At 36.5% G+C, this 115343-nt stretch carries 96 protein-coding genes and 1 pseudogene (2 of these 97 only partly in view); 45 read left to right on the forward strand and 52 right to left on the reverse strand.

Annotation, left to right across the window (positions count from 1 at the left end):
* The 9 genes from ACVFVN_RS00765 to ACVFVN_RS00805 form a co-directional block, all read right to left on the reverse strand.
* Window positions 1-755 carry the 5' portion of a polysaccharide biosynthesis/export family protein gene (locus tag ACVFVN_RS00765; protein ID WP_456233760.1) on the reverse strand. 43 nt of this gene lie to the left of the window's left edge, so the window shows 755 of its 798 coding nt (coding positions 1-755); it begins with the start codon at window positions 753-755; the stop codon falls past the left edge of the window.
* 43 nt (window positions 756-798) lie between these two features.
* Complete coding sequence (locus ACVFVN_RS00770) at window positions 799-2733, reverse strand: polysaccharide biosynthesis protein (RefSeq protein WP_456233761.1); 1935 nt, start codon at window positions 2731-2733, stop codon at window positions 799-801.
* Between the two features lie 80 nt (window positions 2734-2813).
* Window positions 2814-3944 (reverse strand): DegT/DnrJ/EryC1/StrS family aminotransferase, encoded by a 1131-nt coding sequence (locus ACVFVN_RS00775; protein WP_456233762.1) that lies wholly within the window; start codon window positions 3942-3944, stop codon window positions 2814-2816.
* Between the two features lie 324 nt (window positions 3945-4268).
* A complete protein-coding gene (locus ACVFVN_RS00780; protein WP_456233763.1) occupies window positions 4269-4541 on the reverse strand; it encodes a hypothetical protein in 273 nt (90 codons plus the stop codon).
* Window positions 4542-4602: 61 nt separating this feature from the next.
* A complete protein-coding gene (locus ACVFVN_RS00785; RefSeq protein ID WP_456233764.1) occupies window positions 4603-8265 on the reverse strand; it encodes a T9SS type A sorting domain-containing protein in 3663 nt (1220 codons plus the stop codon).
* A 397-nt stretch (window positions 8266-8662) separates the two neighbouring features.
* Window positions 8663-9049 (reverse strand): HU family DNA-binding protein, encoded by a 387-nt coding sequence (locus ACVFVN_RS00790; RefSeq protein ID WP_165132799.1) that lies wholly within the window; start codon window positions 9047-9049, stop codon window positions 8663-8665.
* A gap of 1109 nt (window positions 9050-10158) precedes the next feature.
* Window positions 10159-10473 (reverse strand): GIY-YIG nuclease family protein, encoded by a 315-nt coding sequence (locus ACVFVN_RS00795; protein ID WP_165132802.1) that lies wholly within the window; start codon window positions 10471-10473, stop codon window positions 10159-10161.
* 561 nt (window positions 10474-11034) lie between these two features.
* Entirely contained in the window at window positions 11035-12015 is a 981-nt protein-coding gene (locus ACVFVN_RS00800; RefSeq protein ID WP_456233765.1) for a PLP-dependent cysteine synthase family protein, read from the reverse strand.
* A 16-nt stretch (window positions 12016-12031) separates the two neighbouring features.
* A complete protein-coding gene (locus ACVFVN_RS00805) occupies window positions 12032-13261 on the reverse strand; it encodes an ABC transporter permease (protein WP_456233766.1) in 1230 nt (409 codons plus the stop codon).
* A 4-nt stretch (window positions 13262-13265) separates the two neighbouring features.
* Here ACVFVN_RS00805 and ACVFVN_RS00810 point away from each other — a divergent pair, with 4 nt between their 5' ends.
* Window positions 13266-14462 carry an exo-beta-N-acetylmuramidase NamZ family protein gene (locus ACVFVN_RS00810; RefSeq protein WP_456233767.1) on the forward strand — a complete coding sequence of 399 codons (1197 nt, stop codon included), beginning with the start codon at window positions 13266-13268 and terminating at the stop codon, window positions 14460-14462.
* 230 nt (window positions 14463-14692) lie between these two features.
* Here the strand turns inward: ACVFVN_RS00810 and ACVFVN_RS00815 are convergent, their stop codons facing one another.
* From ACVFVN_RS00815 to ACVFVN_RS00825, 3 genes are read right to left on the reverse strand one after another with little or no spacing between them, the layout of a single operon-like run.
* Window positions 14693-14902, reverse strand: a complete 210-nt coding sequence (locus tag ACVFVN_RS00815) for a hypothetical protein (protein WP_456233768.1) — start codon at window positions 14900-14902, stop codon at window positions 14693-14695.
* A gap of 8 nt (window positions 14903-14910) precedes the next feature.
* Window positions 14911-15537: a DUF3575 domain-containing protein gene (locus tag ACVFVN_RS00820; RefSeq protein WP_456233769.1), complete on the reverse strand. Its 627-nt coding sequence runs from the start codon at window positions 15535-15537 to the stop codon at window positions 14911-14913.
* A gap of 5 nt (window positions 15538-15542) precedes the next feature.
* Window positions 15543-16742 carry a thioredoxin family protein gene (locus ACVFVN_RS00825; protein ID WP_456233770.1) on the reverse strand — a complete coding sequence of 400 codons (1200 nt, stop codon included), beginning with the start codon at window positions 16740-16742 and terminating at the stop codon, window positions 15543-15545.
* Window positions 16743-16874: 132 nt separating this feature from the next.
* Here ACVFVN_RS00825 and ACVFVN_RS00830 point away from each other — a divergent pair, with 132 nt between their 5' ends.
* Entirely contained in the window at window positions 16875-17594 is a 720-nt protein-coding gene (locus tag ACVFVN_RS00830) for a DUF3822 family protein (RefSeq protein ID WP_456233771.1), read from the forward strand.
* 30 nt (window positions 17595-17624) lie between these two features.
* A complete protein-coding gene (locus ACVFVN_RS00835) occupies window positions 17625-18194 on the forward strand; it encodes an RsmD family RNA methyltransferase (RefSeq protein ID WP_456233772.1) in 570 nt (189 codons plus the stop codon).
* On the opposite strand, the gene murI is transcribed toward ACVFVN_RS00835, so the two are convergent.
* The 5 genes from murI to ACVFVN_RS00860 all read right to left on the reverse strand — a co-directional run bounded on the left by murI (window position 18189) and on the right by ACVFVN_RS00860 (window position 23403).
* Window positions 18189-19010: a glutamate racemase gene (murI, locus tag ACVFVN_RS00840; protein ID WP_165132832.1), complete on the reverse strand. Its 822-nt coding sequence runs from the start codon at window positions 19008-19010 to the stop codon at window positions 18189-18191. The two genes, ACVFVN_RS00835 and murI, sit on opposite strands and share 6 nt — an antisense overlap.
* Before the next feature lie 79 nt (window positions 19011-19089).
* Window positions 19090-20214, reverse strand: a complete 1125-nt coding sequence (hemW, locus tag ACVFVN_RS00845; protein WP_456233773.1) for a radical SAM family heme chaperone HemW — start codon at window positions 20212-20214, stop codon at window positions 19090-19092.
* Window positions 20215-20267: 53 nt separating this feature from the next.
* The gene (locus tag ACVFVN_RS00850) at window positions 20268-21230 is read right to left on the reverse strand and encodes a PorP/SprF family type IX secretion system membrane protein (RefSeq protein ID WP_456233774.1); all 963 of its coding nucleotides are present in this window, start codon (window positions 21228-21230) and stop codon (window positions 20268-20270) included.
* A 37-nt stretch (window positions 21231-21267) separates the two neighbouring features.
* Entirely contained in the window at window positions 21268-22341 is a 1074-nt protein-coding gene (locus ACVFVN_RS00855; protein WP_456233775.1) for an RluA family pseudouridine synthase, read from the reverse strand.
* Window positions 22342-22410: 69 nt separating this feature from the next.
* A complete protein-coding gene (locus tag ACVFVN_RS00860) occupies window positions 22411-23403 on the reverse strand; it encodes a PASTA domain-containing protein (protein ID WP_165132844.1) in 993 nt (330 codons plus the stop codon).
* A gap of 283 nt (window positions 23404-23686) precedes the next feature.
* Between ACVFVN_RS00860 and ACVFVN_RS00865 the strand changes: the two genes are divergently transcribed.
* Both ACVFVN_RS00865 and coaD read left to right on the forward strand, forming a co-directional pair.
* Complete coding sequence (locus tag ACVFVN_RS00865) at window positions 23687-24679, forward strand: D-alanine--D-alanine ligase (protein WP_456233776.1); 993 nt, start codon at window positions 23687-23689, stop codon at window positions 24677-24679.
* A gap of 15 nt (window positions 24680-24694) precedes the next feature.
* Window positions 24695-25156, forward strand: coding sequence for a pantetheine-phosphate adenylyltransferase (coaD, locus tag ACVFVN_RS00870; RefSeq protein WP_165132850.1), 462 nt, complete (start codon window positions 24695-24697; stop codon window positions 25154-25156).
* Between the two features lie 89 nt (window positions 25157-25245).
* Here the strand turns inward: coaD and ACVFVN_RS00875 are convergent, their stop codons facing one another.
* A complete protein-coding gene (locus ACVFVN_RS00875; protein WP_456233777.1) occupies window positions 25246-29208 on the reverse strand; it encodes a T9SS type A sorting domain-containing protein in 3963 nt (1320 codons plus the stop codon).
* A gap of 248 nt (window positions 29209-29456) precedes the next feature.
* Window positions 29457-30233 carry a hypothetical protein gene (locus ACVFVN_RS00880; RefSeq protein WP_456233778.1) on the reverse strand — a complete coding sequence of 259 codons (777 nt, stop codon included), beginning with the start codon at window positions 30231-30233 and terminating at the stop codon, window positions 29457-29459.
* A gap of 189 nt (window positions 30234-30422) precedes the next feature.
* On the opposite strand from ACVFVN_RS00880, the pseudogene glgP reads away from it, so the two are divergent.
* Window positions 30423-32081 (forward strand): annotated as a pseudogene (gene glgP / locus ACVFVN_RS00885) (alpha-glucan family phosphorylase).
* 65 nt (window positions 32082-32146) lie between these two features.
* Here the strand turns inward: glgP and aceA are convergent.
* Both aceA and aceB read right to left on the reverse strand, forming a co-directional pair.
* Complete coding sequence (gene aceA / locus ACVFVN_RS00890) at window positions 32147-33427, reverse strand: isocitrate lyase (protein WP_456233779.1); 1281 nt, start codon at window positions 33425-33427, stop codon at window positions 32147-32149.
* Window positions 33428-33476: 49 nt separating this feature from the next.
* Window positions 33477-35054, reverse strand: coding sequence for a malate synthase A (gene aceB, locus ACVFVN_RS00895; protein ID WP_456233780.1), 1578 nt, complete (start codon window positions 35052-35054; stop codon window positions 33477-33479).
* A gap of 122 nt (window positions 35055-35176) precedes the next feature.
* Here aceB and ACVFVN_RS00900 point away from each other — a divergent pair, with 122 nt between their 5' ends.
* Complete coding sequence (locus tag ACVFVN_RS00900; RefSeq protein ID WP_456233781.1) at window positions 35177-36661, forward strand: helix-turn-helix domain-containing protein; 1485 nt, start codon at window positions 35177-35179, stop codon at window positions 36659-36661.
* Window positions 36662-36694: 33 nt separating this feature from the next.
* Complete coding sequence (locus tag ACVFVN_RS00905) at window positions 36695-37342, forward strand: ComF family protein (RefSeq protein WP_456233782.1); 648 nt, start codon at window positions 36695-36697, stop codon at window positions 37340-37342.
* Window positions 37343-37367: 25 nt separating this feature from the next.
* Here ACVFVN_RS00905 and upp read toward each other — a convergent pair whose 3' ends face one another.
* Together upp and der are read right to left on the reverse strand one after the other, a co-directional pair.
* Window positions 37368-38018: a uracil phosphoribosyltransferase gene (upp, locus tag ACVFVN_RS00910; RefSeq protein ID WP_165132871.1), complete on the reverse strand. Its 651-nt coding sequence runs from the start codon at window positions 38016-38018 to the stop codon at window positions 37368-37370.
* 86 nt (window positions 38019-38104) lie between these two features.
* Entirely contained in the window at window positions 38105-39412 is a 1308-nt protein-coding gene (gene der, locus ACVFVN_RS00915; protein ID WP_165132874.1) for a ribosome biogenesis GTPase Der, read from the reverse strand.
* Between the two features lie 249 nt (window positions 39413-39661).
* Here der and ACVFVN_RS00920 point away from each other — a divergent pair, with 249 nt between their 5' ends.
* From ACVFVN_RS00920 to ACVFVN_RS00945, 6 genes are all read left to right on the forward strand, one after another.
* Window positions 39662-40573 carry a T9SS type A sorting domain-containing protein gene (locus ACVFVN_RS00920; RefSeq protein WP_456233783.1) on the forward strand — a complete coding sequence of 304 codons (912 nt, stop codon included), beginning with the start codon at window positions 39662-39664 and terminating at the stop codon, window positions 40571-40573.
* A gap of 170 nt (window positions 40574-40743) precedes the next feature.
* Window positions 40744-41208, forward strand: coding sequence for a heme-binding domain-containing protein (locus tag ACVFVN_RS00925; protein WP_456233784.1), 465 nt, complete (start codon window positions 40744-40746; stop codon window positions 41206-41208).
* Window positions 41208-41627 (forward strand): thiol-disulfide oxidoreductase DCC family protein, encoded by a 420-nt coding sequence (locus ACVFVN_RS00930; protein WP_456233785.1) that lies wholly within the window; start codon window positions 41208-41210, stop codon window positions 41625-41627. The genes ACVFVN_RS00925 and ACVFVN_RS00930 overlap by 1 nt, the downstream gene beginning before the upstream one ends.
* Before the next feature lie 178 nt (window positions 41628-41805).
* On the forward strand, window positions 41806-42480 hold the full coding sequence (locus ACVFVN_RS00935; protein ID WP_456233786.1) for a DUF4290 domain-containing protein: 675 nt from the start codon (window positions 41806-41808) through the stop codon (window positions 42478-42480).
* Window positions 42481-43788 (forward strand): UDP-N-acetylglucosamine 1-carboxyvinyltransferase, encoded by a 1308-nt coding sequence (gene murA / locus ACVFVN_RS00940; RefSeq protein ID WP_165132889.1) that lies wholly within the window; start codon window positions 42481-42483, stop codon window positions 43786-43788.
* An 86-nt stretch (window positions 43789-43874) separates the two neighbouring features.
* Window positions 43875-44429 (forward strand): NADPH-dependent FMN reductase, encoded by a 555-nt coding sequence (locus ACVFVN_RS00945; protein ID WP_456233787.1) that lies wholly within the window; start codon window positions 43875-43877, stop codon window positions 44427-44429.
* Between the two features lie 53 nt (window positions 44430-44482).
* Here ACVFVN_RS00945 and ACVFVN_RS00950 read toward each other — a convergent pair whose 3' ends face one another.
* Both ACVFVN_RS00950 and ACVFVN_RS00955 read right to left on the reverse strand, forming a co-directional pair.
* A complete protein-coding gene (locus tag ACVFVN_RS00950) occupies window positions 44483-46420 on the reverse strand; it encodes a DUF2207 domain-containing protein (protein ID WP_456233788.1) in 1938 nt (645 codons plus the stop codon).
* 2 nt (window positions 46421-46422) lie between these two features.
* Entirely contained in the window at window positions 46423-46977 is a 555-nt protein-coding gene (locus tag ACVFVN_RS00955) for a LemA family protein (RefSeq protein WP_456233789.1), read from the reverse strand.
* Between the two features lie 100 nt (window positions 46978-47077).
* Here ACVFVN_RS00955 and ACVFVN_RS00960 point away from each other — a divergent pair, with 100 nt between their 5' ends.
* Window positions 47078-47593 carry a DUF4833 domain-containing protein gene (locus ACVFVN_RS00960; RefSeq protein ID WP_456233790.1) on the forward strand — a complete coding sequence of 172 codons (516 nt, stop codon included), beginning with the start codon at window positions 47078-47080 and terminating at the stop codon, window positions 47591-47593.
* Window positions 47594-47596: 3 nt separating this feature from the next.
* Here ACVFVN_RS00960 and ACVFVN_RS00965 read toward each other — a convergent pair whose 3' ends face one another.
* A complete protein-coding gene (locus ACVFVN_RS00965) occupies window positions 47597-48229 on the reverse strand; it encodes a YiiX/YebB-like N1pC/P60 family cysteine hydrolase (RefSeq protein WP_456233791.1) in 633 nt (210 codons plus the stop codon).
* Between the two features lie 117 nt (window positions 48230-48346).
* Here ACVFVN_RS00965 and ACVFVN_RS00970 point away from each other — a divergent pair, with 117 nt between their 5' ends.
* Window positions 48347-49345, forward strand: a complete 999-nt coding sequence (locus ACVFVN_RS00970; protein ID WP_456233792.1) for an isoaspartyl peptidase/L-asparaginase family protein — start codon at window positions 48347-48349, stop codon at window positions 49343-49345.
* 27 nt (window positions 49346-49372) lie between these two features.
* Here ACVFVN_RS00970 and ACVFVN_RS00975 read toward each other — a convergent pair whose 3' ends face one another.
* Complete coding sequence (locus ACVFVN_RS00975) at window positions 49373-49831, reverse strand: DUF1801 domain-containing protein (RefSeq protein ID WP_165132910.1); 459 nt, start codon at window positions 49829-49831, stop codon at window positions 49373-49375.
* Window positions 49832-49917: 86 nt separating this feature from the next.
* On the opposite strand from ACVFVN_RS00975, the gene ACVFVN_RS00980 reads away from it, so the two are divergent.
* From ACVFVN_RS00980 to ACVFVN_RS01005, 6 genes are all read left to right on the forward strand, one after another.
* Window positions 49918-51114: a pyridoxal phosphate-dependent aminotransferase gene (locus ACVFVN_RS00980; RefSeq protein WP_456233793.1), complete on the forward strand. Its 1197-nt coding sequence runs from the start codon at window positions 49918-49920 to the stop codon at window positions 51112-51114.
* A 99-nt stretch (window positions 51115-51213) separates the two neighbouring features.
* The gene (gene murB, locus ACVFVN_RS00985) at window positions 51214-52230 is read left to right on the forward strand and encodes a UDP-N-acetylmuramate dehydrogenase (protein ID WP_456233794.1); all 1017 of its coding nucleotides are present in this window, start codon (window positions 51214-51216) and stop codon (window positions 52228-52230) included.
* Window positions 52231-52379: 149 nt separating this feature from the next.
* The gene (locus ACVFVN_RS00990) at window positions 52380-55118 is read left to right on the forward strand and encodes a TonB-dependent receptor (protein ID WP_456233795.1); all 2739 of its coding nucleotides are present in this window, start codon (window positions 52380-52382) and stop codon (window positions 55116-55118) included.
* 53 nt (window positions 55119-55171) lie between these two features.
* On the forward strand, window positions 55172-56404 hold the full coding sequence (locus ACVFVN_RS00995; RefSeq protein WP_456233796.1) for a DUF4876 domain-containing protein: 1233 nt from the start codon (window positions 55172-55174) through the stop codon (window positions 56402-56404).
* Between the two features lie 15 nt (window positions 56405-56419).
* Complete coding sequence (locus ACVFVN_RS01000) at window positions 56420-57937, forward strand: DUF6850 family outer membrane beta-barrel protein (RefSeq protein ID WP_456233797.1); 1518 nt, start codon at window positions 56420-56422, stop codon at window positions 57935-57937.
* A 3-nt stretch (window positions 57938-57940) separates the two neighbouring features.
* Window positions 57941-59089, forward strand: a complete 1149-nt coding sequence (locus ACVFVN_RS01005) for a cytochrome-c peroxidase (protein WP_456233798.1) — start codon at window positions 57941-57943, stop codon at window positions 59087-59089.
* Between the two features lie 3 nt (window positions 59090-59092).
* Here ACVFVN_RS01005 and ACVFVN_RS01010 read toward each other — a convergent pair whose 3' ends face one another.
* Both ACVFVN_RS01010 and ACVFVN_RS01015 read right to left on the reverse strand, forming a co-directional pair.
* Entirely contained in the window at window positions 59093-59539 is a 447-nt protein-coding gene (locus tag ACVFVN_RS01010; protein ID WP_456233799.1) for a VanZ family protein, read from the reverse strand.
* Window positions 59539-59910 (reverse strand): DMT family protein, encoded by a 372-nt coding sequence (locus ACVFVN_RS01015; RefSeq protein ID WP_456233800.1) that lies wholly within the window; start codon window positions 59908-59910, stop codon window positions 59539-59541. The genes ACVFVN_RS01010 and ACVFVN_RS01015 overlap by 1 nt, the downstream gene beginning before the upstream one ends.
* Before the next feature lie 72 nt (window positions 59911-59982).
* Between ACVFVN_RS01015 and lnt the strand changes: the two genes are divergently transcribed.
* On the forward strand, window positions 59983-61641 hold the full coding sequence (gene lnt / locus ACVFVN_RS01020; protein WP_456233801.1) for an apolipoprotein N-acyltransferase: 1659 nt from the start codon (window positions 59983-59985) through the stop codon (window positions 61639-61641).
* A 45-nt stretch (window positions 61642-61686) separates the two neighbouring features.
* Here the strand turns inward: lnt and ACVFVN_RS01025 are convergent, their stop codons facing one another.
* From ACVFVN_RS01025 to ACVFVN_RS01035, 3 genes are all read right to left on the reverse strand, one after another.
* A complete protein-coding gene (locus tag ACVFVN_RS01025; protein WP_456233802.1) occupies window positions 61687-62067 on the reverse strand; it encodes a hypothetical protein in 381 nt (126 codons plus the stop codon).
* Between the two features lie 66 nt (window positions 62068-62133).
* On the reverse strand, window positions 62134-62604 hold the full coding sequence (locus ACVFVN_RS01030; RefSeq protein WP_165132942.1) for an Lrp/AsnC family transcriptional regulator: 471 nt from the start codon (window positions 62602-62604) through the stop codon (window positions 62134-62136).
* Window positions 62605-62740: 136 nt separating this feature from the next.
* The gene (locus ACVFVN_RS01035) at window positions 62741-67408 is read right to left on the reverse strand and encodes a translocation/assembly module TamB (RefSeq protein ID WP_456233803.1); all 4668 of its coding nucleotides are present in this window, start codon (window positions 67406-67408) and stop codon (window positions 62741-62743) included.
* A 3-nt stretch (window positions 67409-67411) separates the two neighbouring features.
* Between ACVFVN_RS01035 and tsaD the strand changes: the two genes are divergently transcribed.
* On the forward strand, window positions 67412-68428 hold the full coding sequence (gene tsaD / locus ACVFVN_RS01040) for a tRNA (adenosine(37)-N6)-threonylcarbamoyltransferase complex transferase subunit TsaD (protein ID WP_456233804.1): 1017 nt from the start codon (window positions 67412-67414) through the stop codon (window positions 68426-68428).
* A complete protein-coding gene (locus ACVFVN_RS01045) occupies window positions 68428-69123 on the forward strand; it encodes an RsmE family RNA methyltransferase (RefSeq protein ID WP_456233805.1) in 696 nt (231 codons plus the stop codon). The genes tsaD and ACVFVN_RS01045 overlap by 1 nt, the downstream gene beginning before the upstream one ends.
* A 1-nt stretch (window position 69124) precedes the next feature.
* On the opposite strand, the gene ACVFVN_RS01050 is transcribed toward ACVFVN_RS01045, so the two are convergent.
* On the reverse strand, window positions 69125-69781 hold the full coding sequence (locus ACVFVN_RS01050) for a TrmH family RNA methyltransferase (RefSeq protein ID WP_456233806.1): 657 nt from the start codon (window positions 69779-69781) through the stop codon (window positions 69125-69127).
* A 167-nt stretch (window positions 69782-69948) separates the two neighbouring features.
* Here ACVFVN_RS01050 and ACVFVN_RS01055 point away from each other — a divergent pair, with 167 nt between their 5' ends.
* Window positions 69949-71685 carry a sensor histidine kinase gene (locus ACVFVN_RS01055; protein WP_456233807.1) on the forward strand — a complete coding sequence of 579 codons (1737 nt, stop codon included), beginning with the start codon at window positions 69949-69951 and terminating at the stop codon, window positions 71683-71685.
* A complete protein-coding gene (locus ACVFVN_RS01060) occupies window positions 71682-72311 on the forward strand; it encodes a response regulator (RefSeq protein ID WP_456233808.1) in 630 nt (209 codons plus the stop codon). The genes ACVFVN_RS01055 and ACVFVN_RS01060 overlap by 4 nt, the downstream gene beginning before the upstream one ends.
* A 279-nt stretch (window positions 72312-72590) precedes the next feature.
* On the opposite strand, the gene yidC is transcribed toward ACVFVN_RS01060, so the two are convergent.
* Together yidC and ACVFVN_RS01070 are read right to left on the reverse strand one after the other, a co-directional pair.
* Entirely contained in the window at window positions 72591-74384 is a 1794-nt protein-coding gene (yidC, locus tag ACVFVN_RS01065) for a membrane protein insertase YidC (protein WP_456233809.1), read from the reverse strand.
* Window positions 74385-74606: 222 nt separating this feature from the next.
* Entirely contained in the window at window positions 74607-76220 is a 1614-nt protein-coding gene (locus ACVFVN_RS01070; RefSeq protein ID WP_165132965.1) for a CTP synthase, read from the reverse strand.
* A 111-nt stretch (window positions 76221-76331) separates the two neighbouring features.
* Between ACVFVN_RS01070 and ACVFVN_RS01075 the strand changes: the two genes are divergently transcribed.
* The gene (locus ACVFVN_RS01075; protein ID WP_456233810.1) at window positions 76332-76892 is read left to right on the forward strand and encodes a hypothetical protein; all 561 of its coding nucleotides are present in this window, start codon (window positions 76332-76334) and stop codon (window positions 76890-76892) included.
* Between the two features lie 30 nt (window positions 76893-76922).
* On the opposite strand, the gene lipA is transcribed toward ACVFVN_RS01075, so the two are convergent.
* Complete coding sequence (gene lipA / locus ACVFVN_RS01080; RefSeq protein ID WP_165132971.1) at window positions 76923-77777, reverse strand: lipoyl synthase; 855 nt, start codon at window positions 77775-77777, stop codon at window positions 76923-76925.
* Between the two features lie 25 nt (window positions 77778-77802).
* Window positions 77803-78360: an RNA polymerase sigma factor gene (locus ACVFVN_RS01085; RefSeq protein WP_456233936.1), complete on the reverse strand. Its 558-nt coding sequence runs from the start codon at window positions 78358-78360 to the stop codon at window positions 77803-77805.
* 266 nt (window positions 78361-78626) lie between these two features.
* On the opposite strand from ACVFVN_RS01085, the gene dapF reads away from it, so the two are divergent.
* From dapF to ACVFVN_RS01100, 3 genes are read left to right on the forward strand one after another with little or no spacing between them, the layout of a single operon-like run.
* Window positions 78627-79394 carry a diaminopimelate epimerase gene (dapF, locus tag ACVFVN_RS01090; protein WP_456233811.1) on the forward strand — a complete coding sequence of 256 codons (768 nt, stop codon included), beginning with the start codon at window positions 78627-78629 and terminating at the stop codon, window positions 79392-79394.
* Window position 79395: 1 nt separating this feature from the next.
* Complete coding sequence (gene mltG, locus ACVFVN_RS01095; RefSeq protein ID WP_165132980.1) at window positions 79396-80421, forward strand: endolytic transglycosylase MltG; 1026 nt, start codon at window positions 79396-79398, stop codon at window positions 80419-80421.
* A gap of 42 nt (window positions 80422-80463) precedes the next feature.
* On the forward strand, window positions 80464-83007 hold the full coding sequence (locus tag ACVFVN_RS01100; protein ID WP_456233812.1) for a TonB-dependent receptor domain-containing protein: 2544 nt from the start codon (window positions 80464-80466) through the stop codon (window positions 83005-83007).
* 163 nt (window positions 83008-83170) lie between these two features.
* Here ACVFVN_RS01100 and rplS read toward each other — a convergent pair whose 3' ends face one another.
* Window positions 83171-83527 carry a 50S ribosomal protein L19 gene (gene rplS / locus ACVFVN_RS01105; RefSeq protein WP_165132986.1) on the reverse strand — a complete coding sequence of 119 codons (357 nt, stop codon included), beginning with the start codon at window positions 83525-83527 and terminating at the stop codon, window positions 83171-83173.
* Between the two features lie 274 nt (window positions 83528-83801).
* On the opposite strand from rplS, the gene gldD reads away from it, so the two are divergent.
* The 5 genes from gldD (at window position 83802) to ACVFVN_RS01130 (ending at window position 90779) form a co-directional block, all read left to right on the forward strand.
* Window positions 83802-84359 (forward strand): gliding motility lipoprotein GldD, encoded by a 558-nt coding sequence (gene gldD, locus ACVFVN_RS01110; protein WP_456233813.1) that lies wholly within the window; start codon window positions 83802-83804, stop codon window positions 84357-84359.
* A gap of 28 nt (window positions 84360-84387) precedes the next feature.
* Window positions 84388-85308 carry a PfkB family carbohydrate kinase gene (locus tag ACVFVN_RS01115; RefSeq protein ID WP_165132992.1) on the forward strand — a complete coding sequence of 307 codons (921 nt, stop codon included), beginning with the start codon at window positions 84388-84390 and terminating at the stop codon, window positions 85306-85308.
* A gap of 36 nt (window positions 85309-85344) precedes the next feature.
* The gene (locus ACVFVN_RS01120; RefSeq protein ID WP_456233814.1) at window positions 85345-87174 is read left to right on the forward strand and encodes a peptidylprolyl isomerase; all 1830 of its coding nucleotides are present in this window, start codon (window positions 85345-85347) and stop codon (window positions 87172-87174) included.
* A gap of 70 nt (window positions 87175-87244) precedes the next feature.
* The gene (locus tag ACVFVN_RS01125; RefSeq protein ID WP_456233815.1) at window positions 87245-88594 is read left to right on the forward strand and encodes a peptidylprolyl isomerase; all 1350 of its coding nucleotides are present in this window, start codon (window positions 87245-87247) and stop codon (window positions 88592-88594) included.
* A gap of 112 nt (window positions 88595-88706) precedes the next feature.
* A complete protein-coding gene (locus ACVFVN_RS01130) occupies window positions 88707-90779 on the forward strand; it encodes a M13 family metallopeptidase (RefSeq protein WP_456233816.1) in 2073 nt (690 codons plus the stop codon).
* A 57-nt stretch (window positions 90780-90836) separates the two neighbouring features.
* Here ACVFVN_RS01130 and ACVFVN_RS01135 read toward each other — a convergent pair whose 3' ends face one another.
* Both ACVFVN_RS01135 and ACVFVN_RS01140 read right to left on the reverse strand, forming a co-directional pair.
* A complete protein-coding gene (locus ACVFVN_RS01135) occupies window positions 90837-92108 on the reverse strand; it encodes an acetyl-CoA hydrolase/transferase family protein (protein ID WP_165133001.1) in 1272 nt (423 codons plus the stop codon).
* Between the two features lie 96 nt (window positions 92109-92204).
* Window positions 92205-93356 carry a homogentisate 1,2-dioxygenase gene (locus ACVFVN_RS01140; RefSeq protein WP_165133003.1) on the reverse strand — a complete coding sequence of 384 codons (1152 nt, stop codon included), beginning with the start codon at window positions 93354-93356 and terminating at the stop codon, window positions 92205-92207.
* A gap of 120 nt (window positions 93357-93476) precedes the next feature.
* On the opposite strand from ACVFVN_RS01140, the gene ACVFVN_RS01145 reads away from it, so the two are divergent.
* Window positions 93477-95546, forward strand: a complete 2070-nt coding sequence (locus ACVFVN_RS01145) for a TonB-dependent receptor plug domain-containing protein (protein ID WP_456233817.1) — start codon at window positions 93477-93479, stop codon at window positions 95544-95546.
* A 23-nt stretch (window positions 95547-95569) separates the two neighbouring features.
* Window positions 95570-96043 carry a Cys-tRNA(Pro) deacylase gene (gene ybaK / locus ACVFVN_RS01150; protein ID WP_456233818.1) on the forward strand — a complete coding sequence of 158 codons (474 nt, stop codon included), beginning with the start codon at window positions 95570-95572 and terminating at the stop codon, window positions 96041-96043.
* A gap of 88 nt (window positions 96044-96131) precedes the next feature.
* On the opposite strand, the gene ACVFVN_RS01155 is transcribed toward ybaK, so the two are convergent.
* The 6 genes from ACVFVN_RS01155 to ACVFVN_RS01180 form a co-directional block, all read right to left on the reverse strand.
* Window positions 96132-97469 (reverse strand): UDP-N-acetylmuramate--L-alanine ligase, encoded by a 1338-nt coding sequence (locus tag ACVFVN_RS01155; protein WP_456233819.1) that lies wholly within the window; start codon window positions 97467-97469, stop codon window positions 96132-96134.
* 39 nt (window positions 97470-97508) lie between these two features.
* Window positions 97509-98108, reverse strand: a complete 600-nt coding sequence (locus tag ACVFVN_RS01160; RefSeq protein WP_456233820.1) for a response regulator — start codon at window positions 98106-98108, stop codon at window positions 97509-97511.
* A gap of 7 nt (window positions 98109-98115) precedes the next feature.
* On the reverse strand, window positions 98116-100008 hold the full coding sequence (locus ACVFVN_RS01165; RefSeq protein WP_456233821.1) for a sensor histidine kinase: 1893 nt from the start codon (window positions 100006-100008) through the stop codon (window positions 98116-98118).
* 94 nt (window positions 100009-100102) lie between these two features.
* Window positions 100103-100903, reverse strand: coding sequence for a lysophospholipid acyltransferase family protein (locus ACVFVN_RS01170; protein WP_456233822.1), 801 nt, complete (start codon window positions 100901-100903; stop codon window positions 100103-100105).
* A 47-nt stretch (window positions 100904-100950) separates the two neighbouring features.
* Complete coding sequence (locus ACVFVN_RS01175; protein ID WP_456233823.1) at window positions 100951-101580, reverse strand: NUDIX hydrolase; 630 nt, start codon at window positions 101578-101580, stop codon at window positions 100951-100953.
* Between the two features lie 65 nt (window positions 101581-101645).
* Window positions 101646-103001, reverse strand: coding sequence for a TolC family protein (locus ACVFVN_RS01180; RefSeq protein ID WP_456233824.1), 1356 nt, complete (start codon window positions 102999-103001; stop codon window positions 101646-101648).
* A 143-nt stretch (window positions 103002-103144) separates the two neighbouring features.
* On the opposite strand from ACVFVN_RS01180, the gene ACVFVN_RS01185 reads away from it, so the two are divergent.
* The 4 genes from ACVFVN_RS01185 to ACVFVN_RS01200 all read left to right on the forward strand — a co-directional run bounded on the left by ACVFVN_RS01185 (window position 103145) and on the right by ACVFVN_RS01200 (window position 107720).
* A complete protein-coding gene (locus tag ACVFVN_RS01185) occupies window positions 103145-103834 on the forward strand; it encodes an ABC transporter ATP-binding protein (RefSeq protein ID WP_165137548.1) in 690 nt (229 codons plus the stop codon).
* Between the two features lie 76 nt (window positions 103835-103910).
* The gene (locus tag ACVFVN_RS01190) at window positions 103911-105140 is read left to right on the forward strand and encodes an ABC transporter permease (protein WP_456233825.1); all 1230 of its coding nucleotides are present in this window, start codon (window positions 103911-103913) and stop codon (window positions 105138-105140) included.
* Window positions 105141-105216: 76 nt separating this feature from the next.
* The gene (locus ACVFVN_RS01195) at window positions 105217-106488 is read left to right on the forward strand and encodes an ABC transporter permease (RefSeq protein WP_165133023.1); all 1272 of its coding nucleotides are present in this window, start codon (window positions 105217-105219) and stop codon (window positions 106486-106488) included.
* 35 nt (window positions 106489-106523) lie between these two features.
* Window positions 106524-107720 carry an efflux RND transporter periplasmic adaptor subunit gene (locus tag ACVFVN_RS01200; protein WP_456233826.1) on the forward strand — a complete coding sequence of 399 codons (1197 nt, stop codon included), beginning with the start codon at window positions 106524-106526 and terminating at the stop codon, window positions 107718-107720.
* A gap of 38 nt (window positions 107721-107758) precedes the next feature.
* On the opposite strand, the gene ACVFVN_RS01205 is transcribed toward ACVFVN_RS01200, so the two are convergent.
* The gene (locus ACVFVN_RS01205; protein WP_456233827.1) at window positions 107759-109504 is read right to left on the reverse strand and encodes an ABC transporter ATP-binding protein; all 1746 of its coding nucleotides are present in this window, start codon (window positions 109502-109504) and stop codon (window positions 107759-107761) included.
* 3 nt (window positions 109505-109507) lie between these two features.
* Window positions 109508-110245 carry a tRNA pseudouridine(38-40) synthase TruA gene (gene truA / locus ACVFVN_RS01210; RefSeq protein WP_456233828.1) on the reverse strand — a complete coding sequence of 246 codons (738 nt, stop codon included), beginning with the start codon at window positions 110243-110245 and terminating at the stop codon, window positions 109508-109510.
* Between the two features lie 251 nt (window positions 110246-110496).
* Between truA and ACVFVN_RS01215 the strand changes: the two genes are divergently transcribed.
* Window positions 110497-110991, forward strand: coding sequence for a metallophosphoesterase family protein (locus tag ACVFVN_RS01215; protein ID WP_456233829.1), 495 nt, complete (start codon window positions 110497-110499; stop codon window positions 110989-110991).
* Window positions 110988-111482: a Smr/MutS family protein gene (locus tag ACVFVN_RS01220; protein ID WP_456233830.1), complete on the forward strand. Its 495-nt coding sequence runs from the start codon at window positions 110988-110990 to the stop codon at window positions 111480-111482. The genes ACVFVN_RS01215 and ACVFVN_RS01220 overlap by 4 nt, the downstream gene beginning before the upstream one ends.
* Window positions 111483-111484: 2 nt before the next feature.
* Here ACVFVN_RS01220 and ACVFVN_RS01225 read toward each other — a convergent pair whose 3' ends face one another.
* Window positions 111485-112033 carry a YqgE/AlgH family protein gene (locus ACVFVN_RS01225; protein WP_165133029.1) on the reverse strand — a complete coding sequence of 183 codons (549 nt, stop codon included), beginning with the start codon at window positions 112031-112033 and terminating at the stop codon, window positions 111485-111487.
* Between the two features lie 75 nt (window positions 112034-112108).
* Here ACVFVN_RS01225 and pdxH point away from each other — a divergent pair, with 75 nt between their 5' ends.
* Window positions 112109-112753, forward strand: a complete 645-nt coding sequence (gene pdxH, locus ACVFVN_RS01230) for a pyridoxamine 5'-phosphate oxidase (RefSeq protein ID WP_456233831.1) — start codon at window positions 112109-112111, stop codon at window positions 112751-112753.
* A gap of 29 nt (window positions 112754-112782) precedes the next feature.
* Here pdxH and ACVFVN_RS01235 read toward each other — a convergent pair whose 3' ends face one another.
* From ACVFVN_RS01235 to ACVFVN_RS01245, 3 genes are all read right to left on the reverse strand, one after another.
* A complete protein-coding gene (locus ACVFVN_RS01235; RefSeq protein WP_456233937.1) occupies window positions 112783-113589 on the reverse strand; it encodes an aminotransferase class IV in 807 nt (268 codons plus the stop codon).
* Between the two features lie 52 nt (window positions 113590-113641).
* Entirely contained in the window at window positions 113642-114028 is a 387-nt protein-coding gene (locus ACVFVN_RS01240; RefSeq protein ID WP_165133033.1) for an START-like domain-containing protein, read from the reverse strand.
* 136 nt (window positions 114029-114164) lie between these two features.
* Window positions 114165-115343 carry the 3' portion of an aspartate aminotransferase family protein gene (locus tag ACVFVN_RS01245; RefSeq protein WP_165137551.1) on the reverse strand. Its footprint extends 18 nt past the window's final position, so the window shows 1179 of its 1197 coding nt (coding positions 19-1197); its start codon lies beyond the right edge, outside the window; the stop codon is at window positions 114165-114167.

Consider the following 115343-nt stretch of genomic DNA (forward strand, 5'->3'; position numbering starts at 1 on the left):
GCAGCAGCAATATAAACACCCAGATAAGGATCTACTTTAGCTGACCTTTGTTTTGTCTTATTAGAAGCAACATATATCACATCCCCCTGTTTAAGATTATAATAAGGACTATTAAAAAAAGCAGCAGATGTTAAATCAATTTTACTTTTTTCCAATTTACCGTCAATTGTTCTAACAATTAACACATCCTTTCTTAATCCATACTCAGTCAAATCTCCAGCTAAACTTAGTGCATTAAAAATAGTTCCTTTTCCATCTTGTAATAAATATTCTCCAGGTCTATTAACTTCCCCCATAACACTTATTCGAAAATTATTAAGTTTCACCAATACTGTAGGATTTTTTATATACCTTTTCAATCTATTTGTAATATCATCCCGAAACTCGTCTAAAGCTTTTCCTTTTGCAGATATTTTCCCTAAGATAGGAAAGTCAATATTATGATTTTCATCAACAATATAAGTAGGACCTGATGATGTTACTGAATTCTGATTAACATTCCCCGAAATAGTAGGGCTTTGCAAGGTTTGTCCTGAAGAATAATTTTGATTAAATGGTTTAATTACATCTAAATCTTGGGCAATAATATTAATTACTAACTGATCTCCTTTTTGTAAAAGATTATCTGCTTTTAGTGCTTCTGTAGTAGCGATTTGATCAATATCTTGCAAATAATTAGTATTCTCTCTTGATCCGCAAGAGTTAAAAATTAAAACAAACAACATAATGATACCCATGTAGAGTATTTTTCTCATATCTAACATTTTCATTATTAAATTGCACAAATATAGTATAAAGTTATTTATCTAACGACTCATATTCGGAATTATTACTTATAAATTCCTTAACAATTACTTTAATCTTAGTAACAACATCAAACCTAGAATCATCTTCTAATGATGACAACATATTGTTAACTAAATGATTAATTTCTTCAAATGCCATAACTGGATCTTTTGAAATTAATATCTTTTCGTGATTGGTCGGTAATGTTTTAGCATCATCGCTAAGCAATTCTTCATACAATTTTTCACCCGGACGTAGCCCTGTATATACAATCTTGATATCTGTTTGTGGTTCAAAACCTGACAATTTTATCATTCTGGTCGCCAAATCCAAAATCTTAACAGGCTCTCCCATATCAAACACATAGATTTCACCGCCATTACCCATAATACCAGCATTTAAAACCAATTCACAAGCTTCAGGAATCGTCATAAAATACCTAACAATTTCTGGATGTGTAATGGTCACAGGACCTCCTTTTTCGATCTGCTTTTTAAAATGTGGAATCACCGATCCGTTGGATCCCAAAACATTTCCAAAACGCGTGGTAATAAATTTAGTTTTGTTTCCTGGACGGTTTTGTAAAGATTGTACAAAAAGCTCTGCCACTCTCTTGGTCGCACCCATGACATTGGTTGGGTTAACAGCCTTATCGGTAGAAACCATTACAAAACGGTTAACATTATATTGACTCGATAATACCGCAAGGTTTTTTGTCCCTAAAATATTAACTCTCACAGCTTCCTGAGGATTGCTCTCAACCAAAGGGACATGCTTATAAGCTGCAGCATGATAAACCATTGAAAAATGATGCTTTTTAAACAAAGGTTCTATCCTCTTGATATTTGAAACATCCGCTAAAACAAACTTAAATTCAATATGCGGAAACTTTTCTCTCAGATGAAGCTCAACCTCATACAAAGGCGTCTCTGCTTGATCGACAACCACTATTAAAGAAGGGGAAAACTTGGCTACCTGATTAATAATTTCTGAACCTATCGACCCTGCACCTCCCGTGATAAGAACTTCTTTATTAAAATGTCTTTTTTTAACATCTTCATTATCAAGCTTGATTGGTTTTCGGTTCAATAAATCTTCAATCTGAACAGCCTTAATGAAATTAGCATTATCGGTACTTCTAAGTTTTTGAACAGAAGGAGCTTTCAGAATTTTTATATCTTTTTCTAGCAAAATACCAATCCATTCGTCAAGCTCTTCTTTGGATAAAGACTCCTTGAGAAGAATAACACCTTCTATGTCTAATTCTAATTTATTTTGTTTAATAAAAGAGACTTTATTAACAATGGACTTTCCGAGAATTTTGGCGTAGTTACCACCCGATTTATTGTCAAGAGAAATAAAACTGGTAATATGATAAGGCAGTTTGGGGTTGTCCAAAATGGCCCGTGCAATGGCAACAGCTTGCTCATCAACACCTAAAACCATAATCTTTTTCTTTAAACTACTTCTTGATACTTCTCTTGCGTAATGAAAAGCTTCTTTCACTACAAGCCTGAAAGTAAAAAGCAACATCGATGAAAATACAGCATACAAGATAATGAAAGAATTAAGGAACACTTTTTCATTACCCAAAAGAATATTTGTAAAATTAATAGCAAATAAGACTGCTGCTGTACAAAAACTCGCCAATAATATTTTGAGTAAATCTATAAAGGTCGAATGTCGTATAACCCCTGCGTATGTTTTGAATACATACATAAACACAATATTAATAACAAGAATTATAAAAGAACTTTGGAACGAGTCCAATACATTATAAGCTGTTGCCTTTAATTTGAAAATCACAAAATAAGTAAGGAGCAAAGACAGAACTAAAAAGAGAATGTCTATGAATAAAACGACCCATCTCGGTAGATATTTGATATCTGTAAGACCTATAACATTGTCGCCGTTATAAATTTTATTTTCAAAAATTGTTTTAAACATGATAATATGACGTATTTGTCAAAAAAATAATCGTTTTGGATAAAACTATCCCTATACACACAACACTTACAACAATTTTTTTATAATAAAGCTAATAAAACTTTCTTAATATGCTCTTTTTGATCTTCACTCAGATTAGATCCAGAAGGCAAGCACAAGCCTTGATTAAATAAAGTCTCGGAAACATCCCCTCCATAAAACCTAGAATTTTTAAAAATAGGCTGCAGATGCAGAGGTTTCCACAATGGTCGCGCCTCGATACCTTCTTTTAGTAAGCCTTCTCTTATTTCTTCACGATTACGCTTAATCTTTGTAGGGTCTAACAAAATAACCGACAACCAATAGTTACAAAAATAGTCTTCATTAGGTTCAGAAAACAAACTTACACCATCAACATCATTCAAAAACGACTCATAAAAAGCATGGTTGCTTCTTCTTTGACTAACCCTATCGTTGAGGACTTCCATCTGTCCTCTCCCGATGCCTGCACAAATATTACTTAACCGATAGTTATATCCCAATTCCGAATGTTGATAATGTGGCGCTGCATCTTTTGACTGGGTCGATAAGAAAACAGCCTTATCCTTATACTTCCTGTTTTTTACAACAAGAGCTCCTCCGCCAGAAGAGGTGATAATTTTATTACCATTAAAACTCAAGATAGATAAATCTCCAAGCGTACCACATTTTACACCTTTATACATACTACCAAGCGCTTCAGCACTGTCATCTATCAGCGGAATTTGGTATTTATCGGCAATAGCTCTTACCTCCTCAACTTTATAAGGCATACCATAGATACATACCGCTATAATCGCTTTCGGTTTTTTACCCCTATTAATACCATCAACAATAGCCTCTTCCAAAGAAATTGGATCGATATTCCAAGTTTCTCTTTCACTATCTACAAAAACAGGAACCGCACCCATATAAACAATAGGATTGGCGGATGCTGTAAAAGTCAAACTTTGACATATCACCTCATCTCCTGGTTTTACATTGAGTAAGATAAGGGACAAATGTATTGCAGAAGTACCAGACGAAACAGCCGCTACATGTACATCCTCTCCTAAAAACGACTCTAGATCCTCCTCAAAAGCATTAACATTGGGTCCTAACGGGCTAATCCAATTCTCGTCAAATGCTTGTTGTATATACTTCATCTCTCCACCTCCCATATGTGGCGATGACAGCCAAATTTTTCCTTCCATTTAGATTTTCACAACTTTATTTCCACTTTACAACTTATTCTCAATTTAATGATGGTCTCAGGGTTATTTTTAGCGTAACAAATTTACATTTTTAGAGCGGATAAGCTAATATATTTCAAAAAATATTTTATAATATTTTAACAACTATTATTCAAAAAAGCAGAAACATTGTTAACACTACGCTTAACCAATCTCCTGAAATCGCCTAATAATGCTAAATACCAAGCCCAACCTACCAAAAATATTTTACATGCCCAAATGCAACATGCTAGACCAAAAAAAAATTCCGAAGCCTGAGCCTCGGAACAATATGCTTACTTTACGTTATGACTTTTGTCTTTGTCGCTGGTAAGTAGCAAAACCCGTCATTACCAAACCCAACACCAACAATCCAGGAATGTAATCATCTATAGGAACACCACCTGGGTTACCGGGTTTATGAGCTACAGAACCATCTCCATCCATAGGCTCTAGCGTGCTTTTTGCTGGCTCTCTTTCTTCCGTAGGTTGATCAAAACGATTCGCTCCACCATACTGAGAATATGAAAAACTAACAAGACCCAAAGTCATAAGTAGCGTATATATTATTTTTTTCATAATTCTAACTATATCTTTAATTATGATAAAAAGGGCGCTGTTGTTATCAACGCCCAGATTATTATTTTATTACCTTTTGCGTTACAATATTATTGTTTTGACTTATCTTAAGAACATAAGTGCCTTCTACCAAACTAGCATTCGCGATACGCACCTCTTTGGAAGCTTTATCAGAAACAAGTACCAGACGCCCTAGCATATCATACACCTCAACTTTGGTAATCGCATTAGATCTCGCTTTTACAACAAAGCTGTCGGCATCTTTGTACACCACAATCTCTTTCTGGCTGTTAACAGCGTCCACGGCTAAAGTCTTCGACTGATATACGATTTCAAAACGCGTCGTGTTAACACCTTTGTCTAATGCAAAGTGGTAACCTGCATCACTAAGCTTAACAATTTTATTAAGGCTATTATCCTTAAGATAGACATCTTGCCCATCGGCAAAGATATTGTCACCTTTAGCAAATCGAATGCTGTAGTCACCGGCTTCATAAGCTTTGATGCCTACTGGCACAACATCATCTTTAATATTAACATCTTGACGACCCTGGATGCTCACCGCTTTTGCATTGCTGGTCATCGTATAGAAGCCATCCGAAGCAAAGGTGTTAGCCGCTGTATCGTATTTGTCATAAGTATTAACAGCCGCCTCGTTGTACACCACCGCCGTGCTGATGATAAGTTGTTTTGGCGTTGTTAGCTCTAGCCAATAACGTTTTGGTGCTTCTGTTTTGAAATACACAGGACTCGTATCCGAAGTTCTCATCGTGTTATCAAAGTTAAGACTTGAAGTTGTATTCTTAAGTTTTACAATAAAACCTTGTCCTGGTTTGATGATAGCAGTAGGAACTTTACCTCCTCCTGTTTCATTAAAAGCTGGAGCTCCAATTCCTGTTTTGCTGGAGAAGTTATACACCGCATAGTTATCTCCATTGTAGTTACTACCATATTGACCATAGCTAACATTATCGGTATTATCCCAGAAGTAAGCGGTATTATCACCAACATTAACACCTGGCTCAGCAACTGTTTCGCCATCTAAGGCATTTTTATTAAGACTGTAGAACTTATCCAAATCGAAGTTAGAAGGATATGGATTACCAATAAGGTTATAACCATCGCCCTGTCCTGTATTAGCACCTGCGTCATAGCTAACTGGACCATTATGTGGTACACCATTGAAGATAGCCGTTACATCATTAGAAGCAAGTCCCAATGCCGAATAGCCTTTTGCACTCTCCGATTTTGATCCCGTAGCCATTGGCTTGAAGGTATCTGTTTTGGTGATATACTCCATCACTTTATCAGCAGGTACAGGACCCGCAGCGCCATACAAAGCATATAGGTCTTGCGCTACAACTGGTGACGACCATAGGTTGTATTGGTTAGCAGGCACATGTGCATGACGTTTTACGGTAATTGTTTTGCCATCGTGTGTAGATCCTTCTACTTGCAATAGGCTAGCATCGCTCTCTACGGTGATAAGATCATCAGCCGACTGACTAAGAGCGCCATGTACTGTTACACTATGACCTGGCTGAATCGCTAAACTACCCGTTGTAACAGAAAGATCTTTAGCTACAAAATCTGTAGTAACATCATAAACCCCTGCAATCTCAGCATTAACCTGTGCATTAGGACCAACCACATTGTTCCAAGCGGTGCCATCCCAGATCACTCTATCCGCTGTGCTTACAGCAATCTCGTTAGAAGCTGTAGATGAATACGTATCCATTAAAGCTTCTACGGTATAGAAATAGTCTGTATCTGCCTCTAATCCTGTTATATTAGCAAAAGTTGCTGGTGCAGCCACCGTAAATGGCGAACCTACAATTGGGGTTTTTACAACACTACTTTCATCTCCATCAACCAAAATATTATCAATTGTGCTAGTCCCTCCACTTTGCACTGAACCTCCATTTACTGCAATATTACTATTCATTATCCATCTCAAATAAACCAATGGTTTATTATCACAAGCTATTGGTAATGAAATTTTATTTATATGACCTGATGCCCAGTCATTAAGAACAGTAACATTACCTTCAGAAAGGTCCGTCCAGTTTAATTCATCAAGAGAATATTGAACTTTAAAATCTCGTGGGCCTGTATTTGAAGATCTCTGCACTGATGACATCTTCAAATTTGTCATATTTAATGTAGTAAAACTAATTTTCCAGTATTTAGATTCCGAACCAGAACCCCATCCTCCATTAGCGTGTAGAACAAATCCATCAGAAGCAGGATTGCTAATTTTTATAATTGGCGGAATATTCAAAGTAGCGTTAGTAGATACAACCTTATCACTGTTAGCAATTATACCTCCTGTTGCAGTAATTTTTTCATTTTCAAAATTCCAGCTCACTACATTCACATTAGGATTAATACCTCCTGTTTCCTTATACACATTCACCTTATAGCTGGTAGCGTTAGGGACAGCATTCCAGTTGGCTACAAAGCTTGTACCTGTGATATTAGTTGCATCTATTGCTACTGGTGCAGCTACTACAGCATTTCCAGTTAAAGTTAATTCTTTCGTTACACCACCATTGGTAGAAAGTTTAAGAATCGCTGTATGATTACCAGGCTGTGTTGGATGATAACTAATTGTTATTGTACCACCTGCTGCAGTAACGGAATTTGGACTTACCGAGAAATACACCGCATCTGCACCTGTAATTTCTGTAGCTACATCTGTTGATAAACTTCCAGAAATGGCTATATCTTTGCTATCTGTAGCACCAACATTTGTTGAAAAAGGAGTAAGCTCTTGTGGGTCTGTTATAATAATTGGTGTAGTAACAGCTCCATAAACTAAAACTCCTAAATCGTCGATACCTGTATAATCTGTTGTGATATCTAAAATATCTTCATAATTATTCGCAATAGGCATACCTGTTTTCAACCTAACATAAACATTTAAAGCAGAGCCATCATAATTCTCTACAAATAAATCTGGCCCATAAGTTCCATCTTCTGCAAGACTAATTTCAAAATTTGATAAAGAACCTTGCTCCATACCTATGAGAACATCTTTTGATCCATCTAGGTTCATCCCCGTAATGCTAACTAATTTTGAAATAGAAGTTGATGCACCCAAAATATAACCTAAATCATTAATTTCATCAGTACTCACACTAAGCGTTGGGGTTGTGGGAGCTACATCCTCATATTCAATAACAATTGAAGTTATATAAGAAGCACTACTAGAAGCTCTTTTAATAGCAAAATATTTATAATCTGTACCAGATAAAACTGTAGACGTCCATCCTGTAGAAGAAGCAGATCCTACTGCTGTACCTCCTGTAACAGTATAATCTTTAGCAACATTATTAACTAGACGAGAATCATTTCCTCCTTGCAAAGAGTATGTTCTGGCAGTACCTGTTGAATTTAAAGTTACGCTTACAAGTTTTCCTGGCAATGCAGTTGTATTATAGAAAACATCGTCAGTTGCTGCAACTTGAATTAGGGTTCCAGCTGAGTTACCTGAAGGGGTATTGTTTTGGTTTGCAGTAATCGCTTTTCCGCCGAAAGATACATCATCTTGGCTCCAAGCTCTTTCCGCTCCGTCAGCATATGCTCCTGTTCCTAAAACAGCAGTCCCTCCAATACTTGTTGTGTTAATAGTAATGGTTTTCGTTTGTCCAAAAGCATTACTCGATAAAAAACTTAAGGCTACCAGTAGCAGTAGCTTAAAAGATAATAGTTTTGTTTTCATATATATATAATATAACAGGCGGTAAAGATATTATTTTTATACAACAAAATTAACCTATGTTTATAAATTTAACAATTCGTTTAAAAATCGCCTATCAATAAGCTTTCTTCAACCAGCTATTTAACATAATATCCCTATCCACAGATTATCTGGCAACAAGCCCGTGGCAAAAAACACCTTGCCCTCCCACATCATCAACGCCAATGCGCCAAAAGTTAATTACGACATTGCTAAAATTAGAAGAATTATCAGCAAAATATGGCAGTCTGCAACGCCCTGCCAGAGGGCTTTCCCAAGGCCTAAAAAAAAGCAAGCTTGCTATCGGGTGATAGCAAGCTTGCCATGGGTCGTTACCAAGCTTGTCATGAGCGCATAGCAAGCTTGGTATTTTTGCTAACTAAGCCTTCTTTTTAAAAGTAGCAGTTAACATGGCATTGCTAATTCGTTTTCCGGGGCGGTAGTTGACCTTAGAACTTTTGATGTTAGCCACCGTAAACTCCTCCTCTCTAGCAGTACCCTCGCTAGATACCGACGGATAGAAGCTCCCCAACTTGTCCAGTCGTATCACTTTACCATTGGCAAGCTCCTCTTGGATTACATTTTCTAATGCGATGATAACACCACGGATGTCCGCCTCGGACAATGCCGAGAATTTTTCGATCTTCTTAACAAGGTCCTCTACAGTTACCTCGCCGTCCAGCACAATAGCTGCATACCATTTTTTAAGACCACCACCAGCGATGCCTGGCTGCGCTTTCTGAATTAATTTGTACTTAATTGCCATAATACATAAGTGTTTAAAGGTTAATAAATATTTATTTCATTTGATGCCATGAAAATAATAAAAATTTCGTTACCCACAAACACCTATCTCATTGACACATATTATGTTAAGTCCCACAAATTCGGCACCACTCAACCACCTAAGCAGTCAACAAACGGAGTGGAAGTGGGTCATCGAGCGGAGTCGAGATGGGTCATCGAGCGGAGTCGAGATGGGTCATCGAGCGGAGTCGAGATGGGTCATCGAGCGGAGTCGAGATGGGTCATCGAGCGGAGTCGAGATGGGTCATCGAGCGGAGTCGAGATGGGTCATCGAGCGGAGTCGAGATGGGTCATCGAGCGGAGTCGAGATGGGTCATCGAGCGGAGTCGAGATGGGTCATCGAGCGGAGTCGAGATGGGTCATCGAGCGGAGTCGAGATGAAAACAATCTGGCATCGGCTCCGCTCAGCCACCTAGATGGTCATCGAGCGGAGTCGAGATGAAAACAATGTGGCTTCGACTCCGCTCAGCCACCTAGATGGTCACCGAGCGGAGCCGAGATGAAAACAATGTGGCTTCGACTCCGCTCAGCCACCTAGATGGTCACCAAGCGGAGTGGAAGTGGGTCATCGAGCGGAGTCGAGATGAAAACAATGTGGCTTCGACTCCGCTCAGCCACCTAGATGGTCATCGAGCGGAGTCGAGATGAAAACAATGTGGCATCGGCTCCGCTCAGCCACCTAGATGGTCATCGAGCGGAGTCGAGATGAAAACAATCTGGCTTCGACTCCGCTCAGCCACCTAGATGGTCATCGAGCGGAGTGGAAGTGGGTCATCGAGCGGAGTCGAGATGGGTCATCGAGCGGAGTCGAGATGAAAACAATGTGGCATCGGCTCCGCTCAGCCACCTAGATGGTCATCGAGCGGAGTCGAGATGAAGACAATCTGGCATCGACTCCGCTCAGCCACCTAGATGGTCATCGAGCGGAGTGGAAGTGGGTCATCGAGCGGAGTCGAGATGAAGACAATCTGGCATCGACTCCGCTCAGCCACCTAGATGGTCATCGAGCGGAGTGGAAGTGGGTCATCGAGCGGAGTCGAGATGAAAACAATGTGGCTTCGGCTCCGCTCAGCCACCTTTCTTATTCCTGAAATGAGAATCGTTATTACATTCTGCTAATTTTTTTAAATCCACATCACAAGCATTAATCAAAGCTGTTTTCTTTTTATGACTCCAACCTTGTATCTGCTTCTCTCTCAAAAAAGCGTCAGCAATATTTGTGAACGTTTCATAATATACTAATTTCACAGGAAGTCTTTTTGAAGTATAATTAGCACCAAGACCTTCTTGATGTTGTGTGAATCGCTGTTCTAGATCAATTGTACTTCCTGTATAATAAGTTTTATCAGCACACAATAGAATATACATATAACCTGGTTTCATAAAGATTGTAATTTAATTTTTAAAGGTTATGAATTTAATAAAACTTTAGATTATGGTATTTGAAGCCTCGGGCTTCGGCTCCGCTCAGCCACCTAGATGATCATCGAGCGGAGTCGAGATGGGTCATCGAATAAAGCAGAGATGATAATCGACATCTAAACTTTGAGCGTTAAATAAATTATAAGAATGAGCGTAAAAAAGTTTAGTGTCCGAACAAGCCTAGGGAAAAGCATGGGCGTGAGTTTTAAACTTTTTAGCGAATGAAAATAATTTATAGCGATAAAGTTTAAAGTCTTGACTTTTTGGTTCTTTTGCGTCAAGGCAAACCTAGCGCAGCGGTTCGACGGAGTCAAAAGAACAAAACACTTCGACAACTAAAAGCAGTCAAAAGAACAAAACACTTCAACGACTAGAAGCAGTCAAAAAAACGAAGCACTTCAACGAACAAAAGCAGTCAAAAGAACAAAACACAATGCAGAAAAGGAGCCACCAGAACAAAAAAACCTCATAAGCTTATATCACTTACGAGGTTTTAATATTTAAAAATCGATTAATTAATTTCTATAACCAACCCATCTCCTTCATCCACTCATCGTTATATATTTTGGCTACATAACGCGAACCATGATCGTGTAACAACACCACGATAACATCATCTTTGGTGAATTGGTCTTTCATCTGTACCAAAGCCGCCATCGCACTACCCGCTGAATAACCACAGAAGATACCTTCTTCTTTCGCCAGTTTGCGCGCATAGATGGCACCATCTTTATCGGTTACCTTTTCGAAATGGTCAATAACGGACATATCGTAGTTTTCGGGGATAATATCTTCTCCGATACCTTCGGTAATATAAGAATAGGCATGGTCCGGATGCAGTTCGCCAGTTTCATGAAATTCTTTAAGGATAGAACCATAAGTATCAATACCGATGACTTTGATATCTGGATTCTTCTCTTTGAAGAACATGCCACAACCTGTCACCGTACCGCCAGTCCCCGCACCTGCGACAAAATGCGTTAGCTTACCATCCGTCTGCTCCCAGATTTCGGGTGCTGTCTGCTCGTAATGTGCTGTACGATTGGACAAGTTATCATATTGGTTAACATACCAACCATTCTCCGTTTCGGTTGCTAATCTTTTGGACACCGAATAATAAGAGCGGGGATCCGTAGGTTTAACATCCGTAGGGCAGACGATAACCTCCGCCCCAACAGCACGAAGAATATCGCATTTCTCTTTAGATTGTTTAGAATTGGTTACGAAGATACATTTGTAACCTTTAATAATGGCTGCCAAAGCCAAGCCCATACCCGTATTACCAGAAGTACCTTCGATGATGGTTCCGCCAGGTTTCAGACGGCCGTCTTTTTCGGCATCTTCAATCATCTTGAGCGCCATTCTATCTTTAACGGAGTTTCCGGGATTGGTAGTTTCTACTTTTGCTAATACCAAAGCTGGGAAGTCGTCTCCCAAAACTTTATTCAACTTCACCAGTGGTGTGTTACCTATGGTTTCTAAAATGTTGTTATAATATTTCATAAAAAATTGTTATTGATTAATCATATTTTATAGACTTCACAGGAGAGATTTTGCTGATGATATAACTCGGAATAATCATGGCGACACCCGAAATAATTAAAATCCCTGCAGAAATAGATAAAATGTGAATAGGATTAAGATCCACTGGAACGGTACTGATAAAGTAGTTCTCAGGATCCAGTTTTATGATACCAAAATACTTTTGTAATAATAATAAACCTATACCGATGACATTCCCGATGATAAGCCCCGGAACCATAATCATAAGGGTATAGTTGATGAAAATAGCACGAATCTGCCCATTGGTCGCACCAATTGTTTTGAGAAGTCCAATAGAGTTGGTACGTTCGATGATTAAGATGAGCAAAACCATAACAATATTAATAACGACTACCAATAGCATAATGGTGATGATAAGACTGATGTTTTGATTAAAAATATTAATCCAGTCCAATATCTGTGGGTACCTGTCGATAACGCGCTCTGCATAGTTTTTGTAACCGATATATTTTTCGATGATGGGATAATCTTTGGTCATGTTGCTGTTATCTTTCAGGAAAATGTCCAGACCTCCAATTTCGCCATCATTAAGATTCTGTACTTTTCTAACGTGGTTGATATCGCCAATCATGTATAGGTCGTCCACCAATTTGATATCGGTTTTATAGGTTCCACTAACACGGAATTTTCTATAGATCGGTTTTTGATCTTCTTTGGAAAAAATAGCAACAATACTGTCGTTCGGCTTTAGAGATAAATCTTTAGCAATCTTATCCGACAATATCACATTGTTGTTGTAGCCATCTTCGTCATATTTTGGGATTTCCCCAGCCACCATAAAGCTTTGAAATCGCGATCTGTCAAAGTCTTTACCCACACCTTTTAAGATAACACCAGAAAAGTTTTTCTCGGTTCTCAAAATACCACTTACGGTGGCATAAGATTGTACACCTGCCACTTCATCAAGAGATTTTAAAGCTTTAAGGTTCAAACCTTTTTGGTCTAATATTGATGAATTGTAAGAATTGTTAGAGCGCGTTGATTTTACAGTAATATCACCACTAAAGTTAGAAATACGGTTTTCAATTGCTTTTTTGGAACCTAGACCTGTGGCAACAGTAATCAACGAAACGATGATCCCCAACGCTACAGAAACGCGTCCGATGTACACAATAACCTTTGATAGATTATTTTTGTTATCTTTGGAAAAGGCAATCTTTCTAGAGAAAAATAAAGGAAAATTCAACTTAATGATTTTAAAGCTCAAAATTAAACAATTAGTTTTGATGTGCCTAATTTATTTTGGAATCACCCAAAGCTTAGGCGCCCAAAACATTGCAGATACAGACTTCCGAACTGGCGCGGATCAACCCGAACTCTATTTGGAAAAACTCCGCAACAAAAACATTATCATCGTCGCCAACCAAACTTCTTTGCTAAAGAACAAACAACATTTGGTAGATTATCTCGTGGAACAACAACTTAGCATCAAAAGCATCTTCGCGCCAGAACATGGCTTCCGTGGCGATGCCGATGCTGGCGAACACATCAAAAATGGAATCGATGCTAAAACCAAGCTTCCCATAGTTTCGCTATACGGTGCTAATAAAAAACCCAGCAAAGAACAGCTCAAAGATGTGGACCTTATCCTGTTTGACATTCAGGATGCTGGCGTACGTTTTTACACCTATATTTCGACTTTAACCTACGTTATGGAAGCGGCTGCGGAAAATAATATTGCAGTGATGGTTCTTGACCGTCCCAATCCCCATGATGGCTATATCGATGGGCCAATTCTTAAAAGCAAATGGTCGAGCTTTGTAGGCCTTCATCCTGTGCCTGTTGTTTATGGATTAACGATTGGCGAATATGGTGAAATGGTGAATGGCGAAAAGTGGCTCAAAAACGGCATGCAATGCCAATACGAAATTATACCGATGAAAAACTATCATAAAAACAAGCCTTATCCCATATCCGAACGACCATCGCCCAACCTTCCAAATGATTTGTCCATCAACCTCTATCCTAGCCTTTGCTTTTTTGAAGGAACAGAAGTATCTGTTGGACGTGGCACCGAGGTTCCGTTCCAAATATATGGTTCGCCTTGGATTAAAAACATGACCTACCGCTTTACGCCAAAACCCAATTATGGTGCGAAAGATCCTTTTCTAAACGGACAGCTATGTTATGGCGAAGATCTTAGCCAGCATAAAACAGAGCTAAGAAAACTAGAATTATCATGGCTATTGAAGGCTTACAAGGATTTTGACCATAACAAAAAAAACTTTTTCCTAAAGAATTTATTTTTTGATAAACTAGCAGGAAGCGATGCGCTAAGAAAACAATTAATCTCTGGAAAATCTGAAAAAGAGATTAGAAATAGCTGGAAGGCAGATTTAGAGAATTTTAGTAAAATCCGTGCAAAATATATGATTTACCCAAACTAAGATTAGTTTTGCTAAATAAAAACCGATACGCCTTCTTAAAAGTATGAAACAAACACACTTTTAAGAGGGCGTTTTTCATTTGACAAAAGCATTGAAAATCCGCTTTGGCACGATGATTGCAAATTTCAGAACATTAATCAAAATCTGAAAAACACATCAATTATATATACTCGATTTCAATATCAACAATAAAAAAATCCGCTTTTTAGCGGATTTTTTATTAATAGGTTTTAGTCAAAGTTTTGTGGAGGATCATCATCTTTAGTTTTATTAAAAAAGATCATCCAAATAGTTAAGCCTGCAACACCACCTAATCCTGTTAATACAGCACGTTCCATTTTGTCGGGTTGATCGTTCCCAAGATAATTCATTAAAAACAATACCGTAAATACGATTGCCGCAATGCCCAGATATTTGATATTAAAAATGTTCTTCATCATTATTAAAATTAAAGTTTGTACGTCAACATTACACCGCCGCGATATGGCAGCCATTCGCCGCTTCTGTCCCACTCGTGTCCATCTCTGTCGATGTCGTTATCGTAACGTTCGCCACTTATTTTATCATAACCTTTGTAGAAACTTTGCATGCTTCCGATACCGAGATAGATATCCAGATTCCATTTGTCATTCCATTTGAATTGGTAGCCCCCTACAGCGCCCACAATAAAAGTATAACCTTTTTGATATAGGTTGGACTGAATATAAGGCGTTACCTCGCCATCTTTGTGAACATAGAAATTATCATTCCAATAATTCCACTTTTGGATATTAAAATATCCTCCAGAAATATTGGCGCCAATATAAAACTTTTCAAAAGCTTTGTCAAAATAATATCTTCCATCAAAACCTAACAAATAGGCTTGTGCATGTTTACCTGCAAAGGATTTCCAAGGCGATACAAGAACATCGGCTTGTAGGGTATAATGCGTACTCAACTGTCTTTCGACACCTACATTAACAACGCCTATGGGCAATGTCAGCGCGTTCACTTTGAGGGCGGTTATTTTATTAGATTCTTGTGCAAATACCAAACTTCCTAAACTTAGCAAACTTGTTAAAAGAATATTCTTCATTAATATTATTTCTGATTGATAATTTTATTAACCTCCGTCAAATCAACATTTTGTCCTTTGGCATGTAACACGGCAGATTCTGCAAAACTTTTAGCTTCAACTTTTTTTCCAAGCTTGTTATAAAGCTGCGCCACAGTTGCATTGGTTCGGAAAGAATCTTCAATCATCAACGCTTTTTCCGCCCACATTGCCGCTTGTTGCAAAGAAGTTTTGTTGCTAACGTGTTGATTGAAAAAATTGCAAGCCGTCACCAGATCTTCAGCAGAGAAGCCATCACCCGTTTTGAAAACGTCCAAAGCTGTGGTCTCGTAAGATGTCCAGTTTTGAGTGGTTTGGAAAAAATTTAATTTAATAATATTCAAAGCTTTTTGCGCTTCCTCAGCAGAAATATATTTTGAGGTTTCTCTTAAAAATAATTGATCGTCAAAACTTCCTTTCTCAACATTTGAAGCATCCTGAATAATTTTCCCAATGTTCACACGGAAAAGAAATTGGCTGTAATTGTCATTGCCAATATATTTGGTAAGAACATCTTTGTGATTTACAATATATTGATAATTAAAATCCTGATTGGACTGGATACTTCCGAACAGCATATTGATCTCATCATTCGTAAAGTCCTGACTTGTTTTAGCTTTAAAATAAGCTTCGGCAGCTTGCTTAGCTTTTAAAGGATTAATTTTTACTGCAGATTTGAAAAAGCTAATTAGAAACTCTGGATTGCGCTCGCCTTTATCAAATCGTTCTTGCAAACTTCCTTGCGCATTGCCTGGTTTGTTATATTTCTCGGCAATTTTTAGAAACTCATCACTTGGGATATAGCCCAACTCTTGCCCAACCACTTCGCCATCTCCGTTAATGAATAAAAAAGTAGGATAACTTCTCACAAAATAGGTTTGTGCCAAAGTCCTTCCTTCGCCTTTTTCCATATCAAATCGGGCATTGATAAAGTTGTTGTTATAATAATCTGCAACCTTGGCATCTGTAAAAACATTTTTTTCCATCATCTTACATGGACCGCACCATGCTGCAAAAGCATCCAAAAATATAAGTTTCTTATCTTTTTTGGCTTTAGCAAGAATCGTTTGAAAATCGGTATCTTCAAATTTAATCGAGGTTTGTCCCCAGACTGCAACAGAAAGTCCCAATCCTAGAGTTAACAAACTCCTTTTCATCAACATGGATTTTTCTTGGAAAAACGACATAAGAATGTAGGTATCTTTAATTTAATAAAATGCGAATATAGTATAAAATAAAAAAATCTCGAGTGCTATATCTCATAAAACTAAAACGCAGTCGTTATAATTTCATAAATTTGCAGTTGTAAAAGTTGTTATATGCAAAAATTATCTCTTCTTTTTATGAAGGATGGCCTACAATGGCAAATTCTGAAATCTAAAAAAGTTATCGAAGAAAAACAGTTTTTTTTAACGGAAGAAAGTCCTGCCAACCTAATAGAAGAAGCGCTTAACGAAGTATTATCACGTAATGATTATCAAGACATCACGGTCTTTAGCACGCTTAATCATTTTACCCTAATGCCCGAAGGTTTCGAAAAACACAATCTTGGTTTTGACCTCATCGCTTACAATGCTGATGTGGACAAAAACAATGAAGAACTGATGTTATCGATTAATAAAAAATTTAATATTCAATTTTATTATAGTTTTCCAAAAAGCTTCTATAAAGTGATAAAGGCGAAAGAACTTCCTACCAACTTCAACTTTACAGGGGAAAAATTCCTGAACAGCATCAACAACAAACACAAAAAAGAAATACACATCAACCTTTACAAAAATCAAGTCGAGTTTTTCGCTTTGGAAAACAAAAAAGTCGTCTTGTACAACAATCTTGACGCCTCGTCAGAAGTTGACTTTTTGTATTTCATTATGTTTAGCCTTAGCAAAATCGGTTTCGGGATCAACGATACCTATTTCTACATCTATGGCGAAACGACAGAGAACGACACTTTTATTTCGGAATTGCAAAAATTTGCAAAACATTTGAAAATCCTTTTCGATAATTTGTATAAAAAGTCTTTTATACTCAACACCTAAAAAGGAAACTTCAATTTAAATTTAAAAATAATGTACAGAATTATATCTGGGAAATGGAAAGCAAAAAGAATTGCTGCTCCAAAAAACTTTGACGTCAGACCAACAACCGACTACGCAAAAGAAGCTTTATTCAGCATGCTGGAACATCGGTTTGACATGCAATATATTTCGGTTTTGGATTTGTTTGGAGGCATCGGTTCTATTTGTTTAGAATTCGCTTCCAGAGATTGCAAAGACATCACCACAATCGAAATGAACCCACGACATGCAGGTTTCATCAACACCACGGCGCAAGAATTAGGCTTTGGCCCGCAACTTAACATCCAACGTTCTGATGTTTTTGATTGGCTAAAACGCAAAAAAAATAACGCTAAAACCTATGATTTGGTTTTTGCTGATCCACCTTTTGATATGGACGAAACTAAATATCAGGATCTAATTAAGCTGGTTACGGAAGGTGCATTTTTAAAAGAAAATGGCACGTTTGTTTTGGAACATCAAAGCCGACAAAAATTTGAACATCCACTATTGACCGATACGCGAAAATACGGAAATGTAAGCTTCTCTTTTTTCGACAAAAATAAAGCTGAAAGTTTATAAAACTTTCAGCTCCAATGCGATTCGGTTTCCAAAAAACTTTTTCGATATTCTTTCAAAATTTTTCGTGATATCTGATAAGAAAAACTGGTATTTAGGCTCCGGATTGTCTTCGTTTAACAATTGGTATTTGTCCAGCACACTTTTCACCTGACTTGCTACGATATTGGGTGAGTCAATCACACGAACACGATTGCCATAATATTGTTTAATTTCATTCTGAAGCAACGGATAATGTGTGCATCCAAGAATTAAAGTTTCAATATTTTTAAGCTTATTGTTGGACAAATAATTATAAATAATAGCATGCGTTATCGGGTGATTTGCAAAACCTTCCTCAATGGCAGGCACCAAAAGCGGCGTCGCCAACTCATCCACTTTGATAAATTTGTTATGCTTGCGGATACTTTTTTTATAAAGCCCAGAATTAACGGTGGCTTTCGTCGCAATAACTCCAACATTGTTATGAATCTCAAAAGCCACTTTTTCTGCAACAGGATTAATCACATCAAAAACAGGAACGCGCCCATCGACCAATTCCAAAATCTCTTTCAGAGCATTAGCTGTCGCTGTATTACACGCGATTACAATGGCTTTACAATTAAGACCTAGTAAAAATTCGACAATTCTTAAAGAATAACCGACAATGGCTTCTTTGGATTTTTCACCATACGGCAAATGCTTGGTATCCCCGAAATAGATGAGATCTTCATGAGGCATCAATCGTTTTATTTCTTTAGCTACAGTAAGTCCGCCAACGCCAGAATCGAAAATGCCGATAGGTTGTTTGGCGGATAAGTGAGAATAATCTGGTTTCAAAAAATTTCTTTTGTGCAAAATTACTTATTAATTGTATTCTAAAATTAAATTCGTCCTATAAATTTTGATTCTTAAAGGTTTAAACCAAAAATAAATCCGAGGCAATCCCATCTGCCATAAACCAATGCTCCTCAGGAATACGCAACCTATCATGTTCAATAATTAAAATAGTGTCTTTTAGTTTCTGCTGAATCGACTTTTCAAAATCGGAAACTAAATCACTCGAGAAACTATTTTTAAACTGAACCAAATCCACACCTTTTTGAGTGCGAAGTCCAATCATCAGCATTTCGTTGTAGCGGTCTTTTTCGCTGAGCTCCTCGCGTTCGATAGGAAGTATATTCTCGGAAATCGATTTGATGTATTTGGTATTGTTAGCCACATTCCAACTTCTAAGTGTGGCGCCATCATAAGAATGCGCCGATGGCCCAAGTCCCAAATAGGCTTTGTAAGCCCAATAAGACGAATTGTGCTTCGAGTGAAAATTGGGTTTTCCAAAGTTTGAAATCTCGTAATGATCGAATCCGTTTTCCTTTAAAAATTCGGACATAAAAAAGAAAGCTTCATTCTGAAAAGCTTCGTCTGGCGATTTTATTTTTTGTTTTGTAATCCAATTTTCTAAAATCGTTTTCGGCTCCACTGTTAAAGCATAGGACGATACATGCGGCACTTGGAGTTCAATAATTTTCAACAAATTTTGTTTCCATTCTTCCATCGTCGACGTTGGCGATCCATAGATAAGATCGACACTGATGTTTTCTAAACCGAAATCCTGAGCTCTTTTGATACTGGATTCGGCTTCCGAAGCGGAATGTGCGCGGTTCATCAACTTAAGATCTTCTTCAAAAAAAGATTGCGTCCCAATACTTAATCGGTTGACGCCAACATTCTTTATCTCTTTTAAAAACGAGTTATTAAGATCATCTGGATTGGCTTCTAAAGTGATTTCTATCGCAGAATCCAACTCAAAATAATGATTAACATCGTCAATTATTTTTCCGATTTCTTCAGGCTTCAAAAGAGATGGCGTACCGCCACCGAAATAGAGAGATTCTATTTTTTTATCTTGCAACTCGCTGTGTCGCAACTTCAATTCTTTACTTATCGAAGTCAGCATTTCTTCCTTCAAAATCAAAGACGTCGAAAAATGAAAATTGCAATAGCTGCATTTCTGTTTACAAAAAGGAATATGTATATAAATCATCAACAAAAAAAGCCAGCAATTGTGGCTTTTTGACTATTTAATATTAATAAATTTTATCTGTATCGGAATCCTTTACCATTGATAAAGTTTTCAAATCTAAAGCCTAAACTCAGCATAAAACTGTTACCCACGGTTTCTTGTAATTCAGACATCCCGAAGTTATAAACTGCCCCGAAAGTTAGTTTCCCAATGCGGCCTTTTATAACAGGTGAAAGTCCCAAATTCTGACTTCCTACGCTGCTTTTTGCACTTCTGAAACTTACACCGCCAGAGAAGCTCGCACCTTCTGAGAAAAAGGTTCCCATAATGTTGTAATCCATCACGCGCGAGGAGTTGGTATTAAGATTTAAAAGAACTGAAGGCGTTACATAAAAACCATCTACAAAATGCCAGTCGTAGCCAGCATTCATAATAATTTTTGTTGGAGATGGTTCTATTCCGTTGACAATGGGAATGTCGTTATTTAATGGAATATCCATCACAGAAACCCCACCTGCAAAACCTCTGTATTTAACAGCCATACCCAAATTAGCATAGGCTAAAAATATATTTTTGTCATACAAAACGGGATCATTAGGATTATCTGGCGTCAACAGCGCCGTATCCAAACTCATATTATAAAAATTGACACCAGCACCAAAAGAGAATTGGTTCATACGGTTTTCTTCGTCACCAAGTGGTATAAAATAGGATGAGCCCACCGTTATTCCATTGGCTGAAATGGGGCCATTTTGATCCCTGAAAAAAGAAGCGCCTACGCCAACTCTGTCAAACACATTGGCATGCATCCCAACAGATTGTACATTGGGCGACTCTCCAAAATTGGAAAATTGTTTTTGATAATTCAAATTCAAAACCAAATCATCGGATTCGCCATACAATGCAGGATTGAACAAGAAATCGCCATCCATTAAATATTGTTGGTAAAGTGGTAAAGTCTCCTGTGCTTTTGCCGTATTTTCAGCAAATAACCCAAGAACCGCAACAAGACTAAAAATTTTATAAATTTTTCTCACGAGACAAATATAAAAAATTAAAGTTTCCTTTTTTATTTTAATTGTTTTCCAAATACTTCCGCCATCTATCAACCGCTTCCTGCATATCGCCAGGCATCGGACTTTCAAAATACATTTCTTTTTTTGTAGTCGGATGAACAAAGCCTAAGGTGTGGGCATGTAAAGCATGACGCGGCAATATTTCAAAAATATTTTGGACGAATTGTTTGTATTTTGGGAGATTAACCCCTCTTAATATTTGATGTCCTTCATAGCGTTCATCATTAAATAAAGTATGCCCGATATGTTTGAAGTGCGCCCGTATCTGATGTGTTCTTCCCGTTTCCAACTTGCATTCTACCCAAGTCATGTGACGAAAACGCTCCAAAACTTTATAATGTGTCACCGCGTGTTTTCCATGACTGCCATCCTCATAGACTGCCATTTGCATTCTGTTCTTCTGATGGCGCCCGATATGTCCTCGAATAGTGCCTTCGTCTTCTTCTATATTTCCCCAAACAAAAGCCCAATAAAGGCGTTTGGTTTTTCTGTCAAAAAATTGTTTTGCTAGATAGCTCAGCGCATATTCCGTTTTAGCAATGACCAAAAGTCCAGAAGTATCTTTATCAATACGATGCACCAGTCCTACTCGATCCAAATCGGAATTATAATTGGGATTTTTAGCAAAATGGAAGGCCAAAGCATTTACCAAAGTACCATCCCAGTTGCCGAAACCCGGATGCACCACCATTCCTGCCTCTTTGTCCACAACCACCAAATCCTCATCTTCATAAACGATATTTATCGGAATATCTTGTGGAATGATAACATTTTCACGTGGTGGATGCGCCAAAAGCACACTAATCTCATCGCCTGGCTTTACACGATAATTCTGCTTAACCGGATTGCCATTCACCACAACATTTCCTGCGCGACAAGTTTGAGAAATCTTATTGCGCGACGAGTTTTGTCGATAGATCAATAAAAATTTATCAATTCTTAAAGGCTCTTGTTTTTTATCGACTGTGATATTGAGATGTTCAAAGAGTCCGCTATTTTCGTCGCTAAGACCAATCTCATCATTGGATTCTAAAGCATCTTCAAAAGCTTCATCAAAATCGTCCTCTTGCATATTTTTTTTATCAAAATTGGCTTCAACAACAATGCTGAAGCCATTATATTAGTAATAGTCTTAAACGGTCTATTCTACAATTACCTTTTTCTTCTCTTTCGGTTTTTCTGCTGCTGGCTTATTGGCCGTGTTAGAATTATTATTGGTAGTTGTTGTTTTAGGTGTTTCTGGTTTTTTTTCAGGTGCAGGTTTTGGCACTACTGCTGCTGGTTGGTCAACCTCAACTTCTTCGTAACGAATTGGAGGCGGTGCTACCGTATCAATTTTTGGACGATACATCAAATCCAATTCTTTGACTTTGTTAAACATTTCGGCAGGCGTTTTGTGACTTGCCCAAAGGTCAATCTGCATGCCTTGATCTCGCAATGCACCAGCTGGCGGATCTTGATAGTAAATAATAGCAGCATCGTCAGCCGTACCGGATTCGTATTCTACGATACCAACTTCAAATAAATTTTGAGCAATTATTTTTTTAGCTTCTTGGACGGTTCTTCCCACCAAATTCGGGATGGTCACATTTCGTAATGGTCCAGAACCAATTACCAAATCGACGGTTGAGAATTTAGGAAGAAGTTCACCTGGTTTTATGGGTCGATTTTGGAATAAGATTCTAAGAACAGCATCTCTTTGGATACTTGGCTCGTAGAGTGTATCACCTACTTTGAGTCCCACCAAATTAAGTTGGTTAAATGCCAAACCTTTGTAACGATCAATAATATCCGGAACGGCAACTTTCGCCCAAGTTCGTGGATTAACTTTTAGCAAAACTGTTCGTCCTCCTTTAACATGAGATCCTGGCGATGGCGACACCAACAAGACTTGAAAAGGTTTGAATTTTGGATTGAACTGCGCACTGTCAACTTCATATTCTAAGCCAGAGTCGTCTAGGACTTTTATCGCATCGTGCACCGTCATATTCATGACGTTAGGAACAGGAATTTCTTCACCATGATTGGTATGAAATTCTAACCAACGGAAAGTTAACCATACAAGACCCGCAAATACCGCTAACGCGAGAACGATGTTAACGAGAACTTTCCAGTGGAAAAAAGATTTGAACATAAGCTATTGTTTTGTTACAAAAATATCTAGCAAATATAGATATATATTTTGTATTTTTTTTCTTCATGCTTCATTTTTTGTGCCATTTTGCGATAGGGATAGTAGCGGATATCCTTCTTAAGAAATGGCATATTGCAAAGGCAAGAAGATAGCAGCGGATAGCCCGACCGCAACTTCGGCAAGGAATATGTATTGGAAAGTTGCGGAATCGCCCAAAAATAAAAGCAGAACCGCGTCTTCCTTGTTGATAAAATTTTTACATTTGCGATAATATAAATCTGTTATGGAAAAGAAAAATATAGCCGTGGTTATGGGCGGCTATTCTGACGAATATGTCGTGTCACTGAAAAGTGGACAACTAATCTATGACTCGCTGGAGCGCGAAAAATACAATGTATATAAAGTTGTTATCCTAAAAGATGAATGGTATTTTTTGGATGACAACGAACAAAAACTGGAGATTAATAAAGCGGATTTTTCTGTAACATTGGGCGATGGAAGCCAGCTAAAATTCGATGCTTGTTTTAATATTATCCACGGAACGCCTGGCGAAAATGGCATTCTACAAGCCTATTGGGACGCCGTTGGACAACGCTATACAGGTTGTAACTTCTACCAAAGCGCTTTAACTTTTAATAAAAAAGACACTTTGGCTGTCTTGTCAAAATATAATATTCCGTCGGCAAAAAGTATCTATCTGAGAAAAGGTGAAAAGATTGATGCTGAAAATATTGTTGCAGAGCTTGGACTTCCGCTTTTTGTAAAACCTAATCAGTCGGGAAGTAGCCTTGGGATTTCTAAAGTGAAAGAGATTTCTGAACTGGAAAACGCCATTGCCTTCGCCTATAAAGAAGATGACGAAATCCTTATCGAAAGCTTTTTGGATGGCACCGAAGTTTCTGTTGGTGTTTTAGACTATCAAGGAAAAACCATTGTTTTGGGCATTACAGAAATTGTTTCGGAGAACGAATTTTTCGATTATGAAGCTAAATATGAAGGCGCCTCACAAGAGATTACCCCTGCAAGATTGGATGACGAAACCCGCAGAAAAGTGGAAGAAATCGCCATTCGCGCTTATGATTCTTTAGGAATGAGTGGTTTCTCCAGAAGTGAATATATCATTATGCATGGTGAACCTTATATGTTGGAAATGAATACCAATCCTGGTTTTTCCCCAGCAAGTATTTTACCACAACAAGCAAAAATATACGGTATTTCCATCCAAGATCTTTGTGGGAACGAAGTGGAAAAAGCCCTTAAAAAGCCTTTACATTAATAAAATAAAAACGACATGAGAATTGCTGTTTTTCCAGGATCTTTTGATCCCATCACGCTAGGACATTACGATATTGTAGAACGCGCTTCGCCTTTGTTTGATAAAATTATTATTGCCATTGGTAGAAACTCACAAAAAAAATACATGTTCTCGTTAGAACAGCGTAAAGAGTTTATCCGAAACACCTTCAAAGATTTCCCCAATGTGGAAGTCGATGATTTTGAAGGCTTAACGGTGGACTATTGCAAAAGCAAAAATGTTAATTTCATATTGCGGGGCCTTAGAAATCCTGCCGATTTTGAATTCGAAAAAGCAATTGCGCAAACCAACAGAGCTTTGACACGAGAAAGCGTTATCGAAACGATTTTCCTACTCACCTCATCGGGCAAATCATTTATCAGCAGTAGTATTGTCCGCGAAATTATTTCCTTCGGTGGCAATTACGAAATTATGGTTCCAGACGCTGTTCGGGTTTAATATAAATTTTAAACATCAAACAAACGGATACAAAAAATGTATCCGTTTGTTTGATGTGTATTGGGTTGTTTAATTATTAGAAACATTTGTTATTTGATAATCTTTTTAAAACGAGTTTCACCAAAACGATCTGCTTTAATAATATAAATACCTTTTGTGAATATGGAAGATGTTATGTTTAATTGTTTAAGATTCGTCCACTCTGTCCATATTAATCTGCCCACGGCATCGTAAACTTCGACTTGTCCCAAGTTTTTATCAGATTTTATAATAAAATCTTCTTGATCTTTATAAACTACGAAATCATTTTTTGTCGGATCTGTCGCATTAAGCACTAAATCTGATTTATAAATTATTTCGAAACGGCCGAGATTAAACCCTTTTTCTAATGTAAAATTGTAATTGCCATCGTTTAATTTAACAATTTTATTCAACAGCTTATCTTTAAGATAGATATCTTGTCCATCAGCGAAAATAGCATCACCTTCTGCAAAAGCTATTTTGTAATTTCCACTTTCATAAGCTTTTACACCCAATGCTATAACATCATTTCTAATATCAACATCTTGTCGTCCTTGGATGCTCAATGGCTCTGCATCGCTACTGATGCTATAAAATAAATCTGAAGCTGATGTATTGGCCAAAGCATCATATTTATCATATATATTGGCAGCGCCCTCATCATAGACAACAGCTGTACTGATGATTAAATTTTTAGGCGTTATCAATTCCAACCAATAGCGTTTGGGCTTTTCGTTTTTAAAATAAACAGCACTTGAAGTAGCGGTTCTCATCGTATTATCAAAGCTAAGACTTGCTGTTGTACTCTTAAGTTTTACAATAAAGGCCTGTCCCGACTTGATAATATTAATAGGTTTTTTAGCCGCGGCGTCATTATTAAATCTGGGCGCTTGATTACCTGTTTTACTAGAAAAATTATAGGTTGCATAATTATCTCCCGAGTAATCACTGCCATATTGGTTATAATCTGTATTGCCTGTATTATCCCAGAAATAGGCATTGTTATCCTTAGCCACATCCAGCAAGGTATTGTTTAAAGTATAGAATAAATCCAAATCAAAATTAGAAGGATATGGATTGCCTGTAAGATTGTAACCATCGCCCTGACCGACATTGTTACCTACATCAAAAACAAAAGCGGCATTATTGGGCACACCACTGAAAATTGCTTTTACGGCATTTGAAGCAAGACCTATCGCTGAATAGCCTTTGGCTTTTGCAGACTTTGTGCCCGCTATTACTGGTTTGAAGGTATCTGTTTTTGTTATATACTCCATCACCTTGCCTGCCATAACAGAATTGGGACTACCATATAACGCATATAAATCTTGCTCTACAACGGGTGACGCCCAAAGATTGTATTGATTAGCTGGCACTGTTGCTTTGCGCTCTAGATTGATAGCACCTATATTATTAGCGGTAGGATCTTGCATCAGGATAGCATTATTTTCAAACCTTACAATTCCACCTGTGTTTTGGAGACCTTGTTTGGCTTCAAGAACATTAGATGCTAGGTTATCAGCAGTTTCGGGAAGTTTTAATTCCCCTCCTACTACACTTACTAAATTATTAACCTTTGTAACTCCTGTAGCGGTTTTAATACCAGAACCTGAAATTTTTAAATGGGCATAATTAGCACCAATGGGCGATGTCGTAACAGGTGCGTTGGTGATAATTTGGTTACCGCCCCTAGAATATTCGATGGTGCTGGCATTGGCAAGACTGATGTTTTCAATAGTATTATCGACAGAAGTATTGGTGCCACCACTGAAGCCGTCTTCATCACCAGTTTTAAAAATAGCATTGCTTTCCACAATAAGGCTCTGTGTGCCTACTGGACCATCTATAGTCTGTGTATTTGTTGCAAAATCAGCATTGCTTTTCACTGTAAAACTTCCTTGGTCGCGCAAGCTAATTGTCCCCGAAGTACTCCATACATTAGTCCCTGTAACTTCTATTTTGTTATATAATTTGGGAGCACGCACATTTTGACTGCTTGCATTAGCATTGTTAAATTCAACAATACCACCTGTCAAATTATAAGTCCCAGAAAGTCCCGGATTAAAACCTATCTTTTGTAGTCGATACCGGCCGCCACTCATTATGAGTCCACCATTCTCGGAAGGCAAATCACCATCGGAGAAAGAACCTGTCCCGTTATCGAGAACAATCCCTTTTCTGATTTCTAAATAACCATTGCTATTGATTCTTTTTAATCCATTGGGTTGAAAAGTAAACGCATCTGTAAAAAGTTCTACAATTACCTTTTTGGCAGAAACAGCATTTGGTAAAGCATTACCGGAAACTTGGTTACTACGTCCTACATAGTGGTAAGTCGCATCACCTGAAAAAACCCTTGTTGTCGCATCACCTCCTATTTGTACATTTCCTGTATAAGTGCCTCCTGTCATAATCCCTTCTGGTGAAGTGATAATTAATTTACCGCCAGCCATTAATTCAAAAGACTGAGATGTTTGATTTTCTATTCTTGATATATTATTTGCTGTCAAACCATTTAATCCAAAATCTAAGATGCCTGCATTTTCTACAATTAGTTTTGCACTTGTCCCCAGTTGCCAATCTTTGGTTAATTTGACATTAGCGCTATTTTTAATATAGAAATACAAATACATAAAATCATTGGAAGTCGTATTAGAAGTCGCGGTAATAGTTTGTGTTAAATTGGTTGGATTTCCTACAAAATTAAAAGTTACATCAGTACTTCCTGTATTAGAATTGACCAGATAGGAATTTACAGTTCCGGTATTAACCTTCTTAAAATTCCCTCCCAAATTAACCTTAGACGTATTAGGATGCGAATTGTTATTGCTCAAATTAAAAACACCGCCATTAAGAAGAAAATCACCATTGATATTTAGAAAAGCTTTTTTGTTTCCTGCTTTGGCAAGAAGGATAAAACTTCCAGCATCGTTTTTAATAAAATTCCTTTTTACAGTTAAGGTCTTATCACCATTAGTTGATTGGCCTAAAACTAAACCTATTCCTCCAATGTATAAATCCCTTCCCACCGTTAAATTATCAAAATTGATCGCCATCTCAATACTTGAGGAGGTTGACGTATTCTTCAATTTAAGATCGCGATGCGTAATTTGATACGTTCCTGAAGGGAATACCTGATTCCAGTGAGAAGAAGTTTCGATATTCAAATTCCCAAACTTTGCAGAAATACCTGCGACCGTATAATTAGAAATCATACTAGCCGTACTAAACAAGGGACCACCATCCCATGCAGTAATATTAACATTGGAATCTTCATGAAAAATCTCAATACCATTCCAGATATTGGTATTTTCCTTAGAGATGTTAACTATGCCACCATTTTCAATCTCAAATTGAGAAGTCGGCTGTAGCGCAGTTTGAGCTTCTGAATTATTAAGATCTAGCAATCCTGCAGATCTTACAATAAGTTTGCTACTAGCACCCAAAGTTAAATTTCCATTAACAGATAAAGTCCCAGAAATAACTTCCAAACTTTTGCCATCAGCAATTCCCAAGCCTGGGTCAGTATCTGCCGAATAAACAAATACATTATTACTAATAAAAATATTCTTATACATCCTACCTCTCGCAACGTCTACATAACTTCCACTTTCTATGAAAATATTTTCGGGAGTCCAACTTGCCGACTGTGGTGATACAGTAGCCGCTTGCCAGCCTCCAGAGCCATATACTTGCCAGTTGGACGTAGAAGCAAAATAAATGCTAGCAGTACTACCTGGCTCGGTTCGGAAATCACCATTTTGTGGCGCTGGTAAGATTTTTAACTGACTGCTTTTTACCATCGAAGAATTCCCAAAACTCTTCTTTAAGGAAAAATAATCATCAACAATACCTATTTTTTTTGTGAATGTCTGCTGGTTTTGATTTCTAATAATGCAAGATGTGGATCTATTATCATTTTCAAAACCCAAACGACCTGCTAATGCAGAAATAGTTTTAGCGCTAAAAAGCACCGAGGTTAAAACAAAAAGCACCATGCACGCCCTCTGTTTTGAGTAAGTAGTTTTCATTATTATAGATTGTTATTAGTTTATACATAATAAATAGTATTACGTCAAACTAATTTAAAACCTACAATTCGTCTACAAAATACTCGTTTTCCATGATATACATTCTACACAAACTCTATTTAACATAATAATATTCTTAGCCAACAACTAACATAACTAGGGATAAAGTATAGATACTGTATGAGCAAAGTATTAGTTTGCTAAAAACCACACCGAAGATTTAAAAAAATCTAAGAATTATTAACAAATTATTTTATCGTCCACATCGCACTGGAGAGATTTTCCAAATGTAGAATCTTTTGGAAAGGGCTTTTGACAGCGTTCAGAACTTCGGGCGTTTGGATATAGCTGTAGCGCGACGCCATATTGTGCATATTGGAAACAATAATGAGCCAGCATTCATCAATTTTGCTTTTATAAAGTGGATATTTCACCTTTTTCTTTTCGATGATGTGGAGAATTTTTTCCGCTTTCAACTCATCAAACAAAGACATGCTATAATCTAAAACCAAAAGAACGCCCTTATGATAAGGCGTTCTTCTAATGGAGGTCACGTATTTTGTCGGTTTCTGATTTTGCACGGCGGTAAGAATATCTTTAATCACTTTTTCATCATCATACTGGTTCATCATCCACAAGCTAAGTCCGATATAAAAAATTCCGGAAAACAATTTATCTTGTCCGAAACTTTGCTCCACATTTCGGAAAATCTGATTAATCCTCGCCTCGCTTTTCTTTAATTCGAAATGATTAATGACTTCCGAAATTTCTAGACCAATGCGTTTGGAACCAATTGTCACAATAAAATCCGGACTTTCGCCAATAAGATTTTCAATTTCAATGTCGGGATAATATTGGAGAAGACTGCTCAACAGCAACACTTCGGTTTTCTTTTGATAAGCTTCCCGCTCAGAAAGCTGCTCACGGTCAATTTCACGACACCAATAGCTAAGTTTGTTTGCAGAATTTTTATTCCGCAACATACACAACGCCAAGCTTTTTGAAAGATCCTCCGTGAACACCATAATGCAATGATTTTATTAATCACATTCTAAATATAATCAAATAATCCATTGAAAATGAGATATTAATAAAAATTAACGTGAACAGTATCTTATGTATTTAATAATATTTTCCACTAAAGACCAGTAAGCGCATCCTCTTATTTTTATTCTAAATGATTAAATTGCCTTCTCAAAACAAATGCCTATTCCATGGATTTTAAAAATTATAAGATGCCATACAGCATCAATCCTCAATATTCTAAAAAAACAGCTTACTTCTCTATGGAGTTTGCTATTGATCAATCTCTGAAAATATACAGTGGTGGATTAAGCTTTTTGGCGGGATCACACATGCGAAGCGCCTATAATTTAAAACAAGATTTGCTAGGTATTGGCATTTTGTGGAAATTCGGGTATTATGACCAAGCTCGCAACCACAACCAAACACTTCATCCTGTTTAGACAAAAAAAATATACTCTTATTTGGAAGATACTGGCATACTGTTCCAAATCGAAATTCACAATGCCCCTGTTTGGGTAAAAGTCTGGTACCTCAATCCTGAAACTTTCAAAACATGCCCTATGTTTTTGCTGAGTACGGACGTGCCAGAAAACGATCATCTTTCCAAAACCATTTGCCATCGCCTATACGACGCGAACGAATCTACAAAATTGGCGCAATATATTTTACTAGGAAAAGCTGGCGCAAAATTGTTGGACGAAATGAATCTTGAGCGCGAGGTTTACCATCTTAACGAAGCACATGGATTGCCCGCAGCTTTTTATTTATTAAGAAAATATGGTGGCGACCTTTCAAAAGTTAAAGAAAAATTAGTTTTCACAACGCACACCCCCGAAGAAGCGGGCAACGAAAAACACGACCTTGGGCTCTGTTACAACATGTCCTATTTCTGTGGCATGAGCAAGGAAGAAGCCAAACAATTCGAAGGTAGTAGCGATGACCAATTCAACCATTCGCTATGCGCTCTGAAGATGGCTCGTGTCGCCAATGCTGTATCTCAATTGCATGGCCTTGTTTCCCGACAGATGTGGAACAAATATCCCGGCATTTGTGAAATAAAATCAATCACCAACGCTCAGGAATTCAAATATTGGGCGGACAAACCGCTTTATAATGCCAAAGATGAAGGCGACAAAGAAACTTTTGATTTTAGAAAAAACTATTTGAAAAAAAGAGCTTTCAAAATTGTGGCTGACCAGTGTGGGAAACTTTTTGATCCCCATATTTTAACAATTGTCTGGGCAAGACGTTTTGCGGGTTACAAAAGAGCAGATTTGTTACTAGCAGACAAAGAACGCTTCCGCAGACTTTTGGAAAACAAAGAATATCCTGTACAAATCATTTGGGCAGGAAAACCTTATCCCATGGACTATTCCGCAATTTCAACTTTTAATAATCTTGTTGAAGAAAATAAAATCTACAACAATATAGCAGTGCTTACAGGCTACGAATTGTCATTAAGAAAATCCCTGAAACAAGCTTCCGACATCTGGCTAAACAATCCTAGAGTTCCGCGCGAAGCGTCCGGAACTTCTGGTATGACGGCAGCAATGAATGCTTCTGTCAACCTATCAACAGACGATGGCTGGATCCCAGAATTTGCCAGACATGGCGAAAACGCCTTTGTCGTTCCGAAAGCGGATTACCACAATATGACAACTTTAGAACAAGACACTTACGACCTTAACAAATTGTACGACATTCTCGAAAACGAAATCATCCCAACCTACTACAATAACAAAAATAAATGGCGCAAAATTGTAGGCTCTGCTATGGAAGACGTACACCTCCAGTTCAATAGCGATCGTATGGCAGACGAATATTACAAGTTGCTGTATAACTCTTAAAATAAAAAAGCCTTTAGTTTTAATTTACTAAAGGCCTTTTTATAAGATTTTTATTTTAGAAAAAATTAATGAAACTGCGATGCTTCTGTAGAATCTTTCATCGCTACCGTTGCAGAAGTGCCATTGGTAACAATACGCTGGACTTCATCAAAATAGCCCGTTCCTACAAAACTTTGATGCTTTACAGCACGAAAACCTTTCGGTTGCAAAGCAAATTCGCGTTCTTGCAACTCCGAATACCCCGCCATGCCGCGCTCTTTATAAGCCAAAGCCAACTCGAACATAGCCGTGTTCAACGCATGGAAACCAGCCAATGTGATAAACTGAAATTTGTAACCCATCTTTGCCAATTCTTCTCGAAAATCTTCCATTTCTTCAACACTCAACCGAGCTGCCCAATTGAAAGAAGGCGAGCAATTGTACGCCAACATTTTTCCAGGAAATTTAGCATGAATAGCTTCCGCAAATTGTCTGGCCTGTTCCAAATCAGGATTTGAAGTTTCCATCCAGATTAGATCGGCATAAGGCGCATAGGACAAACCTCGGTCAATGCCTTGTTCCACACCATTTTTCACAACATAAAAACCTTCCGAAGTCCGTTCGCCTGTCACAAATTTTTTATCTCGATCATCAATGTCCGACGTTAAAAGGTCCGCAGCATCGGCATCTGTTCTAGCAATAATCAAACTCGGAACTCCTAAAACATCAGCTGCCAAGCGCGCCGCAATCAATTTGTTAATCGCTTCTTGTGTCGGTACCAAAACTTTTCCTCCAAGATGGCCACATTTTTTGGCAGACGACAATTGATCTTCAAAATGAACGCCTGCGGCACCCGCTTCAATCATCTGTTTCATCAACTCAAAAGCGTTGAGATTACCTCCAAAACCTGCTTCTGCATCTGCTACAATAGGTACAAGATATTCTTTGTCGCCACCGCCATTTACCGATTGTATTTGATCTGCACGCAACAAAGCATTATTAATTTTTTTAACAACCGACGGCACCGAATTCGCAGGATATAAGGATTGATCGGGATACATTTCGCCCGACAAATTGGCATCTGCTGCCACTTGCCAACCTGACAGATAGATGGCTTCCAGACCAGCGTCCACTTCCTGCACCGCTTGATTTCCTGTCAAAGCGCCCAAGCCTGCAACATAATCTTGATTATTAAGCTTATCCCAAAGTTTTTCTGACATTTGTTTTGCAATACTGTATTCCAAGGTGTAACGTCCTCTAAGTTTTAAAACATCTTCTGCAGAATACGGTCTCGTAACGTCTTTCCAACGTGGATTGTTCAGCCAATCTTGCGCCAAAGCTTGGATTTGTTCTTGTTTTGATTTCATAATATAGTGTGATTTAGTGTGATTAAAAATGTTTGAATGTATTTAAACTTTAATCCAAATATGGATAAGCTTTTATACTTAAGAACTCGTCAAATTCTTTAGAAAAAATCATGTCATTGAAAAGGCTAATTGCTAAACCGAACTTTCCATTTTGGAAACGCTGTTCACCAACATAAGTTTTTATATTCTCTACTTCTTCATTTTCGAGTTTCAGAATTAATTCTTTTGTAACAACTTGTCCCCCCTCCAACGTCACCGACTGTCTTAGCCATTGCCATATTTGGGAGCGAGAAATTTCTGCAGTAGCTGCATCTTCCATCAAATTATAAATTGCCGCTGCACCTGTGCCCATCAACCAGGATTCGATGTAGAGAATGCTAACATTGATGTTTTTGCGAAGCCCTTTTTCTGTAATCGTTCCTACGGGAACCTCCAAGAGTTGACTTTCCGAAATTTGATAATTAAATTGTTTATGAATTTGGTTAGGCGTTGGCATATATTGATTAAAAACTGCCATCGCAACAGGCACCAAAGCAGGATGTGCTACCCAAGTACCGTCATGCCCATTACGAACTTCGCGCTCTTTGTCGGTTCTCACTTTTTCAAAGGCTTCTTCATTAGCATTTGGATTATCTTTTACTGGAATTTGAGCCGCCATCCCACCAATCGCAGGAACGCGTCTTTTGTGACAAATCTCCACAACTCTTTTGGTATATGCCTCCATAAAAGGCGAAGTCATCGTAACCTGATCGCGGTCTGGCACCAAAAAATGCGGCAGATTTCTAAACTTTTTGATATAGGAAAAAATATAATCCCAACGACCGCAATTGAGTCCCGCACTATGTTCTTTAAGCTCAAATAAAATTTCGTCCAATTGAAAAGAAGCGGTAATGGTTTCTATAAGAACTGTTGCTTTTATGCTTCCTGTAAGGATTTTAAGATAATCTTGTGAAAACAAAAACACATCATTCCACCATCGGGCTTCAAGATAATGTTCTAATTTGGGCAAATAGAAAAATGGACCACTACCTTTCATCAACAGCTTTTTAGCATTTCTGAAAAAGTAAATTCCAAAATCCACCAAAGATGCAGACATCATTTCGCCATCAACCAAAATATGTTTTTCATCGAGATGCAAGCCGCGTGGCCTCACCAGCAAAACTGCAGTTTTTTCATTAAGCTGATAAGATTTTCCTTCGGGTGACACAAAATCAATTGTTCTGCTAATGGCGTCACTTAGATTAATTTGACCTTGCATACAATTTTCCCAAGTCGGCGAATTGCTATCTTCAAAATCCGCCATAAAAATTTTAGCTCCAGAGTTCAGCGCGTTAATAATCATCTTTCGGTCCACGGGGCCTGTAATTTCTACACGGCGATCATGCAAATCGCGAGGCAGCGGCGCACATATCCAATTTGCTGTTCGCACTTCTTTTGTTTCCTCTAAAAAGCGAGGTAATTTTCCGGCATCAAATTCTTTTTGAATTCTTTTTCTATTTTCGAGAAGTTCTAAACGGCGCTTATTAAAAGTCTGATGCAATGCTAATAAAAAATCCTTAACGCTTTCCGTAAACACTGACTCATAAGCATTTGCACTATTTATTGAGATTTGATTTAAATTTTTCATTTTTAATTTAATTGTGATTGGTGTGACAAATCTAACAAAAATATTTTCACAAATAGCGAACGTTCGCTAAATTTTTAAAAAAAATATTATGTAAACAATCGCTTTATTTTTATATTTGTTTTATGAATGCTGATAGCGACTATATCCGAGTAATTTTTGGTCTTAAACTAAGACAACAACGCCAGAAAAAAAATTGGTCTTTACAAGATCTTGCTAACCAAACTGGCTTGTCAAAATCTTATCTTAACGAAATCGAAAATGGTAAAAAATACCCCAAACATGACAAAATCATCCAAGTCGCAGAAACCTTAGGATGCAGTTTTGATGATTTGGTATCGACAAAACTCGACAGAAGTCTTGCGCCAATTAATGAAATTTTACAATCAGATGTATTTAAAGAAATCCCGTTGGATCTTTTCGGGATCAACCGTAATAATTTGATCGGAATGATAAGCGAAGCGCCAAAAAAAGTTACAGCTTTCATCAATACACTTATTGAAATTTCGCAGAATTACAATCTTGGAAAAGAACGTTTTTTCTTTGCAGTATTGCGCTCTTTTCAGGAATTATACAACAATCATTTCCCTGAGATCGAGGAAAAAGCTGAGGCGTTTTACCAGCAATACAACCTAAAGCCCCGCGAACTGAAATCCTCGGATTTAGAAAATATTTTAATCGAAGATTTTGGCTACCAAATAAGCTCACAAGATTTTAATGAATTTGGTACTTTGCAACATTTAAGATCTTTATTTATTCCTGAAAAAAAGAATTTATTACTCAATCAAAGGCTTGATGAAAATCAAAAAACTTTCATTTTAGCCAAAGAAATTGGATTCCAAGTTTTGGATCTAAAATTGCGTCCCAACACGTATTCTTGGGTTGACATCCATAGTTTTGAAGAAATCCTGAATAATTATTATGCTTCATATTTCGCTGGCGGATTATTGATTCCTAAAAAAGAACTGGTACAGAAAACGGCTGATTTTTTCGATCATAAAGAATGGAAAGCCTCACATTTTGAAGATTTAATTAAGCATTTCACAAATTCTCCAGAAACATTATATTATCGTTTGACTAATATTTTAGCTTCAGAATTTGGGATAAAGGACTTATTTTATTTATGTTTTGTCAAAAAGAAAAACACGCATAAAGTACAGATTTTAAAGGAATTACACCTCAACCAACAACAAGCGCCACGATCTAATGCAATGAATGAACACTATTGTCGTCGATGGGTTTCTGTAAGAAATCTGGAACAATTGGAAACTGAAGATACACAAATGACTGATGCCCAAATTTCACATTACAAAGATTTTGGACTTAGTTATCTTGTGATATCAACCTCCCAAAAAAATCCATTTTCGGACGGAAGCAACAGAAGTTATTGTCTTGGAATTTTGTTGAATAGTAATTCTCTAAAAAAAATAAACTTCTCAAAAAGTGACGCTTTGCCCATTGTTGAAGTTGGTGTCACCTGCGAACATTGCAGCATCGGCAATTGCGATGTAAGACAAGCTCCGGCGACAAGACTCGATAAAGAACATTTCAATAACGACATGAAAAAGTCCATTGAAAAAATCCGATCTCAATTTTTAAAATCATCTTAAAAATTTGATTATCTTCGACTTAAACTAAAAGTCATGTTATTGGATTTGATTTTTCCGACGCGTTGTTTGTCTTGTGATACTATCATTCCGTCACATTCTATATTGTGTGAAAATTGCGAAGAACAACTCAGTTACACACATTTTAAATTTGATTCTGAAAACATTTTAACACAAAAAGCCAAGCTCCTTTTTCCTGTTGAAAAAGCTTTTGCTTTGTTTTATTTTAAAGATGAAAATTTAGCTCAAAAACTAATTCACGGTCTGAAATATGGCAATCAGCAATTCATTGGAAAACATCTTGCGCAATGGATTCATGATCGAATTAAGCTGAACGAAATTGATGAAATAATCAGCGTTCCGTTGCATGAAAAAAAGCTAAAACAACGCGGTTACAACCAATTGACTTTATTTGGAAATACTTTATCAAAACTATATAATATCCCAGTAAATCATCAATTTATAAAACGGAATTCCCACGACAAGGCGCAAGCCCAAAAAGACAAAACGCATCGCGAAGAAACGAAAAGTGTATTCAGTTCACAATCTAGTCAAGATAGCAAACACATTCTTTTAATAGATGATGTTTTCACAACAGGAAATACTTTATCGAGCATCGCATGGGAAATTTTAAGCAAAAACCCCAACTATCGCATCAGCATTTTGGTAATTGCAATAGACTAAGTATTGGTCATGAATTATTAAAAAATTATCGTTGAAGTTTTTCTCCGTAAGCCAAATCTCCTGCATCGCCCAAACCTGGCGTGATATAACCTTTTGACGTCAAACCAGAATCGATAACACCCACCCAAATTTTAGCATTTGGAAAAGCATCTTGTATAGCTTTCACACCTTGTTGACTGGCAATTGCTGCTACGATATGCATTTCTGTTGGCGTTCCGTTGGTCAGCAAATCTTTTATAGCTTCGATAAGGGAAGCTCCCGTTGCCAACATAGGATCTGCAACAATTAGAGGACGTCCGTCTAGATTTGGACACGTCAAATAATCTTGTTTTATAGAGAAATAATCGTTGACATCATGCTTTCTATAAGCTGCAACAAAACCACAATCGGCTTTATCAAAATAATTAAGAACACCCTGAAACAAAGGAACTCCCGCTCTAAGAATAGTTGTAATAACAGGCTGAACTGCAATTTCGCGACCTTTCACTTTATCCAAAGGAGTTGTAATCTCCACCTCAACTTGTGCCATACCTTTGGAAATCTCGAAAGCAGCAATCTCACCGATGCGCTCCAAGTTTCTACGGAACTTCATGCGGTCTTGTTGTACATCAACATTTCTTAAATCATTAATCCATGAGTTAACTAAAGAAAATTCTTGGGATAATTCTTTTATCATAAAAACGGGTTCTTAGTTTAAATATAAAAATGAGCTTTAAAGTTAAGCAATAAAAAGCCTTCCGAAAAATCCGAAAGGCTGATATTTTATTTTTGTCTGAAATAAATCTCGATTGGAACTCCAGTAAAATCAAAGTTCTTACGCAACTGATTCTCTACAAATCGTTTGTAAGGTTCTTTCACATATTGCGGAAGATTACAGAAAAACACAAATTGTGGCGATGGCGTTGGCAACTGCACACAATACTTGATTTTCACATATTTACCTTTCAAAGCTGGAGGAGGTGTATTTTCCATGATTGGAAGCATCAATTCGTTCAGTTTTGAAGTTTTGATGCGTTGTTTACGATTTTCATAAACTTGCATTGCTACTTCAACCGCTTTTAGAATACGTTGCTTGGTTAGAGCTGAAACAAATAATACTGGAATATCACTGAACATTCCGATTTTGTCTTTAATTTTGGCTTCGAAATCGCGCATGGTATTGGTTTCTTTCTCGACCAAGTCCCACTTGTTTACCAAAATGACAACGCCTTTTCTATTTTTTTGAGCCAAACTAAAGATGTTCATATCTTGCGATTCCCAACCCAAAGTTGCATCGATCATCAAAATCACAACATCAGAATGCTCAATAGAACGGATAGAACGCATTACGGAGTAAAACTCCAAATCTTCAGAAACTCTTGATTTCCTACGCATTCCCGCCGTATCAACCAATACGAACTCGTGCCCGAATTTGTTATACAAAGTTTCAATACTGTCACGCGTTGTACCTGCAATGTCGGTTACAATATTTCTTTCGTTATCCAGCAAAGCGTTTGTTAAAGTGGATTTACCAACATTTGGACGTCCAGCAATGGTAATTTTTGGCAAACCTTCGAAAGGATCTTTATACTCTGTCGTTGGGAAATCCGCGACAACGGCATCCAGCAATTCTCCAGTACCAGAACCTGTTGCAGAAGAAAGCGTATAATATTTTTCTACTCCTAGCTGATAAAATTCGGTTGCAGGAAGTTCTTCTTTAGCAGAATCTACTTTGTTAACAACCAAATATAAAGGTTTGTTGGCTTTTCTCAACAATTCAAAAACTTCATAATCTGTATCGGTAAGACCTTCTTCAACATTAACCATAAAAATAATGGAAGTCGCTTCTTCAACAGCCAATTGTACTTGTTTACGAATTTCTTCTTCAAAAATATCATCCGAACCGATGTCGTAACCTCCAGTATCAATAACTGTAAAATCTACACCATTCCAATCAGATTTTCCATAGTGACGGTCTCTGGTAACACCAGCTGTAGAATCTACAATAGCTTCTCTTCTTTCTAATAAACGGTTGAATAAAGTGGATTTTCCCACATTCGGTCGGCCAACAATAGCAACAATATTGCTCATAAAAAATGTTTAATAATCCTTAGCATCATAAGAAATTGCTTCAGGATAAGATTATTAATGGGTTTCTCCGACTCTCGGAGCCCAATTTTTTTGCAAAGATAGACTTTTTTGAATTAATTATTTTTTTGTTATCAAATTGACTATATTTTTAACAATATTAATATTTACTATTTTATACATAGCATTAGTAATTTTAATTTTATTGCCTTTATAACGATTCAGTCATATTGTTATAAAATATTTAAAGTTATGAAGAAAATACTATTATTTGGTTTAACCACAAGCTTTATGAGCTGTGCTTTTAGCCAAACCTTATGGGAGGATAATTTTGAATCTTACACTGTCGGAAATTTCACAGACCAAGGTGGCTGGGTAAGAGATGGTAGCGAAGATGATTGGGTAAAAATTGCTAAAATAAGTCCTGCTAAAGGGAAAAGCTTACAACTTAATACCAATGAAGAAAACGATTCTGGTATTTTTGTAACCCACGAAAACAATTGGGAAAACCGAAATGCTGGCAACAACATTTTTGTGGCTGAATTCGATTATTATACTGGAGACCAGCTGGATAGCCTTGGAATCGTTGTACTTGGCACTTCAGATTTTGATATTATTGCAGAAATTGGATGGGATATAGAAACTGAAATCCTTTATCTTTCTGGTGCAGAAATGTTTGGAACTTTGTTAGAAAACCCAACGCCAAACACTTGGTATCATATAACGACAACTTTCAACACCAATACTGGCGAAATAAAAGCTCGTGTCAACAACGAGCCTATTGTTAGGGGTTTTGCAGATGTAGAATTGCTTCCAGAAATCTTCGATTATTCATCGATTATGGGGTCAACAATTGCTATTGACAACGTCGTGGTATCTGCCAAATCTACAGATGTGCTAACTACTGGAGAACATTCTGCAACATCAAAATCTACTCGTATTTATCCCAATCCTGTTCGTGATAACATAAAAATTTCTACTAAAAAGAACATCGCGGAAAGTAGAATTATTGATTTTTCTGGAAAAACACTTCTTAGTTTTGGAAATCAAAAAAGTTTCAATGTACAATCTCTAACTCCGGGTACATATATTCTCACAATAAAGTATGACGATAATAGCCAAGAAACGCTTAAACTAATCAAAAAACAATCATACCATAATTAAAAAATTTCAAAAATAGACAGTGCAAAGTTTGCATTGTCTATTTTATTTTAAGATTAAAAATTTCATCAACAATCAAAATGATTAATAATTGTTTTTAAATAATAAAAATCTACAATCCATTAATAAACTATAGAAATTTCTTAAATTCACTTTTTCAAAAAAGGTATAAAATGAAAAGAATAATCACAGTCCTTTTGGTGGCATTTATAATGATTCAGTTTTTCCCAATCGACAAAACCAATCCTGAAATAAATCCTAAAATGGATTTTGTGAACACCAAACAACCTCCTGTTGCCATTGCAAAAATTCTGAAAACCTCTTGCTACGATTGCCATTCTAACGAAACACGTTATCCTTGGTACGCCAGTATTGCGCCCTCTTCATGGTTTTTGAAAAAACATATTGACGAGGGTCGAAAAAAACTAAACTTTTCAACTTGGGCAACTTATGAGCCAAAACGCCAACTTCATAAACTAGATGAAAATATCGAAATGCTGGAAAAAGACGAAATGCCTTTGGAATCTTATATTTTGGGACATCCTGATGCCAAGTTAACGACAGAATCCAAAAAATTATTAATCGAATATTTTCGACAGATTCAAAGAGATACAAAAGAGGCAAATCCTATACTGTGATGAAAAACCTCGAATCTATTAGCGAGAAGCACTCCATCGTTTTTTACGATGGTGATTGCGGTTTTTGTAATTATTGGGTGCAATGGATTTTGAAGCGCGACAAAAAAGATCAGTTTCTTTTTGCATCGTTACAGTCAGATTTAGGTCAAGATTTTTTAAAACAAAGACATCTTAACCTTAGAGATTTTGACACTATTTATCTTTGGAAACCCAAACATTATTATTTAAAAAAATCCGATGCCGCAATACAAATCGCTGCGGGTCTATCTATTTTTTATGAATTATTAAAACTCGGAAAGATCATACCAAAATTTATACGAGATGGCTTGTATGACATTATTGCTGCACGAAGAAAAAAATTAATGAAAGCATTCTGTACACTGCCTTCAGAGAAAGACAAAAGAAAATTTTTGAACTAAATAACATCATTTAATCTCGTATTATGATAGTTTAAACATTCTATATTTTTCGGTATTTCTTCAGTCTTTTCAAAGTAATTGTCAATAAAAATGTCAGGCTTTTTATTTTTATAAAATTTTAATTTTTTGAAAAACTTCTAAACCATAAACAGATTCTATATTTTCATATATTTGCATCATGGAATACAACACCCAAAGAACCGCACTTCAAATGCCAGAATATGGCAGAATGATACAAGAAATGGTGGAAATCTGCAGAGAACTCCCCACCAAAGAAGCACGTAACGAAGCTGCCGCTACCATCATCGAATTTATGGGACAACGCAATCCACATCTTAATGATGAAGAAAACTATAAGCACAAACTTTGGAACCATCTTTTTATTCTAGCCAGCTATGATCTCGATGTAGATTCGCCATATCCAATATTATCGCAAGAAGAACTAAGTACAAAACCCAGAAAAATGCCTTATCCTTCTTTCGATAACGATTACAAATTCTATGGAAAAAGTATTTTGCAACTTATCGAACGCGCTATCGAACTAGATGCAGGCGACGAAAAAGATGCGCTGATCCAAGTTATTGCGAATAATATGAAAAAGTCTTACAATGTTTACAATAAAGAACATGTGCAAGATGACGTGATTTTCCGCCACCTAAAAGACTTATCCAATAACAGACTGGACCTTACCGGACTAGACAGTCTGGACAAAAGTAAAATCTACTACAATACCAATCGCAAAAATAATAACAATAACAGCAACCACAACAAAAACAACAGAAACCAAAACACAAATAATAACGCAAAAAGAAGACATCAAAACAACCAAAACAATCAGAAAAACAGAAAATAAATGAACGGTGCATTTGAGATAAGAGGAGGAAAAACTTTACAAGGCGATATTACACCACAAGGTGCAAAAAATGAAGCGCTTCAGATATTATGTGCTGTTTTGTTAACGGATGAAGAAGTCAGAATTAAAAATATTCCCGACATACACGATGTTAATAGACTAATTGAAATTCTTGGTGACCTTAATGTCAAAATCATCAAAAACGGACATGGCGACTACACCTTCAAAGCCGATGCTGTTAATTTTAATTATATAAAATCCTCTGAGTTTAAAAAAGATGGCGCCAAATTGCGTGGATCGGTTATGCTATTAGGCCCTATGTTAGCACGTTATGGCGAAGCTTATATGCCAACGCCAGGCGGTGACAAAATCGGTAGACGCCGTCTGGATACACATTTCCAAGGTTTTGTAGAATTGGGTGCCGAATTTTCTTATGACGAGGACGAACAATATTATTCTCTAAAAGCTAAAGAACTTCAAGGTAAATTTATTTTATTGGAAGAAGCTTCAGTAACAGGGACTGCCAATATCATTATGGCTGCTGTTCTAGCAAAAGGCAAAACCAGAATTTACAACGCTGCATGTGAGCCCTATCTGCAACAGCTTTGCAAAATGCTAAACAGAATGGGCGCGAATATTTCTGGTATTGGTTCAAATCTTTTAACAATCGAAGGTGTAGACTATCTTGGAGGAACAGAACACACGATGTTACCCGATATGGTGGAAATTGGCTCTTGGATTGGACTGGCAGCCATGACAAAATCTGAAATTACCATTAAAAATGTCAATTGGAATCAATTGGGCATCATTCCTGATACTTTTAGAAAATTAGGAATTCAGCTTGAGCGAAGTGGCGAAGACATTTACATTCCTGCTCAGGAAAATTATACAATTCAGAAGTTTATCGACGGATCCATATTAACAGTTTCTGATGCGCCTTGGCCAGGATTTACGCCAGATTTATTATCCATCATTTTGGTTGTGGCAACACAAGCAAAAGGTACTGTTTTGGTTCATCAAAAAATGTTTGAATCCAGATTATTCTTCGTTGATAAATTAATTGACATGGGTGCACAAATTATCCTTTGCGATCCACACCGCGCAACAGTTGTCGGTCTAAACCACGAAACACCACTGCGTGGAACAACGATGATTTCGCCAGATATCCGCGCTGGTAACGCATTGTTAATCGCGGCACTTTCTGCCGAAGGCAAATCGGTAATCCACAATATTGAACAAATCGACCGTGGTTACGAAAATATCGACGGAAGACTAAAAGCATTAGGCGCTGATATTACAAGAATATAAATTATAAAGACTGGAAAATTTTCCGGTCTTTATTTTTTAAAAGCATTCATCAAATTTTTCTTAATTTTAAATAATTAAAAAATTAAATGATGGACACAAAACACATCGGAATTTTTGTAGGAAGCCTCCGCAAAGAATCCTTTTCCAGAAAAGTAGCTGAAGAAATCATCAGTTTGGAACCGCCAACTTTTAAATTTAAAATAATATCAATTGGGCAATTACCGTTGTACAATCAAGATTTTGACGACCATGACCAAGTTCCCGAAAGTTATATTAGTTTCCGAGAGGAAGTTGACCAGCTCGATGGTGTTATTTTTGTAACGCCCGAATATAATCGTGGTTTGCCTGCTGTACTCAAAAATGCAATTGATGTTGCGTCGCGACCTGCTAGCAAAAATGTTTGGACAAAAAAACCAGGTGCTGTCATCAGTAATTCTCCAGGAATGCTAGGCGCTTTTGGAGCCAATCATCAATTGCGACAAAGCTTAACTTCTGTGAATATATACACCATGCAACAGCCCGAAATTTATTTAAGTCAGATTTCAAAAGCCTTTGATGAGTCTGGCAAAATAGACGATCGCACGACCGATTATTTAAAAAAATTCGTCAATGCCTATGTGGATTGGTTTAATAAATTTTAAATAAAATCTCTATTCAGAAGTTTTAAAAATTTGGTTGGATTGCGGTAATAAGTTTACCAACCGCCACCGCCACCACCACCGCCGCCGCCGCCAGAGAAGCCGCCACCTCCAGAGCCACTTCCGCCAGAACTGCTGTTGGAAGGCGCAGTAGAACCGGAACTAATCGATTTTGTCAAACTGGAATTAATAGAACTGCCGAAGTTGCCCATTCCCGAAAAATGGCCAACATACCAAGAACTTGTGTAGCCAGAAGCCATTGCCAGCAAGGCGGTTTCAAACTTTTCTCCCCAAATTTTGTCAACGCCTAAAACCATGGCGTAAGGTAAATATTTTTCAAAAATTTCGGGGGTCATTTTGGGTGAATTATGAAATTTTAATTGTTCATTTTCGGCGGCACCCATGTACATTTTGAATCCGTCGATTAAAGATTGCTGCTTCAGCTTTGCTTCCGAAGGTCGTTTAATATAATATTGAAAAGCTAATATTAGGATAAACGACAAAATAATAAACTGAAAACAGTATTTGATGTTCTTGTCAACACCTATGGCGACACCTGCCAGAACTATTGGAATTGTAAAACCTAACGCCCAAAATATTAAAAAAATAGCGGCACAACCTTTAATTTTTATTTTCTTATAAAACGAGGTGACAACAAAATAAATGATAAGCAGCGCAACATATACAAAAACGCCTGGAATCATAAAACTCATTTCATCGGCTTTGTAAGAGCTAATTAATAAGGCTACAAAATATATACATGTAATTAACAATGTTGGAATCCAAAGTATATTTCGGTTGTTCCCTTCTTGGAGAAATTTGTCGTGTTGATAAGACAAACTTGCTTTGAAACTCTCGACTGTGCTTTCAATTTTGAGATCATAAGACCCTTTAAAATCTACGGCATCACGGTTTTGAAATAAATTATCCAAAACACCAATTTCTTCTTTTGCTAAAGAATTATCTGCATTTTTCAGTTTTTCAACACGGTAATATTTTCTTTTCCCAAGACCTAAAAAACCTTCACTCTCTTGCTCAAGAATTTTTAAAAAGCCTTTAATAGCGAGATTGACGATGCTTGCTGTAAGATATTCATTTTTATAATTTTCAAATTTGATGTAACCCAAACTTGCTGGCGACAAATTATCTGGAACATTAAACTGAGGATAAATCGTTGGTTTGGGCGGATCCACACCATATGTTCTCCATTTTTGATAGCAAAATGCCATTAATCCCAACATTGACAGAATTAATAAAAGGAGAATGCCATTTTCTTCAAAGAAAGTTGGTGGTGGTGGTGCTTGTATCAAAGCTTTATTAAATCCCACGGCAATGGTTAAATTTTCGCCACTTCCGAGATGGGAAGCCTTCCATCCGATGGTGTGATTGTCAAGAATTTCTGAACTACAATTGGTCGCGGTACTTCTCGCTTCGCCAGTATAGCAAGCATTTTGAAGAATCTTAGCACCAAATGGCAAGACGACTTTCGCAGAAATAGAATCTATTGGAAAAGCCCAATCTGTTCCGTTGACATTCCAATACAGCTCATCATAATTCTTGAAAAAACCAATTTGATTGTCTAATGTATATTTGATTGCATAAGAATATTCGCCTGCTGGCAAGTCAATATCTTTATTACCAATGTAGATTTTGTAATAGCCAGAGCTACTTTCGGAGTGATACTCTTCCTTTTTTCCATCACGCGTTACAGAAAGAATATTGTATTTAAGTTTTTGATTTTTCCCATTAAGCTCGCGTGTTGTTAAAAAAGTTCTGAAAATACCGTGTTTAATATCCTTTCCTAACCTATAAACTTTAATATGTTCCGTAACTTCTATTCCACCTTTTTCATTGACCAAAATATCAGCATGATAGTTCAGTATTCGCTCCGATTGATAAGTTGATGCTACCTCGCTAACATTAAGACGATCAGAATTTTGTCCAAAATTAAATACTGAACAAAAAATGCAAAATATTAAAAGCAGGCGTTTCATTTTTAGAATTTTACGCTTGGTACTTGCCGTTCCGTAGGATTTTCCAATTCAAAGAATGCAGATTTTTCAAACTTATACATATTCGCAACAATATTGCTTGGGAATGACTCCACAGCAGTATTATTTTCTCTTACGGTGCCGTTGTAATAACGTCTTGCTTTTTCGATATCACCTTCTACAGAAGACAATTCGGCTTGTAATTGTTGAAAATTGGCATTGGCTTTCAGATCTGGATATTGCTCTGCAACCGCCATCAAATTCATCATGGCTTGACTAAGATTTTTCTCAGCACTTTCTTTAGCTTCTACCGTATTCGCCCTAAGTGCAGCTGCTCTAGCCTGTACCACGCTATCGAGTGTGGACCGTTCATGAGTTGCATAGCCTTTTACCGTTTCGACAAGATTTGGGATAAGATCATGACGTTTTTTCAGCATCACATCAATACTACTCCAACCTTCTTGCACAAGGTTGCGCAATCGCACCAATTTGTTATAAATTGATATTATATAAGCAATAATAACAAGCGCTAATCCAATAATAATTAATAATGAAAACATAATTTTAGTTTTAATTAAAATTAATCATTTTCACTTATATGATTTAGAATTTTTCAATTAATTTTTAATTGTTACTTTTGGTAATAAACTTTTAATCAAAATGAAATTCTTAGTATTATTCTTCTCACTTACAGGTTTTAATCTGTTGACAGCCCAGGACAATTACCCAAAGCCTGAGAAAAAAACCAATCAACTGTTCTACATCCAACATAGTGATAATCGCAATACATTTGTGTACGACGCCATCATCATTGGCAAAAATATTTCTGATACCAATCCCATCAACATTTACCGAATATTATATGAAGAAAATGCAGAAATAAAACCTTTGACAAGCATACAGAAATCTTTGGCTTATGGTATAAATTTTAAGAAAATGGATGACAATTATTTTGAATTTTCATTAAAAGGTCAAAAGAATCTGAAACTGTATCTCGCTTTTAATAATCAACAAAAGCCCGCCGTTTTCCTTACAGTAAACGGCAACAAAATCTATCTCGAAAAAATGTTTATCCAACTGAAAAACTCTGGGCTAAAGCCTAGCGCAGATTATATCCTAGTAACAGGTAAAGATTTTGAAACTGGCAAAAGTGTGACAGAAAAACTAAAAATCTAAAAATTATTCCAAAATTTTTATACGCTCCAATTTCTCGGAAGCTGCCAATCCATTGGGATTACAACCAGGTTGTCCTTCTGGCACTTCTAAGTTTCTCTTTTGATAAAAGTTTTTCCAAAACGCATTGGTTTCTCCCGTTTTAGGATCAATAAAAGTCATCGGTTCCAGCTTGAAAATTTGATATTTTCGAAAAGCACGTTCAATAAAATCTGAGCAATAATAGGTGTTTTCATTAAGAATGTAATCAAAATTATAATCTTTCCCGACCAAGCTTTTGGCTTTCTCTATCGCATACGGAATACTATTTTGATACGGATTTTTCAAACGATAAATCACAACACGTTGACCATGATGCTCTTGCTCTCTCAGAAAATCCGACATCGGCTGTCGTTGCGATCCGCCTCTAGGCGCAGCATGCAGAACAAAATAATCCTTCCCTGATTTTTCTACCAAACCAATATGATCGAAATTCGACTGCGCTTCTTTTTGCGTCACATTATTAATCGCCCCAGAAAGTCCTTCTTGCTTCGCGGTTACAAATAGTAAATCTCCATGTTCCACACCATCAAATTTTGAATAAGAAGCGCAATGTACGAGTACCAAACACAACAGTAAAACCAAAATATTTTTTCCCATTACGCAATTTTTTATTGAAGTGCAAATCTACAAAACCTATAACAAATACTTTTAGTTTCCAAAATTCTCTTCATTTATTATTGTTAAATTTGACCTTAAATATTATCTTAAATCCTCATGAAAAAAATCCTTCTTCCATTTTTACTTTTAGGAACTTTGGCTTTTTGTCAAAAAAAATATGTCATGGTTATTCATGGTGGTGCTGGCACCATTACAAAAGCCAACCTTTCTCCTGAAAAGGAAAAAGAATACCGGGAAACATTAACCAAAGCTTTACAAAGAGGCTACAACGAAATCAAAAATGGGAAATCCTCATTAGACGCTGTCACTGTAGCCATCATCGTTATGGAAGACTCACCGCTATTCAATGCTGGAAAAGGCGCCGTTTTCACCAACGATGGCAAGAACGAACTGGACGCTTCTATCATGACGGGCAACAACAGAAAAGCAGGCGCTGTAGCAGGTGTAACAACAATTAAAAATCCTATTCTCGCCGCAAAAGCAGTTATGCAACAATCCGAACATGTTATGATGGCGGGCGCTGGCGCAGAAAAATTTGCAAAAGAAAAAGGTTTGGAAATTGTAGATCCAAAATATTTCTGGACCGAAAGAGCATGGAACAGCCTTCAAAAAGTTAAAGCTATGGAAGCTGAAAAGAAAACATCTAAAAACGAGCAAAAACTTCCTGACTATTTTCTAATCGATCAAAAGTTTGGAACTGTTGGCGCTGTAGCTTTAGACAAAAACGGAATCATCACGGCGGGCACATCAACGGGTGGTATGACCAACAAAAAATTCAATCGCATTGGCGATTCTCCTATTATCGGAGCAGGTACTTATGCTAACGACCAAGTGGGACTTTCAGGAACGGGATGGGGCGAATTTTTCATTCGAACGGTAGCCAGCAAAACCGTTGCAGATCGTATGAAATTTTTGAAAGAAAATGTAAAAGATGCAGCACAAGCCAGCATTGATGATATAGGACAATTAGGTGGCGACGGTGGCATTATCGCGCTGGATAAAGACGGAAATATCGCAATGCCTTTCAATACCGAAGGCATGTATCGTGGCGCTGTCACAGACAAAGGCGAGATAGAAGTTTACATTTATAAATAACAAAAAACTCAGTATAGGCTGAGTTTTTTATTTTCTTTTGTACAAGGATTCATATTGATTAATCCAATCTTGTGGTGTAACTTTTTGACACAATTCAGCGATTAACGGCAACGGAATATCTTCCATCTTTTTGAAACGGATGCAGGATTTCCCCATATCCAATTTTCGTTTCGAATATTTTGGATATTCTTCTTGAAACCAATGTAGTAAAGATTCGTCTGCATAAATGCCCATGTGATAAAGTGCTACAAAATTCTTTTGGGATGCCAAATTAATAAAAGGCAAAGGCGTTCCTGGCGCACAATGATAACCGTCCGGATAATCTGACAGTGGAACAGCCCAACCAATCATGCCGTAACTAATCACATTTTCAAAACCTTTTGGTAAATTGTCACTAATAGTTTTTACTAAATTTTTAATAGCTTCTTGACGATCTTCGGGAACTTTTGCGATATAATCATCAACGCTCGTTGCTTCTATTTGCATGTTTGGTATTAATTATGGATTTCGTAAAAATTGAAGTTTAAATTTAAAAAATTAAATCTTATTTTTGTCATATTAATTTTTGAAACATGCCAAAAATATCACACCGTGCGCGTCACATGCCGCCATCTCCGGTTAGAAAACTGGTTCCCTATGCATTACAAGCTAAACAAAAAGGAACAAAAGTCTATCATCTTAATATAGGGCAACCCGATATTGAGACTCCTCAAACGGCTTTGGACGCTATTAAAAATATAGATTTAAAAGTTTTAGAATATGCGCTTTCTGAAGGAAATATCGATTACAGAAAAGCCTTAACAACCTATTACCATACTTTAGGTTTTGAAGATTTAACACCCGATAACTTCATTGTGACCAATGGTGGATCAGAAGCCTTAAACTTTGCAATTTCTACGCTTTGTGACGATGGTGACGAAGTGATAATTCCAGAACCATATTACGCCAACTACAACGGATTTACAAGTACTTTCAATGTAAATGTTGTAGCAATACCATCTAGTATTGACAGCGGTTTTGCACTTCCTCCAATGGAAGAATTTGAGAAAAAAATTACAGATAAAACCAAAGCTATCATTATCTGTAACCCAGGAAATCCAACAGGATATCTTTATACTAAAGAAGAACTGCAACAGCTTTCTGATATCGCGCTGAAACATGACATCGTCGTTATTTCTGACGAAGTTTATAGAGAATATGTGTACGATGGTAAACAACAAGTATCGATGTTAGCATTTCCAGAATTGGCGGAAAACTGCATCATTATTGACTCGGAGTCGAAACGTTACTCGATGTGTGGTGTAAGAATTGGCTGTATGATTACACGTTCCAAAAAAATTCATGATGCTGCAATGTTGTTTGCACAAGCGAGATTAAGCCCAGTTTTGTTAGGACAGATTGCTGCGGCAGCCGCCCATGTTAATGACGAAGCCTATATCCGCAGTGTTCGCGAAGAATATACAAAACGTAGAAACTTACTTGTTGATTTATTAAACGAAATTCCAGGTGTGATCTGTCCAAAACCCAAAGGCGCCTTCTATTGCGTTGCAGAGCTTCCTGTAGATGACACAGAAGTCTTTGCACAATGGCTTTTGGAAAGCTATGACAACAATGGAGAAACCATTATGGTAGCGCCAGCTGGCGGTTTCTACAGCAATCCCGAACTTGGAAAAAAACAGGTGAGAATCGCTTATGTTTTAAAATCCGACGATCTAAAACGTAGCGCTGAAATTCTTCGAGATGCTCTTAAAGTCTATAACAACAAATAATCTATTGGATATAAAAGCGAGAACTTTCTCGCTTTTTTTAGCTTTAAAAAGTCCTTCAATACTTTAAAAATTGATAATTTAGCGCTTTAAAATCCCAGCATGATTCAGACGCAAAAATCTTTAAAATCTTACAACACTTTCGGAGTTGAAGCCCGTGCAAAATATTTTGCAAGCGTACAATCCATTGAGGAACTAAAACAGGTTCTGCAACTTCCCGAACTAGAATCCGAAAAGTTCCTTTTCTTGGGTGGTGGAAGCAATATTTTATTGACAAAAGATTTTGATGGTTGTGCTATCCAACTGGATTTAAAAGGAATTTCTGAAAAACAAGACGACGATAACCATGTTTTAATTACTGCAAATGCAGGCGAAAATTGGCATCAATTTGTTCTTTATTGTTTGGATAAAAATTATGGCGGCTTAGAAAATTTATCTTTAATTCCTGGAAATGTTGGCACCTCGCCTATGCAAAATATTGGCGCGTACGGCACCGAAATAAAAGATAGTTTCGATTATTGTGAAGTTCTCAATCTTGAAAGCTTAAACATTGAATATTTTAATAAAGAAAAATGTCGATTTGGATATCGTGACTCAATTTTCAAGCAAGAAGGAAAAGGCAAATACGTCATTCTTAATGTTACTTTTCGACTCACAACGCAACAGCATTCTATCAAAACTGAATACGGCGCCATAACAACGGAACTTGAGAAACTGAACATAAAAAATCCGACAATCCAAGAGATTTCCAAAGCTGTTATTGCCATCCGTGAGAGTAAATTGCCCAATCCAAAAGAGATAGGAAATGCTGGTAGTTTCTTCAAAAATCCGACGATTCCTCTAGAACAATTTAAAGTTTTAAAAGAAAAATTTCCCAATATCCAAGCTTATCCTAATGGCGAATGGGTAAAAGTGCCCGCAGGCTGGCTCATCGAACAATGTGGTTGGAAAGGGAAACAAATAGGAAATGTTGCCACCCATCATCTACAATCTTTGGTGATTATTAATAAAACTGGAAATGCAAATGGTCAAGAAATATATGATTTTTCAACAAACATTATTAATTCGGTCAAAGAAAAATTCGGAATCGAATTGGAACGTGAAGTCAATATAATCTGATTATCTGCATTTTAAAAATTAAAGCATCTCAATATAGAGGTGTTTTTTTTGTGACAATTATCAATTATTTAAATTAATTCTAAATAAACTTTCATATTTTCTAACAACTTCTTACTTTTGTGTTTTATTTATAATCATTAAAAATAAGCGTGACACGATTTTTAAGTTTCCTATTTTTGGTTGGGCTTTCAGCTTTATCATTAGCTCAAAAAATTGAGTTAAACATTTCTGTACACAACGAAAAGAACCAAGCTGTACCCAATGCTAATCTCAAAATAAGTAATCAAAAGCCATTAAAAACCGATGCAAAAGGTGAAGCCAAAATCTTCCTCGAAAAAAATAAAAACTACAGCATCGTTGTGAGCCATAATGCTTATCAGGATCGTGATTTAAAAATTACACCGACTCAAAATCAACATCTTGTCATCAAACTTCTTAGCGAAAATACTATTCAGGAAGTGGTTGTAACTGCCAAAGAAGCGAAAGGTCTTACGAGCAAATCTGTGATAACAACCAAAGCGATGGAACATCTACAGCCATCGAGTTTTGCTGATATCATGGAGCTTGTACCTGGAGGATTAGCAAAAACGCCAACTTTAACCTCATCCAATCGGGTTTTATTACGAGAAAGCGATTCGGCACCAAGCAGTTATAACACGAGCGCGTTGGGAACGCAATTTATTATTGATAATAATATTTGGAACTCGAATGCGGATATGCAATTGTCACTTAACGACAGTCAGTTTCTTAGTGGTCCACAACAAAAAGCCACTGCAGGAATTGGTGTGGACATGCGGACATTATCCACCAATGATATCGAAAGAGTGGAAATTATCCGTGGTATTCCGTCAGCATCTTATGGCGATCTGACATCTGGCGTCATAAAAATTGATAGAAAAATAGGCAAAACGCCACTGCAAGCGCGTTTTAAAGCGGATGGTTTTAGCAAACAATACTATATAAGCAAAGGTTTTGCACTAAAACAAAATTGGCAAATGACGTCGAGTTTGGACTTTCTAGATGCCAAAGTTGATCCAACCGATCAGTTTGAAAATTACCAACGTGTAACAGCTTCGCTACGTTCTCGCCTGAAAACAAAACTTTGGAACAAACATCTGGAATGGCGTTCTACACTTGATTTTTCTAACAATATCGACAAGGAAAAGAATGATCCTGACACAGGTTATGCACCAATAGATGCTTACAAAAATTCGAATAGCAGATTAAGTTTGACCAATAATTTCGTTTATATTTTAGGCAAAGAAAATTTCTTTAACAAGCTAACGCTTAATACATCTATTCGTCAAGGTTTTGATAAAATAGAACAGACAAAATTGGTTCAACAGTCTGGACCACGTTCGATATCTTTAGCAACCACTCAAGGTGAAAATGTCGGTATTTTTCCCCAGATCAAATACATTTCGGATTTTTATACCGATGGCAAACCTATTGATGTTTCGACTTTGTTACAACTAAATGGTGTTAAAAAATCGGGGCTTCTACTCCATCAATACGAAGTTGGTGTCGACTGGAGGTTTTCTAAAAACTTTGGAAAAGGACAACAATACGATCTTCTTACGCCGCCCACGGCTACAATGAATGTACGACCACGCGCCTACGATGACATCCCAGCTTGGCAAGTTATGGCAGTTTTCATTGGTGACCAAATGTCTTATCAAATCGATGAACACAAGCTTAATCTTTATGCTGGTTTAAGAACATCTAACCTACTTGGTGTGGACGAAAGTTTTAGTATTAGCAAACAATTCTTTTTTGAACCACGACTTAATTTCCAATATGGACTTCCAAAAATATATATCGGTAATCATGCTTTGCGAGCGGATTTCACTTTAGGTTACGGGCAATTTTACAAACAGCCAACTTTGTTGATGTTGTACCCGAACACCAAATATATGGACTATACGCAGCTTAATTATTATCACAATGATGAGCGTTACCGTTATGTCAACTTTATGACTTATGTACAACCTTTGGAGAACAAAAATTTAACCGCCGCAAAAAACATCAAATACGAAGCGCGTCTTGATCTTAATTATCGAAATCATGAATTTTTCGTAATCTATTTTCAAGAAGAAATGACCAACGGATTCCGAAGCACTTTGCAAACCGTAGCGCAATCTTATAAAAAATACGATCCAGCTTATGTTGATATTAACGACTGGAATAATGGGCCGAACTTAGATAATATTCCGTATCAAATGATGACAGAATTCGGGAGCTATAGCATCACTGAGAACGGCAGTGCCACGATAAAAAGGGGTATCGAATTCGGTTACACATCGCCAAGATTCGAGGCTATCAATACGAGATTTACTTTAACAGGCGCCTATTTTAATACACAATATCGCAATACAATTCCAGTTCACGAAAAACCAAATTCTTCTATTGGCGGGTCCAACTTCCCGTATTATGGCATTTACAAAAATGATGATGGTTATATCAACTCTAACCTCAACTACAATTTTTTTGTTGACACCTATTTACCCAATTTGGATTTAACACTTTCGGCGTCATTTCAAGGGACGCTATTTGATCATAGAAAACGTGACCATCGTATGGCAGAACCTATTTCGTATTACGGTGTAGATGGCATTATTCACAACTTTACCGATGTTGACAGAACGGACATTTACAAACAATGGCTTGTGCGTGATGTTTCTAAAACCGATAATCTCGAAACCCGATATACTTATACTTTGAACGCCAATTTTAAAGTCACAAAAAAAATTTACAAAGCTTTAAGAACCTCAATGTTTGTGAATAAACTGTTTGGTTATGCCCATCCTTATTATATGAATGGCATTAAAATCGAACGAAAAAACCTCTCCACACCTTATTTTGGAATGGAACTTAATTATAATTTCTAAATAACAATTCTAAATAACAATTCTAAATAACAATATCTCTAAAAATTAACGCTATGAAGAAGAACTTTTTACTTCTCAGTCTATTAGGACTAACATTAACAACCAGTATTATCTCTTGCTCCAAAGACGATGATTTCGGGTTTGAACAAAGTCAAAAAAGTAATGTCAGCATGACTTTTACAGGTGAAAATATCACCAATTACAAAACTTTGGAAATCGAAATTCTTGAAACCAATACTGGAAGTTTTATTAAAAAATCTGTTGAAAATAACAACATTCTTAGTCTTTCTTTAGCTTATGGCTCTTACAAAATAACAGTTAATGGAACTATTATTGCTAACACAGGAGAAACTTTGACCATTGCTGGTTCTGCAAATTTGGATGTTAATACTTCAAATTCTAACATCAATATTCCATTATTTTTCAAACAATTCAGTCAAGATTTTATTATTGAAGAAGTGTTCTATACAGGTGTGAAAACGCCAGAAGGAAAAAACTACAACTCCAGTCGTTATTTTAAATTGGTGAATAACACCGACAAAATTTTGTATGCTGACGGATTAATTATTGGACAATCCGAATTTTTGACCAGCGTGAATAACAATGTTAGCCCACACAATCCGAACGATTATTTCGCGGTGAAAGGCATGATACTTCTTCCAGGTAATGGCACGCAATATCCGGTGGAATCGGGCGATTTTATCGTTGTAGCAGATAATGCGATTAATCACAATGCGCAAACCAGTACCGCTTTCAACCTTGAAAAAGCAGATTTTGAGTTCCCATCCATCAAAAACGCAACATTGGCACAAGTTGATAATCCATCGGTTCCTAACGTAAAAGTAGTTTACACATCAATGGCTTTTGATGATATGATCTATTTGCACAGCAGTGGCGTGGAAGCTTATGTTATTGCAAGATTCCCCGCTGGAGAAACGGATGCGAGTTTTCTTCAAAATTATAAATACAGCTACTCTTACACCAATGCTGCGGGAACAACCACCAACAAAAGTGCTTACAAAATTCCGAACACTTGGATTCTAGATGGTTTTAACAATAGTACTTCTGACAAGTTTTTGCACATCTTAACGTCCACGTCAATCGACTCGGGATGGACAGGTGTTGGCGAATTTTGGAACGATCCCAACCGCTTGGGAAAATCTGTTCGTCGTAAAACTTTGGGCAAAACCAATACAGGAAAAAACATCTATAAAGACACGAATAACTCAGCAGAAGATTTCATCAAAAATGCTGAACCCAGTTTGAAAAACGGAATCGTTCATTAATATCTTTTTAAAAAAATGAAGTTGCAAAACACCTTATTTAGCTTTTTTATTTTGACTTTCGGATTAACAAATCTGAAGGCTCAGGACAGCATTCGATTATTTCCAAAAATAGAGCAACAATATAGTGTTGAGCGACAAATTAAAAATAATTTTTACTATAATCCGGCAAGCATGTCGGGTTATAGTAATTTTTCTTTTACCGATTTCAGCATCGGTTACGAAAACGAAAAACGAAACATCTATCGACCACAGGAAGGCTCTGGACAAAAAGGCCTTAGTCTAAAAGTGACTTCTTACAAAAAACAAAATGACCACCGCAGCATTTGGGGAAGTGCGCGCTATCAAAATCTAAATATTTCTTCTGTAAAATGGAACGAAAATCTAGATTTTGACAGAATTGCACCTTACAGCATTGCCGACTCTGCAGGCGGCGATACCAAGCTGGAGCGTTATCAGTTTTCTGGAGGAATTTCACAAAAAATAAACCGCTGGACTTTCGGGCTCGAGGCAAGCTATTTGGCACAACTCGGTTCTCGCAATCGCGATCCTAGACAAAAAAGTACAACCTCTAACCTTAATGTTAACCTGGGTGTCAACTACCGATTCTATAACGATTTTGAAATTGGAATTTTTGGAAACCTCAACAAATACACCCAAAATACATCTATCAAATTCGTAAGCGATCTTGGTCAAGCTTTGATGTATCAAATGACTGGATTTGGATTTTCAAATTATTTCTTTAATGGCGGAAGCCCTGCGGCTATCTATGAAGAATTCGGTTATAAAGTAGGCGGTCAAATTTTTAAAAATTCAAAAAATCCATTTTACATAACGGGTTACTTGTCGCAATCTAAAAATCAAAAAAGCGTGAATCCAACCAACCGCTATTTTGACATTTCAGACTTAGATAACGAGAATTACCAAATAGAGGCGACAAAGTTTTTCAGTATCCATCAACATCGCGTTGGATTGGTGGCCAATTATCAAGTTTTTATAAGAACTGGCTCCGAATATGGCTATACCAACAATACCGAAATTATTGAACAGATCTACAAAAGAAAATCCTACAAAAAAGAAGATTATTTATCCACTATCAAATTTTTATATCAATATTCTGCTGATAAATTTGTTTTTGGCGCAACACCTAGTTTGCTTTATCAACAGACCACCGAACAACGCATGTATCCCTTCAGTGGGCAAAAATTTGAAAGCTATACTTTAGGCATTGATGCATTTTACAAACAGGAAATAGCAGACAATCAGCTTATCAGTCTATCAGGAAATTTTTCGACCAAAAAAAATATAAGCTCCACAAATGCTTTATCAACCGACCTTCGCGAAAGTATCATGGATTGGTTAATGTCGGATTACAATTATTTAGCAAGTGATGCGATTAGTTTAGGCGCGAGTTTGCGTTACGATCTTAAGTTCCAAAAACTTCCCGCTTTCTATATCCAAGCCGGTTGGCAACAATTTCAGCTACAGAAAAAAAATAATAACTTTACACAATTAATTTTAGGAATTACATTTTAAATCATGAAGAAAATAGTTTTATTGGGCGTTGCTACGGTTATCATGTTTTTACTAAGTTTTGCACCAAAAGTTAACCGAGAACTTTTGGACATGCAAGATCCAACATTTCAGGATATCGTCAACAGTTACAAAAAAGCAATTTCGAAATGGCCAAAACCAAACATTGAAGAAGGCGTCAACTGGAAAGAGTTTTCTTCTATAAAACGAGATTCTAACTATTTTAAAGAACAAGAAAAACCTATCGTCATATTGGGAAAAATGTTATTCTTTGATCCTAAACTTTCTAGTAGTAACCAAATCTCCTGCAGCACTTGTCACGATCCAGAAATGGGCTGGACAGACCGCCGTCGCGTGTCTTTGGGTAACGATCATTTGCACGGCACACGTAATACGATTAGCATTCTCAATATCGCACAACGCCAATCTTTCTTTTGGGATGGACGCTCATTAACATTGGAAGATCAGGCGATTTCTCCAATTGCCGCACATCATGAGATGAATATGGAACCGCCTCTTTTAAGTGAAAAACTTGAAAAAATTAAAGGCTATAAAAAACGCTTCAAAGACGCTTACGGTGATGACAAAATCAATTTTGATCGTATAACAAAAGCTTTAGCAGAATTTCAGAAAACTGTAAAAAGCCAACCGAGTCGTTTTGATCAATTTCTTGATGGCAAATACGATGCGTTAACAGATCAAGAAATTTATGGTATGCACATCTTCCGTACCAAAGCGGCTTGTATGAACTGTCATAATGGACAATATCTTAGCGATGAAAAATTTCATAACATTGGGCTGACATATTACAAAAGACAATACGAGGATCTTGGGCTGTATAACACAACCAAAAAGCCAGAAGATGTTGGAAAATTCCGTACGCCGCAACTTCGCGATTTACTATTGACAAGACCTTGGATGCACAATGGTCTTTTTGACGATCTGGAAGGTGTTGTTAACATGTACAATAGCGGCATGCACATGATAGACCCTTCTGCAGAACAAAAGAAAAATGACCTGATGTATCCTGTTACCGATCCATTATTAAAAAAATTAGATTTAACAAAAGACGAAACCAAAGCTTTGGTTCTGTTTTTAGAATCGATGTCGGGAACCAAATTTAAAATGAGACGTCCAGATTTCCCAACAGAATAATTTTTATTTTAAAATCTTATAATTCTTGGTTGTTGAAACGTATTTTTCGACAAACGTCATCAGATAAAAACCTAAACTTAGTCCTATTGAATTAAAAATAATATCATCGATATCAAAAACACCAAGTCTTGTGAAATATTGCAAGGCTTCGAGTATTATTAAGACGAAAAGAAAACTTAGTATCAGTTTTTTAAAATCATAAAATTTAGGAAATATCCATGCTAAAAATCCAAAAGGAATAAACATGACCAAATTTCCTATGATATTGATAAGAATATCCTTTATAAACAACGTATTTTTCACAAACTGTATGCTTGATGCTAAAGGTTGTAGTCTTACAATATTAATAGACATCGCCTCCCTGCCAAAGCCAAAAAACATAAAATACAGCAATACAATTGCGTACGGAAAAATGCAAATTCGTAATATGAGTTTTAAAATTTTAAGCATTATTTTTTGAAAATAAAGTAAACCGCCAAAATAAGAAATCCAAACCCAATAAGATGATTGGTTCTTAAAGTTTCATTTTTAAAAACGAATATCGCAAAAACTGTGAAAACACTCAGAGAGATAACCTCCTGAATAACTTTCAATTGCCAAAGATTGAACGGTCCTCCATTTTCTTTGAACCCAAGTCTATTCGCGGGAACTTGCAAAACATATTCGAAAAAGGCAATGCCCCAACTGATGAGAATAATGCTGATGAGCCCCAAATTTTGAGACCAATTCATATCTTTGAACTTCAAATGACCGTACCATGCTAACGACATAAAAGTATTTGACAAAACCAATAGTACAATCGTAAGAACAACTTTTCCCATAAACGATTAAATATCATGCAAAAATAAAGTATAGAAGATTATTATGTCGTATTTTTGGTACAAATTTTTGCAATGAAGTACGTTATTCTAAGTTTAATTTCCGCACTATTATTCTGTGTTTCTTGGCCGACTTATGGCGTTCCGTATTTTATATTTTTTGCTTTTATTCCGTTGCTACTTTTAGAACACGACATTTCAAAGTTTAGTAACATCAAATATAAATCTTGGGCCGTTTTTGGTCTATCTTATTTAACATTTATTGTTTGGAATATTGTTACAACAGGTTGGTTATACAATTCTCAAAATCCCGATGGAAGCCATTCTTTGATGGCGGTTATTTTCCCAGTCATTGTTAATTCACTTTTGATGTCATTGACTTTCCAGTTTTACCATTGGTACAAAAAAAGTCAAGGCACTTATTTTGGCTTGGTATTTTTTGTGGCAATTTGGATGTCTTTTGAGAAATTCCATTTGAGCTGGGAGCTTACCTGGCCATGGCTTAATCTGGGAAATGTTTTTGCTGACCAACACCAACTTATACAATGGTACGATACCTTGGGCGCAACTGGCGGTAGCCTTTGGATTTTGCTGGTTAACGTCATCGGATTTTACACACTGAGAATTTGGGAAGCTGGACGTGTGAGAAAATCTTTAGCAATTAATATTTCTTTGTTCTTGGGTTTAGCAACTATTCCCATGCTTGTTTCATATATCATGTATGTTAACTACGACGAAAAACCAGTAGGAAGTGTTAATGTCACCATGATACAACCCGACCTTGACCCATACACCGAAAAATACCAAAAAGACAGTGTTACGATCGTCACAGAATTGCTCGACATTGCTGATAAACATTCGGTTTTAAACCAACGAAATAATCCTGAAAAAATAGATATTTATCTTTCACCAGAAACCTCATTTCCTGGTTACGGAAGTATGAGTGAGAAAGGATTTCATAACAGCTTGTTGATTAACGACATCAAAACTTTTCTTGCAAAACATCCCAAAACTTTGTTTATGGGAGGCGCTTCTACCTATTATGTTTATCAAAACGAAGAAGAAAAAAATCAAAAATCATCTACTCCAGCTTTTATAGAAGGTCCGAACTTTTGGGTGGACGACTACAATTCGGCATTGCAAATTATCCCTAATCAAAATGTAGAAGTTTATCATAAAGGCAAACTCGTTCCTGGTGTTGAGATTTTTCCTTATATGGGTGTTTTAAAACCAATTTTGGGCGATGCTATGCTCAATATGGGCGGAACAGTTAGATCGCTAGGCATTGACAAAGAACGCAAGGTTTTTAGCAACCCTTTTAACAAAGCCAAATTGGCTCCTATTATATGCTATGAAAGCATCTATGGTGAATTCACAAACGGCTATGTAAAAAAAGGTGCCAACCTATTGGCTATTGTAACCAATGACTCTTGGTGGGGATTTTCGCAAGGGCACAAACAATTGTTGGCTTATGCAAAACTTCGCGCCATTGAGACCAGACGAGAAATCCTAAGAGCTGCCAACAGCGGAACAAGTGCGCACATCAACGCACGTGGCGACATTGTTGATGAGTTGCCTTATGGTGCACAAGGCGCTTTAACGGCGAAAGCTAATCTTTTGGAAGGGGAAACTTTTTATGTAAGAACTGGCGACCTTTGGTCGAGATTATGTTTTTTCGTAGTCGGATTTTTAATTTGTTTTATTCCTGGAAGAAAATATCTGAATCGAAAATAATTGACTTTTCTCATTCAGAATTTTTATTAAACTTAATGTTTAGAATTAACTAAAATCTTTCCAACGCGGAATAATCATTAGCAATCCTAAACCTACAAAGAAAAATAAGACGCTAACATCCGAATATAAAAAGGTGGACAAAAAGTAGCTGTGAATTAAAAAATGGCTAATAATAAAGACTGGAAATGCTATAACGCCCACTTTTTTGAACATTGCAATAAGGCCTAAACTTAGTACGACCAAAGCATCTACAGTAAAGACAATGTAAAAATACCAAATGGGAATATTGATGTCTTTGTGTTGGCTAAACTCCGCCAAATCGGTATTTACCGACATATAAAAATGCAATAGCAAGAAGATTAAAATACCATAAAAATACTTGTTGGCTTTAAAACTTTTATCAGGGATTGTTGTCGTTGCTTTCATGCTATAAAGATAAAAAGGGCTTTTGAATAATCAAAGCCCTTTTTATTAAGATTTTAATGATAAAAATTATACAGACACAGCGTCGATCAATCTGTTTTTGTCACTTAGGTATTCTTCCATAGAAATCATACTTTCAGTTCTCATGACATCTTGGATATCATCAATCTGATAGATGATACGTTTTGCGTCTTCTGTATTTTTTGCTCTTACTTTACAAAAGATATTGTATTTTCCAGAGATTACACTAGCTTCTACAACATTTGGGATTGATGACAATTCTTTAAGAACATCTTGTGTTCTGTTAGACTTAGTCAAAAGGATTCCTATAAAAGCTGTAAAATGGTAATCCAATTTACCGTAATCGATATTAAGAGAAGATCCCAAAATAATCCCTGCATCTTCCATCTTCTTCACTCTCACGTGGATTGTACCAGCAGAAACGTCCATTTGTTTAGCAATTTCTGTAAACGGCATTCTTGTGTTTTCTACTAAAAAATCTAATATTTTTTTATCGATTTCGTCTAGTTGGTAATTCATAACTACGTATATATTATATTGTATTGTTAAAAAAACTAAGTATTTGTTGCAAATTTATGAAAAATTATTAAAATAAAAAAATACCAACAAATATTAACAAGATTTAACGTAGTTTCACATATTTTCTGAGAATATCCTATTTAATTGAATCATTTTTTAAAGAATCAATTTTAATGACTTGATTTTTATCATCTTTTTTCTTCGCTTTTTTTTCTTTTCTTTCATTCTTGAATAAATATTTAAAAGAATCGAAACTCTTACTATACACAACCCCAACCCCATAACTTTGGTTAAGACCTGCCGATGCAATGCCCACACCGATATTGGAAGGTTTAGAATAAGCTCTTAAAAGACGACTTCCGTTATTGGTACGACTCCAGTCGTATTCGATAATTCCTTCTCCAGATAAAAAGTTATTAGTCGAAGCATTGTCCGATCTGGCAACTGGAATACCAAGACCTGTTTTTATTTTCACTCTTGGCGACAATGCAAAACTTACACTTGTATTAACGCGGTCACCTGTATTAGAACCTGCATCGCCTTGGATATATCCTAAATCGATTTGATACACATTACTGATGGTGTTTAAAACCGAACCCAATTGCTTGAACAACATGTTGTAACCTGCAGTTTCCGCCGTTCTACCGATATTAATATCAAATCCGGCAAGATTGGAAACGTTAAAACTATTCATAGCCAAGATAGAGCCGAACTGTACAATACGCTCGCTCTCATCCGCCATTTTCGCAGATAAAGCTTCTTTAACCTGTGAAGAAACATCTGGCGCTGTCACACCAAATTCTACATCTGGCTTGGTTAAAGTTCCGCTGATATCCGCCGTTAATTGTACATTAATTGGTTGAAGGCTTAATCCTAGATATTCTCCAGCATTGGTAACCGTTCTCATATAATTGGCATTGATATCCAAATCTGGTGTCATCGGATTACCGTCCCAACGGATTCTGCTACCGCGAGAAATCTGGAAGGTTCTACTAAGAATGGCTTTAGAAATAAAGGTTCCGTTATCTACAATATATGTTCCGTTGATACCAACATTGCCGTTACGCTCCATTCGGAAACGCAGTGGATTGGCATCACCACGCACGCTGATATCACCAACGTCATCTCCTACCAAAACATTAACAGTTGTCCCTTTATCTACCACAAGGTTAAAATCGATCAACATATTGTTACCTTGTTTCTTCTTTTCTTCCGCTATAATAATCCCAGCTTCGTCACGCTTTAAGAAACGCAACATTTTAAACTCCTCTACAGAAGATGTGGAATTACTATTGAATGTGAAATTACTCGTATTAAGCGCACGCATTCTCGGCGTTGTAATTTCCAAACCAGAAACAGGTCCTGATACATACAAATCCCCTTCTGCATAAACTCTTCCCCAGAACAAGTCATTATCTTCTTGTGTACTATTGAGTACCAAAAGATTATCCGCCTCCAAAATTAAGTTGAGCGCCATAGAAGACAGCGTCTCAAACTGAATCATACCCGAGATCCTACCTTTAGAATTGGCACGACCATCACTCACTTCCACACTATTGATTAAGGCTTGGCCGCGAGACAAGTTGATAACGGTATCCGCAAATCTATAATCAACTCCCGTAAAAAGTAATTTCAATCCAAAACCTGATAAACTAATATCGCCACTGTAATCCAAATCTGCCATGGTCCCAGAAATTTTCATATCTCCGGTGGCTTTTCCTCGGAAATTACCGAAAATAGATTTCACGAATTGTTGTGCAAAACGAAGATCGAACTCACGCATTTCTGCATTCAGGTCTAAAGTTGGCGATTTGGTGTTATTATCGATAGTTCCTGATACATGAAGATTATTACTTCCGAACAATTCGCTGGATTTTGCCTGAATATCGAGATCAAAAACATTGGCACGCGAACTTTTGGTGGCATTAATGGTAAAATTACCCATGTCTTCGCCATTCATTTTGATACCATCTACTTTAAGATCGATAAGCGGTTCCAAGTTTTTATCATTCATTTTAATTTTGATAGAGCCATTTGCAATTCCTTTGATATCGAGATTATTATCATCTCCACCCGAAGAAGTAATGGCTAAAATCTTCCCAATATCAAAATTACTAACGTCTGCATCTGCCTCAAAATCTTTCGCCGATTTGAAAGTTGCATCTTTTACCAATAATGAACTTTCTTCCGAATAAATCCTCAGATTATGAATTTTAAAATCCTTCTCTTTTACCCGATAAGTTATTGAATGATCCAACTCAGGACTTGTATCAATACGCCAAGCTACATCGTTTAGCTTAACCTCTGTAGGCTCGAACCTGAAAACATAATCACCTTGCGGATTGGTTGTTTGGTTAAGACTAACGGCATAATCTTTAAGACTATTTTCTTTTTCATCATCTAGGCTTCCTAATTTAAAATGGGTGGCGATGTGAAGTCGTTCCCCGTTTTCGTTATTGGCTTTTAGCTGAAGATCTTTGATAACATTTTTATTATATTCTGCTCGTTTTGCAGAAGCCAAAACCTGCTGCGTAAGATTCGCCGTATTGATTCGCAATTGTAAGCTATCAACCATCGCGCTGTCAACGGTTTTCTTAAGCTCTGGTTTGTAATGTTCATCGGTTTCTGCCAAGAATTTTTCCGCTTCCGTCAACTCTTCTTGTTTGGTCATAATGTATTTGATGTAAGGCGCGTCTGCATCCAATACCAAATCATTGCTCGCACCTTGATAGTTTCCTTTTACAATAGCACCATTCGGAATTTTAAGATATGGCACAAAGAACGCAACCAAACCTTGTTTAACATCAAAATCGAAATTAAAATATTGTCCGTTATAAGTCTTTCTAGGCGGATTTCCAACCAATATTTTGTTTATACTATTTGTAAGCATCTTCCCGATATCTTCAAGATTGAAATGCCCTTGCACTTGTCCACTAACCGCTCCTGGCGCATCGACAGAAACCACTCTATCTCCATTTTCAAAAAAAGCTTTAAGACTTGAATTTGGTAATTCTAATTTTTGTGTAGAAGAAGCGAGTGTCAAATTCTTAATATTAGCATCAAGGTTAAGGTCATTAAGATTCGTCATCGCGATTTTACCATCGATATGCCCACTTACAGAATTCATGTCCCCAGCAGAAATGCCCCAATGTTTAAGATTAATATATTGTAAATCGCCAACAATGTCAGCTTTCAGGCGTTTTGTGGAAAAGTCAACCAAACCTTTCAGTTGTGCTTTTGCATTTGGATCATTTACATGTACCAAACCATTGTAGGCTTTACGATCCAGAGTCCCGTCCAACAATATATTGGTGATATTTTTTCCCATCAACTCGATTTTTGCAACCTCCGATCTTGTACGAAGATGCATCGTGTTGATATCAAAACTACGTCCATCCACATTGAATTTGCCAGTAACCAAACCAACTTGTTTATTTTTCGTAAAAGCCGTTACATTAAGATCTTTAACCTCAAAATATCCACGATAGCGTGGCATCTTCGTCGAATAATCTGTGAGATAAAAATTATTGATTTTTGCTTGCCCTATTCCTGTTATCGCTTCGCCGTTAGCATAGATTTCTTCAGGCTTCGCGCTGATGGCACCTTTATATTTGAGCCTTCCGAAATCATCGGCGATATTTCCTAAGCTTGTAGCAATAAAACTTGGTAAAGCCGCTTTCAAAGCTTTATAAGTAAAGTCTGCATCCAACTGACTGCTTTCGATATAAAATTTTTTGTTGAGGACGTCTGCAATTTTTAAACTTTTGGAATGAAGATTAACATCCTGCGAACGAATCTGGAAATTTTCCAAATGCATTTTGTTAAGCGGTCCCGTCATCGTCCCCGACAGATTAATCGGGGTGTAATTATCCCAATCCGTCATAAAATAACTGAGATCGTAACCACTAAACTGACTTCCTGGATTGAATTTAAGATCCCAATTAACTTTGTTACTAAAATCACCAAAACCTGTTTTGGGATCCAGATTGAGCGTCACAGCGCCCATTAATAAAGAATGATCGGTATTAAACACCAAATCATCTAGCTTAAGATGTTTATTAGTGATTTGAAAGTTCGTAGAAAACTGGTCAACAACATGTTCTTTCCCCCAACGTTTTGTTATAAAAGTAAACTTTCCGATATCCGCAGAAATATCTGGACCGTCGATTAACACTTCTTTGGAATGCAAATAAATATTGCGTGCATCTAGCCAACGGCCTTCTTCCCCAGGATGGTTTTCGTTAACAATACTTGCTTTTCCGTTGATGATGTCAACAACCATCTTCATTTTAAATTTTTTATTCGGGTCAGAAGGTTTATCGCTACTAAAATTATCAATATAACGGATAAAATTACTTATACTGTCGCCTTTATAAGTGATAACTTTGATGTCTGGTTCGACCAAAGTCGCTTTGTTGAATTTAAGATCATTGGTATTAAAGGCCAATGCAAACCAATCAGAATTTGCTTGAATTTCTTTCGCTTTTATAAATTGAAAATCGCGATAATCATTCATTTTAACACCTTTCAGTCGAACATCTCCAAAGAAATTAACCTCCACATCATCGACTGTCAATTTCATTTTAAAATCATTATTAAGAAGTCCAATGGCTTCTTTGGCGATATAACGTTTGGTAACAGGAAGATTAATTGCTATGAAAACAAGCAAAATAAGTCCGAATATCCCAAGAATAAGGTAAAGAGGAATTCTTACCCAAAGGGATGTTTTATGCTTTTTAATGACCGCATCCAATTTTTCAGGATTTGGTTGATTTGTGTTTTTATTATTTTCTAACTTTGCCATTCTATGAGCGAAACAATTATTTTAGGAATTGAGTCATCTTGTGATGACACTTCTGCTGCAATTATCAAAGGAAATCAAATTTTATCTAACATTGCTGCCAACCAAAGTATTCATAACGAATATGGCGGCGTTGTGCCAGAGTTAGCTTCCAGAGCGCATCAGCAAAATATAATTCCTGTGGTTACAAAGTCTTTTTCTAAAGCAAATATACAACAAAATGATATTTGCGCCATAGGTTTTACACGTGGACCTGGACTTTTGGGTTCTCTTTTGGTTGGAACTTCGTTTGCAAAATCTCTTGCGATGAGTCTGGACGTTCCGTTAATAGAAGTTAATCATTTGCAGGCGCACATTTTGGCACATTTTATTGAAGACGCCAATCCTACTCCACCAGAATTTCCGTTTTTATGTTTAACGGTGAGTGGCGGTCATACGATGATTGTGCTGGTAAAAGATTATTTTGACATGGAGATTATCGGCAAAACAATAGATGATGCTGCCGGAGAAGCTTTTGACAAGATCGGAAAAATCTTCGACCTCGATTATCCAGCAGGACCCATTATCGACAAATTAGCCAAAGAAGGAAATCCCAACGCTTTCAAATTTAACAAACCAAGACTCGACAATTACGATTATTCTTTTAGTGGAATTAAAACTTCCGTGCTTTATTTTATCCAGAAAGAAGTCAAAAAAAATCCTGATTTTATTCAAGAACATCTTAATGACCTTTGCGCTTCTATCCAGAAAGCGATTATAGAAATCTTGATGAACAAACTCGAAAAGGCTACCAAAGATCTTAATATAAGAGAAGTTGCGATTGCTGGAGGCGTATCTGCCAATTCGGCTTTGCGACAAGCAATGCAAGACAATCATGAAAAATTGGGTTGGAATATCTACATTCCAAAATTCGAATACACAACGGACAATGCTGCGATGATTGCGATGGTAGCAAAATTAAAATACGAGCGTAGCGAATTCACAGACCTGAGAACAACCGCAACTTCTAAATACGATTTGTAATGAAACTTTTCTACGGCGATATATTTCCAGACATTAAAATACATGATGAAGAGCAGCAACACATCACAAAGGTTTTGCGCATCAAAGAAGGCGAACACATCTACGTTACCGATGGCAAAGGGAATCTTGCCTATGGCACTTTAAAACTGGAAGGAAAAAAAGCCAGTCTTAATGTGCTTGAAATAAAAGAGCAACAAGCCAACTTTTCACCAAAACTGCATATCGCTATTGCGCCGACAAAAAACATTGACCGCATCGAATTTTTCATTGAAAAAGCAACAGAAATGGGCATTTCGGAAATCACACTTATCAATACTGAAAAAACTGAACGCAAAAATATCAACATCGACAAACTCCGAAAACAAAGTATTGCTGCATCCAAACAGAGTTTAAGATTTCACTTTCCTGTTATAAATGACTTGACAAAATTTTCAGATTTTATGAAAGACCTAAATCCTGAAACGACTTTTGTAGCGCATTGTCATGAGAATTTGAAACGCTTGGAGTTAAACACAATTCCAACTCAAAACTTACAAGAACTCACTTTTTTAATTGGGCCAGAAGGCGATTTTTCGGAAAAAGAAATCCAAATGCTCGCCGAGAAAAACATCAAAGCTGTAAGTCTTGGGCAACAACGTCTAAGAACTGAAACTGCGGGTCTTTTTGTAGCAGCGTGGAATTATTCGTTAATGTAATTTATTTTACTTTTAAATATTGATTCAAAATCTGTTGTCCACTTTTAATCGAATTAACTGCCCATTGGATTTTGGTTTCCAAAAGTTTATCGCCATTTAATTTGTAATCGATATTTGATTTTATAAGTTTTTGTTTGAGATCATACATACAAATTGCTGCTGCAACCGATACATTAAAACTTTGGGTAAAACCATACATTGGAATCGCTAAAGTCTCGTCAGCAAAATCTAACAGCTCATCTGTCGTACCTTCCCATTCGGTACCGAAAACCAGCGCCAAAGGTTCATGTGGCTGATAATCTGGAAGCATCGTCGCATTCCGTTCCGGCGAAACTGCTACAATCTTGTAACCTCTATCGCGAACTTTTTGTAGCGACGAAATTTCGCGTGGCAATTTATCAACCTGCACCCAAGTGTCTGCGCCTTTGGTTACACGAAGATTGGGGTCAAAAATGTTTTCTTTTTCCAAAGCCACTACCTTGTGAAAGCCACAAGCTTCAACCGAGCGCAAAATCGCTGCGGCATTGCGAAACTGATAAACATCTTCCACAACAGGTAGAATAAAGTCGGAGCTTTCCGCAGAAAAATGGTCGATTTTACAAATACGTTCTTCGGATAAAAACTTTTGCAAGTATTGATAAGTCGCTTCTAAATTCATTTTGCAAAGATAAAATATAGAAACTGTATTAGCACATTTCGTTGAATCGATTTATAATGATTTTATCCAAAAATTATACGCATATTAATAAGATTTGGTTAATTTTGTTGGCTCAAAACATTTGTTTTTCAACAATTGTTTACAAATGCAAATATGAAACAAAAAATATGTCTCCATCAAAATTTGATAATTTCAGATTAAGAAAAACCGTACATTATACTTTAATACTTTGCATACTGTTGATACAGGTTGCTTTGGCTGGTTTTATTTATAACGAATTTAAAAATAGAGAAGATGTCAGTTTTATCGAAAATCAATTGAAAGAAATTGACTCTTTGGAACTTCTCACCAACAATTCCCGAAAAGAACTTTTTACTGCAAATTCTCATTTTCAAAATTACCTGACAACGGATGATGCCAACGACTTGGAACAATATTTTGTATCGATTAATAATCTAAATTTAAGTCTGGACAAAGTCAACAATTTTAAATTCAAGAATTCAAATCTCAATTCTGTTTTAAAATTTAAAAAAAGGGATTCCGCAGAAGCTAAAAAATTCAAGATATTGATTGACTCAACATATCAGGTTTCAACAATTTCGAATTTAATTCCGGCGACGCCACAAAAGGATTTTCTAGAAATCAAAAAATACAAATTTGATTACAGCCCAGAAAATTTTGTTGTCCGCACGCAAACCTTCTCTGACACCATCCAAAAGAAAGGTCTTTTTGGACGTATCAAAGACGCGATAGCAGGCAATGAAAATGTGCGAAAAGACAGCATTGTTGTAACAATGATGCAACGACAACGTGAAGCTTTGCAGTTGAAAAACGATATGGACAGCTTGATAAATCAGGCTACGAAACATTATACGACAGAGGTAAAACGCGTTCAGAAAAATATAATTAATAATCAAAATAACGCCAAAAACCTCTATCAAAACAATAAGCTTTTCAGCGAGCTTTTGTTGTACAGCAACGATGTGATGAGTCTTTACGACTCGTCTATTCAAAATGCAAAGTCGGAGCTCGAGAAAGAAATTGCCAAACAAAATTCGGAAAACAATACGAGAAGAATTTACTTAGCCATCGGGGCAATGCTGTTGATGTTTATCGCATCCATTTTGTTAATGTATATGACCAAAATGGCTTTTGTGTACGAAAACAAATTAAAAGAAGCAAATCTTCAAATTAAGGAGAATCTAAATTTCAAGAACAGAATTCTCGGCATGTTGAGCCACGAACTGCGCTCGCCACTTAAGATTATTGGAATTTTCATCAACCGAATTAACAAAAAAACGAATGACGAAAGCATTAAAGATTATTTAAAATCCATAAGCTTCACCAACAATTCTTTGTTAATGCAGGCTAATCAGATTTTGGAATATACCAAAAACCAACATGTTGAAAACAAATTAAGTCCAATACACTTCAATCTTAAAAATGAAATTACAGCGATTGCAAATTCTATGGCAGCTTATATAGAAACGCGCCACAACCAATTTGTTATCATCGAAAATATCGACCCAAACATTGAAGTTTACTCGGATAATACAAAGATTAACCAACTATTTATGAATATTCTGGGCAACGCTAATAAGTTTACAGAACATGGTAAAATCTCTTTAATTACAAAAGCAAGCGCCACAGATAATAATCAAATCCTATTAGAAACAGAAGTTAAAGATACAGGTGCGGGAATTTCTGCTTCGGATTTAAAAAATATTTTCGAACCATATTATCAAGGTGTTTTATCCAACAAAGTTGAAAATCTTGGCGCAGGATTAGGCCTAAGCCTTTGCAAAGAATTGGTAGAATTATTTAACGGAGCAATTTCTGTTGACAGCCAACCAAGCAAAGGAACCAGTGTAAAATTTTCTCTTAATCTAAACTTAAAAAAATGAGTTCTACCAAGTTTTTGCTTGCCGATGACCACAGCTTGATAAGACAAGGCATCGAATTTTTAATCGAAGATTTGGAACTCAATTCGGAAGTTGTCCATGCCTCTAATCTCGCACAGATTTTAGAAAAGATAGAAGAGCAGAAAGTAGACATTGCCATTATCGACGCCCATTTCCCAGATGGAAACAGCCTGAGTATTTTACCGAAAATAAAAGATTTAAAACCTGAAATCAAGATTTTGATTTTCTCGGGAATTGATGAAAAATCGCAAGCCCTGAAATTCATCAACGCTGGCGCCAACGGTTTTTTGAGCAAACTAAATGATGAAGATGTTATTGCTGACGCTATTTTAAAAATCCATCAAGACGGCGAATATCTTTCGCCCATGACACAGGCATTATTACTAGACTCTTTACGAAATCCCAATGCTGCCAATCCTCTGCAGCGCCTTACAGACCGCGAACTAGAAATTGCGAAACTATACGCCAAAGGTCTAGGAAATCTGGAAATCGCCAACGAATTGAACATTAAACAAAACACGGTTAGCACTATTAAAAAAAGAATTTTTGATAAGCTTAAAATCGACAACCTTGTAGAACTTATCGACTTGATTAAGGACAACCAATAAGCTATTTTTTATCTTGTAGATATATATCTACAAAGCTTCGACTTTTATCGACATGTTCCATGCAGCTAAAGCTCATAAAGCAGCCTATATTTGTATCAACAAAGAGAAAGATAGATAATACTCTTCTTTGTTCGAAAACACAAATTTCATGGTAACTGGTTTTATTAACACAAATGATGGAAACCAAAACCTGCGATAAATTCGCAGGTTTTTTATTTGAGCTAACAAAAAAAGCGAAATCCTAGGATTTCGCTTTTTTGAGTTTGGATAAGTTTAAAACTATTTCTTTTTGCGCATATGCTCTTGTTTCTTTTGTTGCTCCTGAGCTTGCTCCATCATCTCTCTCATTCGTTTTTGGAAACGTCCTTCAGGTTTTGGTGCCTTTTTCTTATTCTCTTGGATTTGAGCATGAATTTTCTTTTCGTCCAAGATAAAATATTTAATCACCAAAATAATGATAATGTTAATCGCATTGGATACAAAATAATACCAAGAAAGACCAGATGCAGACGTATTTAAGAAGAATAAGAATGTAATTGGGAAAATGTACATCAACACCTTCATATTCGGCATACCTTCTTGTTGTGGTTGTTGCATGTTACCTGCAGTCATCATCGTATAGATCAAAATAACAGCGGTACACGCAATTGCAAAAATACTCAAATGCTCTCCTAAGAATGGGATATTAAATGGTAATTTAATTAAATCATCATAAGCAGTTAAATCTTCTGCGAACCAGAAACTTTTTCCTCTAAGATCCAACATATTCGGGAAGAAACGGAATAATGCGTAGAATAACGGAACTTGCACCAAAGCCGGTAAACATCCTGCCAATTGGTTAACGCCTGCTTTTCTATAGACCGCCATGGTCTCTTGCTGTTTCTTCATCGGGTCAGCATCTTTGAACTTTTTGTTCACCTCATCGATCTCTGGACGAATCACCTTCATCATCGCACTCAACTTATGCTGTTTGTACATAATCGGCGACAAAATTAATTTTACGATAATCGTCATTAAGAAAATTACCCAACCTGCAGCAATGCCCCAAGAAGAAATTACATCGTACATTGGCATGAAAACATGTCTGTTAAGCGATCCTATGAAAGACCAACCTAATGGCAAAATCTCATCAAAATTTTTATTATCAAACGATTTTAACAATTGTAAATCCAAAGGCATGAAGTACCAAGAAAAATCCTGATTGAACTCTCCGCCTGTTAAAGCTACTTGTCCATCGTAATTAAACTTCTTAAGATATTCGCCTTCTTCAACATTATCCTGAAAACCTTTAGATTGCGTAAAACCATGTTGCGCTTCCAAAACTGCAACGAAGAATTGTTGTTTTACCCCAATCCAGTTAAGCGTTTCTTTGGTTTCGTCCATATCTGTACGCGCATCATAATCATAATCTTTATAATTATTAAAAGCGTATACAAACTCGGTATGCGTTTGTTCTTGTGCACGACCTTTTTCTAACTCACGAACGTTATAATTCCATTTGAAAGTCGCTTTAGTATCTGCTGTAATTGTTGACAATCCTTTGGTTCTTACTTTAAAATCCAAAGTATATTTAGGATTCAAAGTATAGATAAACTGAATAGTTGCCGCGTTAATTTGACTAGTCAATGTCAAGGTATTGCCGTTAACACTTGGTGCAAAAACCAAGTCTTTGGTGTTAATCAGTTTTCCAGATTTATCTTTAAACTCAAAACCGTAATCGGAGTTTTTGTTATTAAAAAGATAAAGAGGTTTATTTTTGTTTTTACCATCAAAGGCGTTGAACTTGTTAAGTTGTACGGTAGAAACTTGTCCGCCAAGGCTAGAAAACTCCAAGCTAAGCTCGTCATTTTTAAGATTTACTTTTTGGATAGCATTGGCTGCTACATTGTTAACATTGGCTGCGCTAATATTGGCAGTTGCAGATTGCTCTGTCTTTTTGGTTTGTTGCGTAATCTGTGTTTGCTCTTGGTCAACTTGTCTATTTTGAAAATAGAGCATAAAGCCTAACAAAAGTAAAGACAGCACCCCAAAGCTGATTAACTGATTTTTATCCAGTCCGTTGTTCTGTTGCATTAAAAAGAATTTTAGAATTTGGTTTTTAAATAATTTTAGTTCTTGATTTTCTGAACTTTAATTAAATTTAAAACGACTATACTATTTCATATTTTTCGAACGACAAAAATAAGATTTATTTTTTACAATACTCGGTAATAATCTCTAATCTTTATCATCCTTATAATAAGACGAATGACCCAAAGTTTTGCTTCGGGTCATTACATTATTTATTTCTAAAAATTATTTTTTAGATTTCGTTGCGGCACTTATCAAAGCTTTGAACAATGGATGTGGTGTGGCAACGGTACTTTTGTATTCTGGGTGATATTGTACACCGACATAAAAAGGATGATCTTTTAACTCAATCGTTTCCGCCAGTCCTGTTTCGGGGTTTTGTCCAGAAATCATCATGTCTTTATCTTCAAATTCTTTTTTGTAATCTGAATTGAATTCATAACGGTGTCTGTGACGCTCCGAAATTGTTTTAGCACCGTATATTTCCGCTAATTTAGAATTTGGTTTCAAAGCACATTTCCAGGCTCCAAGACGCATAGTTCCTCCTTTGTCAACAATATTTTTCTGTTCTTCCATAATAGAAATAACAGGATCGGGCGTTGCCGTATCAAACTCGGTACTATTAGCTTTGTTAAGTCCAAGCACATTTCTAGCAAATTCAACAGTCATAATTTGCATACCTAGACAAATCCCCAAAGTCGGGATTTTGTTAACTCTTGCATATTCTGCAGCCAAAATTTTGCCTTCGATACCGCGATCACCAAAACCTGGAGCGATCAACATACCATCGACATCTTTAAAAGTTTCCTGCAAGTTAGCTTCTTCCAAATCGCCACTGTACACCCATTTCACATTAACATCTGTTTCCAGATCTGCGCCTGCGTGGATGAAAGCTTCAGCAATCGATTTGTAAGAATCTTGCAAAGAGACATATTTTCCAACCAAAGCAATGTTCACTTTGCGTTTTGGATTTTTATATTTTTTAAGGAAGTTTTTCCAATCTTTAAGATCAGCTTCTTTGTTAATCGGAAGGTTTAATTCTTTTAAAACAACCTCATCGAAATTCTGCTTTTGTAGATCTACAGGCACTTCATAGATGGTTTCCATGTCTTTACATTCGATAACATTCTCTAATGCCACGTTACAAAACTGTGCTAATTTTGCACGTAGATCTTTCGGGATTTTGTGTTCTGTTCTACAAACCAAAACGTCGGCCTGTATTCCGCTTTCCATCAACTGGCGTACAGAATGTTGAGAAGGTTTGGTCTTTAGCTCGCCACTTGCCGCCAAATAAGGCAACAATGTCAAATGGATGACCATAGAATTATTTTTACCTAATTCCCACTGCAATTGTCTTACACTTTCGATGTAGGGTAAAGATTCGATATCACCTACTGTTCCTCCAATTTCGGTGATAATAATATCGTAATTTTTCTTGGATAGTATTTTTACACGACGTTTGATCTCATTGGTGATGTGTGGAATAACCTGAACTGTTTTTCCTAGAAACTCTCCACGGCGTTCTTTTTCGATAACCGTCTGGTAAATCCTACCTGTTGTTACAGAATTGTTTTGACTTGTTTGGCTGTCAAGGAAACGTTCGTAATGTCCAAGGTCAAGATCTGTTTCTGCACCATCTTCGGTCACATAACATTCGCCATGTTCGTAAGGGTTTAGCGTGCCAGGGTCTATGTTAATGTAAGGATCTAGTTTTTGGATAGTGACGTTAAAACCGCGAGATTTTAACAGCAGTCCCAGAGAAGCCGAGACGATGCCTTTACCCAGTGAAGAAGTAACACCACCTGTTACAAAGATGTACTTCGTTTCTTTTTTACTCATTAGATTAGGTTTGTGCAAAGTTAAAGCATACGGAACAGAAAAGCAATTTTAGGCCTCTTAAATATTTTATAATTCTTTGTAATCTTTTAATTTAGCAGAAACTTTTTCAACATGAATTTTGAAATCCAATCCGACAGAACAATTTCTCAAGCTTTTTTAAATTTAGAAAAAACAAACTTTTGGGAAGCAGCTATTTTTGTTCAAAATTTGGATTACAAAAGAAATTCTGACAAACATAATCCTTTGATTGTTTTGCAAGAATCTTGTGGAACCTGCAGTTCTAAACACGCTTTACTAAAACGGCTTATCGACGAAAATGAACAATCAAACTTTCAGTTCATGCTCGGCATTTTTCGAATGAATGGCGATAATGCCCCCAAAATAAAATCGGTTCTGGAACATTATAATTTGGCCGAGATTCCCGAAGCGCACAATTATCTAAAATGGAATCATCAAATCTTAGACTTTACAAGCCGAACCTGGCGCCGCGAAAATTTCATGCCTTATCTTTTAAAAGAAATTGAAATCCAACCCGAGCAAATCACCGATTTTAAAATTAAATACCATCAAAACTTTTTTCAAGATTGGCTCAATGAACATTCTGAAATTTCCTATTCTGTAGAGGAAATTTGGAACATTAGAGAAGAATGTATTGTGGCTTTATCGCAATAAAAAAACCTACCAACTAGCAGGTTTTATATTTTAATGAATATGTTTTTCGGCATGATAAGAACTGCGCACCAAAGGCGAACTTTCCACATGACGGAATCCTAAATCTCTTGCAAACGCGCCATATTCGTCAAATTCTTCCGGCGTGATAAAACGTTGTACAGGCAAATGTTTTTTGGTGGGTTGAAGATATTGACCAAGTGTGATAACATCGACATTCGCATTTCTAATATCTTCGATGGTTTGGAAAACCTCCTCTTTTGTTTCGCCCAATCCTAGCATAACGCCCGTTTTGGTACGATGTTGACCGGCTTCTTTAAGATATCTTAGAACATCCAAACTTCTCTCATATTTCGCCTGGATGCGGACTTCGCGCGTCAGACGTTTTACCGTTTCCATATTATGAGAAATCACTTCTGGTGCCACTTCTATCAATCTATCGAGGTGTTTTGTAATACCTTGGAAATCGGGGATCAAAGTTTCCATCGTGGTTCCTGGAGAAATTCTCCTTACGGCATTCACGGTTTCTGCCCATAAGATAGACCCCATATCTTTAAGATCGTCGCGATCAACAGATGTCAAAACCGCATGTTTAATTTTCATTAATTTGATAGAACGCGCCACTTTTTCTGGCTCATCCCAGTTAACATCCAATGGTTTGCCTGTTTTAACACCACAAAATCCACAAGAACGCGTACAAATATTTCCTAAAATCATAAAAGTTGCGGTACCTTCTCCCCAACATTCGCCCATATTGGGACAACTTCCACTTTGACAAATGGTATTTAGCTTATACTTATCCACCAAATTTCGCAACTCACGGTAGTTCTTACCTGTTGGTAATTTTACACGAATCCATTTTGGTTTTTGCGTGATTGTATTTTCCATTATTTTTAAACTATTACAACTGATTTTAAAAATCGGTTCCGTTATCTTTCAGCATTTCGGATAAAACTTTTTTGGCGCGCATTATCCTTACTTTGGTATTGGCGACAGAAAGTTTCAAGTCCTCTGCAATTTCTTTAATACTTTTTTCTTCAAAAAAGCGAAGTTTTATGATGTCTTGGTATTTCGCATCCATCGTCTCGATAATCTGAACGATTTTTCTTTGTTCTTCTTCTGAGATTAACAATTCTTCAGGCGATTTTGCAAAATGATTTTTAACTTCGTCTAGCGAGTCGTTGGCATCTTCGCTTTCGCGGCTTTTTTTCCTCCAAAAATCAATTACTGTATTTTGTGCAATGGTCAAAATCCAGGTTTTAAATTGAAAATTGGGATCATACATATCCAACTTTGACAAGACTTTTGAAAAGACATGCACAGTGATTTCGTCGGCATCATTTTCGTCTTTCACTTTTTTCATCACAAATGAGAACACATCAACCCAAAAGAGATTAATCAGTTGTGTCTGTGCTTTTTGGTCTTTATCCTTAGCATTTTGGACTAATTCTATTAAGGTTTCTTTTTTCATTTGAGACAAGCAAAGATACGAAATATCTTCCGCTGACAAATAGAAGACTCCGATAGATAAAAGTAATTTTCTATTCAATTTTTTTAAATATTTTTTATCTATAATATTTAAAAACCTTTTCGGATTTAAAACCGAGATTATGTTTAAAAATGGACAATCAAACGAATTTCAGCTGAATACAATTTAAAATATATGACAACTTAAATTATAAAAACCGTAATTTTGTAGGCTTTTATTTAACTTAATTAACAATAGAAATCAACACGATGAAATTTTATAAATACCAAGGTACTGGTAACGATTTTGTAATGATCGACAATCGTAATACGGACTTCCCAAAAGACAATACAGAACTCATCCAAAAGCTTTGTGACAGGCGTTTTGGCATTGGCGGCGATGGTCTTATTTTATTAGAAAATGATGCGCATTACGATTTCAAAATGTTGTATTATAATGCTGATGGTAACGAGAGCAGCATGTGTGGTAATGGCGGCAGATGCATTGTTGCTTTTGCTCATTTTTTGGATATTTTCGAAGATAAAACAAGCTTTACTGCCATTGATGGTCTGCATGAAGCGGAAATAAAAAGTGGCATTGTAAAACTAAAAATGATTGATGTCGATTCTTTAAAAATGATTGATAACGATTTTGAACTAAACACAGGTTCTCCGCATTATGTGAAGTATGTTGATGATGTCGAAAACTATGATGTTTATCATATTGGTAACAAAATCCGAAATTCAGATACATATAAAGAGAAAGGCATCAATGTTAATTTTGTAACAGAATTGCCTAATAATGAATTATTTGTAAGAACCTATGAGCGCGGTGTGGAAGACGAAACCTACAGTTGTGGAACAGGGGTTACAGCAGCAGCTTTAACTTTTATAAATAAAAAACATCTAAAATCTGTGCCTGTTAAAGTTTTGGGTGGTCAACTCAAAGTATATGCAGAAGAAACAGAAGGAAAATTTAAAAACATTTGGTTAGAAGGATCTGCCAAACAAGTATTTATAGGAAATATAGAAATCTAATATGAAAAAACTAATCTCGATTGTCATTATTGCGGTTATTGCTATTGGTGGTTATTTTGGATATCGTTTTTATTCCAAATACTATGGAAGCAATGTTAGCAAAGAAGGATTTGTACTCATTCCACAGAATGCTGATTTCAAAAAAGTAATGGACTCTCTTCGACCTTATTTATCAAATGTTGATAATTTTGAAAGTGTTGCAAAAGACAAAAATCTTGCAGAAAATATCAAAGCGGGTCGCTACGAAATAAAATCGGGCACCAACAACAGCAATCTTGTTAATATGATAAAAGCTGGAAACCAAACGCCAGATAATTTCAGAATTAAAGATTTTGATGATGTTTATCAAATGATAGGACGTGTTACCAGAAAAACAGAACTCGACTCCGCAAGATTTGTAAAAGATTTTGATGCTATCGCTCAAGAAAAAGCTTATAAAAATGCCGAGGATCTCAAAAAATATTTTTTTAATGACACGTACCAATTTTTTTGGACCGTAACGCCAAAAGAGTTTTTTGAAAAATTTAATAAAGATTATCAAGAATTTTGGAATAACAATCGTATTGCCAAAGAAAAACAATCTGGCTTATCAAGAGATCAAATTTACGCTTTAGCCTCTATCGTTTACAAAGAATCTGGCGGTAAAAAAGACGAACAAAAAACCATTGCTGGGCTTTATCTTAACCGTTACAAAAAAGGCATGAAACTGCAAAGCGACCCAACAGTAATCTATGCTATCAACAAAACAAGTAATTTCACAAAGCAAATAAAACGCGTCTATTACAAAGACCTAAAAACGCCATCGCCATATAACACCTATGCCAACGCAGGCATACCACCAGGACCTATCTGCGTTGTTGATAAAAACTCCATCGATGCGGTGCTAGACGCTGACCATAATAACTACATCTATATGTGTGCTGATCCAGCAAGATTGGGTTATCATAAATTCACTGATAATGATGTGGAACATGCCAAAAATGCCAAAGCTTATCAAGATTGGCTTAATGCAAAACAGATAAAATAATACTTTTCGAACCTTGATAAAAGCTTCGGTAAACAAAAAATTATGATAAAAACAGAAATCAGAAACATTATTCAGAGAAGGACATTCGGACTTGTATTTGTACTGGGAGCAGCCTCTATGGCTTTTGCGCAAGAGCGACCAGCTGCGACACAACAAAAAATGGCCGTAACAGGTCGTGTACAAGACGGTGCCAACAACGGCATTGGTTACGCGTCGATTACTTTTAAAAATAAAAACAATCCGCAGCTTAGTGATGCTGTTTTGGCGAATGTAGACGGTAATTTCAAAATCGAATTGGCAGCAGGCAATTACGATGTGACAATAGAAGCTATCGATTTTAAACCAAAAACGCAAACGATTCAAGTTACAAAACCAGGGACAATTCCTGCATTTGTTATTCAAGGTAATGAAGTTGCCAATCTGGATAAAACAACCCAAATCCAAGGTGTTGTAATTACTGCTGCTGCTGCAAAACCTTATCGTGTAGAATTGGACAAAAAAACCTATGACCCTTCGCAAGATATCGTGAGTAAGGGTGGAAACTTGCAGGATGTGTTATCCAATGTGCCTTCGGTTTCTGTGGATACAGACGGTACGGTTTCTATGCGAGGAAGTTCTAATGTTAAGTTTTTGATTAATGGAAAACCTTCATCACTTTTAGGAATTGATGACGGTGCCAATGCGCTGCAATCTATCCCAGCAGACCAAATTGAAAAAATCGAAGTTATTACCAATCCGTCTTCAAAATTTGAAGCTTCCGGAACATCGGGTATTCTTAATATTATTTTAAAGAAAACTAAAAAAGTAGGTTTCAATGGTTCTGTCACAGGTAGTTTAGGATATTACCCAAGAACCAATCTTAACACCAACCTCAGCTGGAGAAAAGACAAATTAACCTTCTTCATCAATGGTGGCGGTGGTTATATGGAAAACAAAAATACCAACGAGAACGACACCTATTATAATAATGTAGCAACCATAGGCGATCCAATAGCTATTATCCAAAGAACAAAAAATAACAGCAAAGGGCAAAACTATAATGCGACAACTGGTCTAGTGTATGACATTAGCGACAAAACATCTTTTAACATTTCTGGAACTGTAAGAAGTTTTGAAAATGACAGCAATGGTCGTTTGACTTATGATTATCAGAATTTCCAAGCTATCAATAATTTCAGAAATCGTGACCAAATTGGACGCATGGTGAATTTAGCTTTCCAAGGAGATGTTGGTGTGGATCATAAATTTGATGACAAAGGACAAAACATTTCCTTATCATTCAGCGCACAACGCAATCGTTCTGTCAACAAAAATGATATTACAGAGTTTAATAATAATGCTTTTGTACTAGAAGATAACACCTGGAGAAGAAGTGTTAATAAAACGATTATCGCAAAAGCAGATTACGAACTTCCTATTGGAGAATACTCCAAAATCGAAGCCGGATATCGTCTAGATGCCAACAACAATGACTACCAAAATATCGTAAACAGTACATCTAACAATCCCGCGATTGCGAATTACAACAACGTTACGAGTTATAAAGAAACCTTCAACGCGATATATGCGCAATTCAAAAGTAAAATTGGTGAAAAATTCGCTTATCAATTAGGTTTAAGAAACGAACATTCAAAAATTGATATCGACTATAGAAATCTGAATCAAAGCCTTCCACATAATTCCAAAAGCTATAACAATATTTTCCCAAGTGTTTTCTTAAGTTATGATTTAGCAAAAGGAAGTCAGTTTTTAGTTAACTACTCAAAAAGAATTGACAGACCAAGATCATTCTTCATGGTTCCTTATCCTAATTATTCTGACAACCAAAACATCTTCGAAGGTAATATTGATCTTAATCCATCTTATGTTAACTCTTTCGAATTTGGATATAGTTTGCAAAAAGGAAAAATAACCATCAACCCTACATTGTACTACCGTCATGCGACAGATGATACAAAAATGTTGGTTTATAGAAATGATGAAACATCGAATGTTTTCTACACAAAACCAATTAACTTAGGTGATGATGATAGATATGGTTTGGACCTTAACTTCACTTACGACCCTTTCAGTTGGTTAAAATTGATGGGTAGCTTAGACTTGTTTGGTTACAAAACTACTGGTATTGCAAGCTATGTAGCAAAAGACATCAATGGTAACGACGTAACGAGAACTATGGACTTCACAGGTGACGGATTCTCAACAAGAGCTAGATTAAATTCTACCTTTAAATTAGACAAAACCTTTAGCATACAACTTCAAGGTTTCTTCCGAGGTGGACAAAAATCTGCCAACCAAAAAACTGCAGACATGTACGCGCTTAACCTAGGTGCTTCAAAAACAATCTGGAAAGGAAACGGAACCATTACCTTCAACATCCAGGATATCTTCAATACAAGAGGTCGAGAAGTATTTAGCTACAATTCGGACTACACGCGTCGATCTTTCATGCAATTTCAACCAAGACAATTTAGCGTATCGTTGAGTTACCGCTTCCGTCAAGGTGAAAAAGTAGAACAGCCTAAACGAAAAAAAGACATCAATGCCAATGCTACTGGTGGCGACGATCAACAAGGACCAATGTAAATATTGGAAATGATATAAAACTAAAAACTGCTTTCGGGCAGTTTTTTTTATTTTTAAATATTCTTGAACTGCATTAAAATTAAATTGTCTCACAGAAAACGATAAGATAACAAAAAAGCCACATCTTGCGATATGGCTTTTATTGTTAGATAAATATCTTGGATTATTTTCCTCCGAAAGACTTATCTTTAATTCTTGCTTTCTTACCTCTAAGATTACGGAAGTAATAGATTCTAGCTCTTTTAACTTTACCTTCTCTGTTAACTTCAATTTTTTGAAGTGCAGGCATGTTGATAGGAAAAACTCTTTCCACACCAACATCTCCACTCATTTTTCTGATGGTAAATGTCTTAGTAGCACCAGTTCCTCTTAGCTGGATCACCACACCTTTAAAGAACTGAGTTCTTGTTTTTTGACCTTCCTTAATTTCGTAATAAACAGTGATTGTATCACCTGCTTTGAAACTTGGGAACTCTTTTTTGTCAATGTACTTGTCTTGTACGTACTTAATTAAATCCATTATTTAAATAAAAAAATAATTCAAAGTCAAACAACTTTCACGCCTTTCGTCAGAGGTTGATTAACAGATTGCAAAATTAATCATTTTTATTAATTCTACAATACAAATTATATTTTTTTATTGCTTTTAATACTCGAATTATCAAAGACTTAGTTTCAAAAGTACTTTAATACGATCTCAAAAACGAAGAATATCCGCTTAAAAGACTAAGAATTAAGATTTTTTTATATTTTATAATGTTCAGTATCTAAAATCTTATCACTATTTTTGCCAGATGTTAAAAAAGCTATTAGGACTTTCTGTTTTGGCACTTTTGTTTTCTTGCGAGAAAGATTATGTGCCCAAGCCTAGCGGGGATTTGCGATTAGAATATCCAAAACCACGTTATCAGACTTTTAGTACAGATTGTCCTTTTCAGTTTGACTATTCAGACTTTGCGGTGATACAAAATGCAAAAGAATCGTGTTGGTATAATATCAATTACAAAAATATGAAAGCCAAAGTCTTCATCACCTATCTTCCCATAACGGGCGATTTCCAAAGCCATCTGAAAGAGGCAGAAAGAATGGTGTATGAGCATACGATAAAAGCCACTTCTATCGACACGAAAAGCTTTTCTTATCCAGAGAAAAAAGTTTATGGTAATTTTTACGAATTGCAAGGCCAGTCGGCATCCAACATTCAGTTTTATGTGACGGATAGCACCAGACATTTTTTAACTGGAAATTTATATTTTAACACCCGTCCAAAACCCGATTCTTTAGCACCGGCGGTGGACTACATAAAAAAAGACATTCTCCACTTGATAGATACTTTTCAGTGGAAAAAATAATATTAAATTTAAATAAAGACTTATAGATATGAAATTACTAGCAGTAGGAACTGTAGCATTTGACGCTATCGAAACCCCATTCGGAAAAACTGACAAAATCTTAGGCGGTGCAGCAACTTATATCGGACTTGCAGCGTCGGCTTTGGAGGCAGAAGTTGGTTTAGTTTCGGTTATCGGAGGAGACTTTCCACAAGGATATTTGGATATGCTAACTTCAAAAAACATCAACATCGATGGTGTAGAAGTTATCCAAGATGGGAAAACTTTCTTTTGGAGTGGAAAATACCACAACGATCTTAATTCGCGTGACACGCTGGTAACAGAACTTAATGTATTAGAAAATTTTGACCCAAAAATCCCTGCAAGCTTCGCAGATGCTGATGTTTTGATGTTAGGAAACCTTCACCCTGCAGTACAGTTAGCCGTTTTGGAAAGAATGAGCCAAAGACCAAAAATGGTCATTCTTGACACCATGAATTTCTGGATGGATCTTACTTGGGATTTGTTAATGGAAGTAATTGCAAAAACTGACGTTATTACGATAAATGATGAAGAGGCAAGACAATTGTCCGGAGAATATTCTTTAGTAAAAGCCGCTCAAAAAATCCATGCTTTAGGGCCAAAATTCGTGATTATCAAAAAAGGGGAACATGGTGCATTATTATTCCATGACGGGAAAATATTTGCAATTCCTGCGTTACCATTAGAAGAAGTTTTTGATCCAACAGGCGCTGGTGACACCTTTGCTGGAGGACTTGCAGCTTACATCACCAAAACTGGAGATTTCAGTTTCGAGAATCTTAAAAACGCCCTTATCGTAGGAAGTGCGATGGCATCTTTCACGGTAGAAAAATTCGGGACTGTACGTTTAGAAAACGTTACTAAAGATGAATTAAAATCAAGAATCAATCAGTTCCGCGAGTTAACAACTTTCGAACTTAGTATGTAAAAAATGTTTGACATCAAACATCAATAATATTATATAATGAAGAAGACTTTTTTTGTATTAGCGGCATTGGCAACTCAGGTTGCATTTGGTCAAAGCATTATTGTAGGCGACCAAAATATCACGCTAAAGGATTTTAAAGAAAAATATAAATACGGTCTCGAACAAACAGGCATCGATGCAACCATAAATTCTACGGTAGAATTTATGTTACTTCAACAGTTAGCAAAAGAGAAAAAAGCTGATACTTTGAGTTCTTTCCGCAACGCGGTTAATATGAGAACAAAGGATCTGAAAGACGCGCATTTGATTCCTGCAACAATCTTGGATCCTGTGATTTCAGAGTATTTGAGAGCCAGCCAAACCGAATACAAAATCCAGGTTTTCAATGTAATAAAACAAGCGGAAGACACCAACAATTACGACCAAATCTATAAAGATGTAAAAGCTGGGACAACAACCATGGACAACGCATTGGAAAAATATGTTAAAAATCCAATGCCTCCAACTTATATAAAAGCTGGCGTCTTGGACAATGAGCTTTTCGCAGAAATAGAAAAAACACCTGTTGGAAGTTATACCAAACTTTTCAACGCCAATGGTAGCTTTGTTTTTGCTAAACTTATCGAGAAAAGACCTAGCCTTGGTTATGTGACTTTTGGGACATTGTCCTACCCTAACGATTTTAATGCGGATGAAACGAAAGCAAAAATTTATGCTGCGCTGAAATCAGGAAAAAAATTCGAGGAAGTTATTAAAGAATTTGGTTCTACAGATCACGAAAGAAAAAACGGTGGTTTGGTGCTAGGCTCTCCAGTTCTGCCCGATGAAGTCTATGCTCAGCTTAAAGGAAAAACTGCTGGATATTACACAACAGAGCCGATCAAGATTGATAAAAAATTCTTCATTTTTAACATTTATCATATTGAGCCTTACAAGCTTACTAATGAAAATAAAGAATTCTTCAAAGACGAACTCAAAAGAAGTACTTACGCAGGGAATGTAAGCGACAATCTTCTTAAAAATATTATGATAGCGCCAGATTACAAAAGCTTTCCAGAGTTGGCAACTATTAAAAAAAGTTATGCTGATTTTAAGAATTTTAAAAATACAAACGCGCCACTTTATCAATACAAATCTAAAGTTGAAAAATATTCTGACCTGAAAGATTTCATCGATAAAAACTACAAAAGTCTTGATGCAATTCCCGCAACAGAATGGTCAAATCTTATCGATTATCAAATCAAAGATTTTGTTTACCAAGCTTTCGTTGATGACTTTGAAAACCGTCCCGAAATTAAAACAGAGCTAAACGATTTACGTCAAAACCTTTACTCACAATACATTTTTGATGATTATCTTAAAGGCGAGATCAACAAAGATGAAAAAGGACAAAAATCTTATTTTGAAAATCATAAAGACAAATACAAATGGGAAAAACGTGCCAGTAGTCGCGTTGCCATTATCTCTGACCCTAAATTGGTTTCTGAGGTTAAAAAAGAAATGGCCAATCTTAAAAACTGGGAAAGTCTAAAAGCTAAATACGATAAGAAGCTGAATGCTAAAAATCAAATTTTGGTAAGTTTTGAAGAAGGAAAAGTCCCTGCAAGCGCTGAAGTTTTCACCGAGTTCAAAGTTCCTTACGAAAAAGGCGTTCATCAAACAAAAGTGAAAGACCGCGATGTTATCGTAGCTGTTGACGAATTGCTACCAGAAGAAAACATGACTTTCGAAGAAGCACAAGCCAATGTGAAAGATGCGATGACAGAACAATTCTTGAAAGAAAGTATCGCCAATCAAAAAAAGAAAATAAAAGTTGAAATACAACCGGGTTTTGTAGAAGACCTTGCCAAGACTTTTAAGAAATAATTATAATAAAAGATTGACAACAATCCATTTATAATCCTATTTTTGCAAACAAATTTTACAAAAAAACATAATGTTAAATAAATTAAAATCGGTTTTTATCCTGCTAGCTTTAGTTCTTATAAATTCGAACATACAGGCTCAGATAAAGCCAGGCCAATACTTAGACGGCATTGCAGCGGTTATCGGTGACGAGATCGTATTAGAATCCGACATTGAAGAACAAGCCAACTACGCAAAACAACAAGGCACACAAGTGGCTGATAAATGTGAGTTTTTGACAAGCATTGTTAACAACAAAATTATCATCTACGAAGCGAAAAGAGATACGTTGATCGAAAATCGTGCTGCTGTTATTAAAGATATGGCGCAACAAAAGTATAACCAAATCTTATCGCAATTCCCAGACGAGAAAACCATGTTAGGCATGTACAAGTTCCGTACAGGATACGAAATGCGAAATGCTATTGAAAAAATCGACTCTGACCAATATTATGGACAACAGAAATACGCAAGAATTACGGAGAAAACAGACGTTACGCCTAACGAGGTAACCGACTTTTTTAACCAGTTCAAATACCAATTACCTCAGGTAAAAGATGAAGTTATTCTTGGCAAAATTAGTATTTACCCCAAGTTGACAGAAGCGCACAAACAAGAGCTTATCGACAAACTGAATAAAATTAAAAAAGACATTCTTGCAGGCGAATCTTTTGAGACACAAGCCAGAATATATTCGGAAGATGAAGGCTCAGCGGCCAATGGTGGGCTTTATAAAAACATCAACAAAGGCCAAATGGTAAAGTCTTTTGAGGCCGCAGCACTTAACCTACAAGAAGGCGAAATGTCCGAACCTGTAGAATCCGAATTTGGTTTCCACTTAATCCAATTAGTTAAAAGAACGGGGAACAAATTCGATGCAAGACACATCTTGTTAAAAGCAGAACCTACAAAAGAAGAAGTAACAACGGCTAAAAAATTATTAGAAAATATTCGTCAACAGATTCTAGATGGTAAAACAACTTTCAAAGATGCTGCTTATAAATATTCTGAAGACAAAACCACCAAGTTCAACGCTGGGGTAATGCAAGCTCAGGATGGTAGCGACAAGATTGAAAAACTTCACCTTGATCCTACAATATCTTACCAAATTGCGGGACTCAACAAAGGTGATATTACAGAACCTTTTGAAGAAACGCTTAACCGTAGAAAAGCCATTGCTATTGTTTCTGTTAACGACGTAATTGACGCACACTCTCTTGATATGGAAACGGATTACGAGAGAATTAAAGAGATGGCGCTTAACAAAAAGAAAGGCGAAATCGTTGAAAAATGGGTGAAACAAAAAACACCTAACATCTTCATTTCTATCGATGACAAATACAAAGATTGCCACATCAAAGATGGTTTAGAAAAAAAATAATATTTTTTGTAAAATATAGAAGCCTTACTTTAATTAGTAAGGTTTTTTTATATTAAATGCTAAACCAAAAACGACAATAATTTCTTATCTTTAGCTTTATTAATTTCAAAAAATGAAGAAAGTAAGTATTGGCGTACTAACATTATTAGGCGTATTAGCCACGCAACAAGTTACTGCCCAAAAAACGGATGCGACAGCCGCAACAATATCAAAAAATTCAAAACAATATCAAGAAGTTGGAATCAACTTGTCGATGATGGATAAATCCGTAAGACCACAGGACGATTTTTTCAATTATGTTAACGGAAATTGGGTTAAAACAGCCAAAATCCCAGCCGACAAAGCAAGTTGGGGATCTTTTAACGAACTAAGAGAAAAAACAGACGAAGCCTCTTTGGACATTCTTAACCACATCTTGAGCGATAAGTTTTCACAAGGTTCCGAAGGCCAAAAAATCCAAGACCTTTATGCTTCCTATATGGATCTTAAGAAAAGAGATGCTGATGGTCTGAAGCCTATCCTGGCTGATTTTAAGAAAATCGATGCCATCAAAAACCTTAAAGATTTACAGTCTTATCTTAATCAGGCAACCAAATACGGAGACAATCCTTTCTACGGATGGCGCGTTGGTGCAGATCTTAAAGATTCTAAAAACAATGCCATCTATCTAGGCGCGGCAGACCTTGGTTTAGGAAAAGACTATTATCAAAAAGAAAACGAAGCCAATACCAAAACTCTAGCAGAATATCAAAAACATGTCGCAGCTCTTCTAGACATTATCGGTTATAAAAACAGTCCCGAAGTTGCAAAATCTATCGTTGATTTCGAAAAGTCTTTGGCTAAAACTTATTTAACTTTAGAACAAGGTCGCGATGCCAACAAGCGTTACAATCCAAAAACCACTGCGGAACTTTCTGCCATGGTGAAAAATATTGACCTTCCCAATTTTCTTAAAAATGTTGGCGTTAACACAGATCGTGTTATCCTTGGCGAATTAGCTTACTACCAAAATTTGGATAATTTTATCAATGAAAAAAATCTTCCTTTAATCAAAGATTATATGAAAGTGAGATTACTTTCTGGTAATGCTGGCGTTCTCAATCAAAAAATGGATGCATTAAATTTTTCTTTCTATAGCAAATATCTGCAAGGTCAAGAAGAACAACGTGCTCTTAACAAACGCGGACTACAAATGATCAATGGTGTTTTAGGAGAAGCTTTCGGAAAATTATATGTTGAAAAATATTTCCCTGAAGAAGCTAAAATGCAAATGCAAGAATTAATTGGTTATTTAATTAAAAGTTACCAAAAACACATCTCTGAGCTAGAATGGATGTCTGCTACGACCAAGGAAAAAGCTTTAGAAAAACTATCGAAATTTACCGTAAAAGTAGCCTATCCTGACAAATGGGAAGATTATTCTAAACTTAAAATTGAAGGTCCAAACAAAACATCTTTATATGAGAATTTAAAAAATGTTTCGGCATGGAGATATTCTAAAAATCTAGAAAAAGTTGGTCAGCCAGTTGACAAAACCAAATGGGGAATGACGCCACAAACAGTGAACGCTTATTACAATCCATCCAATAACGAAATCGTTTTCCCAGCTGGAATTCTACAACCGCCATTCTTCAATTTCAAAGCCGATCCTGCTGTTAATTTTGGCGGAATTGGCGCTGTTATCGGACACGAAATTGGACATGGTTTTGATGATAGCGGATCAAAATTCGATGGTGAAGGAAATCTTAACAATTGGTGGACAGACGAAGACCGCAAAAATTTTGAAGCAGCAACCAAAAAGCTAGGCGAACAATACTCTAATTATGAACCTGTAAAAGGATCTAAAGTCAATGGTACTTTCACAATGGGAGAAAACATTGGTGACCTTGGCGGTGTTGCAGTGGCTTACGACGCTCTACAAATGTATCTAAAAGATCACGGAAATCCAGGATTAATCAGTGGTTACACACAGGACCAAAGATTTTTCCTAAGTTGGGCAACCGTGTGGAGAACCAAATCAACTGAGAAATTCTTAACCAATCAAGTTAAAACGGACCCACATTCGCCAGGAATGTATCGAGCAGTTGGACCTTTGGTAAATGTTGACGCTTTCTTCAAAGCTTTCGATATTAAAGAAGGTGACAAACATTACAAAAAACCAGAAGAACGAATCAAAATCTGGTAATAAAATAAAGGCTATCCAAATTTGGATAGCCTTAGTTTTTAAAAAATAGAAAGATATTTATTTAAACCTTTCGAATGCTGCTTTTTCAAGCATTTCGCGGTCATCAGGATGCGAAATATCGATTAAAGCTTTTGCACGTTGTTTTAAATTTTTTCCATATAGATAAGCGGTACCAAATTCGGTACACACATAATGCATGTGTCCTCTTGTCGTCACAACGCCTGCGCCAGGCTTCAAAAAAGGAACGATTCTCGGAATGCCTTTTTTTGTGCGAGAGCTCAATGCCATAATAGGTTTTCCGCCTTCACTAAGTGCAGCACCACGCATAAAGTCCATTTGTCCACCGATACCACTATATTGATAAGTTCCTATGGAATCAGCACAAACTTGGCCTGTCAAATCAATTTCAATTGCAGAATTTATAGCATGAACTTTTTTATTTTTCATAATGTTAATCGGAAAATTAACATGCTGAACATCCAAAAAAGCAATTGCAGGATTGTCATCTACGAAATCATACAATTTTTTGGTTCCAAAACAAAAACTCGTAATACTTACATTGTTATGAAAACCTTTGCTTTTATTATTAATAACGTCATTTTTAATAAGATCTATTACACCGTCACTCAACATTTCGGTATGAACACCGAGATCTTTGTGATTACCTAAAGCTTTCAAAACCGCATCAGGAATAGTTCCAATTCCCATTTGTAAAGTCGCACCATCATCGATAATTTCTGCAACATATTTTCCGATAAGCGCTTCTTCTGCACCAGCTTTCGCACCGTAATCAATGGTCATTAAATCTTCCTCGTGCCAAACAAATTTATCAATTTTACTCACATGGATCATCCCATCGCCATGAGTTCTTGGCATTTTCGGATTAACTTGTGCAATAACAATTTTTGCGGTGTCCACTGCAGATCTGGCGATATCTACGGAAGTTCCTAAAGTAACGTAACCATGCTTATCCGGTGGAGACACCGTAACAATAGCCACATCCAAAGCCAATATATTATTTTTAAAAAGAATAGGAATTTCACTTAGAAAAATCGGGACAAAATCTCCTCTTTCTGAATTAACTGCTTCACGAACTGGCGTGGATACAAACAGAGAATTAATTCTGAAGCTCTCTCCATATTCAGGTTTTGCAATGGCCACTTCTCCTTGTTGCGTAATAGAAACCATTTCCACATTTTTTAATCTATGGCTTTGGTTGGCTAGTTCGTTTAACAAAAAATTAGGTGTACATGCACTACCATGCGAGAATATACGATCTCCGCTTTTCACCACGGACACAGCTTCTTCTGCACTTACATAATTTATCATAACTGTTTTACTTACTTTTAGACGAATCCCCTAAAATTATGACTTCTTTATGGGACACAAAAATGAGATTTATCATATAATTTAGCGAACATTCGCTCAATCTAACCAACTTGTTAAATACGAGGGATCTTCGACTTTCATGGCTTCTTCCGTTAATAATAATGGTCGAAAAGGGTCAACCATCACCGCATATTCATGGGTTTCTTTAACACCAATACTACGCTCCATAGCACCTGGATGTGGTCCATGTACGATGCCTCCTGGGTGAAGGGTAAAATCCATCAAATCGATATGATTGCGACTCATAAAATCGCCTTCTGTATAAAACAAAACCTCATCAGAATCAATATTAGAGTGGTTGTAAGGCGCAGGAATTGCCAACGGATGATAATCAAAAAGTCGTGCTACAAAAGAACACACTACAAAATTGTGCGCTTCAAAATTTTGATGCACTGGCGGCGGCTGATGCACGCGGCCTGTAATGGGTTCAAAATTTTTGATATTAAATTTAAAAGGATAAAAGAAGCCATCCCAACCTACAACATCGAAGGGATGTGTCGCATATATAAAATCCCAAATAAGATCTTCTTTTTTAACCTTGACTAGAAACTCACCTTTTTCATCTTTTGGTTCAACATGGGTTGGTAAAATAATGTCGCGTTCGCAAAAAGGTGAATGTTCTAAAAGTTGCCCGAACTCGTTTCTATAACGTTTTGGTGTATAGATTGGCGAATTACTTTCAATGAAAAACAACACATTATTTTCGGTTTCAAAAGTCATTTGATAAATCGTACCACGCGGAATAATCAAATAATCTCCGACTTCAAACTCTAAATCCCCAACAAAAGTTTTAAGAACACCTTTGCCTTCATGCACAAAAAACAATTCGTCCATGTGTGCATTTTTATAGAAATAATCGGTGGATTTTTTGGGTTTAGCCAAACCCATTTTAAGGTCATTATTCAACATTAAAATCTTACGACTGTCCAAAAAATCATCTTCTGGCGTCACATCTTTTCCTTTGAACATGCGGGGTTGGATATTTTTTTCAACCGCAATTTTAGGTGTTACATCTTTATAAAGTTTCACTTCCTTAATCTGTGTCGGACGATGGATGTGATACAACAACGACGAAATGCCATGGAAACCTTCTGTCCCGAACAATTGTTCGTAATAGAAATGCTCATCTGGCGATTTAAAAACGGTATGTCGTTTCTGTGGAATGTTTCCTGAACTATGATATCTCATTTTACTTCTTAGCTTTTTTCAAATTTAATCATTTTAAAAGACATGTTAAACGGATTCAAAAAAATAAAATCATTTCTAATCAAAATATTTTTGTTAGATTTGTCTAACTTTTAAAATATCATGAAGAAAACTTTTACTTTTATAATTATATTCTTATTTAAAATCGGCTTTTCACAAGAGTTAGACAGTCTTTCAACTTCCGAAATAACCACAGACAGCATCAAATTTTTCAACAAAAAAAACACCTCAAAATCAATTGAAACGGTTGTTATTTCTAAACCTAATCGACCAAAGAAAAAATCAAACAGCATCATTCCAATAGAAATTTACACGGCTTCTTTTCTCAAAAAAACCAAGAATAACAACATTTTTGACGCTGTTGGAATGATAAATGGTATAAAACCTCAACTCAACTGTTCGGTTTGTAATACGGGCGACATCCACATCAACGGTATGGAAGGTCCGTACACCCTGGTGCTTATCGATGGCATGCCGATGCTCAGCGCATTATCAACGGTCTATGGTCTTAGCGGAATTCCTAGTAGTCTTGTGGAAAGAATCGAAATTATTAAAGGTCCTGCCGACGCAAGTTTTGGTGCCGAAGCTATGGGCGGAAGCATTAACATTATCACCAAAAACCCAAAATATGCGCCAAAATTAAGTCTTGATTTTTCATCTTCATCCCAAGCAGAACTGAATCTTGATATCGCTTCCAGCTTTAAAATCAATCCAAAAACAACAAGCTTAGTAAGTCTTAATCATTTTTATTTTGGAAACCGAATCGATGTCAACCACGACAACTTTACCGATACAGCATTGCAACATCGCCTATCTATTTTTAACAAATGGAATATCGAAAGGCAAAAAAATCGACGTGCTAGTCTTGGTCTTCGTTACTATTATGAAGATCGTTTTGGAGGCGAAATGTCATGGCAAAAGAAAAATCGTGGTGGCGATGAAGTATATGGAGAAAGTATCTACACCAATCGTTTTGAAGCTTTTGGATTGTATGATTTACCAACTCGTGAACAAATTACGGCCTTATTCTCATATAATTATCACGATCAAAATTCATATTATGGAAACACTTCATTTATGGCAAATCAGCAAGTTTTTTTTGGACAATTGGAATGGCAAAAAAGTTTAGGAAAACATACTTTAAAATCCGGAATCGCTTATAAACTTTCAAAATACGATGACAATACGCCAGCAACTTTTAAAAATTCAGATACTGGAAATCTTTTGGATCGATCTCTTTATGGTTTTTTTATTCAGGACGAATGGCAAATATCCACTTCAAACGCATTACTATTAGCCTACCGTATCGATTATGATACCGAACACAAAATGATACATTCGCCACGACTAGCATGGAAATTCAGTCCCAATCCTCAACATGTTTTGCGAGCAAGCTTTGGAAAAGGATTTCGGGTTGTACATGTTTTCACAGAAGATCACGCGGCATTAACTGGTTCGCGAGATGTCATCATTTCAGAAACTTTAAAACCCGAAGAATCTTACAATAGTTTTGTTAATTATATTACCCAAGTCAAGTTAGGAACAGCACATTTAAATATCGATTTATCTGGATTTTATTCTTATTTCACCAACAAAATAATTGGAGATTTTGACACAGATCCCAACAAAATCATCTTCAAAAACTTGGATGCTTTCGCTGTTTCTAAAGGCATTTCGCTTAACCTTGACATGCTTTGGACCTCACCTTTTAAAATTAATTTTGGAATAAGTTATATGGATGTTTATCAAAAAGAAACAAATGAAAAAATCCAACAATTGCATGCGCCAAAATGGAGCGGCGTGTACAATCTAAGTTATTATTTTCCTAAAAATTGGATTCTAGATTTTACTGGACAATTTTACGGACCGATGCGTTTGCCAATTTTGGAAGACGATTTTCGTCCAGAATATTCAGATTTTTTCACACTTGCCAATGTACAGGTTAGGAAACAATTTAAACATTTTGAAATATATGCAGGAATTAAAAACCTTTTAAATTTTATACCTAAAAATCCAATTATGCGTCCTTTCGATCCGTTTGACAAACACACAAACGATCCTGCTAACAATCCAAAAAACTACACGTTCGATACACTTTACGGTTATGCGTCAATGCAAGGTTTGCGAAGTTTTCTGGGAATTAAATGGGAATTAAAATCTAAAAAGTTTTAAATTTGAATTAAATCAAAATAGCCATGTCAAAGAAAACCAATGCTGTAAGGATTTTAGAATCAAATCAAATACCGTTTGAACTAAGAGAATATGAGGTCGACGAGCAAGACCTCAGCGCCGAACATGTCGCAGAATCCTTAGGCATTTCCCCAGAAAAAATTTATAAAACCTTAATCCTGAAAGGTCAAAAAGATCCTTTTCTTGTGGCCGTCATTCCTGGAAATGCACAATTGGATTTAAAGAAAATCGCGAAAGCTTCCAACAACAAAAACTGCGAAATGCTTCCCATGAAGGATTTGTTAGCAACCACAGGCTACATCCGTGGCGGATGCTCGCCTATTGGCATGAAGAAAAATTTCCCAACTTATATTGAAGAACTGGCGACTTTGGAAGAAGAAATTATCATCAGCGCAGGAAAGCGCGGTTTACAAATTGTCTTAAAACCTGATGATTTGAAAAACATTATTAATGCTGAATTTGCTGATCTTTGCCACTAAAAAACCTTCCAAAAATTTTGAAAGGTTTTTAATTATTTTTAAGATTTCATTTTTCGTTGCCGTGACAATTTTTGAGACAATCTTAAGATTATTTAGTTAAATCTAATCCACCAAAATTTCCGGAACTCATCATCAAAAATACGCCATTGGTCTTATCCAAAGTTTGCCAATAGGCGTGAAGATCTTCGGCATTAGTGAAAATTTTCAGCTTTTCATTTTTAAATTTTTCTTTGATAAACTCGGGAGAAATTGCATCCATTCTTTTAATCTTCAAGGCTTCTTCCGAATAAAAAACAACTGCGTTATCTAGTCCATCCATAGCATGATCATATTGTTCTAAAAAAATAGGATTAAGACTGGAATAAGTATGCAACTCCAAAAATCCATTTTTTGTTTTATTAGGAAATTGCTCTGCAAAAGCCTTAACTGTTGCTTTAACCTTGCTTGGTGCATGCGCAAAATCTTTGTACAATACACCGCCATCTGGACGTTTTACTTTTTCCAGACGTTTTGATGCGCCTTTAAAACTCATAATCGCTTCATAGAAAGCTTCTTCCAAAATCCCGAATTGTTGACAAATATGTCTTGCTCCTTCAAGATTTAATAAATTGTGCGCCCCAAAAATAGATAACGGAATGTCGCCCATCTCGGTTTTAAGATAAACTGTATCATCATGAATCTCGTATTCTGGCGTTTTGTATGGAATTTTTCTGAAATAATTTTCTGCTCCTTCAACCACTTTTACCACTTCGGGATCTTCCTCGTTGTACACCAAAACACCGCCTGGCGTAATGCTGGCGACAAATTTCCTAAATTGCTCAACATAATCATCGAAGGTTTTAAAAACGTTGATATGATCCCAAGCAATTCCCGAAATCAAAGCGATATTCGGTTGGTACAATAAAAATTTGGATCGCGGATCCAATGTCGAAGAAAGATACTCGTCGCCTTCAAGAATCATAAAGTCGTTATCTTCTGTAATCTTCACCATACAATCGAAACCTTCCAACTGCGCACCAACCATATAGTCGATATTTTTTTGATGAAAATTAAGCACATGCAAAATCATTGATGTTATGGTCGTTTTTCCGTGCGAACCGCCGATAACAACTCTGGTTTTTTGTTTGGCTTGTTCGTATAAAAATTCAGGATACGAGTATATTTTTAATCCTAATTCTTTAGCTTTTGCTAATTCTGGATTGTCGGCATGTGCATGCATTCCCAAAATAACAGCGTCGATATCCGAAGTTATCTTTTCTGGAAACCACCCCAAATCCTTTGGAAGAATTCCTTTTTTTTCTAATCTTGAACGTGAGGGTTCAAAAATGGCATCATCCGAACCAGTTACTTGATAGCCTTTATCTTTCAGCGCAATGGCTAAATTATGCATGGCGCTACCGCCGATGGCAATAAAATGGGTTTTCAATTCAAAAAATATTTACAACAAAAGTACTAAAATTTTGTACTAAGCCTCAGCATTTAGATTTAATTTACTTAACTGAAGTGGTGTTTTTGCTCCTGTTTTTCGTCCTATATTTTTCCGATGTGTGTCTACGGTAAAAATACTAAGGTTGAGTTGCTCGGCAATTTCCCGACTGCTGTTGCCTTGGATAATCAGTTTTATGATTTCTATTTCGCGTTGGCTAAGTTGTTTCTTTCGAAAATTTTCGCCATCGTAACCTTCTGGGAAATAAGATTGTTTGTCTAATATTTTCCGAATAGCATTTTGCAGATCTTCGTTTTCAAAAGATTTTGGAATAAATCCGTTGACACCGATTTGTCTTAATTTTTCGATTGTGCTATAATCTTCGTTCATACTTACCACGAGAATGGGAATGTCTGGATATAGAGATTTTATTTTTTCTGCAGCTTCTAAGCCATTAAGTTCTGGCATATTAATATCCAGAATAATAAAATTGGCTTGGCATGAATTCAGTTTTTGCAAGAGCTCTCGACCTGTGCTAGCACATGAGATTACCTCGCCGAGTTGTTGCTCATTAATTATGTCTGTAATCCCTTTAACAAAGATGGGATGATCATCTGCGATTATAAATTGAGTTGTCATGGTATCGTTAGTTTATTGGTATTAGGATAATGAAAGTACTTCCATTTTTATTGCTTTCAATATTAATATTTGCTTTCAGAAATTGGATACGAGATTTCACAGATTTTAAACCAATTCCTGAAAATTGAGCTTCTGGATCGAAGCCTATGCCGTTGTCTTCCAAAAGAATTTCGATGTTATTGTCTTCGCAATAAATCTGAAAATCAATTTCTGTACACTCCGAATGTTTTATGGCATTATCTAGCAAAGCGGTAACAATGCGATAAATATGCAATCGGTCGGATTCTTGCAAGTTAACATCTCCCAGACTTTGTACATCGTTAAATTTGATGTGTGGAAATTGTCTTCGGTATTGTTCAAATTTATTTTTTAAAAGTTCTGATAGATTACTTTCCTCAATATAAGCGGGCATTAACTGATGACTAATGCTGCGCAAATCGTCGTATATAATTTTCATCTCATGTAGAACTTCTGCTTTGATATTTTCGTCAATTGGATTTTTGGACTGAAAAATATTTTGTAGATAAAGTTTTAGACCCGACAAATGACTGCCAACACCATCGTGGATTTCTTGCGCAATCTCTTTTCGTTCTTCCTCTTGAAGATTGAGCATTTGAAAAGACAAATTTTGGTTTTCAATATTTTTGAGTTGTAATTGCTTTCTACTTTCACGACTTTTTTTAACAATCTTAGTCAGGAAAAAAGCGGTTAGCAAACTTACTTCTACCATAAGCCCAACAAGAATATTGCCTGGTTGGAAATAAAACACCTGCATCTGCAAAAGCAGGTCCATAAGATAATTGATAAATGCAATTAAAATAAATATGGTTGCAACAAAGAAGTATAGACTGTCTTTGTCTTTTTTTATGCTTGCATAAATAATAGAGAAAAACAACAAAATGGTCCCTATAACCAAAATGACATCTAATGCTATGACAACCTCGCTAACGATAGGCGTCTGTACATTAAACAACAAACTAAATACTGCTGAACTAACAGCCAAAAAGATTGCTATATTTTTAGTAAAATGTAAAACCTTATACAAACGAGGAAATTTGGTTTTCTGATCGGTGAACATTTGAAAAACTTTAATATTTAAAATTAAAGAAATCAACAGCCACAACATTTTAGGAAATTGTATGTAGAAATGATAAAACCAATTGGGCAACAACAACACATCTACAATATTCTCGTTCAGACTAAATAAAATAATACTAAAAACATACAAACCATGCCACAGATGAATCTCCTTTTTCAAAAGAAAAAATAAGAAAATATTAAACAAAAACATAAAGGCAAAATATCCTAAAAATTGTCCTACGATAATACCATAGTTAAGTTCCCAAAACATCATATCTTCCACGGTTGTGACATCGGAGAGAAAATAGATTTGATTCGCATTAATCAATTCTACTTTAGCCAGAATTTTTTTATACTCGCCCGCTTGCAAAGAAAATGGTAAAACCAAAGCCCTTGAATGAAACAATCGTTCTTCGGCACGTTGTTGAGGAGAAACCTGGCCCAGAAATTTTGGCTGATCCGCAAGTGTTATATCATAAAAAGTAATTTTAAAATTGTTGTTATAAAAACTCCAAACCACTTGCAGTTCTTTAGAATTCACGTTTTTAATAGGTAAGACAAACCAATAACTCGCTTTGGTATATTGGCTATTAAACACCCGATATTCGCCACGCTTTTGAAAATGTTGTGTTTGTTCTAAATCGATAATTTTCTGCAAATTTAGCTGCCGTGTAGAATCCTTATAAAACCTCACATACTGGGTCATATTCTCCCAATTGGCACCTTTTATCAGAAAAGTATCACGCGATTTTTGCTGCCCAAAAATAGATGAACAACAACATATTATAAAAATTAATAAAAATCGGTGTATTGAGAACATGCGTAAATTTAAAAATATAATTCAGATGTACTATACCGATTAGTAGGTATTCAATAAAAAATCCACAAAGAAAGTGTGGATTATATAATAAAAACTATTCGTTTTCGGATTTATTCTTTTGAGCTTTTAGCTCCTCATCATAGTCATGGAGAACATTATGTTCTGGTGTTTGCTCTATCGCATGCATTATTTTATTGAGGATTTCTGCAGGCGACTCGTTATCATAGTCGATATCCAAAGGCGCTTTAAACTCCATCGTTGGTTTTACACCAGTTACTTTTATTTTTAAACCTTTTTTATCAAAAGCCCTACGGAAACCGTTTATCTTAATGGGAATCACAATAGGACGTTGGTTTTTCACCAATTTCGCGGTTCCTTTTCTACCTTGCGCAAAAGCCGAAGTTGTCCCTTGTGGAAAAGTGATAACCCAGCCATTATCCAAAGCTTTCATAATGTTTTCCACCTCACTCATATCGACCATTCGGTTGACATTTTGACCTTCTGCACGCCAAGTTCTTTTAACAGTTACAGCGCCTGCAATTTTAAAAATACGGGCAAGAATTCCTTTGTTCATGGTTTCTTCCGCAGCAACATAGTAAAAATCAACTTTTGGGTTAAGAAGATATACTGGATTTTTTATTGTATTAAGATAACCGTTGTTAACCGCACAAAAAGCGTGATACATCGCCGCTACATCAGCAAAATAAGTCTGGTGATTAGACACAAATAAAACATTGGTCTTTGGTAAATCAACAAGATGTTCTGTACCCGAAATTTTCAATTTGTTAAAGCCATTGAAACGTCGATAGGATACCAAGCCTAATATAAAAATTATAAAACGCTTTAGAACGTATATATTCCCGAAGGAATCTGTAAAAATATTCTTTTTGGCCATGCTTGAAAATTATAATTCAGGATGTCTTATTTTTTAAAAGCGCAAATTTAAACATTTTTAAGTAACAAGCTGAATTCACTTAAAATCATCGATGTAGCGCCCCAAATAAGGTATCCATTAAAATCAATCACCGGAACTTCGTATCCACGACTCGTGCTCATCGCCATCATTTTTGGTTGATCGGGCAAAGACAACAAAGAGCTTACTGGGAACTCGATCAACTCAACAGCTTCACTCGCCTGAAGTGTAAAAACGGGATCTTTTTTGGTAAATGAAATAAAAGGATAGACATAAAAATTACTTGGCGGAATATAGATAGGCGTCATCTCTCGGATAATACGGATATAGGGCGTATCGATGCCCATTTCTTCGCATGTTTCCCGCTTGGCTGTATCTGCAAAATCGACATCTTCTTCTTCCCGTTTTCCGCCGGGTAAAGAAATCTGTCCACTGTGACGATCGTGTTCGTTTTCGCTACGCACCATCAGTGGAAAATGCCATTCATTATTTTTTAAATATAATAAAATATTAACGGCCGCAAATTTTGGATCTCGGCTTAATATTTCATCATAACTAAATCGTGGACGATAAGCGGGCGAATATACACAATGCGCTGCTTCCCCTTTTAATTCAGTATTTTTTAAAATTTTTAATAAATCTTTTCCAAACTTTCGCATGACTCAAATTTAGTTAAATTATAGACATTACGAAAGTTTAAAACCAAGCTTTTTTTTATTTAATTTTATAAACTCAAAGGAATTCCTGAATAAAAATCTAAGAGTTTTTGACTGAATAAATAATTGAATTTTGACTGTGCTACATTGCCTTGTGCATTGGCATAATTGTTACGCGCAATATTGAGATCATAGATACTCGTTCGTCCTGCATCGTAACTTTTCTCTGCAAAATCCAAAGCCAACTTTGTGCTTTTCTCTGCTTCTACTGCGGTAAGATAAGTTTGGTAATTGGCATCGGCATCAAAAGCGGCTTTTTGCACATTTTGTTTAACATCCAATTTTTGTTGTTCCAAATTATTTTTGGCAATATCTTGATTGATTTTGGATTGTTCTACTTGCAGTTTGGTTATACCTTTATTGAAAATAGGAATATTAGCAGAAACGCCAACTTGTTGTCCAAAATTATCTTTGTATTGTTGGAAAAAACCACGTTCTTTAATTGGCGTGCCATCAGGATTTATCCCAACCGTATTGGTTGCCAATGAATTAAAGTAAAAAGAACCCAAGCCTGCATTTGCTGTAAGCGTTGGCCAAAAGGCAGTTTTTACAACTTCTGTCTGTGCTTCGGAAGATTTGATGCGACTTTCCGCAGCTTTTATTTGCGGTTGATTAGCGTAGGCTTTATCGAGAACTTGCTCCACAGCCAAATCTGGCGCAGAAGGATCAAACATAATCGGCACATCGGCCACATCAAAACTTTTATAATCTGCCAACATTAATAGTTGAGCCAACGCAAATCGGCTACGGTCTCTGTTGACTTCTGCGACTTTCAAATTTTGTTTTTCCCGTGCTAGCGCAGCATCTGCTTCTGCCAAAATAGTTTGTGCAGTTGTCCCAACATCGGTTGTTATCTTAGCACGGTCGCGAAGCTTTTGAGCATTTTGTAATGCGCTTTGTGAAATTTTAACAATTTCTTTATTCAGTAAAATGCTGAGATATTGTTGTGCAATCTGAAGCGAAATATTATCCTGAATGGTTTCGATATCAAATTGTGAGGCTTCTACATCGAATTGTACTTTTCGAATATTTTTTTCTAAACGTCCATTGTTATAAATCAAAACATTAGCGCCGACATTAGCACTATTATTAAAATTATCATTACGCTGCGTATTTCCAAAAACATCCTGACTTTGTCCAAAGGTCGCGGTGTTAGAAATACTTCCGCTGACATTCGGCAGATAATCTTTTTTGGCAATTGTCAAATTAGACTCCTGCATTTTTTTGCTATACGTATTTTGCAAAACCTGTAGATTATTCTTCACGGCATAATCTACGCACTCTTGCAAAGTCCAAATCTTTTGTCCATAACTTGATATACTAAAACAAATTACCGATGCTGCTAAAATATTACGAAGTATCATAAAAACAATTTATAAACAATAAGACATCAAAAATGATTATTTGTTACGTTTTTAAATAAAAAAATATTTTTTAATAATTTTCTGTAACTTTTTAACAATCTCCCTTACCTATTAGTATATAATCCGAGAATATGTCAAATCTAATTCTTAAAATTGAAGAACTCAACAAATCTTACGATACAGGTAAGAGCAAACTCCATGTTTTAAAAGGCATAAACCTCAATATTTCGGAAGGCGAGTTTGTTTCCATTATGGGATCTTCTGGCTCTGGAAAATCAACTTTATTGAATATTATCGGAATTTTGGATGAAGCAGACTCCGGGATTTATGAATTGGATGGCGTACCTATAAAACATTTGACAGAAAGTCGCGCGGCGGAATATAGAAGCCGATTTATAGGATTTATTTTTCAATCTTTTAATTTGATTAATTATAAAACAGCTTTAGAAAATGTTGCGCTTCCACTCTATTATCAAGGGGTTTCTAGAAAGGAACGAAATCAAAAAGCTTTAGAATACTTAGAAAAAGTAGGTTTGGCACAATGGGCCAGTCATCTTCCGAGCGAAATGTCGGGTGGACAAAAACAACGTGTTGCCATAGCGCGCGCACTTATTACAGAACCCAAACTTATTTTGGCCGATGAACCTACAGGCGCACTCGATTCCCAAACCACACATGACATTATGAAACTTTTGCAAGATATTAATAATGAAGGAAAAAGCATTGTCGTGGTAACACACGAACCAGATGTCGCCGCACAGACCAAACGAAATGTGATGCTAAAAGATGGTCGTATCGAAAGTGACAAATACATTCAGCAAGTTGTTCTTTAAAAAGTTATTCCAAACTTAAAAACAACCAGAAAGAATGTTTGAAATTTAATTAAAACTATTAACAACCAAAATCAATATGTTTGATATAGACCGCTGGCAAGAGATATTTAGTTCCATTCGCAGCAATGTTTTGCGAACGATACTTTCTGGTTTTACTGTAGCCTTGGGATTATTTATTTTCATTGTTCTTTTCGGTATTGGTAATGGCCTCAACAACTCTTTTACGCAAGCCTTCACAAGGGATGCGGCTAATCTCATTATGATTTTCACTGGCAAAACTTCAGAAGCTTTTGCAGGTTTGCAATCCAACAGAACAATTAGTCTTAACAATGATGATTTTGAAAGCATCGAAAAAACAGGAAAAGGCAAACTAGAATATGCATCGCCACGCTACTCTGCCAACTGGATGGTAAAATATGGCCGCGAAAGCGGAACCTATCAAATACATGGTGTATTGCCAGACGAAAAATTTTTGGAAAATCGTGTTATGATGGATGGTCGTTATATCACAAAAATGGATATAGACAGAAAAGCCAATGTTACATCTATCGGAAGAATGGTGCAACGCGACCTTATCAAAGATGGCGATCCTATTGGAAAAATGATCCAGATTAACGGAACAATGTTCCGTGTGGTTGGCGTATTTTCTGACGCTGGAGGAGATTGGGACGAGCGTCATGTTATTATTCCGATTTCCACTTTGCAACAAATGAAAAAAGGCTCTGATACTGTAAGTACGATTATGCTATCTTATGATCCCAAAATGTCGCCCGATGAAGCTATTAAATACGGTGAAAAAGTTGAAAAACAAATTAAAGACCGCCACAAAATTTCACCAACAGACCAACAAGCCGTTATTGTTAGAAACAATGCCAAAAACAATCAGGAATCTTTCATGTTTATTTTCGTAATTTCTGTCGTCGTAGGATTTATTGGACTAGGAACTTTAATAGCTGGCGTTATCGGTATTAGTAACATCATGGTTTACATTGTAAAAGAGCGCACCAAAGAAATAGGGATCCGAAAAGCTATTGGTGCAAAACCGCCAGGAATTGTCGCGCTTATTTTACAAGAAAGCATCGTGATAACCGTTATCTCTGGACTTATTGGCGTAGCCGCTGGCGTATTTACTTTAAAAATGATTGGGGACAGTCTAGAAGCTTATTTTATTTTGAACCCATCCGTTGGTTGGGAACTTATTACAACGGCATTTTTTTGTTTGATTTTTGCTGGTGCTATTGCGGGATTCATCCCTGCTTATCGGGCTTCCAAGATAAAACCTATCGAAGCATTACGAACAGAATAATTGGATTTTTAATTGCTATCAAATAAAAACCTTAGTGTTTGATTTAAATAAAAAAATAAAACGTTAACCCAAAAAAATGAAAATCTTATTCAGTTTAGATACATGGCAGGAGATATATTATTCATTGAGTAATAATAAACTCCGGACGTTTCTCACCATGATTGGCGTGGGTTGGGGAATGTTTTTGTATGTCAGCTTACTTGGTGCTGCAAAAGGTATGGAAAATGGTTTTAACAAATTATTTTCTGGTTTTGCTACCAACTCTATTTTTCTTTGGGCACAAAATACCAGCATTCCGTATGATGGTTTCCCAAAAGGAAGAACAATGAAGCTTCGTCTAAAAGATGATAATTTATTAAAATCTAAAATTCCGCAAATCGATTATATATCTCCGCAAAGTGCAAGAGGTAATTTTGGAAATCCTCCGGAGCAAATTGCGAGAAACGGAAAATCAGCAACTTACATGTTAACGGGCGATTATCCTGTCGGAAATTTAATATCTCAAAAGAAGCTTTTGTTCGGAAGATACATCAACGATCCCGATGTTACGAGTAGCAAAAATGTTGTTGTCATTGGAGAAGAAGTTTATAAAAACCTTTTTGATGCCAAGAAAAACGAAAACCCAATCGGAAAATCCGTTAACATAAAAGGGGTATTTTTTACAGTCATTGGCGTTTTCCGTGTTGGAAAAGCTGGCGGTCCTTTGGAAAGTGACCAGTCTGCCTATATCCCATTTTCTACGTATAACAAGCTATATAATGCTGGTGATGTTGTCGACTTTTTTGCCATCGTGAGTAAGCCAGACGCCAATGTCAGCACTGTGGAAGACCTCGCAAAAACAGAACTTAAAAAAGAATACCACGCTTCTCCAGAAGACACCAATGCTTTTGGAAGTTTTAACCTCGGCAAAGAATTTAAAAAACTTACAGGTTTTCTTACTGGTATGCAATTTTTGACCATCACAGTAGGAACATTAACCATTTTGGCGGGCGTTATTGCCATTTCAAATATCCTTTTAATTACCGTGAAAGAACGTACCAAAGAAATCGGAATCCGTAGAGCACTAGGTGCAAAACCAAGCGAAGTGCGCAACCAGATTTTATTAGAAAGTGTGGTGATTACGTTGTCTTCGGGTTTAATCGGATTTTTATTTGGGATATTTTTACTCATGGGACTTAATCTTGCCACTGCCAATAATGACAGCTTTCCGTTTTATAATCCCACGGTGGACTATTCCAATGTATTTTCTGCCTTGGCAATTATGCTGGTTTTAGGCTTATTAATAGGCATGATTCCCGCACAAAGAGCCGTCAAAATAAAACCTATCGAAGCTTTAAGAACCGAATAATATTTAAAAATAATACTAACTATATACTTTTCAGAATGAAAAAGAAGTTCACCATCAAAAAATTTCTCTACATCCTACTCGGACTTGTTGTTCTAGGCGCTTTGGTTATGGGAATTAGCTATGTCGTAAAATCCAACTCGGCAGAAAAGGAAATCTTCTTAACGAGAAAACCTACAATTTCTAATCTTGAGGACAAAGTCATGGCAACAGGAAAAATTGTCCCTCGCGAAGAGATTGAGATAAAACCCAATATGTCTGGGATTATTACCAGTATTGAAGTGGACGAAGGCGACAAAGTTACCGCTGGACAACTACTTGCAACATTGAGAATTATCCCAACCGTTTCCGATGTTAATGGTGCGATGCAGGAAATTAACAATGCTGAAATACAAGTTAAGAATGCTCAAATAAATGTTTCTAATCAACAGAAACAATTTGCGATGCAAGATAAACTGTACAAGCAAGGTGTGATTTCTAAACAAGAATACATCACCGCACAACAACAATATGAGAGTACTGTACAGCAACAGAAAATTGCCAACCAATCCCTAAATGCCGCGCAAAAAAGATTGCAAATTGTAAAAACAGGGGCAACGCCAGAATTGCAAGGTATGGCGACAACACAAATTCGGGCAAAAGCTGCGGGAACAGTTTTAGAAATTCCTGTGAAAGTTGGTAGCCAAGTTATCGAAGCCAATGCTTTCAACCCTGGAACAACCATTTGTTCTATCGCAGATTTGGGTTCATTAATTTTCCAAGGAACGATTGATGAAGCCCAAGCGGGAAAACTTAAAGAAGGCATGGACATGAACATCGTTATCGGTGCGCTTCAAAACAAAAACTTCCCTGGCAAATTAACACTTATCGCACCAAAAGGTAAAGAGGAAACGGGAACAATAAAATTCTCTGTGGAAGGCGATGTTTTCAATAAAACCAATGAATATATCCGTGCAGGTTTCAGTGCTAATGGCGAAATCGTCTTGGACAGTCAAAAAAATGCGTTGTTATTGGATGAATCTTTAATACAGTATGAAAAAGTAAATAATGTTGACAAATCTTTTGTGGAAGTAAAACAGCCCGATGGCAGTTTCAAGAAAGTCTATGTTAAGCTAGGCGCCAGCGACGGTATTCGTGTACAAATCCTTTCAGGCATTGATAAAAATGCGGAAGTTAAAGTTTGGAATCCTTCTGATAAAGACAAAGAAGAACTCAAAGAAAAGAAAAACAAATAGCAAAAAAAAAGCGATTTCTAACTAAATCGCTTTTTTTATTATTCCTCCTCAGACAAGCTATCGCGAGATTGATTATTGTACAACAAGGCATAATAACCATTAAGTGCGAGAAGGTCTTCGTGACGGCCTTCTTCAACGATTTTACCTTTTTCCATGACGATTATTTTATCAGCTTTTTCGATGGTTGACAATCGATGCGCAATGATAATGGACGTTCGTTCTTTCGTAATTTTTTCGGTGGCACGTTGTATTAGTTTTTCACTTTCATGATCGATGGAAGAAGTCGCTTCGTCCAAAATCAAAATTTTAGGATCCGACAAATAAGCTCTTAAAAATGATAAAAGTTGACGTTGTCCAAGTGAAATCGACGATCCTCTTTCGCTAACAACATAATTGTAACCACCTGGAAGACTTTCAATAAAATCATCTACTTCAATCTCTTGTGCCACTTTTTTAATTTGCTCCATCGTGATGCTTTCGTCACCCAAAGTTAAATTTTCAAAAATAGAACCATGGAACAAGAAAACATCTTGTAGAACCACACCAATATGACTTCTTAAATTATACAATTCATAATCACGGATTTCGACATCATCCAAAAGAATCTCGCCAGAATTGATATCGTACAATCTTGTGATTAAGCTAATTATAGTAGATTTTCCAGCGCCAGTGGCACCAACTATCGCCACCGTTTCGCCAGGATTAACTTTAAAACTAATGCCTTTCAGAACTTCTTGTTTTTCATCATAAGCAAAACGAACATCTTTAAATTCAATTTTACCATCAAATTCACTTTTAACAATTTTACCTTCATTGGGCATCGCATTATCTTCATCCATAACGCCCAAAACACGCTCGGCACCCACCAATCCTCTTTGGATATTATTAAATCGATCCGCAATCTGGCGCAATGGTCGAATCAGCATATTGATAAACTGAATAAAGGCGATAATAACACCCGCTTTCGCCTCGATAAAACCACCATAAAACAAGATAAAACCAATGAAAATTGACGAAATCAATTCAACTACAGGAAAGAACAATGAGAAGATAAAAACTGTTCTCAACAAAGCTGCTTTCAGCTGAATATTAATATCATCAAACTTTTTAAACTCCGCTTCTTGACGATTAAAAACCTGAATAATAGACATCCCAGACAGGCGTTCTTGTACAAAACTATTTTGTATCGCAGTCCAGCTACGCTCGTCACCAAAAGCCTTTTTAAGTCTCTTTTGGAAAATACGCGTTATAATCACCATTAATGGTAAAATCGCTAACGAAATATAACTGAGCTCCACATTCGTTTGGAACATCATAAATAACACAAATGCAATTCTTAAGATGTCACCAAAAACCATCAAAAAACCGTCCGTATAGACCACCGCAATCGTCTCCACATCGCCAACAGCACGTGTCACCAACTGTCCCAAAGCGGTTTTATCAAAAAAAGATGTTTTGAAATAAATCAGCTTATGATAAAGTCTTTCACGAATATCCCGAATCACATTCTGTGAGATAAAATTCGAAAAGTAAACTAGGAAAAAATTGAGCAACATTTCCGCAATTACTAATCCTATTAGGATATAGATATGCTTCATCATCAATCCTGTATCTTTCAGTTTCGTGATATCATTATCGACAATTTCCATCGTCAAATAAGGTCGATATGTCGACACAATTGACAACAAAATTGAAATAATTAAAGTCAAAATAAACCAAGACCGGAACTTCATCCCAATCACAAAGAGTCTTTTAACTATGTCCCAAGTATTTTGCTTTTCCATGTTTTAATCTAAAAAATCATAACCAACATCTACCAAAAAAAGTCCGTGCGCCGGCGCCGATGTTCCCGCTGAGTTGCGATGTTGCTCTTTGATGACGCGATGCATATCCTCTGGCTTCAGCTTACTACTGCCGACTTCCACCATTGTTCCAACAATTGCACGAACCATATTTCTCAAAAAACGATCTGCCGAAATCGTAAATTTCAACAAACTTTCGTCTTGTTCCCAATTTGCGTGATAGATTTTACAAATATTGGTTTTGTTATCCGCATGAAGCTTTGCAAAACTTGTAAAATCCGAATACTCGAACAATATTTTACAAGCTTCGTTCATCGCATCGACATCCAATTTTTTGCGCCACATTTGCCACGCCGAATCTTTTGTAAAAGGATCTTTTTCTTCAGAAATAAAATAATTGTAAGTTCTGTACGTCGCACTAAAACGGGCATGAGCATCGTCTGCCACTTCAAAAATACGTTTTACAGCAATGCTCTCTGGAAGAAAGCTGTTAAGGCGATGCACCAAATTGGGCATCAAAACTTCATTATACTCAAAATGCGCAAAAATTTTCTTCGCATGCACGCCCGTATCTGTTCTGCCCGCGCCCGTTGTTTTTATCGGTTGGCGAAGTAGCACGGACAAAGCTTTTTCCAGTTCCTCCTGGACAGTAATTTGGTTCGGTTGTATCTGATAACCAAAGTATGGCGCACCATCGTAAGAAAATTCTATAAAGTATCGCATTGGTGCAAATTTCCTGATTTTTTTCCAATAAAAATAATTTGGGCGTTCCTTTTTCGCCCTCGCTTTTCCATCCCAAAAAAGTCGGGCTGTTCGCTATATCTTTCTGTAGAGTTGGCTTCGGCTCCGCTCAGCCACCTCTACAGAAGGATGCCGCTGCCATCCCTAACGCGGGATAGGTCAACAGAAGTTAGCTTGCTCAATTTTAATTTAACAACCTTTCAAACCTCACAAAAAAACAAGACCTTTGCAACATGAAAAGGATTTTGCTACTTTCCGATACGCATTCTTACATGGATGACCGAATTTTATCTTACGCCAAAGACGCGGATGAAGTTTGGCATGCAGGCGATTTTGGAAATATGCACGTCATCGAAGAACTGGAAAAGCTAAAACCTTTGACAGGCGTATTTGGCAATATCGATGAGGCAAAAATCCGAACAATCTTTCCGGAAGTCAAAAGCTTCATGTGCGAAGATGTTAAAGTGTTGATGATTCATATCGGTGGTTATCCTGGAAAATATACCGCTTTGGCAAAACAATATATTGCGTCCGAACAACCGCAATTATTTATTTCGGGACATTCTCATATCCTTAAGGCGATGTATGATGAGAAGAACAAGCTTCTGCATCTCAACCCCGGCGCTTGTGGAAAACAAGGTTGGCACAAAGTCCGAACCATGATGCGCTTCAGTATTATCGGGAAAGAAATTAAAGATTTAGAAATTATAGAATTGGGACCAAAATGAAAATCGGAGATGCTGTAAGTATTTTGGATGATGACCTGCGTGGACACATCACTTCTGTTAAGCCAAATGGTTTTGATATCAAAGACGCGTTTGGTTTTATTCACTTTTATCCAAAAGAAAAAGTTATTCTTTTAGACAAAAGTCTTTACGAAAACATTAAGGTTTCTGTAAAAAAAGAAACGTCCAAGCCCATTTCTAAAAAACATAAAAAAGATGCTTTTCGTATTGACCTTCACTTCGAAAATTTGGTAAAAAAACCTTATGAATACGAGTCCTTTGAAAGATTAATGATACAAAAAGAAAAACTTTTGGAAGCCATCGACTTCTGCAGAACTCACAAACTGAAACGAATGATTATTATCCACGGTATCGGCGATGGTGTTTTACAAAATATGGTGCACGAGGTTGTCGAAGGTCTAGCAGATATCGAGTATGACGACGATGGATTTTTCTTTCATCAATCGGGTAGTTTGGAACTTATTTTCAAATAAAATTAGTTCATAGTTACATCATCTGGCGAGTTTGCAAAAATCAAAAAATCGCCGCCCAAATTTTGCATAATATCGCGCCAAAGCCCTCTATCATTCGGGAAGGTATAATCTAGATTATAGACATCTACCACCGTCCAATATTTACTTCTAATTTCTGTTTCTAGCTGCATCGCTGCCCAACCAGAATAACCTGCAAAAACCTTAACATCGGAAAGATTAAGCTTTTCATCAACAATGGCTGCAACGACTTTTTCGATATCTTCTGTCAAATAAAAATCGTCATTAATAAGGCTATGTTTCTCGGTAATTGGCTCACCTTTAATGATAAAAAATATCTTCTCGCGTTCTACTGGTCCTCCGTCATACACTTCTACTTCGAAACCAAAAATATCCAACAATCTATCGCTCATCATTTTATTCTTTTTGTTGAGTATAAGACCGAATCCGCCATGTCTATCATGCTGAACCATCAGGACCACCGAGCGCGAAAATATATCGCCCGATGCGTCAGGTGTTGAGATTAAAAGTTTACCTTTGTAAGAGTTATTCATAACTCAAAACTAAGTAAAATTATATTTTACGCCAATTTTTTTGAAATAGAACTTTGGTAATTTAACATTTCAAATATGGAAGATCTTCATCAACACAGAAAATCTTACGAAAAAGCAGAACTTGCAGAATCAGAAATCCGCGAAAATCCAATTGAACAATTTCGGGATTGGTTCTTAGATGCAGAAGAAAATCCGTTGGTCGCAGAAGCCAATGCGATGGCAATTTCAACGTTAGAGTCTGACGGCTGCCCACGCACGCGAATGGTTTTATTAAAAGCATATAGCGCCGAAGGTTTTATATTCTACACCAATTATGACAGTCGCAAAGGTCAAGCTATTGAATCCAATCATAAAGCTTGTTTGCATTTTTTTTGGCCAAGTCTAGAACGTCAAATCATCATCAAAGCCAATCTTGAAAAAATAGCGCCTAACCTCAGCGACGGTTACTTTCATTCGAGACCACGGGGCAGTCAATTGGGTGCTTTGGTTTCGCCACAAAGTCATGAAATCCCCAATCGTGAGTTTTTAGAAAATAAACTTCAGGATTTGGAAAAAGAATGGGAAGGCAAGGAAATCCCAAGACCCGAAAACTGGGGAGGTTATCTGGCAAGACCTTACGAGATCGAATTTTGGCAAGGTCGTCCCAACCGACTGCATGACCGCATACTATACCAATTAGAAAACAATCTTGACTGGAAAATAAAAAGACTCGCACCGTAAGCGAGTCTTTTTTATATTTTAGAAAAACTTTAGAAACTCAACTTCCAAGCGTCTAGCATTTCTGTAAATCTTGTCGAGTCAAAGCTTTTGCTTCTGATTTTGGAAACAATATGAATTCCTTTTTCATCTGATATTCTAATAATTTCATCAGACTTTTGGGATTCGAAAGCAATAATCTCCGCTTCTTCTATTTCTGCCAATTTATTTTTATGAACAAAGGTGACAAAGTTTTCCATAAGTGGCGAAATATAAGCACCTTCTGTCTGTTTCGGAATTTTAATCACATTGTCTTGCAAAAACAAAAGATTCCCAAAGATACTTCTCGCAATACGTTTGCTGGGATTTAATAATATCAAATCGTCCAAATCATTATCTCTGGCATAAATGCTAGCATAGATATTCTCAGGACAATGCACTTTGATATTGCTAAGAAGATTGGCATTGACATTAATTTCTTTTATCATATCCAATTCGATTGTTCCTTGGATAGCTAATGGATCGCTAACTTCTTTCACTTCAAAATAAAAAGAAGTTTTGGCTTTCGGGAGATTAGCTTTATCTGCTTCTTCACGATAAACCATAAAATCTATAATCGCATTCTGAATATTTTTTTCTAAAACTTCTTTCTGAAAAAGCTCTTGAAAAAACTCTAAGGTGTAAGACAACGGAATATCAAATCGCATTTTGCGCATCGACGCCATGAGGAAAAAGTAAACTTCTTCCGCCATGATTAGCGTATTGTTGCGCACAAAAAAGGACACTTTTACCGCATCTCCGTATAAAAATGCGCGGTTGACCGTTTGTAGATTGTCTTCTATATATTGTAACTTTTGCATCATAAATAAAAAAATAATGAACGATAAATATCGTCCATTTTTATAAGTTTAACTAGGCTGCACCTAATTTTATTTTAAGGTTTTCTATGAGGTTTTCCCAATATAGACGATTTTCTTCCTCATCTCCTTCGTCACAAAAATCAGTTATATTGAGCGACAAATCTTCGGTAAGCTCATCGATGATAATTGTTAACTCGAAGAAATATTTTGAACCTTCGTCTTCTTCCCAACGGAAACGAACAAAACTCTCTGGTTTGTAACGGATAAGCGTTGCTCTCTCGGCAGGCCCACCTCCCCAGCTAAAATAAAAATCATCTCCACGTTCTACCACTTCATCGGCAAACCACTCTGACAGACCTTCCGCACTTGCTAAATACTCGTACAATATCTCTGATAGACAGTGCATATTATATTCGTAGTGAACTTTCGTTTTTGCCATAAATCGTATTTATAATCAGGGCGCAATATATAAATTAATTTCTTATTTGCAAATGCTTTATTAAGCTTAAAAATAAAATAAATCACAAAAAAACATGTTTTTTGTCACTTAATCACTAATTCTTTAATACTTTGATTTAATAGTTTTTATCTAAATTCTTAACCTCATCGATAGCTTCCAAAATTATTTGGCATCCTATCGTAATTTCTTCATTAGAAATCGTCAATGGTGGTGAAATTCTTAAAAACTCATTGCGGTAGAGTTGCCAGAAAACAATAAGACCTTTTTCCATGCAACGTTTTGCAACCGCCAAAGTAAATTCTGGACTTCCGAGATCTACTGCCAACATGAGACCTTTGCCATTTACTTTTTTAATATTTGGATGTACCAATAGTTCTCGGAAAAGCTGCTCTTTCTCGTCCGTTAAGGTCATAAGTCCACTTTCTAAAACTTCTTCTAAAGTAGCTAAACACGCCGCAGCAATCAATGGGTTACCGCCAAAAGTCGTAATATGTCCTAACTTCGGCGAATGGGATAAACTGTCCATAATCTCGCGAGATGCCATAAAAGCGCCTACAGGAACTCCGCCGCCCATACCTTTTCCCATCACCAAAATATCGGGAACAATGCCATAGTGTTCGAAAGCAAATAATTTTCCGGTTCTTCCAAAACCAGGCTGAATCTCATCCAAAATCAACAATGCACCGACTTTTTCACAATGTTTTTTAAGGTTGATAAAATAATCTTGCGACGGTGTTATAAAGCCTGCTGCCCCCTGAATGGTTTCTACAATAACGCAAGCCGTTTTTTCGGTGATTTGTCCAAAATCGTTTTGGTTATCATATTCAATAAAGTCAATCATGGGTAATAGTGGGCGAAACTCACGCTTGTGCACTTCGTTGCCAGCCACACTCAGCGCGCCATGTGTATTCCCGTGATAAGCATTTTTGAAGGCAACAATCTCTTCTCTCCCCGTATATCTTTTGGCAAGTTTTAGCGCACCATCGATTGCTTCTGCGCCACTGTTAACAAGATAGGTAACTTCCAAAGGCTCGGGCGTTGCTTCTGCCAATAGCCGACACAGTTTAACAGGAGCTTCTTGTGCATATTCGCCATATACCATAACGTGAAGATATTTGTCCGCTTGATTTTTGATGGCGTTAACGACTTTCGGGTGCGAATGTCCTAATGTGTTTGCCGATACACCAGCAACAAAATCTAGATAAGCTTTTCCGTCTTTTCCGTAGATGTAACTACCTTCTGCTCTTTCGACTTCGAAACCGGCTGCATAAGGTGTTGTCTGTGCTTGATATTT

It is taken from the genome of Soonwooa purpurea, from assembly GCF_053891095.1.

What these genes read in the sequence shown, in the direction of transcription:
- ACVFVN_RS00770 (WP_456233761.1), bottom strand. Translation starts at nt 2,733, where the DNA reads ATGTTTAAAACAATTTTTGAAAATAAAATTTATAACGGCGACAATGTT.
- ACVFVN_RS00775 (WP_456233762.1), bottom strand. Translation starts at nt 3,944, where the DNA reads ATGGAAGGAAAAATTTGGCTGTCATCGCCACATATGGGAGGTGGAGAG.
- ACVFVN_RS00780 (WP_456233763.1), bottom strand. Translation starts at nt 4,541, where the DNA reads ATGAAAAAAATAATATATACGCTACTTATGACTTTGGGTCTTGTTAGT.
- ACVFVN_RS00785 (WP_456233764.1), bottom strand. Translation starts at nt 8,265, where the DNA reads ATGAAAACAAAACTATTATCTTTTAAGCTACTGCTACTGGTAGCCTTA.
- ACVFVN_RS00790 (WP_165132799.1), bottom strand. Translation starts at nt 9,049, where the DNA reads ATGGCAATTAAGTACAAATTAATTCAGAAAGCGCAGCCAGGCATCGCT.
- ACVFVN_RS00795 (WP_165132802.1), bottom strand. Translation starts at nt 10,473, where the DNA reads ATGAAACCAGGTTATATGTATATTCTATTGTGTGCTGATAAAACTTAT.
- ACVFVN_RS00800 (WP_456233765.1), bottom strand. Translation starts at nt 12,015, where the DNA reads ATGAAATATTATAACAACATTTTAGAAACCATAGGTAACACACCACTG.
- ACVFVN_RS00810 (WP_456233767.1), top strand. Translation starts at nt 13,266, where the DNA reads ATGATTTTAAAGCTCAAAATTAAACAATTAGTTTTGATGTGCCTAATT.
- ACVFVN_RS00815 (WP_456233768.1), bottom strand. Translation starts at nt 14,902, where the DNA reads ATGATGAAGAACATTTTTAATATCAAATATCTGGGCATTGCGGCAATC.
- ACVFVN_RS00820 (WP_456233769.1), bottom strand. Translation starts at nt 15,537, where the DNA reads ATGAAGAATATTCTTTTAACAAGTTTGCTAAGTTTAGGAAGTTTGGTA.
- ACVFVN_RS00825 (WP_456233770.1), bottom strand. Translation starts at nt 16,742, where the DNA reads ATGTCGTTTTTCCAAGAAAAATCCATGTTGATGAAAAGGAGTTTGTTA.
- ACVFVN_RS00830 (WP_456233771.1), top strand. Translation starts at nt 16,875, where the DNA reads ATGCAAAAATTATCTCTTCTTTTTATGAAGGATGGCCTACAATGGCAA.
- ACVFVN_RS00835 (WP_456233772.1), top strand. Translation starts at nt 17,625, where the DNA reads ATGTACAGAATTATATCTGGGAAATGGAAAGCAAAAAGAATTGCTGCT.
- hemW (WP_456233773.1), bottom strand. Translation starts at nt 20,214, where the DNA reads ATGATTTATATACATATTCCTTTTTGTAAACAGAAATGCAGCTATTGC.
- ACVFVN_RS00855 (WP_456233775.1), bottom strand. Translation starts at nt 22,341, where the DNA reads ATGCAAGAGGACGATTTTGATGAAGCTTTTGAAGATGCTTTAGAATCC.
- ACVFVN_RS00860 (WP_165132844.1), bottom strand. Translation starts at nt 23,403, where the DNA reads ATGTTCAAATCTTTTTTCCACTGGAAAGTTCTCGTTAACATCGTTCTC.
- ACVFVN_RS00865 (WP_456233776.1), top strand. Translation starts at nt 23,687, where the DNA reads ATGGAAAAGAAAAATATAGCCGTGGTTATGGGCGGCTATTCTGACGAA.
- coaD (WP_165132850.1), top strand. Translation starts at nt 24,695, where the DNA reads ATGAGAATTGCTGTTTTTCCAGGATCTTTTGATCCCATCACGCTAGGA.
- ACVFVN_RS00875 (WP_456233777.1), bottom strand. Translation starts at nt 29,208, where the DNA reads ATGAAAACTACTTACTCAAAACAGAGGGCGTGCATGGTGCTTTTTGTT.
- ACVFVN_RS00880 (WP_456233778.1), bottom strand. Translation starts at nt 30,233, where the DNA reads ATGGTGTTCACGGAGGATCTTTCAAAAAGCTTGGCGTTGTGTATGTTG.
- aceA (WP_456233779.1), bottom strand. Translation starts at nt 33,427, where the DNA reads ATGAAATCAAAACAAGAACAAATCCAAGCTTTGGCGCAAGATTGGCTG.
- aceB (WP_456233780.1), bottom strand. Translation starts at nt 35,054, where the DNA reads ATGAAAAATTTAAATCAAATCTCAATAAATAGTGCAAATGCTTATGAG.
- ACVFVN_RS00900 (WP_456233781.1), top strand. Translation starts at nt 35,177, where the DNA reads ATGAATGCTGATAGCGACTATATCCGAGTAATTTTTGGTCTTAAACTA.
- ACVFVN_RS00905 (WP_456233782.1), top strand. Translation starts at nt 36,695, where the DNA reads ATGTTATTGGATTTGATTTTTCCGACGCGTTGTTTGTCTTGTGATACT.
- upp (WP_165132871.1), bottom strand. Translation starts at nt 38,018, where the DNA reads ATGATAAAAGAATTATCCCAAGAATTTTCTTTAGTTAACTCATGGATT.
- der (WP_165132874.1), bottom strand. Translation starts at nt 39,412, where the DNA reads ATGAGCAATATTGTTGCTATTGTTGGCCGACCGAATGTGGGAAAATCC.
- ACVFVN_RS00920 (WP_456233783.1), top strand. Translation starts at nt 39,662, where the DNA reads ATGAAGAAAATACTATTATTTGGTTTAACCACAAGCTTTATGAGCTGT.
- ACVFVN_RS00925 (WP_456233784.1), top strand. Translation starts at nt 40,744, where the DNA reads ATGAAAAGAATAATCACAGTCCTTTTGGTGGCATTTATAATGATTCAG.
- ACVFVN_RS00930 (WP_456233785.1), top strand. Translation starts at nt 41,208, where the DNA reads ATGAAAAACCTCGAATCTATTAGCGAGAAGCACTCCATCGTTTTTTAC.
- ACVFVN_RS00935 (WP_456233786.1), top strand. Translation starts at nt 41,806, where the DNA reads ATGGAATACAACACCCAAAGAACCGCACTTCAAATGCCAGAATATGGC.
- murA (WP_165132889.1), top strand. Translation starts at nt 42,481, where the DNA reads ATGAACGGTGCATTTGAGATAAGAGGAGGAAAAACTTTACAAGGCGAT.
- ACVFVN_RS00945 (WP_456233787.1), top strand. Translation starts at nt 43,875, where the DNA reads ATGATGGACACAAAACACATCGGAATTTTTGTAGGAAGCCTCCGCAAA.
- ACVFVN_RS00950 (WP_456233788.1), bottom strand. Translation starts at nt 46,420, where the DNA reads ATGAAACGCCTGCTTTTAATATTTTGCATTTTTTGTTCAGTATTTAAT.
- ACVFVN_RS00955 (WP_456233789.1), bottom strand. Translation starts at nt 46,977, where the DNA reads ATGTTTTCATTATTAATTATTATTGGATTAGCGCTTGTTATTATTGCT.
- ACVFVN_RS00960 (WP_456233790.1), top strand. Translation starts at nt 47,078, where the DNA reads ATGAAATTCTTAGTATTATTCTTCTCACTTACAGGTTTTAATCTGTTG.
- ACVFVN_RS00965 (WP_456233791.1), bottom strand. Translation starts at nt 48,229, where the DNA reads ATGGGAAAAAATATTTTGGTTTTACTGTTGTGTTTGGTACTCGTACAT.
- ACVFVN_RS00970 (WP_456233792.1), top strand. Translation starts at nt 48,347, where the DNA reads ATGAAAAAAATCCTTCTTCCATTTTTACTTTTAGGAACTTTGGCTTTT.
- ACVFVN_RS00975 (WP_165132910.1), bottom strand. Translation starts at nt 49,831, where the DNA reads ATGCAAATAGAAGCAACGAGCGTTGATGATTATATCGCAAAAGTTCCC.
- ACVFVN_RS00980 (WP_456233793.1), top strand. Translation starts at nt 49,918, where the DNA reads ATGCCAAAAATATCACACCGTGCGCGTCACATGCCGCCATCTCCGGTT.
- murB (WP_456233794.1), top strand. Translation starts at nt 51,214, where the DNA reads ATGATTCAGACGCAAAAATCTTTAAAATCTTACAACACTTTCGGAGTT.
- ACVFVN_RS00995 (WP_456233796.1), top strand. Translation starts at nt 55,172, where the DNA reads ATGAAGAAGAACTTTTTACTTCTCAGTCTATTAGGACTAACATTAACA.
- ACVFVN_RS01000 (WP_456233797.1), top strand. Translation starts at nt 56,420, where the DNA reads ATGAAGTTGCAAAACACCTTATTTAGCTTTTTTATTTTGACTTTCGGA.
- ACVFVN_RS01005 (WP_456233798.1), top strand. Translation starts at nt 57,941, where the DNA reads ATGAAGAAAATAGTTTTATTGGGCGTTGCTACGGTTATCATGTTTTTA.
- ACVFVN_RS01010 (WP_456233799.1), bottom strand. Translation starts at nt 59,539, where the DNA reads ATGCTTAAAATTTTAAAACTCATATTACGAATTTGCATTTTTCCGTAC.
- ACVFVN_RS01015 (WP_456233800.1), bottom strand. Translation starts at nt 59,910, where the DNA reads ATGGGAAAAGTTGTTCTTACGATTGTACTATTGGTTTTGTCAAATACT.
- lnt (WP_456233801.1), top strand. Translation starts at nt 59,983, where the DNA reads ATGAAGTACGTTATTCTAAGTTTAATTTCCGCACTATTATTCTGTGTT.
- ACVFVN_RS01025 (WP_456233802.1), bottom strand. Translation starts at nt 62,067, where the DNA reads ATGAAAGCAACGACAACAATCCCTGATAAAAGTTTTAAAGCCAACAAG.
- ACVFVN_RS01030 (WP_165132942.1), bottom strand. Translation starts at nt 62,604, where the DNA reads ATGAATTACCAACTAGACGAAATCGATAAAAAAATATTAGATTTTTTA.
- ACVFVN_RS01035 (WP_456233803.1), bottom strand. Translation starts at nt 67,408, where the DNA reads ATGGCAAAGTTAGAAAATAATAAAAACACAAATCAACCAAATCCTGAA.
- tsaD (WP_456233804.1), top strand. Translation starts at nt 67,412, where the DNA reads ATGAGCGAAACAATTATTTTAGGAATTGAGTCATCTTGTGATGACACT.
- ACVFVN_RS01045 (WP_456233805.1), top strand. Translation starts at nt 68,428, where the DNA reads ATGAAACTTTTCTACGGCGATATATTTCCAGACATTAAAATACATGAT.
- ACVFVN_RS01050 (WP_456233806.1), bottom strand. Translation starts at nt 69,781, where the DNA reads ATGAATTTAGAAGCGACTTATCAATACTTGCAAAAGTTTTTATCCGAA.
- ACVFVN_RS01055 (WP_456233807.1), top strand. Translation starts at nt 69,949, where the DNA reads ATGTCTCCATCAAAATTTGATAATTTCAGATTAAGAAAAACCGTACAT.
- ACVFVN_RS01060 (WP_456233808.1), top strand. Translation starts at nt 71,682, where the DNA reads ATGAGTTCTACCAAGTTTTTGCTTGCCGATGACCACAGCTTGATAAGA.
- yidC (WP_456233809.1), bottom strand. Translation starts at nt 74,384, where the DNA reads ATGCAACAGAACAACGGACTGGATAAAAATCAGTTAATCAGCTTTGGG.
- ACVFVN_RS01070 (WP_165132965.1), bottom strand. Translation starts at nt 76,220, where the DNA reads ATGAGTAAAAAAGAAACGAAGTACATCTTTGTAACAGGTGGTGTTACT.
- ACVFVN_RS01075 (WP_456233810.1), top strand. Translation starts at nt 76,332, where the DNA reads ATGAATTTTGAAATCCAATCCGACAGAACAATTTCTCAAGCTTTTTTA.
- lipA (WP_165132971.1), bottom strand. Translation starts at nt 77,777, where the DNA reads ATGGAAAATACAATCACGCAAAAACCAAAATGGATTCGTGTAAAATTA.
- ACVFVN_RS01085 (WP_456233936.1), bottom strand. Translation starts at nt 78,360, where the DNA reads ATGAAAAAAGAAACCTTAATAGAATTAGTCCAAAATGCTAAGGATAAA.
- dapF (WP_456233811.1), top strand. Translation starts at nt 78,627, where the DNA reads ATGAAATTTTATAAATACCAAGGTACTGGTAACGATTTTGTAATGATC.
- mltG (WP_165132980.1), top strand. Translation starts at nt 79,396, where the DNA reads ATGAAAAAACTAATCTCGATTGTCATTATTGCGGTTATTGCTATTGGT.
- ACVFVN_RS01100 (WP_456233812.1), top strand. Translation starts at nt 80,464, where the DNA reads ATGATAAAAACAGAAATCAGAAACATTATTCAGAGAAGGACATTCGGA.
- rplS (WP_165132986.1), bottom strand. Translation starts at nt 83,527, where the DNA reads ATGGATTTAATTAAGTACGTACAAGACAAGTACATTGACAAAAAAGAG.
- gldD (WP_456233813.1), top strand. Translation starts at nt 83,802, where the DNA reads ATGTTAAAAAAGCTATTAGGACTTTCTGTTTTGGCACTTTTGTTTTCT.
- ACVFVN_RS01115 (WP_165132992.1), top strand. Translation starts at nt 84,388, where the DNA reads ATGAAATTACTAGCAGTAGGAACTGTAGCATTTGACGCTATCGAAACC.
- ACVFVN_RS01120 (WP_456233814.1), top strand. Translation starts at nt 85,345, where the DNA reads ATGAAGAAGACTTTTTTTGTATTAGCGGCATTGGCAACTCAGGTTGCA.
- ACVFVN_RS01125 (WP_456233815.1), top strand. Translation starts at nt 87,245, where the DNA reads ATGTTAAATAAATTAAAATCGGTTTTTATCCTGCTAGCTTTAGTTCTT.
- ACVFVN_RS01130 (WP_456233816.1), top strand. Translation starts at nt 88,707, where the DNA reads ATGAAGAAAGTAAGTATTGGCGTACTAACATTATTAGGCGTATTAGCC.
- ACVFVN_RS01135 (WP_165133001.1), bottom strand. Translation starts at nt 92,108, where the DNA reads ATGATAAATTATGTAAGTGCAGAAGAAGCTGTGTCCGTGGTGAAAAGC.
- ACVFVN_RS01140 (WP_165133003.1), bottom strand. Translation starts at nt 93,356, where the DNA reads ATGAGATATCATAGTTCAGGAAACATTCCACAGAAACGACATACCGTT.
- ACVFVN_RS01145 (WP_456233817.1), top strand. Translation starts at nt 93,477, where the DNA reads ATGAAGAAAACTTTTACTTTTATAATTATATTCTTATTTAAAATCGGC.
- ybaK (WP_456233818.1), top strand. Translation starts at nt 95,570, where the DNA reads ATGTCAAAGAAAACCAATGCTGTAAGGATTTTAGAATCAAATCAAATA.
- ACVFVN_RS01160 (WP_456233820.1), bottom strand. Translation starts at nt 98,108, where the DNA reads ATGACAACTCAATTTATAATCGCAGATGATCATCCCATCTTTGTTAAA.
- ACVFVN_RS01165 (WP_456233821.1), bottom strand. Translation starts at nt 100,008, where the DNA reads ATGTTCTCAATACACCGATTTTTATTAATTTTTATAATATGTTGTTGT.
- ACVFVN_RS01170 (WP_456233822.1), bottom strand. Translation starts at nt 100,903, where the DNA reads ATGGCCAAAAAGAATATTTTTACAGATTCCTTCGGGAATATATACGTT.
- ACVFVN_RS01175 (WP_456233823.1), bottom strand. Translation starts at nt 101,580, where the DNA reads ATGCGAAAGTTTGGAAAAGATTTATTAAAAATTTTAAAAAATACTGAA.
- ACVFVN_RS01180 (WP_456233824.1), bottom strand. Translation starts at nt 103,001, where the DNA reads ATGATACTTCGTAATATTTTAGCAGCATCGGTAATTTGTTTTAGTATA.
- ACVFVN_RS01190 (WP_456233825.1), top strand. Translation starts at nt 103,911, where the DNA reads ATGTTTGATATAGACCGCTGGCAAGAGATATTTAGTTCCATTCGCAGC.
- ACVFVN_RS01195 (WP_165133023.1), top strand. Translation starts at nt 105,217, where the DNA reads ATGAAAATCTTATTCAGTTTAGATACATGGCAGGAGATATATTATTCA.
- ACVFVN_RS01200 (WP_456233826.1), top strand. Translation starts at nt 106,524, where the DNA reads ATGAAAAAGAAGTTCACCATCAAAAAATTTCTCTACATCCTACTCGGA.
- ACVFVN_RS01205 (WP_456233827.1), bottom strand. Translation starts at nt 109,504, where the DNA reads ATGGAAAAGCAAAATACTTGGGACATAGTTAAAAGACTCTTTGTGATT.
- truA (WP_456233828.1), bottom strand. Translation starts at nt 110,245, where the DNA reads ATGCGATACTTTATAGAATTTTCTTACGATGGTGCGCCATACTTTGGT.
- ACVFVN_RS01215 (WP_456233829.1), top strand. Translation starts at nt 110,497, where the DNA reads ATGAAAAGGATTTTGCTACTTTCCGATACGCATTCTTACATGGATGAC.
- ACVFVN_RS01220 (WP_456233830.1), top strand. Translation starts at nt 110,988, where the DNA reads ATGAAAATCGGAGATGCTGTAAGTATTTTGGATGATGACCTGCGTGGA.
- ACVFVN_RS01225 (WP_165133029.1), bottom strand. Translation starts at nt 112,033, where the DNA reads ATGAATAACTCTTACAAAGGTAAACTTTTAATCTCAACACCTGACGCA.
- pdxH (WP_456233831.1), top strand. Translation starts at nt 112,109, where the DNA reads ATGGAAGATCTTCATCAACACAGAAAATCTTACGAAAAAGCAGAACTT.
- ACVFVN_RS01235 (WP_456233937.1), bottom strand. Translation starts at nt 113,589, where the DNA reads ATGCAAAAGTTACAATATATAGAAGACAATCTACAAACGGTCAACCGC.
- ACVFVN_RS01240 (WP_165133033.1), bottom strand. Translation starts at nt 114,028, where the DNA reads ATGGCAAAAACGAAAGTTCACTACGAATATAATATGCACTGTCTATCA.